We start from the raw sequence: 112,163 nt of genomic DNA, 5'->3' as shown, positions 1-112,163 counted from the left end.
CACTGCCTGGCCGCCACCGAACTCGTAGTCGTAGGCCTCGTAGCCCGTGACGGCGTACGCCGCCTGGCGGGCCTCCTCGGTCGGCTCGACACGGATGTTGCGGTAGCGCTCCAGACCGGTGCCGGCCGGGATCAGCTTGCCGATGATCACGTTCTCCTTCAGGCCACGCAGGCTGTCGGAGCGGCCGTTGATCGCGGCGTCGGTGAGCACCCGGGTGGTCTCCTGGAAGGAGGCCGCCGAGAGCCACGACTCGGTCGCGAGCGAGGCCTTGGTGATGCCCATCAGCTCGGGACGACCCGAGGCCGGCTTGCCGCCCTCGGAGACGACCCGACGGTTCTCGGTCTCGAACTTGCCGCGGTCGACCAGGTCGGACGGGAGCAGGTTGGTCTCGCCCGACTCCAGCACGGTGATCCGGCGCAGCATCTGCCGCACGATGATCTCGATGTGCTTGGCGTGGATGGACACACCCTGGCTCTTGTAGACCCGCTGGACCTCGTCGACGAGGTGCTGCTGGGTGGCGCGGACGCCGAGGATGCGCAGCACCTCCTTCGGGTCCTCGGTACCGGCGGTCAGCTTGTCGCCGACCTCGATGTGGTCACCGTCGGCCACGAGCAGCTTGGAGCGCCGCGACACCGGGTACTCGATGACGTCGCTGCCGTCGTCGGGAGTGATGAGGACCTTGCGGGCCTTGTCGGTCTCCTCGATCTGGACGCGACCGGCGGCCTCCGAGATGGGCGCGAGGCCCTTCGGCGTACGGGCCTCGAACAGCTCGACCACGCGGGGCAGACCCTGCGTGATGTCGTCGGCCGACGCCACACCACCGGTGTGGAAGGTACGCATGGTCAGCTGCGTGCCCGGCTCACCGATGGACTGGGCGGCGATGATGCCGACCGCCTCACCGATGTCGACGAGCTTGCCGGTGGCCAGCGAGCGGCCGTAGCACTTGGCGCAGGTACCGGTCTTGGCCTCACAGGTGAGGACCGAGCGGACCTTGATCTCCTTCACGCCCGCCGTGAGCAGCTCGGCGATCTTGACGTCACCGATGTCGTCACCGGCGGCGGCGAGGACCTCGCCGGTCTCCGGGTGGACGACGGCCTCGGCGGCGGTCCGGGCGTACGCCGTGGTCTCCACGTCCTCGGACGTGATGTCGACCAGGTGGCCACGCTCGGTGCCGCAGTCCTCCTCGCGGATGATGACGTCCTGCGACACGTCGACCAGACGACGGGTCAGGTAGCCCGAGTCGGCCGTCCGCAGCGCGGTGTCGGCCAGACCCTTGCGGGCACCGTGGGTGGAGATGAAGTACTCCAGGACCGACAGGCCCTCACGGAAGTTGGCCTTGATCGGGCGCGGGATGATCTCGCCCTTCGGGTTGGCCACCAGGCCACGCATGGCGCCGACCTGACCGATCTGGTTGAAGTTACCCGAGGCGCCCGAGTTGACCTGCATGTAGATCGGGTTGGTCGGGGCCTTCGCGAACGCGTCGCGCATCGACTTGCCGACCGTGGCGCTGGCCTCGGTCCAGATCTCGATGAGCTCCTGGCGGCGCTCCTCGTCGGTGACCAGACCACGCTCGAACTGCTTCTGGATCTTCGCGGCCTTGTTCTCGAACTCGAGCAGGATCTCGGCCTTGTTCGGGGCCGTGATCACGTCGTCGATCGAGACGGTGACGCCGGAGCGGGTCGCCCAGTAGAAGCCGTTGTCCTTCAGCGCGTCCAGGGACGCGGCCACGACCACCTTGCTGTAGCGCTCGGCGAGGTCGTTGACGATCGCGCCGAGGCGCTTCTTGCCGACCTCCTCGTTCACGAACGGGTAGTCCGCCGGCAGCGTGTCGTTGAAGATCGAGCGCCCGAGCGTGGTCTCGATCGTCAGCGGCTCGCCGGGCACCGCGCCCTCGACGACAGCGTCGGTGAAGCGGATGTTGACCTTGCTCTGCAGGGTGATCTCGCCACGGTCGAAGGCCATGATGGCCTCGGCCTGCGACGCGAACGAGCGACCCTCGCCCGGCTGGCCGGTGCGGTCCGACGTCAGGAAGAACAGGCCGATGATCATGTCCTGGGTCGGCATGGTCACCGGACGGCCGTCCGACGGCTTGAGGATGTTGTTCGTCGACAGCATCAGGATCCGCGCCTCGGCCTGGGCCTCGGCGGACAGCGGCAGGTGGACCGCCATCTGGTCACCGTCGAAGTCGGCGTTGAACGCGGTGCAGACCAGCGGGTGCAGCTGGATGGCCTTGCCCTCGACCAGCTGGGGCTCGAAGGCCTGGATGCCGAGGCGGTGCAGGGTGGGCGCACGGTTGAGCAGCACGGGGTGCTCGGCGATGACCTCTTCGAGGACGTCCCACACCTCGCGACGCGCACCACGCTCCACCATCCGCTTGGCGGACTTGATGTTCTGGGCGTGGCTGAGGTCGACCAGGCGCTTCATGACGAACGGCTTGAACAGCTCGATCGCCATCTGCTTGGGCAGACCGCACTGGTGCAGCTTCAGCTGCGGACCCGACACGATGACCGAACGGCCCGAGTAGTCCACGCGCTTGCCGAGCAGGTTCTGGCGGAAGCGACCCTGCTTGCCCTTGAGCATGTCGGACAGCGACTTCAGCGGCCGGTTGCCCGGGCCGGTGACGGGGCGACCACGGCGGCCGTTGTCGAACAGCGAGTCGACGGCCTCCTGGAGCATCCGCTTCTCGTTGTTGACGATGATCTCGGGAGCACCCAGGTCGAGCAGGCGCTTGAGCCGGTTGTTGCGGTTGATCACGCGGCGGTAGAGGTCGTTCAGGTCGGAGGTGGCGAAGCGGCCACCGTCGAGCTGGACCATCGGGCGCAGGTCCGGCGGGATGACCGGGACGGCGTCGAGCACCATGCCGATCGGCTGGTTGCCGGTCTTGCGGAACGCGTCGACGACCTTGAGCCGCTTGAGGGCACGGACCTTGCGCTGACCCTTGCCGTTGGCGATGATCTCGCGCAGGTTCTCGACCTCGGCGTCGATGTCGAAGTCCTGGAGGCGCTTCTGGATCGCCGTGGCGCCCATGTGGCCCTCGAAGTACTTGCCGAACCACGACTTCATCTCGCGGTAGAGCACCTCGTCGCCCATCAGGTCCTGGACCTTGAGGCTCTTGAAGGTGTCCCACACCTCCTCGAGACGGTTGAGCTCGGTCTCGAAGCGCTTGCGGATCTGGTTCATCTCGCGCTCGGCCGAGTCGCGGACCTTGCGCTTCTGGTCGGCCTTCGCACCCTCGGCCTCGAGGGCCGCGAGGTCCTCCTCCAGCTTCTTGGAGCGGTCGTTGATGGTGTTGGCGAGGCGGTCCTCGACCGACTTGCGCTGCAGGCCGACCTTCGACTCCAGCGAGGACAGGTCGCGGTGGCGCGCCTCCTCGTCGACGGAGGTGATCATGTACGCCGCGAAGTAGATGACCTTCTCCAGGTCCTTCGGGGCGAGGTCGAGCAGGTAGCCCAGCCGCGACGGGACGCCCTTGAAGTACCAGATGTGGGTCACGGGAGCGGCGAGCTCGATGTGGCCCATGCGCTCGCGGCGCACCTTGGAGCGGGTGACCTCGACGCCACACCGCTCGCAGATGATGCCCTTGAAGCGCACGCGCTTGTACTTGCCGCAGTAGCACTCCCAGTCCCGGGTGGGACCGAAGATCTTCTCGCAGAAGAGGCCGTCACGCTCGGGCTTGAGCGTGCGGTAGTTGATGGTCTCCGGCTTCTTGACCTCGCCGTGGCTCCACGCGCGGATCTCGTCCGCGGTGGCCAGGCCGATCTTGAGCTGGTCGAAGAAGTTCACGTCGAGCACGATGGCTGCTGTCCTTCGTTAGTACTTGAAGAGTTGAGGCTTGGGGAGTGAGGCGGTACGGCGGCCGGGTGGCCGCCGTACCGACGGCTCACACTTCTTCGACGGAGGGGTTCTCGCGCCGCGACAGGTCGATGCCGAGCTCCTCGGCGGCGCGGAAGACGTCCTCGTCCGCGTCGCGCAGCTCGATCTGGGAGCCGTCCTGGGACAGCACCTCGACGTTGAGGCAGAGCGACTGCATCTCCTTGATGAGGACCTTGAACGACTCGGGGATACCGGAGTCGGGGATGTTCTCACCCTTGACGATGGCCTCGTAGACCTTGACGCGACCGGGCACGTCGTCGGACTTGATCGTGAGCAGCTCCTGCAGGGCGTAGGCGGCGCCGTACGCCTCCATCGCCCAGACCTCCATCTCACCGAAGCGCTGGCCACCGAACTGGGCCTTACCGCCGAGCGGCTGCTGGGTGATCATGGAGTACGGACCGGTCGAGCGCGCGTGGATCTTGTCGTCGACCAGGTGGTGGAGCTTGAGGATGTACATGTAGCCCACCGACACCGGCTCCTTGAACGGCTCGCCGGAGCGACCGTCGAACAGGTGCGCCTTGCCGTCCTCCTTGACCATCCGCTCACCGTCGCGGTTGGGGAGCACCTGGCCGAGCAGGCCGATGATCTCGTCCTCACGAGCACCGTCGAAGACCGGCGTCGCGACCTTCGTGTTCGGCTCGGCCTTCTCGGCACCGATCGAGGTGAGACGCTTGGCCCACTCCTCGTCCTGCACGTCGGCGCCCAGGTGCCAGCCCTGCTTGCCGAGCCAGCCCAGGTGGAGCTCGAGGATCTGACCGATGTTCATGCGTCGCGGAACACCGAGCGGGTTCAGGATCACGTCGACCGGGGTGCCGTCGTCCATGAACGGCATGTCCTCGATCGGCAGGATCTTGGCGATGACGCCCTTGTTGCCGTGACGGCCGGCGAGCTTGTCACCCACCGAGATCTTGCGCTTCTGGGCGACGTAGACCCGGACCAGCTGGTTGACGCCCGGGGGCAGCTCGTCGCCGTCCTCGCGGTCGAAGACCCGCACGCCGATGACCGTGCCGGACTCACCGTGCGGCACCTTCATCGAGGTGTCGCGGACCTCGCGCGCCTTCTCACCGAAGATCGCGCGGAGCAGCCGCTCCTCCGGGGTCAGCTCGGTCTCGCCCTTGGGCGTGACCTTGCCGACCAGGATGTCGCCGGTGCTGACCTCGGCACCGATGCGGATGATGCCGCGCTCGTCGAGGTCGGCCAGCATCTCGTCGGAGACGTTCGGGATGTCCCGGGTGATCTCCTCCGGACCCAGCTTGGTGTCGCGCGCGTCGACCTCGTGCTCCTCGATGTGGATCGAGGTGAGGACGTCCTCCTGCACGAGGCGCTGCGACAGGATGATCGCGTCCTCGTAGTTGTGGCCCTCCCACGGCATGAACGCGACGAGCAGGTTCGTGCCCAGCGCCATCTCGGCCTGGTCGGTGCACGGACCGTCGGCGATCGGGCTGCCGACCTCGATGCGGTCACCCACGGCGACCAGCGGACGCTGGTTGATGCAGGTGCCCTGGTTGGAGCGGCTGAACTTCTGCAGGCGGTAGCTGGTGTAGCTGCCGTCGTCGTTCATGGTCTCGACCAGGTCGGCCGACACGGACTTGACCACACCGGCGTCGGTGGCGGTGACCACGTCACCGGCGTCGACGGCGGCGCGGTACTCGATGCCGGTGCCGACGATCGGGCTGTCGCTGCGGATCAGCGGAACGGCCTGACGCTGCATGTTCGCGCCCATGAGCGCGCGGTTGGCGTCGTCGTGCTCGAGGAACGGGATCAGGGCGGTCGCGACCGACACCATCTGGCGCGGGGAGACGTCCATGTAGTCCACGTCGTCCGCGTCGACCTCGCCGACCTCGCCGAAGCGCTGGCGGACCAGCACCTTGGGCTCGGCGAAGCGGTTCTTCGCGTCGAGGGCGGCGTTGGCCTGCGCGATGACGTAGCGGTCCTCGTCGTCGGCGGTCAGGTAGTCGATCTTGTCGGTGACGGTGCCGTTCTCGACCTTGCGGTACGGCGTCTCGACGAAGCCGAACGGGTTGATCCGACCGTACGACGCCAGCGAGCCGATCAGACCGATGTTCGGGCCTTCCGGCGTCTCGATCGGGCACATGCGGCCGTAGTGCGACGGGTGGACGTCACGGACCTCCATGCCGGCGCGGTCGCGGGACAGACCGCCCGGGCCCAGCGCCGAGAGGCGGCGCTTGTGGGTCAGGCCCGAGATCGGGTTGGTCTGGTCCATGAACTGCGAGAGCTGCGACGTACCGAAGAACTCCTTCAGCGCCGCGACCACGGGGCGGATGTTGATCAGGGACTGCGGCGTGATCGCCTCGACGTCCTGGGTGGTCATCCGCTCGCGGACCACGCGCTCCATGCGCGCCAGGCCGGTGCGCATCTGGTTCTGGATCAGCTCGCCGACCGTGCGCATGCGACGGTTGCCGAAGTGGTCGATGTCGTCGGCGCCGATCTCGAAGGCCTCGCCGTTGGCGTCGGTCAGCTCGGTGCGGCCGTCGTGCAGCGCGACGAGGTAGCGGATGGTGGCGACCATGTCCGCGATCGTCTGGGTCTGCTGGTCGAACGCCTCGTGCTGGCCGAGCTTCTTGTTGATCTTGTACCGGCCGACCTTGGCCAGGTCGTAGCGCTTGGGGTTGAAGTAGTAGTTCTTCAGCAGCGTCAGCGCGGCCTCACGCGTCGGCGGCTCGCCCGGGCGCAGCTTGCGGTAGATGTCCAGCAGCGCGTCGTCCGGCCCCTGGGTGTTGTCCTTCTCCTCGGTCAGCTGGATCGACTCGAACTGACGCAGGTCGGCCATGACGGCCTCGTAGTCGTAGGCCTCGCCGGTGTCCTCGGCGACCGCCTGCAGCGCCTTGAGCAGCACCGTGACGTTCTGCTTGCGCTTGCGGTCGAGGCGTACGCCGACCATGTCGCGCTTGTCGATCTCGAACTCCAGCCACGCGCCACGGCTCGGGATGAGCTTGGCGGTGTAGATGTCCTTGTCGGAGGTCTTGTCGGCGGTGCGCTCGAAGTAGACGCCCGGGCTGCGGACCAGCTGGGAGACCACGACGCGCTCGGTGCCGTTGATGACGAAGGTGCCCTTGGGGGTCATCAGCGGGAAGTCGCCCATGAATACCGTCTGGCCCTTGATCTCACCGGTCTCGTTGTTGGTGAACTCCGCCGAGACGTAGAGGGGCGCGGAGTAGGTGAGGTCCTTCTCCTTGCACTCGTCGACGGTGTACTTGGGGTCGTAGAAGACCGGGTTCTCGAACGAGAGCGACATCGTCTCGGAGAAGTCCTCGATCGGCGAGATCTCCTCGAAGATCTCGGTGAGACCGGACTTGTCGGAGACGTCCTCGCCGGCGGCCCGGCGAGCGGCGACCCGCTCTGCGTGGATCTCGTTGCCGATCAGCCAGTCGAAGCTGTCGGTCTGGAGCGCCAGGAGCTTCGGAAGCTCCATGGGTTCGCTGATCTTCGCGAAAGAGATGCGGGACTTACCGGGAGTGGTGCGCGCGGCCAAGAGTTGTCCTTCGACGGTAACGCTGTGCGAGAGCGCCGATCCCACCACAACTTCGGCCACCGGGCAGGCAGAAGAGCATTTGAGGGCAGGCGCAAAGCGCCACGTTAGCCGAATAATGGACGCAAGACAAGTCAGGCCTCGCAAACCACCACGATGCTGCCTAGAGCATGCTCGTGTCGGGCCCTCAGGTCAAGCACCCCGCGCGGCCGGACGCCCCGAAGTTCAGGAGCAGGCGCTGTCGGTGCACACGTCGTCGACGAGCCAGGAGCCGGTCGACGGGTCCTTCGCCAGCACGAACGTGGCCCACATCTTGAGCGTGAACGGCGCCGTTGCGAGCTTGCGCACGTCCTGGTCGATGAACGCCAGCACGACGGCCCGGGTGCCGTCGTCGGAGATGCGGGTGAGGCCCGTGCCCGGCGCGTCGGTCGGGACGTGCGAGGCGACGACCGCGTGCTGCTGCTCGACCTGGGGGCCGAGCGCCTTCCAGCCGCGCTTGTACTTCGCGGCCTCGGTCGGCGTCATGTAGGCCTCGAACTTGGCCAGGTCCGCGTTCCACGTCCGGTAGTCGTAGGACATGGCGGGCACCAGGGTGTCCGACACGAACCGCTCCACCGCCGACGGATCGGCGGCCACGGCCGCGGCGCCTGTCTTCTGGTCCGCGGAGTCGTCCACGCCGGGCCGGGTGAGGACCCAGACCGCGAGGATCACGGCGGCCAGCGCCACGACGCCCGCCACGGCCAGCGCCCACAGCGCCGGGCCGGGGGCGGCGGGGGCGGTGTCGCTCACGTCCACGGCCTCGGCCGGCCCCGACTGGTTGGCCTCAGCGGGGGCGTCGGCGTCGTCGGCCTCATCGACCTCGTCCACGGACACCGCCACCGGGGACAGGGGCTCGGTCACCGGGTCGGGCACCGGCTCGACGCTGGCAGGCTCGTGCTCCGGCTCGTGCTCCGGCTCGTCGTCGACCTCGGTCGCGCGGGCGGTCGCCAGCTCCTCGTCGTACGCCGAGCGCTTGGCCGGGTCCAGCAGGACCCCTGCCGCGTCGTTGAACGCCCGGAACCGGCGGTCGCTCGGCTCCAGGTCCGCGATGGCAGCCTTCCAGGCCGCCCGCACCTCGTCGGCCGAGGCGGACTCCTCGACGTCGAGGAGGTCGTAGAGGTTCGGGCTCACGATCCGCTCCCGGTCTTCGACCCGGACAGGCTCGGCGCCGGCGAGGGCAGGCTGCCCGAGCCGCCGCCCGTCGTACCGCCGGCCTCGCCGAGCGGGGGCAGGCCGTCATCGATGTCGTCGAGGTCGTCGACCAGCCACTGGCCGTCCTGCTTGACCAGCGAGACCGCGTAGCGGAAGCGCTCGGGGTCGAACTGCAGCCAGCCACCCTTCTGCTTCGGGTTCGGGTAGGCGAACCGCGCGATGCCGGCCACGATCACGGTCGCCGTGTCGGCGTCGATGTCCGAGACACCGGCGCCGTACACCGTCGCGGTCCGCCGGATCCGGTTCTGCTTCACGGTCGCCTCGGCGTACCCGACGTTCTTCGCGAACACCGCGGCGAACTTGGAGGTCATCACCTTGCTGAGTCCCTCGTACGCCGGCATGGTGCCGTCCTTGGCCAGCATCTGGGGACCGTAGGTGTTGAACCGGGTCACGAAGTCCTGACCGACGCCGAGCGCCTGCTCGCGCGCCAGCGTGGCCTCGTCGACGGCGGCACCGGGGTTCCGCAGCGTGTCGATCTTCGCCGAGAGGCTGCCGCCGTCCTGGCGTGCCACCGCGATGACCGAGACCGCGAGCGCGGCCACGACGATGCCGAGCAGCACCCCCAGGACACTCCAGCGCAGGGTCGGCGAACCTACTGCCGAGCGAGCAGCGGTTGGAGGTACAGCCACGTCCACGAGTCCCTTCCGAGCGACCGGGGCGCCACGCTACCGCTGTCGCTCAAGCCGGCCGTCGGTGCACCCCACGTCAGCTTGCCGGTGCGCTGGTCGAACGAGGCGACGGTGCGGCTGTTCATGCGCGAGTAGTCCGGTGCGAGCCGGCGCAGGTTCTGCTCGCCGCGGACGTTGCCGTCGGTGATCGGCTCGGCACAGTGCGCCTGGGTGTCCATCGCCCAGTTCGCGCCGTTGGAGGGGCTGCGGTGCCGCGTCGTCTCGTAGCCGCGGCGGCACAGGGTGTACCCGCCGAGCGGCTTCTCGCTGGCGAGCACCAGGCCGAAGTGGGCGTCGTACTTATTGATGCCGGGGGTCTTGCCGACCACGACGTACCCGGCGCCCACGGCGTACGGGTAGACCACCAGCGCGAGCTTCAGGCCCGGCAGGTTCTGCACCACGATCCGACCGGTCACCACGATGCTGTTCAGGATCGAGGCGAGGTGGACCTGGTTCTGCTCCAGGAAGGTGCGGAGCTGCGAGGCGGCGAACGAGCCCTTGTCGATGACCTTGCGCAGCGACGGGTCGTCGCCGGCCAGGGTCGTCGAGAACGCCGACAGACCGCGGGCGAAGGCGCGCAGCGCGGAGTCCGAGGCCACCTGGGTGTTGAGCACGGTGTTGCTGTCGCGGATCAGGTCGCGAGTGACGCCGAAGTTGTCGTTGGCCGTCTTGATGAACGACGTGCTGGTGTCGATGATGCGCTGCAGGTCCGGGCCGGTGCCGTCGAAGGCCTTGCCGAGCTCGTTGATCGAGGTCTTCAGGGACTTCCTGTGCACGCTGTGCACGGTGGTCACGATGTCGGACAGCAGCTGCTGGGTCGCGATCGGGATCTCGGTGCGATCGATCTGCGAGCCGTCGGTCAGGTACGGGCCGTCGTCGGTCTGGGGCTGCAGCTCGACGTACTGCTCACCGACGGCCGATCGGTTGCCGACCACCGCGACCAGCCGGTCAGCGGGGATCTTGTTCCACTTGTTGTCGATGTCGAGCTTCACGTCGACGCCGTCGTGGGTCAGCTCCATGTCGCTGACCTTGCCGATGGTGACGCCACGGTAGGTGACCTCGGCGCCGGTGAAGATGCCGCCGGAGGAGTCGCCGTAGTGCGCGGTGACCGTGTAGGACTCGTTGAGGACCAGGCGGTCGAGCTTGGCGTAGCGGGCTCCGACGTAGCTCACGCCCAGCAGCGTGATGATCGTGAAGATCAGGAGCTGGACCTTCGTGCGTCTGGTGATCATCGGCTCGCCCCCGTCGCGTTCAGCGGCGCCGCCATCAGCTGGAGCATGTCGACGTCGTACTCGTGCGTGAAGGTGTTCCAGCGCGCCTCGTCATGCCGTTGCCGCGACGTCATCGGCGCCGGTCGCGCGAGGCCCAGGCTGTGCAGCAGCTGCTGCACCGAGCTGGTGGTCCCCGAGCCCGACCCGCTGGTCGTGCCGGAGCCGGACTTGGCCACGTTGCTGCACAGCAGCGGCAGGCTGATGCCGCCGTCGAGGCAGAGGTTCTTGATCAGCGCCTGCGGCAGCTGCGCGCACGCCGACGGGTTGGACAGCTTGCACTGGCTGAGCGTCTGCTGGACGCCGGCACAGAGGTTCTTGAGGTTGATCAGCTGGTCCAGCGACTCGTTCGGCGGCAGCCCGCTGAGCGGGATGCAGATGACGTCGGGCAGCGAGAGGTTGTTCAGGTCCAGGTCGAGGTTGACCGACAGGTTGACGTAGTCGCCCATGTGCAGGTTGCGCGCGACCTGGGGATCGCGGCCGACCGACTCGTCGATGAACGGGTAGGTCAGGAAGGTGCTGAAGGAGTTGACGAAGTCCTTGCCCGCGGCCGAGATCTGGGTGAGGACCGGGTTCAGCGACCGCAGCGACTCGATGGTCGAGACCTTCGTCGCCTTGATGACCCGGACGCCCACGTTCCCCAGCTGGGCCAGGGCCTGCAGCATCTTGCGCAGATCGGCACGCTGGCGGTTCAGGGAGTCGACGGCGGAGGGGAGCTTGGTCAGCGCCTGATCGATGCTGCCCATGTTCCGGCGTGCCTGGATGGCCAGCCGGTTGACCGAGGTGATGGCGGCGACGATCTGCTGCTTGCGGCTGTCGAGCTGCGACATCAGCTGCGCGACCTGGGTGAGCACCGAGCGTGCGGAGTCCTCGCGGCCCGCGAGCGCCTGGTTGAGCTCGGAGGTGATGATCTTGAGCCGGCCGATGCCGCCTCCGTTCAACACCAGGCTGAGCGCGCCGAGCACCTCCTCGACCTCGGGGTTGCGACCCGTGCGGGAGATCGGGATGGTCGCGCCGCTCGCGAGCTGTCCCGTGCTCCCGGTCAGCGGCGCGTCCAGGGACACGAACTTCTCGCCGAGCAGGCTGGTCTGGCGGATGTTCGCGGTCGCGTTGGCCGGCAGGTCGGTGTCGTTGCGGATGCTCATCGTCACTTCGGCGGTGTAGCCCTTGCGCTCGACCTTGGTCACCTTGCCGACGGTGACGTCGTTGACCTTGACCGCGGACTGCGGCACCAGGTCGAGCACGTCGCGGAAGTCGGCGGTCACCGTGATCGGGTTGCTGCCGATGTCGGCACCGCCGGGCAGGGGCAGGGAGTACACGTCGAACCCACAGCCACCGAGCATCAGCACGCCCGCGAGGAGCGCGACCGCGGCACGAATCCGGCGCGTCATCACTTCACCACCAGGCCGTTGAGGGTCGGGTCGTAGGGCTGGTCGGACCACGTCCCCTGCCCGAAGGGCTGGACGCGACCCAGGTTCAGGCCCTTGATCACGTTGCAGATGCTGCCGTTGGCGTCCTGCGAGGACACCAGCGCGCACAGGTAGTCGGTCGGATGCGTGGTCAGCTCGGTGACCAGGTTGCCCACGTTGCCGTTGGTGTCGAGCGTGCCGGCCTGCGGGTTGTAGGTGTGGTACAGGTTCGTCAGCGCCAGCGGGGCGGCCTTGACGATCTCGGTCAGCTGGCTGCGCCGCTTGACCAGGATCTTGGTGACCCGGTCCAGGCCGGCGATGTTCTTGCCGAGCAGCCTGCGGTTGTCCTTGACGAAGTGCCCGACGGCGTCGAGGGCCGTGCCGAGGTTGCTCAGCGCGGAGCTCAGGTCGGAGCGCTCCCCGGCGAGCATCGTGGACAGCTTGCCGAGGTTGGTGTTGAAGCTGCGGACCGTGCCGTCGTTCTTGGCCAGGGTGTTGATGAACGACTCGAGCTTGGTCGCGGAGTGGAACAGCTCGTCCTTGTTGTCGTCCAGGGTCGCGCTGAACTTGCCGAAGTCCTTGATCGTCTGGTGGAACTGGGCGCCCTCGCCCCCGAAGTTCCGCGCCGTCTGGTCGAGCAGGTCGGTCAGCGCGCCGGTCTTGTTCGCACCGTTCGGCCCGAGGGCGACGGTCAGCTTGTCGATGCTGCTGTAGATCTGGTCGAGCTCGAGCGGCACCGCGGTGTTGCTCTCCTGGATGATCGTGTTGTCGGCCATCACGTCGCCGCCCTTGTACGCCGGCGTCAGCTGGACGTACCGGTCGCCGACCACGGCGGGAGACACGATGACGGCCTTCGCCGACGCGGGGATCTTGACGTCCTTGTCGTAGTGCATGACGACCTCGACCTGCGTCCCCTTCGGGATGATCTGGTCGACCTTGCCGATCGCGACGCCGAGCACCCGCACGTCGCTGCCCTCGTAGAGCGACACCGCACGCGGGAAGTAGGCGGTGACCGTCTTGTCACCACTGCCGCTGCCGAACAGGTAGACGGCTCCGGCGATCACCAGTGCCCCGATGATCGCGAGCGGCAGCCAGCGCTGGATCTTGGCGCTCATCATCCACCTGCCTTCGGGCCCGGGATCGGCGGCAGGTTGTAGATGTAGGTGTCGAACCACGGTCCGTTGCCCAGCGTGCTCGCGAACACGCGGTAGAACGGCGCCATCAACCGTACCGAGTTGTCGATGTTGTCCTCGTTCTTGTTCAGGATGTCCACGACGTTGGCGAGGTGCTGCAGCGCCGGGTGCAGGTCGGCCTTCGTGTCACGCACGAGGCCGGTGAGCTGGGTGCTGAGCGTGACGGTCGCCTTGAGGAGGTTGTGGATGGCCTGCTTGCGCAGCAGCACCGCCTTGAACAGGCTCGCGGACGCCTTCATCAGCGACACGATGTCCTGGTCACGGGCGTCGAGGACGGTCGAGACCCGGTCCAGGCTCTTGAGCAGCGTGTTGACCTGGGCGTCGCGCGACGCGACGACCCGGGACAGCGCGGAGACGCCCGTCAGCGCGCGCCGGAACGAGGCCGGCGTGCTGCGGGTCAGGTCGGCCAGGGTGGTCAGCGACCGCGCCAGCTGACCGGTGTCGATGTTCCCGGAGTTGCGGGCCAGGCCGGTGAAGGCGTCGACCACGTTGTACGGCGAGCTGGTGTGCTCGACCGGGATCGTCGACCCGTGCGCCAGCTCGCCGCTGCCCTCCGGCACCAGCGCGAGGTACATCGAGCCCAGGATGGTCTTGACCTGGATCGCCGCCTCGGTGTCCTGGCCGAGGGTCGCGTCGGTGTTGATCTTGAACCCGACGTGGACCTTGTCGCCCTCGAGCTCGACGGAGTTGACCTTGCCGACGCGGACGCCGGCGATGCGCACCTCGTCGTTGACCTTGAGGCCGCCGGCCTCGCTGAAGTCGGCGTAGTAGGTGTCGCCCGCACCGATGATCGGCAGGTCCTGGGCACGCAGCGCAGCGGTGAGCAGGAGCACCAGCGTCACGATGCTGAGGGCACCCACGATCACGGGGTTGCGTTCGCGGAAGGGCTTCATCGTCTCTCCCGCCTCATCCCAGGTTGCATCGGTCGGCGCCGATGTTGACGGAGGGCTGGGCGAGGACCTGCTTGCCCAGGCGGACGGTGGCCACGAAGTGGCACAGGTAGAAGTTGAACCAGGAGCCGTACGTCGCCGTGCGCCCGATCTTGTTCAGCTTGATCGGAAGCACCTGCAGCGCACGGTCCAGCTCCTGCTTGCCGTTGTCGAGGTTGGTCGCGACCGCACGCAGCTGGTGGATGTCGGCCACGAACGGCGGCCGCAGCCCCTGGACCAGGCTCGCCGTCTGCACCGACAGCGCGGAGATGCTGTTGAGCGACCCCAGGATCGGACCGCGGTCCTTGTTCAGGCCCGTGACCAGCCGCTTGAAGCTGACGATGAGACGCCCCAGCTGGTGGTCGCGTGCCGCCACGTGGTTGAGCACGTAGGACAGGTTGTCGAGCAGCTGCCCGATGACCTTGTCCCGGTCGGCCAGCGTCTGGGTCACCGAGGCGGTGCTGGACAGCAGGTTCTGCAGGGTGCCGCCCTCGCCCTGGAAGACCTGGACGATCTCGTAGGACAGCTTGTTGATGTCGTCGGGCGACAGCGCCGCGAACAGCGGCTTGAAGCCGTCGAAGAGAACGGTCAGGTTCAGGGCCGGCTTGGTCCGGCTGATCGGGAGCGTCCCGCCGGAGGGGAGGACGGTGTCCGAGGTGCCCTGCTGGTACAGCGAGATGTAGCGCTGGCCGAGCAGGTTGCGGTACTTGATCTGCGCGTGGGTCGCGTCGTCGAGCCGGACGTCGGAGTCGACGCTGAAGGTCACCTCGGCCTGGTTGTCCTTGGTGATCGAGATGTCCTTCACGGTGCCGACCCGGACCCCGGCGACCCGGATGTCGTCACCCTTGTTGACGCCCGCGGCGTCGCTGAAGATCGCCTCGTACTTGTGCGTGCTCCGGAACGACAGGTTGCCGATCGTGATCACCAGCAGGCTCGTCGCGAGCCCGGTGGTGAGGACGAAGCAGAGCAGCCGGACGAGATCCTGCGAGGTCTTCTTGTCGAGTCCTGCGCGGGGCATCAGGAAGCACCTCCCACGGCCAGCGGACCGGCCTGGAGCACGGAGAGCGGGTCGGCGGCGTCGGCGCCGTACTGCTGCTGCAGGAGCCGGCGGAGCACGTCGACGTCACCGGGCGTGCCCCGGTAGCCGAGGCCGCTGGTGCCGAAGCTCGGCGCCGGGCGCTGCACGTTGCCCTTGCCGCTCTGGCCGCGGCTCACGCCGTCGTCCATGAAGGGCAGGCCCGGGTAGGGGTGCTCCTGGCTGTAGGGCAGGTTCGGCAGGCCGTGGCAGCTGGGGCCTGCGGCCGCGCCGAAGTGCGGCCGGTCCTTGGGCGAGTACGGGTTGGGCTGGTGCGGCAGCGTCTCGAGAACGATGTGCAGCTCGAAGCCGCGGAACGCCTCGGCCAGCCGGCCCTGGACGTGGACCAGCGCGTGCGACATGCAGGGGATCTCCACGGCGTACCGCGCGACGACCTTGAGGATCCTGGTGCTCAGCACCCCGGCCTCGCGCAGGTTGGCCTCGTTGCGGCTGAGGAAGACCCGCGCGGTGTCCGCGAAGGAGCGCACGTCACGCAGCGTCTGGGTCAGCGCGGTCTCCTTCTCCTGGAGGGTGCCGGTGGTCTTCACGGTGTTGTCCAGGATGGTGGCGATCTGCGGGAAGATGTCGGCGTAGGTGTCGGACACCTTGGCCGTCTCCGAGAGGTCCTGCAGCAGCTGCGGGATCTGCGGGTTGATCTTCTTCAGGTAGGTGTCGACCGTCGTCAGGCTCTGGCCGAGCTGGTTGCCGCGGCCCTCGAGTGCGGTCGAGATGGCGGTCAGGGTGCTGTTCAGATCGGCCGGCGAGACGGTGCGCAGCAGCGGGTAGAGGTCGTTGAGGACCTCCTCGACCTCGGTGCTGACCGCGGTCCTGGTGATGACGGCGCCGGTCTGGATGCTCGTGCCGGCCGGGCCCGTCGACGGGATCTCCAGCGACACGTACTTCTCACCGAACAGCGTCTTCGGCACGATCGCACCGGTGACGTTGGAGGGGATCTCGCTGATCTTGTCGGGATAGAGACCCAGCGTGATCTTCGCGCCGTTCTCGCCATCGGCCTCGGACTTCAGCACCTCGCCCACGATGACGCCGCGGATCTTGACGTCGGCGCGGGTGGGCAGCTGGAGGCCGATGGTCGAGGTCTCGAGGGTCACCCGGTCGTAGCTGGAGAACTTCTTGGTGAACGTCGCGTAGGTCAGGTACACCGAGCCCAGCAGCAGCGCGATGAACACCACGCCGAGCAGACGCGGGGAGCGGAGCAGAGACATCTCCCCTCACCCCGCCAATCTGACGGTGGTCGACGCGCCCCAGATCGCCATCGACAGCAGCAGGTCGACGACGTTGATGGCGACGATGCTGGTCCGGACGGCGCGGCCCACGGCCACACCCACTCCGGCGGGACCACCGCTCGCGGCGTAGCCGTGGTAGCAGTGGATGAGGATCACGATGACGGCGAAGACGAGCACCTTGCCGAACGACCACAGCACGTCGCCGGGTGGCAGGAACTCGTTGAAGTAGTGCTTGTAGGTGCCGACGGACTGCCGGTAGTACAGCGTCACGACGAGCTGGCTGGCGACGTACGACGACAGCAGGCCCACGACGTAGAGCGGGATGATGGCGATGAGGCCGCCGAAGACCCGGGTCGCCACGAGGTACTGCATCGACGGGATCGCCATGACCTCCACGGCGTCGATCTCCTCGGAGATCCGCATGGCGCCCAACTGGGCGGTGAAGCCGCAGCCGACCGTCGCCGCGAGGGCGATGCCCGCGACCAGGGGCGCGATCTCGCGGGTGTTGAAGTACGCCGACACGAAGCCCGCGAAGGCCGCCGTGCCGAGCTGGTTGAGCGCGGCGTACCCCGACAGACCCACCTGCGCGCCGGTGAAGAAGGTCATGCCGATGATGACGCCGACCGTGCCGCCGATGACGGCCAGCGCACCCGAGCCGAGGGTCACCTCGGCCAGGATCCGCAGCACCTCGCGCGGGAAGCGCACGACCGCGCGCGGGACGGCCGCGAGCACCCGCAGGTAGAAGCTCAGCTCGTGCCCGAGGGTGTCGAGACCCTTGAGGGGTCGCTCGTAGATCGCCTTGACGTTCGCCATCGCCGTGTCCTCCCTCAGCCCGTCTTCGGAGGAATGATCTGGAGGTAGATGGTGCTCAGCACGAAGTTCACGATGAACAGCAGCAGGAAGGTGATGACGACCGACTCGTTGACCGCGTCGCCGACACCCTTCGGGCCGCCCTTCGCGTCCATGCCCTTGTACGACGCCACGATCGCGGCGATCAGCCCGAAGACCAGCGCCTTGATCAGGCCGATCCACACGTCCGGCAGCTGGGCCAGCGCGGTGAAGCTGGCCAGGTAGGCGCCGGGCGTGCCGTCCTGCAGGATCACGTTGAACACGTAGCCGCCGACGACGCCGACGACGCTCACCATGCCGTTGAGGAACACCGAGACGAGCATGCAGGCCAGGACCCGGGGCACGACCAGGCGCTGGATCGGGTCGATGCCGAGCACCATCATCGCGTCGAGCTCTTCACGGATCTTGCGGGCCCCGAGGTCGGCCGCGATGGCCGAGCCGCCGGCGCCGGCGATCAGCAGGGCCGTGCCGATGGGCGCCGCCTGCTGGATGACCGCGAGCACCGACGCCGACCCGGTGAAGGACTGCGCGCCGAACTGCTTGATCAGGCCACCGACCTGCAGCGCGATGACCGCGCCGAAGGGGATCGCGACCAGCGCCGTCGGGATGATCGTGACCGAGGCGATGAACCAGGCCTGCTGGACGAACTCCCGCAGCTGGAACGGACGGCGGAACAGTCCGCGCCCCACGTCGAGCGCGAAGGCGAAGAGCTTTCCTGCCGTCCCTACCGGCCGGAAGACCCGAGCTGCCGTGAGGGACATGGTGTGGGGGTGTCCCGTCAGTGTGCCTGCGAGGATCCGCTGGCGTGCTCGGCTTCCTTGGTGAAGGAGCCCGGCGGCGGGGTGATGCCGTGCTCACGACACCAGGCGCCCGGCTCGCGCTGAGAGCGGCGCGGGATGCCGTTGGACGGCTCGAGCTGGAGGGGGATCGGCGGGAGCGGCGGAAGGTTCATGTCCTTCTCCGCGGCCAGCTGGTCGGCGTCCTTCTCCTCCGACATGCCGATCGGACCGACGGTCTGGGCGTTGAGGAACTGACGCACCACGGGCTCGTCGGAGGACAGCAGCATCTCGCGCGGACCGTACATGGCCAGGTGCTTGTGGTAGAGCAGGCCGATCTGGTCCGGCACGATCCGCACCGAGTGGATGTCGTGGGTCACGATCAGGAACGTCGCGTCGATCTGGGCGTTCAGGTCGATGAAGAGCTGGTTGATGAACGAGGTGCGGACCGGGTCCAGACCGGAGTCCGGCTCGTCGATCAGCAGGATCTCGGGGTCGAGGACCAGCGCGCGGGCCAGACCGGCACGCTTGCGCATACCACCGGAGATCTCACCGGGGAGCTTGTCCTCGGCACCGAGCAGACCGACCAGGTCCATCTTCTCCATGACGATGTCACGGATCTCGGACTCGCCCTTGCGAGTGTGCTCGCGCAGCGGGAACGCGACGTTGTCGTAGAGGTTCATCGAGCCGAACATCGCGCCGTCCTGGAACAGCACGCCGAACAGCTTGCGGACCTCGTAGAGCTCCTTCTCGGAGCAGGAGGCGATGTCGGTGCCCTCGATCACGATCGAGCCCTCGTCGGGCTTGATCAGGCCGATGAGGGCCTTGAGGAAGACGGACTTGCCGGTACCGGACGGGCCCAGCATCACCGAGATCTCGCCGGCGGGGAGGGTCAGCGTGACACCCTTCCAGATCAGCTGCTTGCCGAACTGCTTGGTCAGGTTGGTCACTGCGACGTCGACGCCCATTTGAACCCTCTCTCCAAAACACGGTTGGCCTGCCGGAGCCATGGCGGCCCGAGGCTCGCGCCTCGCACTGTGGCCTGGGCCACGTCGTACCGGTCAGTACAACGCCATCCCGACGGGCAGGTTACGCGCAAACCGTGGCCCCCGTCACGCTTTGCCGGCTTCCGAGACAGTTTCGTTGCGGCAACGTGTCCGAGCGCGGACGAGGTTCGCGGGAGGATCGAAAAAGACACGAGCGGGCTCCCCCGAAGGGAAGCCCGCTCGCGGGTGGATCAGAACGTCACTTGAGGGTGACGCTGGCGCCGGCGGCCTCGAGGGCCTCCTTCGCCTTGTCAGCGGTCTCCTTGTTGACCTTCTCCAGGACGACCTTCGGCGCGCCCTCAACGAGGTCCTTGGCCTCCTTCAGGCCGAGGGAGGTCAGAGCGCGCACCTCCTTGATGACGTTGATCTTCTTGTCGCCGGCGCCCTCGAGGACGACGTCGAACTCGTCCTGCGCGGCAGCCTCGTCGGCACCGCCCGCGGCGCCGCCGGCGGCGGGGGCAGCGGCAACGGCGACCGGGGCAGCGGCGGTGACGCCGAAGGTCTCCTCGAACTGCTTCACGAACTCGGACAGCTCGATCAGCGTCATCTCCTTGAACGCGTCGAGCAGCTCGTCAGTGCTGAGCTTCGCCATGGTGGCGTCTCCTTCTTGGTTCTCTGGCCGCACCATGCGGTGTGAGCCGGGGTTTCAGGTGGTGTACGTCGGCCTGAGGTCAGGCGTCGGTGGACTCGGCCTCGGGCGCCTCGGCGGGAGCGGCCTCGTCGGCAGCCTCCTCCGTGACGACCTCAGCGGCCGGGGTCTCCTCGGCAGCGGCCGGAGCACCGGCACCACCTGCGAGGATCGAGGGGTCCTCCTGCGCCTTCGCCTCCAGGGCGCCGGCGAGCCGGGCAGCCTGGGCGAGCGGGGCGTTGAGGAGGTAGACGGCCTGGGAGAGCGAGGCCAGCATCGCGCCGGCCATCTTGCCCAGGAGCACCTCGCGGGACTCGAGATCGGCCAGCTTGGCGATCTCGGCCGGGTCGAGGATGTTGCCGTCCAGAACGCCGCCCTTGATCACAAGAGCGGGGTTCGCCTTGGCAAAGTCACGCAGGCCCTTGGCGGCCTCGACGACATCGCCCTTGATGAAGGCGATGGCGGTGGGACCGGTGAGGAGCTCGTCGAAGCCCTCGATGCCCGCCTCAGATGCGGCGAGCTTGGCCAGCGTGTTCTTGACCACGGCGTAGTTGGCGTTCGCACCGAGGGAGCGACGCAGCGTCTGCAGCTCCTTGACGGTGAGACCGCGGTACTCGGTCAGCACAGCGCCAGCGGATGCACTGAACTCGTCAGTCATCTCCGCGACGGCGGCCTGCTTGTCTGCCCGCGCCATGGGTCTCCTTCCGGATCGGATGAGACCGCGTGCCTGTCCGGCCCGCAAATGACGATCGCCCCGGGCACAGGCTCCGGGGCGGGGACGAGCGGCCATTCTCAGGTCGCGCGGCACTGCTTCGAATCCTGCGCGGGTCGCCCTTGCGGGACCTTCGACCGGCTCCACCCGTCATCACTTCGGGGCAGCACCGGCGACCAGCGGTCTCTGGTTTCAAGAGGCAAGACTACGGACGCCCGCCCGGCGTACCAAATCGTCGGTGCTGGCACGATAGGTGCTGTGACGACGCTGACCCAGGCCTCCCCCGCCGACCTCGCCGAGCGGCTCACCGCCGCACGTGCCGACTACGCCTCGCTGCAGGCCAAGGGCCTCCAGCTCGACCTCACCCGCGGCAAGCCCGGCGCCGACCAGCTCGACCTCTCCGACGGGCTGCTCACGCTGCCCTCGACGACCAAGGACCGCGCCGGCGTCGACGTCCGCAACTACGGGGAGCTGAACGGCCTGCCGGAGATGCGCGAGATCTTCGGCGACCTGCTCTCCGTGGCGCCGGACCAGGTGGTCGCGGGCGGCAACTCCAGCCTGTCGATGATGTACCAGGTCGTCAGCTGGCTGCTGCTCAAGGGCGGCCCCGACTCGCCCCGTCCGTGGAAGGACGAGCCGGTCGTGAAGTTCATCTGCCCGGTGCCGGGCTACGACCGGCACTTCACCATGCTGGCCGAGCTCGGCATCGAGATGGTCACCGTGCCGATGCACGAGGACGGCCCGGACGTCCCGGCGGTGCGCGCGCTCGTCGCCGACCCGGCGGTCAAGGGCATGTGGCTGGTGCCGACGTACGCGAACCCGACCGGCTCGGTGTGCACCACCGAGGTGGCCGCCGAGCTGATGGCGATGGAGACCGCCGCTCCCGACTTCCGGATCCTGTGGGACAACGCCTACGCCGTGCACCACCTCACCGACGTCGAGGTGAAGAGCGCGGACGCCCTGAGCCTGGCCGCGGTCTCGGGTCACCCGAACCGGCCGATCATGTTCGCCTCGACCTCGAAGATCACCTACGCCGGCGCCGGCGTGGCCTGCCTGGCCGCCTCACCCAACAACGTCGCATGGTACCTGCAGCGACTCGGCTTCGCCGCGATCGGCCCGGACAAGATCAACCAGCTGCGGCACGTGGAGTTCTTCGGCGACGCCGACGGCGTACGTGCCCACATGCGCAAGCACCGCGACCTCATCGCGCCGAAGTTCGAGGCCGTGCAGACGGCGCTGACCGCGCGGCTCGACGGACTCGGCATCGCCACCTGGAGCCGGCCGACCGGCGGCTACTTCGTCGACCTCAACGTGCTCGACGGCACCGCCAGCCGGACCGTCCAGCTGGCCAAGGAGGCGGGCATCGCCCTGACGCCCGCCGGCTCGGCGTTCCCGCTCGGCAAGGACCCCGACGACCGCAACATCCGGCTCGCGCCGACCTTCCCGTCCCTCGCGGAGGTCGAGACGGCGATGGCCGGCGTCGCGGTGTGCGTCGAGCTCGCCGCGCTCGAGGCCCTCACCTCCTGAGCACCGGCGGCAGGTACGCCGCACCCGGCTCGTCCCCGCGGACCCCGGCCACGTCGCCGGGGTTCGCGATGCCGCAGTGCTTGAGGGACAGGCAGCCGCAGCCGATGCAGGAGTCGAGCCCGTCGCGCAGCCGCTCGAGCGCACCGATGCGCTCCTCGAGCCGGGCACGCCAGTGGTCGGAGATCCGTGCCCAATCCGCCTTGGTCGGCGTCCGGTTCTCGGGGAGCCGGCCGAGCTCCTCCCGGGTCTCCTCGAGGGTGAGGCCGATGTTGCTGGCGGCGCGGATGAAGGCCAGCCGGCGCAGGACCGCACGCTCGTACTCCCGGCGCCCGCCGGGGGTCCTGCCCGCCGCGATCAGCCCCCGCTCCTCGTAGAAGCGCAGCGCCGAGGGGGCGAAGCCGCTGCGCCGGCTCACCTGGGTCACCGTCAGCCGATCGTGTCGATCCATGCCGCTCCTCAGCCTTCCCCTTGAACTCAAGTTAACTTGAACTTCAACACTGGCAGGGAACTCATCCACGATCAAGGAGGAAGCCATGTCAGTGGCTCTTGTGACCGGCGGCTCCGCCGGCCTCGGCCGGGCTCTCGTCGCCGGCCTGGTCCAGCAGGGCTGGACCGTCATCACCGACGGGCGGGACGCGGCGCGGCTCGCGGCCGTCGAGGGACCTGGCGTCACCACGGTCCCCGGGGACATCACCGATGCCGACCACCGCGCCCGCCTCATCGCCGAGGTGGATCGGGCCGGCGGCCTCGACCTGCTCGTCCACAACGCGAGCACCCTGGGCCCGACCCCTCTCCCCCGGCTCGAGCGGATCACGCCCGAGGACATCCAGGCCACCTTCCGGACCAACGTCGGCGCACCGCTGATCCTCACCGGCGAGCTGCTCCCGCGGCTCGTGGCGAGTGCCGGCGTGCTGGTGGGCATCACCTCCGATGCCGCCGCCGAGCACTACGACGGCTGGGGCATGTACGGCGCCAGCAAGGCGGCCCTCGAGCACGTGGTGCTGCAGTACGCCGCCGAGAACCCGGCCCTGAGCGGGTACGCGATCGATCCCGGCGACCTGCGCACGGCCATGCACCAGGCCGCCTTCCCCGGCGAGGACATCTCCGACCGGCCGCTGCCCGAGACCGTCGTCCCTCGCCTGCTCGCGCTGCTCGCGGGGCGTCCGGCGTCCGGCCGCTACCGCGCGGCCGACCTGCCCGAGCCGGTGACGTCGTGAGCAGGCTGGCCGAGCAGCCGCGAGTGATCTTCGCCGAGCGTCCCGACGCCACCGCGACGGCGCCACCCGAGCTCCGCGGGCGATCGCGGGACGACGTACGCCTCCTGGTGGCGCGCCCGGGTCGGGTGGAGCACGCCCGGTTCACGCACCTGGCCGAGCACCTCGCCCCCGGCGACGTGCTCGTCGTCAACGACAGCGCGACGGTGCCGGGCCAGGTCGACGCCGAGCTGGTCGGGCGCGGCCCGGTGGTGCTCCACGTGGCGTCCACCCTGGACGACGGCACGCGGGTGGTCGAGCTGCGCACCGCACCGGTGGCCGCCCGGGCGGTGCTCGACGCGGCGGCCGGCGACACGATCCGCGCCAGTGGCGTCACGATGCGGCTGGTCGCGCCGTACCCCGCCGCCTCCTCGCCGACCGGGTCGGGCAACCGGCTGTGGCGCGCCGCGGTGATCGGCGACCTGCGACGGCTGCTGGCAACCGAGGGTCGCCCGATCTCCTACGGCTACCTCGACCGGCGCTACCCGCTGGCGGCGTACCAGAGCATCTTCTCCACGGTGCCGGGCAGCGCCGAGATGCCGACGGCCGCGCGGCCGTTCACCCACGCGCTCGCCGACCGGGTACGCCGGCGCGGGGTCACCATCGCGCCGATCACGTTGCACACCGGGGTCAGCTCGCAGGAGGCGGGCGAGGCACCGCAGGACGAGCGGTACGCCGTGCCCGCCGCGACCGCCGCACTCGTCAACGCGACCCTGGATCGGGGCGGCCGCGTCGTCGCGGTCGGTACGTCGGTCACCCGGGCCCTGGAGTCCGCCGTGCGGGACGGCCGTGTCGTCGCCACCGACGGTTGGACCGACCGCGTCATCACGCCCGCGGCCCCGCCCCAGGTGGTCGGCGGTCTGGTCACGGGCTGGCACGACCCGGGCGCCTCTCACCTGCTGCTGGTCGAGGCGGTGGCCGGGGCCGAGCTGGCGCAGGCGGCCTACGACGCCGCGGTCACCGAGGGCTACCTGTGGCACGAGTTCGGCGACAGCGCGCTGCTGCTGCCGTGAGCCGATCCGGAGAAAAGGCCGATGCCCGCCACCCATCGGGTGGCGGGCATCGGGCTGATCAGGTGAGGCCTCAGGCTTCGTCCTCGACCGCGACGTTCTTGACGCGGTTGGGGTCGACCTGGACACCGGGGCCCATGGTCGTGGAGACGGTGACCTTCTTCAGGTAGCGGCCCTTGGAGCTGGCCGGCTTGAGCCGCAGCACCTCCTCGAGGGCGGCGGCGTAGTTCTCGGCGAGCGCCTGCTCGGAGAAGGACGCCTTGCCGATGATGAAGTGCAGGTTCGCGTGCCGGTCGACCCGGAACTCGATCTTGCCGCCCTTGATGTCGGTCACGGCCTTGGCCGGGTCCGGGGTGACGGTGCCCGTCTTCGGGTTCGGCATGAGGCCGCGCGGACCGAGGACACGGGCGACCTTGCCGACCTTGCCCATCAGGTCCGGGGTCGCGACGACGGCGTCGAAGTCGAGCCAGCCGCCGGCGATCTTGTCGATGAGCTCGTCGCCACCGACGAAGTCGGCGCCGGCCTCACGGGCGGCCTCGGCCTTGTCGGCGTTGGCCAGCACGAGGACGCGGACGGTCTTGCCCGTGCCGTGCGGCAGGGAGACGGTGCCACGGACCATCTGGTCGGCCTTGCGGGGGTCGACACCCAGCCGCATGCTGACGTCGACGGTCTCGTCGAACTTCTTCTTGGACGCGGCCTTGGCGATCTTGATCGCGGCCAGCGGGGCGAACAGCTCGTTCTTGTCGAACGACTCCGACGCCGCGCGGTAGGTCTTGCTGCGCTGCATGATGTGTTCCTTCAAGTAGGTGAGGAGATGTGGTCAGCGGGCCAGCGCGGCCCTTCCACAGGGGTTTCAGTCGGTGGTGACGCCCATCGAGCGCGCAGTGCCCTCGATGATCAGCATGGCGGCGTCGATGTCGTTCGCGTTGAGGTCCGGGAGCTTCGTGGTGGCGATCTCGCGGATCTGGTCCTTGGTCAGCTTGCCGACCTTGTCCTTGTGCGGGACCGAGGAGCCCTTGGACAGACCGGCGGCCTTCTTGATCAGCTCGGCGGCCGGCGGCGTCTTCGTGATGAAGTCGAAGCTGCGGTCCTCGTAGATGGTGATCTCGACGGGGATCACGTTGCCGCGCATGGACTCGGTCTGGGCGTTGTAGGCCTTGCAGAAGTCCATGATGTTGACGCCGTGCGGACCGAGGGCCGTACCGACCGGCGGGGCCGGGGTGGCCGAGCCGGCCTGCAGCTGCACCTTGACCAGCGCGGCGATCTTCTTCTTGGGAGGCATTCCCTGGTTCTCTCTTTCCTATCTCGTGGTCATGACGAGGCGTACGACGTACGTCTCTGCCACCTGCCGAGCCGCGTGGTGCGGCCCTCTCAGCTCAGACCTTCTGGACCTGGCTGAAGCTCAGCTCGACCGGGGTCTCCCGGCCGAAGATCTCGACCAGCGCCTTGACCCGCTGGGCCTCGGCGTTGATCTCGGTGATGGTCGCGTGCAGCGTCGCGAACGGGCCGTCGACGACCATGACGGAGTCGCCGACACCGAAGTCCGCGACCTCGATCGGCTTCTTCGCGGCCGGCGCCGGCGTGCCGCCGGTGGCGGCCGCTGCGGCAGCCTCGGCCTCCGCGGCGGCGACCGCGACGACGGCGGGGGCGAGCATGTTCTCGACCTCGGTCATGCTCAGCGGGACCGGCTGGTGGCTGTGGCCGACGAAGCCGGTGACCGACGGGGTGTGCCGCACCGCGGCCCAGGACTCGTCGGTGAGGTCCATCCGGACCAGCACGTAGCCGGGGAGAACGGTGCGCTTGACCATCTTGCGCTGGCCGTTCTTGATCTCCGCGACCTCCTCGGTGGGGACCACGATCTCGTGGATGTAGTCCTCCATGTTGAGGGAGTGGATGCGGTTCTCGAGGTTCTGCTTCACCCGGTTCTCCATGCCGGAGTAGGTGTGCACCACGAACCAGTCACCGGGCTTGGCCCACAGCTCACGGCGGAACGCCTCGAGCGGGTCCTCGGCGACGGGCTCGGCGGCAGCGTCCTCGATGTCCTCGACGGCGGCGTCCTCATCGGCGCCCTCGACGTCGACGGTCTCGTCGACCTCGACGCTCTGCTCGCCCTCGTCGGCCGTCGCAACGTCCTCGTCCGCGACGTCCTCTGCGGTCTCCACGGCGTCGACCTGCTCGGCCGCCTCGTCGAGATCGGTCGCCGAGTCGTACTGCTCCGACACGTGTTGCTCCATCAGTCTGCGGGGATTACGGGTTGTTGCTGTTCGAGCCGCCGAAGACCTCGAACGCCACCTTGCCCAGACCGAGGTCGAGCAGGGAGACGAGCGCGATCATGAACAGCACGAACGCCATGACGACGAAGAAGTAGGTGACGAGCTGGTCGCGGGTGGGCCACACGACCTTGCGCAGCTCGGCAACGATCTGCCGATAGAAGGTCACCGGTCCGGTGCGCTTGTCGGCCGGCTTGTTGCCCGACCGGTCACCGCGGACTACGGGGGCGTCCGACACGCTGCTTCACCCTTCCTTCTCATCGTCGTTCATTCGCAGGGCACGAGGGACTTGAACCCCCAACCCTCGGCTTTGGAGGCCGATGCTCTGCCAATTGAGCTAGTGCCCTTCGGACTCACCCCGGCCGATCCACACCCGATCAAGGGCGCGACTCACCATGTGGGGAAAGCCACCGGAGCGAGTCTACGCATAGCGGGCAACGCCCACCAATCGGAGGCGGGCGCATCCGCTCGGGCCCGCCCGCCACCTAGGATGACGCGACCATGGCGACCGCGACCACCGGCAGGGATCTGCGAGCACTCCCCAAGGCGCACCTGCACCTGCACTTCACCGGGTCGATGCGGCACGGCACGCTGATCGAGCTCGCCGACCGCGACGGCATCAGCCTCCCCGACCAGCTGGTCGGCCAGTGGCCGCCCCAGCTCTCGGCCGCCGACGAGAAGGGCTGGTTCCGGTTCCAGCGCCTCTACGACGTGGCGCGGTCGGTGGTCCGCACCGAGGACGACGTACGACGGCTGCTGCGCGAGGCCGCCGAGGACGATGTGCGCGACGGCGGCCGGTGGCTGGAGATCCAGGTCGACCCCAGCGGGTATGCCGCCCGCTTCGGCGGCATCACCGCGTTCACCGACCTGGTCATCGACGCGGCCGCCGACGCCACCGCCTCGACCGGCCTCCCGGTCGCCATCGTCATCGCCGCCAACCGCACCCGGCACCCCCTGGACGCCCGTACGCTGGCCCGCCTGGCCGCCCAGTACGCCGGTCGCGGGGTGGTCGGCTTCGGGCTCTCCAACGACGAGCGGCGCGGCGACACGGCCTCGTTCGCGCCGGCGTTCGCGATCGCGGAGCGGGCCGGCCTGCTGCTGGCCCCACACGGCGGGGAGCTGCGCGGGCCCGAGCACATCGTGACCTGCCTGGACGCCCTGCACGCCGACCGGCTGGGGCACGGCGTCCGCGCCGCCGAGGACGCGCGGCTGCTCGACCGCATCGTCGAGCGCGGCGTGGCGCTGGAGGTCTGCCCGACGTCCAACGTGGCGCTCGGGGTCTACTCCGACCTGACGTCAGTGCCGCTGCCCACCCTCCTCGCGGCCGGGGCGACCGTCGCACTGGGCGCCGACGACCCGCTGCTGTTCGGGTCGCGGCTCGCAGGGCAGTACGCCACCATGCGCGCCGCGCACGACCTGCCCGACGAGACCCTCGCGGAGCTCGGCCGGATGTCGCTGCGGGCCAGCCGCGCGCCGTCCGACGTACGGGATGCGGCGCTGGCGGACGTGGACACCTGGTTGCAGGCGCAGCCGGAGGCGTAGGTCAGAGGGCGCAGCCGAGCATGACCGGCTCGTTGACCAGCTCGATCCCGTACGCCGACCGCACCCCGTCCCGCACCTCGCGGGCCAGCTCGAGCAGGTCGTCCGTGGACGCGCCGCCGCGGTTGGTGAGCGCCAGGGTGTGCTTGGTCGAGAGCGACACCCGCTCGTTGCCGTAGCCCTTGGCGAAGCCCGCGTGCTCGATCAGCCAGGCCGCGCTCGTCTTCACGGTCCCGTCGCCCTGGGGGTACGCCGGTGCGCCCTCCGGGACGCTCGCGGGCTCGACGACGGGGTTGGTGAAGAACGACCCGGCGCTCCAGGTGTCGTGGTCGGCCGGGTCGAGGACCATCCCCTTGCCGGCCCGCAGCGCGAGGACCGCCTCGCGCACGTCGGCGAGACCGGCCCGCTGACCGACCTCCACGCCCAGGGCACGGGCCAGCTCGGCGTACGCGACCGGGGCGGAGGCGTCGCCGACGGGCAGCTGGAAGGTGACCTCCAGGACCACGTGCCGGCCGGGGTCGGCCTTGAACCGGGAGGACCGGTAGGCGAAGCCGCAGTCGGCGGCCGCGAAGGTGCGGATGCCGTGCAGCCGCCGGTCCCAGACCCGCACCCGGGCGATCGTCTGGGCGACCTCCTGGCCGTAGGCGCCGACGTTCTGGATCGGGGTGGCGCCGACGGTGCCGGGGATGCCGGACAGCGCCTCGACACCGACCCAGCCGGCCTCGATCGCACGGGCGACGAAGGCGTCCCACGACTCCCCCGCCGCGACTGTCACCATCGCGCCGCCGCACACCGAGGTGCGGGTGCGGTCGACCGTCTCGGTGTCGGAGACGACACCGGTGGTCGCGACCTGGACGACGGTGCCCGCGAAGCCCTCGTCGGCCACGACCAGGTTGCTCCCCCCGCCGAGGACCAGGACCGGCTCGCCGGCTCGGTCGGCCTCGTCGACGGCCGCGACCAGCTCCTGCTCGGTCGTCGCGCGCACCCATCGGCGGGCAGCGCCGCCCAGGCGCAGGGTGGTGTGGTCGGCCAGGCGTTCGGTCACGGGCCAAGCCTAGGGAACGCGAAAGGCCCGATCCCGGACGGGATCAGGCCCTCGGCGTACGCGCTGGGGTCAGCGGGTCTCGCGGTGCGCGGTGTGCTTGCGGCACCGCGGGCAGAACTTCGCCAGCTCCAACCGGTCGGGGTCGTTGCGGCGGTTCTTCTTGGTGATGTAGTTGCGCTCCTTGCAGTCCACGCACGCGAGCGTGATCTTCGGGCGAACGTCGCTGCTCTTGCTGGCCACTGGAGGACTTCCTTCATTGCTTGGGTGGTGCCGGTCGCGGTAGCGGGATGGGGGATCGAACCCCAGACCTCACGATTATGAGTCGTGCGCTCTAACCGTCTGAGCTACCCCGCCACAAGACGAGAGCGCCGGGCCGACTGGATCGGCCGGCGCCCCTATCTCCGAGCCCCCTGTCCGGATTGAACGGACGACCCCTTCCTTACCATGGAAGTGCTCTACCACTGAGCTAAGGGGGCAACGCCGGGAAACATTACAGGCGCCGAACCGAGGCGCAAAATCCGGGGTCCCACCTGCAATTCAGGCCGTGATCGCCCGGAACGGACGGGCCTCCTCGAGCTCGTACGCGAGCCCGATCAAGGTGCCCTCCTGGCCGGCCCCGGCGCCGAACATCATCCCCTGCGGAAGGCCCGTGGAGGTGGTCGCGAGGGGCAGCGAGATCGCCGGTGCGCCGGTGCCGTTGTGCAGCGGCGTGAAGGCCACCCACTGCATCAGCCGCTCCATGAGCACGTCGTAGGGCTGGGTCGGGTCCAGCCACCCGATCCGCGGCGTGGGCAGCGCGAGCGTAGGGGTCAGCGACACGTCGTACTTCTGGTGGAAGAGGTCGGACTGCGCCGAGGTGCGCTTGAGCCGCGCGATCGCGCCGGGGAGCCGGTGCAGGTTGCGGCGGGCGTGCCGGTCCAGCCCGCGGGTCAGGTTGTCCAGGCGCGACGGGTCGAAGCTGCGGCCGTGGAGCAGCCGGCCGCCCTTGACCATCGCCGTGGCCAGGAACGCCCAGTAGAGGAGGAAGTCGTCGGCGAAGGACGCGGCCACCGGCGGGTCGACCTCCTCGACCTGGTGGCCCAGGCGCTCCAGCAGCAGGCCGACCTCCTGGGTGAGGGCGGTGACCTCGGGATCGGCCGGGTGGCCCAGGCCGGTGGTGTTGAGGGCGATCCGCAGCCGCTTGCGGCCCGGCCGGGTCAGGTCGCCGATCGGGGCCAGGGCGACGTTGCGGTAGACCCGCTCGGCCTCGCGGAGGAACGCGGCGGTGTCGCGCACGCTGCGGGTCACGACGCCGTCCTGGACGATCCGGACCGGCATGTCGCGGAACGTCTTGTCCTGGGCGAACCGGTTGCGGGTGGGCTTGAGGCCGACCAGCCCGTTGACCGCGGCCGGGATCCGGATCGAGCCGCCGCCGTCGTTGGCGTGCGCGATCGGGACCGCCCCGGCGGCGACCAGCGCGGCCGACCCGGAGCTCGAGGCGCCGGCGGTGTGGTCGGTGTGCCACGGCGTACGCACCGGGCCGAGGCGGGGGTGCTCGGCGGAGGCGGAGAAGCCGTACTCGGAGAGCTGGCTCTTGGCGACCGGGATGAGGCCGGTCGCGAGGTACATCGTGGCCCAGTCGCCGTCGGCCTTGGCCGGCCTCGGCGACCACGCGTCGGTGCCGTGCATCGTGGGCGCGCCCGCGAGGTCGACGTTGTCCTTGAGCAGGGTCGGTACGCCGGCGAAGTAGCCCGGCCGCGGGTCGCGGGCCTCGGCGCGGGCCCGGTCGTAGAGCGGGAGCGCGACCGGGTTCAGCGCCCCGGCGACCTTCTCCACGCGGCTGATCGCGGCCTCGACGACCTCGTCGACCCCGACCTCGTGCCGGTGGAGGGCCTCGACCAGCCCGACCGCGTCGAAGTCCCCCAGGGCGTCGTCTCCGAAAGCGTGCACTCGCATGTCGAGAGACTAGTCACCACAGCCACAGCGCGAGGAGGGGGACGAGCGCACTGATCAGCAGCGCCGTCAGCCCCATCGCCAGGCCGGCGAACGCTCCCTCGGTCTCGCTCTCGCGCAGCATCCGGGAGGCGCCCACGCCGTGCGAGACGGCGCCCGCCGCCAGACCGCGGGCACGGTGGTCACGGACCCGGAGAAGAGTCAGGACCGCGGGCGCCGCGACCGCGCCGACGATGCCGATGACGATCGCGAAGACCGCCGCCAACGGCGGGATGCCGCCCAGCCGGTCGGTGACGGCGATGGCCACCGGGGTGGTGGCCGACTTGGTGGCCAGGGTCTTCTGGAGGACCTCCTCCGCACCGGTCCACCGGGCCAGGAGGACGGCGGTGGTGATCGAGGTGACCGCGCCGAGCGTCAGCGCGGTCAGCATCGGCAGCACGAACCCGGTCAGCCGGTGCGCCTGCCGGTGCAGCGGCACCGCGAGGGCGACCGTGGCCGGACCGAGCCACACCGACACGAGCGTCGCGGAGACCTTGTAGTCGTCGTACGGGACGTCGAGGAGGTGCAGCGCCACCCCGACGACGACGATCGCGATCAGGACCGGCTGGGCCAGCACGTGGCCGGTGCGCCGCTGCAGCCAGCGCCCCAGCAGGTAGCTCCCGAGGGTGATCCCGACCAGCCCGAGCGGCGCGGCCAGGACGTCGTGCAGAGCGGTGATCGGGTCGGTCATCGCGGCCTGCCGAACCGGCGGTCCAGCCACGTCGCCGACCAGCCCACGACGACCAGCCCCAGGAACCAGGACCCGCCGAGCGCCAGGGCGATGGGCACCGCGTGGTCGCGCAGCAGCGCGAGGTAGGCGACGACGCCGACCCCGGCCGGGACGAAGAACAGCTGCAGGTGGTCCAGCAGCGCGGTCGCGGTGCGGACGAGGGGCGCGTCGTCCGGCGTACGACGCCAGCGGAGCCAGGCGAAGCACAGCAGCATGCCGATCACGGTGCCCGGCACCGGCAGGCCGAGGACCTCCGAGACCAGCTCGCCGACCAGCTGGAAGCCGACGAGCCAGGCGAGACCCGCGATCATCGCGTCCCGCGGCGGTGGCAGCCGACCAGGTGCGGGTCGAAGACTCCGATCGCCTGCATCAGCGCGTACATCGTCGTCGGGCCCACGAACATGAAGCCGCGCTTCTTCAGCGCCTTCGCCAGGGCCACCGACTCCGGCGACGAGGCCAGCCAGTCGGCCGCGGTCGCCGGCGCCGGGTCCCGCTCGGGCGCGAAGCCGAGGACGAGCTCCTCCAGGCCGCCGTCCCCGCGCAGGTCGACGGTGGCACGAGCGTTGGTGATCGTCGCCTCGATCTTGCGGCGGTTGCGCACGATGCCCGGGTCCTGCAGGAGGCGCTCGACGTCGGCGTCGTCGTACGCCGCGATCGCCTCGGCGTCGAAGCCCTGGAAGGCCGCGCGGAAGCCCGGCCTCTTGTTCAGGATGATCGCCCAGGACAGGCCCGACTGGAACGCCTCGAGGGTCATCCGCTCCAGGTACGCCGCCTCGCCGCTGACCCGCAGCCCCCACTCGGTGTCGTGGTAGTCGCGCATCACCCCCGGGCCGCCCGCCCACGGGCAGCGCGCGACGCCGTCCTCGCCGATCTCCACCATCAGGACCGGCTGCGCAGCCGCGCGTTGGGCAGCGCGGGCGCGGGGATCGGCGGCAGGTGGTCGCCGACGACGACGCCGAACCGGCCCTCGCCGACCTCCTGGCTGTCGGCCACCACGGCGCCGTACGGCGCGATCTGGGCCTGCCACTCCTCGCGGAACGCCACGACCTCCTCGTGCGTCCGGCCGACGAAGTTCCACCACATCACGATCTCCTCGCCGAACGGCGGCCCGCCGAGCACCAGCACTCGGGCACCCGCCGCACCGGCGTACAGCTCGACGGAGTCGGCGCCGGGCGGCAGGTAGGCCAGCTCGGCGTACGCCGTCGGGTGCTCGGCGACCTGGAGCGATCCCTGGTCCACCAGCACCCCGTGCTCGTACGCCGGGTCCACGGCCAGGTCGAGCCGGGCACCCGGGTCGAGCACCAGCTCGGCCCCGAGGAGCGGCGTGGCGGTGCGCACCGGCGAGGCGTCGCCGAGCAGGGAGCCGAGGAACACGCGGGCGCGCCAGCCCTCGCCGGCGATCTCCTCAGGCGCGTAGTGCTCGAACCCCGGATCGCAGAACCGCTCGGCGTCGGGCAGTGCCACCCACAGCTGGGCGCCGTGCAGCGTGGTGGTCTCCGGCGTGGAGATCTCCGAGTGGCTGATGCCGCGGCCGGCCGTCATCAGGTTGACCTCGCCGGGACGCACCTGGCCGACGGTTCCCGCGCTGTCGCGGTGGGTGACCTCGCCCTGGAACAGCCAGCTGACGGTCTGCAGGCCGGTGTGCGGGTGCGGGGCGACGTTCATCCCGCCGCTCTCGGTGACCTCGTCGGGGCCGTAGTGGTCGACGAAGCACCAGGCGCCGATCAGCGACCGCTGGCGCGAGGGCAGGGTGCGGCGTACCCGCATCGCGCGCGGGCCTCCGAGCGGGACGTCGCGGGGCGTCAGGATCTCGGGTCCGCGGGCGGCATCGCCTCCGCAGACCACCTCCTCGGGCCGGGCCTCCGGGTTGCTCACCGTGCCATTGTCGCCTGCCGCGCCGACGTCGGGCGACCTCCACCCGGACGTCGCGGGCCGTTCACCCGCGCCCGGGACCCTGCCCCCATGCGCATCGCCCAGCTCGCCAACTTCGTCGGGGCCTCCTCGGGCGGGATGAAGACCGCCCTCGCCGAGCTCGGCAAGGGGTACGTCGCCGCCGGCGCCGACCGGCTGCTGGTGGTGCCGGGACCGGTCGACCGCGTCACCGAGACCGAGCTCGGCACGGTCGCGCAGGTGCGCGCGCCGCGGGTCGGCGGCGGCTACCGGCTGATCGTCGAGCCGTGGCGGCTGGTCGACGTGCTGGACCGGTTCCGGCCCACCTCGATCGAGTGGAACGACAAGCTCACGCTGCTGCCGGTGGCGTGGTGGGCGCGCCGCGCCGGCGTCCGCACCGTGTGCCTGTCGCACGAGCAGCTCACCGACATGTTCACGATGCGCAGCGGCAAGCCGACCACGTCCCGCGTCTCGATCGCCGTGGTGAACCGGCTGGTGGTGCGCAGCTTCGACACCCTCGTGGTCACGTCGCGCTACGCGCAGGAGGAGTTCCAGCGGCTCGCGGACGCCGTCGACTGCCCGATCGAGCGGGTGCCGCTCGGCGTGGACCTGGAGACCTTCCGGCCGCACGACGTCGAGGACGACGAGCCGGGCGTGCTCAAGCTCGCCTACGTGGGCCGCCTGTCGCGGGAGAAGTCGCCGCACCTGGCGGTCGCGACCGCGGTCGAGCTGCACCGCCGCGGCGTACCGGTGCGGTTGGAGGTGTACGGCGAGGGCCCGCACCTGTGGGAGCTGCGCGAGCTCGCGGGCACTGCGCCGGTCCGCTTCCACGGGTACGTCGACGGCCGGGTCGAGCTCGGCCGCCGCATCGCCGCCGCCGACATCGCCCTGTCGGTGTGCCCGGGCGAGACCTTCGGGCTCGCTGTGCTGGAGGCGCTCGCGTGCGGCACGCCGGTGGTGACGGCAGACCGGGGCGGCGCGCGGGAGCTGGTCGACGCCCGGTGCGGCGCGTGGGGAGGCGCGGACCCGGCCGGGCTCGCCGACGCGGTCCTGCGGCTGGCGAGCCGGCCCGAGGCCGTGCGCCGGGCGGCGGCCCGGGCGCGGGCCGAGGAGTTCCCCTGGTCGCGGACCGTCGCGTCGATGCTTGCGATCCACGCGGGCGAGGCGTCAGGCGACCGCCTGCGCGTGTCCGCCTGAGACCGCAGCGCGGGCGGCGAGCCGCAGCCGCAGCCACAGCACCAGGAGCACGGCGGCCAGGACACCGATCCCGAGCACGATCGCCAGGTAGGCACCGTGCAGCGAGGAGTCGAGCGGCGCGACCAGCCCCGCGACGACCGAGCCCGCGAGCAGCAGGTCGGTGGCCCGTCGCGAGGAGCGGGCCAGGACCAGCGGCGCGACGAACGGCGGCACGACGAGCAGGTACCACAGGTGCACCACCGGGGACAGCAGCACGAACGCGCCGACCGCGGTGGCGACCGCCGCGAGGGCGGCCCGCCGGTCCCCCGTCCGTGCGGTGAGGACCACCCGGAGCAGCACCCCCGCCAGGGCGAGGGTGGCGAGCAGCCGCACCGCCGACCGGAACACCCCCGGCGGGGTGCCGAGGCCGACCCCCTGGGCGGCCAGGTCGAGCGCCTGGCCGAGCATCGTCGGGAGCGAGAGGACCGTGTTGAGCTCTCCCGGTACGCCGAGGGCGCCGACCCAGCCGTTGCCGAGCCCCGTGACCGCTCCGAGGGCGAGCACCGTCGCCAGCGACGTACCTCCCACGGCGGTGAGGTGTCCCAGCCGGCGCCATGCGGTCGCACCGGCGGGCAGCGTCACCAGCGCGATGCCGACACCCACCAGCCCGCCCGGCACCTTCACCGAGCAGGCCAGGCCCGCGACCAGCGCGCCGGCGAGCCACCCCCGCTCGGCGGCGAGCACCAGCGCGGCGGACATCAGGCCGACCATCAGCAGGTCGTTGTGCAGGCCGCCGACGCCGTTGGCGAGCACGAGCGGCGACACGACGACGAGGGCCACGGCGTGCGCCGGATTGACCCCCGCCCAGCGGGCCAGCCGCGGCACCGACCACGCGAGCAGCCCCAGGCCGGCGAGCGCCACGAGCCGGTGACCGACCACGAGCACCCACGGATTGCCGGTGAGCGAGGCCATCATCCGACCCGCGAGGAGCGGGAGCGGCCCGTACGGCGTCACCGTGTGCATCCACATCGGGTCGACGGCCTGCAGGATCGGAGCGAGGTGTCCTCCCGGCCCGACCAGCGCGTGCGGACCGTGGGAGTAGGGCGAGAGGCCCGCGTGCGCGAGGGCGCCCTGGGCGGCGTACGACCAGCCGTCGCGGGAGAACAGCGGGGGCGCCAGGAGGAGTGGCAGGCTCCACACGACGGCGGCCGCGCGCACCAGGCCGACGCCCTCGGCCCACCGGCCCGGGCCGAGCGCGGCGACGTCGCGGCAGAGGTCCAACCAGGCTCCCGCGAGGATCCCGAGACCCACCAGCACGACCGCCAGCCCGACCATCCGGCCGGCCTCGGACTGCCGCAGCGCGGCCAGCGCCGTCACGTGCAGAATCGGCGCCGAGCGCGGCAGCGTCGAGACCACCAGACCGCCGAGCAGCACCAGTCCGCTGCCGAGCAGCCCGCGTCGGATCACCCGCGTGAGGCTAGGTCGCGCGGATGTCCGGTGGGCGAACGTCGGTACGCCGTTGCCCGACGACCCGGTGAGCGGCGGCGGACCACTGCGGTGGACCACTACCGTGGGCCGCATGTCCGCGATGCCCGCCTCCTCCCCACCGTCCGGCGTCGCGGTCCCGGCCACGCTGCTCAACCGCTTCCTGGCCCGGCTGGTCGACCACGTCCTGGTGGGCTTCGTGCAGGCCTTCGTCTTCGCGATCATGAGCGTGGTCGTCCTGACCGGCGCCGACGGGTGGCGGGGCCGGTGGCTGACGTTCTACCTGGTCGTCTCGCTGCTGTCCGTCGCGATCTCGCTGACCTACTTCGGGCTGCTCGAGTCCCGCCGCGGCCAGACCCTCGGCAAGATGCTGTTCAAGCTGCGCACGTTCGGGCCCGACGGCGAGAGCAACCCGACGCTCGAGGAGGCGCTGCGGCGCAGCTCCTACGTCGGCCTCGCCCTGATCAGCATCGTCCCGCTGCTCGGCCCCGTGGTGGCGATCCTCGCCGAGATCGCGGCCGTCATCGTCATCGCGATCACGCTGAGCAACGACGTACCGGACCATCAGGGGGTGCACGACCGGCTCGCCGGCGGGACGCTGGTCCGGCAGCTCGACTGAGCCCGAGGGCGGCGTGGCCTAGCCTCTGCATCCATGGGGCTCTTCACACCGGTCGCGATCCGGCTCGGCTCGTTCTCCTGGATGCCGCGGCTGCTGCCGCAGATCACCTGGCTCGACAAGCAGCTGCAGCGGTGGACCCGCGGACGGGTCGGATTCGTCGACCTGGCCGGGCTGCCGAGCCTGATGCTCACGGTCGCGGGGCGCAAGAGCGGGATCCCCCGCTCCACTCCCCTGCTGTGCGTGCCGTGGCAGGGCGGCTGGCTGATCGCGGCCTCGTCCTTCGGGGCGCCGAAGCCGCCGGTGTGGGCCGCGAACCTGCGGGCCGCCGAGACCGTGCAGGTGCGGTTCAAGCGGCGCGAGCACACCTGCACCTGGCGCGAGCTCGTCGGCGAGGAGAAGCAGCGGGCGTGGGCCCACATGGTCACCATCTGGCCGAACTACGACAAGTACGTCGAGTGGACCGACCGCGTCATCCCGGTCTTCCTGCTGACGCCCACCTCCTGAGCGCGGTACCTCCGGGTCGCAGGTCGGTACCTGCGACCGAGTGGCGGGGTCCGTCCCCGACCTAGCGTCGCGGGCATGGTCCGTTCCGCCGCCCTCCTGCTGCTCCTCTGCTACTGCGTCGTCGTCGCCAACCTGACCCTGATGGACCCTTCCTCGGGCGCGTGGGCCTTCGACAGCGCCGCGCACCTCGCCGGCACCTACTCCGGCGGGCGGATGGCGTGGAGCGAGACCGAGGTGCTCGCGAACGTGGCCCTCTTCGTCCCGGTCGGCTTCCTGCTGGTGCTGCTGCTGGGGCGCGTGTGGCCCGCGGTGGTGCTGGGCGTCCTCGCGTCGGCGGCCATCGAGGTGGTGCAGGCGGCGTACCTCCCGCTGCGGGTCGGCACGGTGACCGACGTGCTGCACAACGGGTACGGCGCCGCGATCGGGGCGTTGCTGGCATCGCCGTACGCACTGCTGCGGTGGCGACGCCAGCAGTAGCGCGCTCAGTTGCGCACGATCACCCCGCACAGGCTCGGCATGGTGATCTCGTTGTCGTCGGCGTCGGGGCCGTCGCCCTGGACGTCGGGGTTGTTGGCCAGGCCGTCACCGTTGAGGTCGACGCCGTGCACCACGATGGCGTATTGGTTCAGCGGCCCGAGCGAGGCGATCGCGTCGCCGCTGTCGAGCAGCTTGAACGTCCGCATGTAGCTGATCGCGGAGCCGCGGTCGTTGGTCCCGTTGGACAGCGTCCGCAGGACCGGCCCGTAGTCCGGGAGACCCTCGAGGATGTCGATGAGGCCGTTGTGGTCGACGTCGCGGGCGAGCGACGGGCACTCGGACATGGCCTTCCTGATGCCGTGGATGTGCGCGACGTGGATGCCGTCGTCGAGCCCGGAGGCGGAGAGGTCGACCTTGAGCTCCGTGCCCTGCTGGATCAGGCGCACGGTTCCGGCGCCTCCGTGGTTGACCGGCTTGAGGTTGGCCGTGTACGTCGCCACCGAGCTCTGACCGGTGGTCGCCAGGGCGATGGCCGGCACGGCGGCCAGGATCGGGGCCGCGACGATGATCGCGGCGGTCTTCTTTCTCATCGTGAAGTTCCTTCCGTGGACGAGAGAGGGGCCCTGTCTTCACGAGCCCACCCACGGATGGGTTCACCGTCTCCGCGTGTCGATCTCCCTGCCGGACGCTCGGGATGCCGCCTGGAGCCCGTCAGGCGACCCGGGTGGTAGCGGCCGAGGTCACCGCCTTCACGGCATAGCCGGCCGCTGATGCCGTGACACGGACGGAGATCCGCTTGCCCCGGAGCCGCGAGCCCAGCGGCAGGGTGCGGCCGGTCCGGCCCGCGATCGGAGCGCCATTCGCGAGCCACTGGTAGCGGAGCCGCGGTACGCCGTCCCCGGCCAGCCACGTGCCGGTCGCGACGGTGAGGGTGCGGCCGACCTTCGCGACGCCGACGATCTTGGGCTTGCCCGGCGAGATGTTGCCGACCGCGACAGGAGCGGTCGCCGCCGACGTCAGCGCGAGGTCGGCGTACCCGATCTCCCGACCCGTCACCGCGACGGTGATCGGCTTGCCGACCTGCGTGGACTTGAGCTGCAGCGTCGTCGAGCTCGCGCCCGGGATCACGACGCCGCCGGCGAACCACTGGTAGGCCAGCTGGACGGTGCCGGGGCCCCAGGCTCCGGCCGTGACCATGAGCTTGGCGCCCACGCGAGGCGTGCCGCTGATGATCGGCGTCGTCCCGGCGAGAGCGCCCGGAGCCACCGCGGCCGTCGCGGCCGAGGTCTTCGTCGCCGTCGCGTAGCCCGGCAGCGAACCGGTCACGCTCACCGTGATCGCCTTGCCCAGCAGAGCCGGCGTCAACGCCAGCGACGTACCGGTCTCACCGTTCAGCGCGACGCCGTCGGCCCTCCACTGGAAGGCCGTCGCCACGCCGTCCGGACCCCACGACCCCGCCGACGCTGTCAACGACCGGCCGACCTGCGCCGTGCCGCTGATCGTCGGCGTGTCCGTCGTCAACGCGGCCGGGGTGATCGTGATGGTCGCCGACAGCGTCGCCGGCGAGCCGACGCCGTTGTCCACCGCGACGGTGACCGGGTAGGAACCCGTGACCGTCGGGGTGCCGCTGATCGCACCGGTCGCCGGGTCGAGGACCAGCCCGTCCGGCAGCGAGCCCGCGCTCAGGCGGTAGGAGAACACCGCGGGGAAGCCGCCGGTCGGCGTCAGCGCCGCGGAGGAGTACGCCGATCCGAAGGTGCCCTGCGTCGTGATGGTGCCGCTCAACCCCGTCGGCGCGGAGCTCACCGGGATGGTGCCGGCGAAGAGCGCGTGGCCCCAGCCGACCGACGCGATGTTGGACGTCTTGTCGGCGTTCCACGCGTTGCCGCTGCCGTAGATGCCGTCGTCGGACCAGACGACCTCGCGCTTGCCGTCGACCGCGGTCGAGGCCGGCGCGATCGCGAAGCCCTCGAAGTTGTCGTTCGGGAGGCCCGCCGGTCGGCGGTAGCTGGCCACGCGGGTGAAGTCCCCGCTGGCGTCGATCTTGAGCAGGCTCTCGGCCACGCCACAGTCGTTGTCGCAGTGCGCCCAGATGCCCTGGTCGTCGGCGTTGAACTGCACGTCCGCGATCGCGCTGACGCCGTCGACACCGGTGTCGACATCGGCCACCCGCTGGAACGAGCCGTCGGAGTTGAGGGCGTAGGCGAACACGTGGCCGGTCTTCTCGAAGGCGAGGAAGAACAGGCCGCTGCCGTGCAGCGGGTAGTCGGCAGGGTCGTAGCGCTTGCCCAGGTGCTGGTCGCGGAAGCCCTGCGACGTGAGGAACGAGTCCGGGACGTACGTGACACCCTCGAAGCCGAGGTTCGCGTCCTCACCCGTCGCGGCGATGACCGACGGGACGAACTCCGAGGTGAGGTCCCACTGGCGCAGCGGTGCCAGCGTGGTGCCGGTCGCGTCTTGGTCGTACTCGAGCACCTCGTCCTTGGAGACGGCGCTGTTCGTGTTGTCGCGCTCCGAGGTGGCGAAGAGGTGGCCGTCGCCGCCGATCGTCAGGCCCTCGGAGTCGACCTCGCTCGCACTCGGGTCGGTGCCGGTGAAGGTGATGCCCTTGCCGTTCCCCCAGTCGTTGTCGGTCGCCGGCACGTAGCGCCCGGTGGCCGGGTCCTTGACGAGCTTCCAGAGATGGTTCTTGTTCTGCGCGGCCCACAGGACGCTGCCGTCGGCGCTGTAGACCAGGCCGCTGATGTCGTTGCCGGTCGGGTCCTGCGCGGTGATGAACTGGCAGGCGTTGTCGATCGGAGCGGCGACGTCACTCGTGGGCCAGTCCACGATGCCGGGGACGGCGACCGAGTTGCTTCCGGCCGGCGCGCTCGGCATGCAGGTGCTCGGGAGACCGGTCGGCGGCTGCTGGTTGTACTTCTGGACGGCCGCATCCGGGTCGCTCGAGGTGTCGCAGGACGGTCCGTTCGAGGAGCCGAACGACGCCGTCTTCACGCTGTACCAGGGCGTGCCGTTCGCGTCAGACCCGACGCCGACCGCGCCCGATCCGTCCGGGCACCGCGCGAGCGTGTGGTACGTCTCCGTGGTCGGGTTCGGGCCGGCAGCCGTCGGGTCGAAGGCCGCGTCGTAGCCGGCCTGGCTGCCGTCGTACGAGACGGAGTCGACCTGCGTGCCGTCGGGCAGGTAGATCGACACGGCGTCGCCGCCGCTGCTCAGACCCTGGCCGGACTGGAAGACGCCGTAGCCGTGAGCCGGGATCGAGGTGATCCTCGCGCCGGTCACATCGAAGACCCGCCCCGAGAAGTCCGTCGCGCTCGCGATGCCGTGGCTGTCGGACTGCCTCCAGCCGGTGATGTCGACCGCCTGGTCGCCGTTGTTGGCGATCTCGACCAGGTCGCGGGCGAGGTTGGGCGTGGTGCTCAGCGCGGCGTACAGCGCCGGCGGGAGGTGCCCGGTCAGCTCGGCGTTGTCCTCGTTGTCCGAGGTGATCTCGTTGATCACGATGTTCTGCCAGTGCGGATCGATGCCCGCGGCGACGGTGATGGTGAAGGACGCCGTGCCGGCCGTGTTCACGCCGTCGCTCGCGGTCACGGTGACGTCGATCGTGCCGGCCGTCGTCGGCGTACCGGTGATGGCGCCGGTCGAGGCGTTGATGCTCAGGCCGGTGCCGGCCAGCGCCGGAGCCGTCCAGGAGTAGCTGCCCGTGCCGCCGCTGGCGCTCAGGCCGGTGAACGAGAAGGCCGTGTTGGCCGTGGCCGACTGGTTCGCCGCTCCCGCGACCGTGATGGTCGTGGCGGGCGGGTTCGTGACGCTGCCCGGCGTCGAGGTGCCCTGGGTGGAGGCACCCGGGGAGCCGACCGCGCCCGCGGCGCTCGTCCAGGAGCCCTCGGCGTCGCCGACGGTCGACGGCTTGGTCCAGGCGCCCGCGGTGGCCGTGTCGGTGTCGGCCAGGTGGCCGGCGTTGACGTACGCCGACAGGCCCTTGGCCGCGAGGTAGCTCGCCGCATAGGTGAGGGAGTCGACGGTGCTGGTGCCGTTGGAGATGGTGATGACGTCCGGACCCTTGTCCATGGTCGAGGTGCCGTCGTTCAGCACCTTCACGGCGGGCTTGAGGTTCCACTCGGTGCGGAAGTCGGCCGGGGTCAGGTCGGTCAGGATCACCGACTCACCGGGCGCGACGGTCCCGAGAGAGGTGAGGCTGGTCGCGGTCTGCGCGATGCCCGCCTTTGTGGTCTGGTAGGTCCAGCCGGTCAGGTCCTGGGCGGCCTCACCGACGTTGGTCAGCTCGAGGTACTCACCGTCACCGGTGTCGCCGGCATACGCGTGCGTGCCACTGGCGAGGCCGCCGTAGGCCAGCTCGGTGATCTGGATGTCGCCGGCCTTCTTGACGCCGGCCGGCGTGCTCGTGCCGAGGGTCGAGGCGGCAGGCGAGCCGACCGCCGTGTGCGCCGACGCCCAGGAGCCCTCCGCATCGCCGGCCGTGGAGACAGTCCAGCCGTTCGACGTACCACTCGTGACGCCGGTGCCGAAGGCGAACGTGGCACCCGATGCCGTCTGCTGGTCCGCGACGTTCGCGAGGGTGAGGTACGCCGACCTGCCCTTGCCCGGACCGGTGAGGTCGTAGGTGACCTTGTCGACCTGGGTCGAGCCGTTCGAGAGCGCGACGTAGCCGGCCTTCTTCAGGGTGGCCGCGCCGTCGTTGACGACCTTGACCGTCCTGCGCAGGCCCCACTCCGTGCGGAACTCCGCCGTCGGGAGGTCGGTGACGACGACGGACTCACCCGGGGCGACGACCGTGCTCGTCCCCGTGGCGTCGCCGAGGGTCGCGAGCGACTGGGAGCCCGTCGGCGTGGTCGTCACGCCTGTCGCGAACGTCCAGCCGCTGAGGTCCTGCGGCGCGTCCCCGATGTTGGTGAGCTCGACGTACTCGCCGTCGGGACCGGTGCCGTCGAGGCCGCCGTACGCGATCTCGGTGATGACCACGTTCGCCGTCGCGGCATGGGCGGCCGGAGCGGCAGAGAACGTCAGGCCGGAGATCGCGATCGCAAGGGCTGAGGCAAGAGCTGCACCGGAACGGTGACGGCGAGAGAGCACGTTGGATCCTCTGGAGGCAGGGGCCCGAGACGAGGCCCGCAAAGACTCCCAGCGATCCGTGACGAGACCGCTACCTCCTCTGAACCGGTTGCCCAACGCAACGGAACGGGCAGATGAAGCACTCGCCCCGGGGAGCCGGGGGTGATCTGTGGCGCGATCTCGCAGTACGACGCCGGGGACGCCACCGTGGGGCCCACCTCTCGTTGCGGCCGAGCGCACGCGGGCAATGCAAAGGACCCCTGACCCGCGTCTCGGCAGGTCAGGGGCCCTTCAGTGAACCGTGGCAGGTGAAGGATTCGAACCTTCGAAGCTTTCGCGACGGATTTACAGTCCGCTCCCATTGGCCGCTCGGGCAACCTGCCTCGGGATGCTGCCGGGACCGCCGTTTGGTGGCCAGGCAACGAGGCGAAAGAATAGCGCAGCCCCGACCGCCCCCGAAAATGGAGGACCCATGGCCGACTCGTCGTTCGACATCGTCAGCAAGATCGACCGCCAGGAGGTCGACAACGCCCTCGGACAGACCGCGCGGGAGATCTCGACCCGCTTCGACTTCAAGGGCACCGGCGCGACGATCGAGTGGAAGGGCGACGAGGCCATCGAGATCACCGCATCGGCCGACGACCGCGCGAGCGCGGTGCTCAGCGTCTTCCAGGACAAGCTGATCAAGCGCAACCAGTCGCTGAAGATCCTCGACGCCTCCGAGCCGCGCCAGTCCGGCCAGCAGTCCAAGATCGCGATCGCGCTCAAGGAGGGCATCACCTCCGAGGACGCCAAGAAGATCTCCAAGCTCATCCGCGACGAGGGCCCCAAGGGCGTCAAGGCGCAGATCCAGGGCGACGAGCTGCGGATCTCCTCCAAGAAGCGCGACGACCTGCAGGCCGTCCAGGCGCTGGTGAAGGCGCAGGACTACGACTTCGCGGTGCAGTTCACGAACTACCGCTGACCGGGCGGGACCGCGCAGCCAGATCCGACCCCTCGATCGCGGCCGCGGACTTAGCATGGGTCATGCGTCGCGCTTCGCTCCTGGGTCTGCTCGCTCTGGCCGTGTCGCTCCTCGTCCCCACGGCGCCGGCGGGCGCCGCGACGGTCGTGAGCAACAGCGGCGTACCTTCGCCGCTCTTCGTCAGCAACGCCGCGCTCCCCTTCTGCAGCGGGCCCGGGGGCGGCGGTAGCGCGACGCACGTGAACGGCCCCGGCACGCCTCCGCTCGGAGCCGGGAGCCTGCAGCTGCAGTCGGGCCAGGCCCCGGACGCCGTCGCGCTGGCGCAGAGCTTCAGCTCCACCCCCGCGTCGGCGCTCACAGCGTTCAAGGTGGCCCACCTCGAGCCGGCGGGGACGGCCGCTCAGACGGTCAGCATGGAGATCGACGTGCTGCCGAGCGGAGCCCTGACCACCGACCAGCTGTTCCTCCAGCCGGGACCGACCAACGGGTCCTGGGCCACGGTGGACCTGCTCTCGGCCTCCACCCAGCTCGACGTCAAGGGCAACACGACGACGTACGCCCAGTACCTCCAGGACCACCCGGGCGCCTCGCTCATCTCGATCGAGGTCTACGACAAGACCTGCACGACGAACCAGATCGTGTACGTCGACGACCTCGTCATCGGGCTCTCCGGCGTGACCACTACCTACGACTTCGAGGCGCCGCGGGCCACGTTGGCCCCGACGACCTCGGCGGACACGATCACGGCGGGCGGGCACGCCACGACCCGTGTCGTCGCGACCGACTCGTCCTCAGCCCCGGTCGCCGGTGCGCAGGTCAGGCTGTACGCCCGCACCTATCCGGCGACGACCTTCCGGCTGCTCACCACGACGACCACCTCGGCGAGCGGAGTGGCCGCGGTCGTGGTGCGCCCGCGGGTCCGGACGACGTACCGATGGGTCATGCCCCCGGTCGCCTATGCGCCCGTCACGAGCGCGATGCGCACGATCCAGGTGAGGACCGCGCTGACGGCCCGCGCGTCCGACACGACGCTGACGCGCTCGCAGGCCCTGGTCGTGTCCGGTACGACGCTCGACCGCCGGCCCGGCGCGACGGTCCGCCTGTTCCGCACCGCCCCGGGCGGTCCGACGGTCGTCGCCAGCGCCACGGTCGCGCATGACGGGTCCTACCGCATCCGGCACGCTCTGCCGAGGGGTACGCAGCACGTCTTCGTCCACATCGGCGCCGGTGCTGGAGAGCTGGCGAACAACTCACGCACGATCACCGTCACCGTCGGCTGACCGCGGTCCGAACGCAGGGGTCAGGCGGCGTGCGGGTGGTCGTGGGCGGCGTCCACCTCGCCGCCGCCCGGGTGCGCGACCAGCTCGGTACGCCGGGGCGGGGGCGTCGCGTTCGCGGCGCGGACGAGCACGATCACGAAGGTCACGAAGACCGCCAGGATCGCGAGCGCCATGCAGCTGAACATCAACACCCAGGTCATCGGGCTCCAGCTCGCGGCGACGTACATGAGGCTTCTCCTGCTCTCTTCGGGGACACCTCGATCCTCGGCCGGTCGCGAGGCGGGCGACAGAGCCGAAGGTCCTGCGCGGCGGGCCGAAGGTCAGCACGCCGGACGGGCGACGGGTGTCGGTGGCGGGTGCTTTGCTGAGGGCTCCAACCGCACCCGAGAGGACCCCCGATGGCGAGCAGGCTCAACCCGTACATCAGCTTCCGCGACGACGCGAGGCCCGCGATGGACTTCTACCACCGGATCTTCGGTGGCGAGCTGAACGTCTCCACGTTCGGCGACATGGGCATGACCGGCGACGGCGCCGACCTGGTCATGCACGCCATGCTGGAGACCCCCGCGGGCTTCACGCTGATGGCGGCCGACACCCCGCCGCACATGGAGTTCTCCGCCGGCAGCCAGATCTCCGCGTCGGTGAGCGGCGACGACGAGGCCGAGCTGCGCGGCTACTGGGACGGCCTCAGCGAGGGCGGCACGGTCACCGTCCCGCTGGAGAAGCAGGTCTGGGGTGACGTGTTCGGGATGGTGACCGACAGGTTCGGCATCGCCTGGATGGTCAACATCGCGGGCGACCAGCAGGGCTGACCCTCCGCGGGCGGCGGGTCGCCGGGTCAGACGACGCCGGCGACGCCCAGCCCGGTGTAGACCGCGAGGCCGAGCATCACCACCGCGGCGATGCGGCAGATCCACTTCATCGGCAGCACCCGCAGCAGGGTGGCGCCGCCGAGCATGGCCAGCAGCGCGACCGCCCACAGCCCGAGGGTGGCACCGATCGCGACCGACCACGGGTCGTCGTACTTCGCCGCGAGGTTCGCGGTCATGATCTGGGTGAGGTCGCCCCACTCGGCCACGAAGATCGTGGCGAAGCCCAGCGAGGCGATCTTGCCGAAGCCGGCTGTGGCCGGTACGTCGGCGATCTCCGCCTCGTCCGCGGCGATCTCGGCGTCGCGGTCGCCGTCCTCCTCGTCGTCGCCCTCGCGCCAGATCAGGATCGCGCCGACCAGGAACAGGACGGTCACGACGATCTCCACCGCGTCGTGCGGGAGCAGCTGGAGCAACGACCCGGCGGCCACGGCGATGATCACGTGCACCAGGAACGCGGCCGCGACCCCGGTGAAGACCCACCGCCACGGGAAGCGGGTGCTGAGCACGAGGCTCGCGATCGCCGACTTGTCCGGAAGCTCGCCCACGAAGATCAGACCGAAGACAACTGCGATGACACCGATATCCACCATGGTGCTGCCATGATGCCGTACGTGGCCGAACGTGTGTCCTTCGCGAGCTCCACCGGACCCCTCCTGGCAGGCCTCATCGACGTGCCCACCGGGCCGGTCCGGGGATGGGGTCTGTACGCCCACGGCTTCACGCTGGGCAAGGACTGCCCGGCCGCGGCCCGGATCTGCAAGCAGCTGGCCGCCGACGGCATCGCGATGCTGCGCTTCGACAACCTCGGGCTCGGCGACTCCGAGGGCGACTGGGGTGACGGCTCCTTCACCGTCAAGGTCGCCGACACCCGGCGCGCGCTCGCGTTCCTCGCCGAGCGCGGGACGCCCGCGGACCTGATCGTCGGCCACTCCTGGGGCGGGGCCGCGGCGATCGTGACCGCCAGCCAGGAGCCCACCGTGCGGGCCGTCGTCACCGTCGGCGCCCCGAGCGACCCCCGCACCGTCGAGCACCAGTACGACGCCGTGGTCGACCGCGCCGTCAGCGACGGCCACGCCCGGTGGCTGGTCGGCGGCAAGGCGCTCACCCTCAAGCGGACCTTCGTCGAGGACGTCCGGCACGCCCACCTGCTCGACGCGGTGCCGAAGCTGCACCGTCCGCTGCTGGTGATGCACTCCCCCACCGACGACACCGTCGACATCAGCAACGCCGCCGACATCTTCACCGCCGCACGCCACCCGCGCAGCTTCGTGTCCCTCGAGGGCAGCGACCACCTGCTCACCGCGCACGGCCAGGCGGCCCGCGCCGCCCGGATCATCGGCGCCTGGGCCGAGCCCTACCTGACCGGGGCCGGCGCATGAACCCCTCGGCCCGCGTCGAGATCGACGCGCCGCTCGCCGTCGTGTGGGACGTCATGACCGAGACCGAGCGCTACGCCGAGTGGAACCCGTTCGTCATCCGTGCGGAGACGGCGCAGCCGCCGGCGGTCGGCAACCCGATCCGGCTGCGGGTGCGCTGGGCGAACGGCCGCGAGACGAGCTCCCCGGAGCGGATCACCGCGCTCGAGCCACCGGCCCTCGCGGCCGACGGGTCGGCGTACGCGCTGATGTCGTACGTCTACGAGGGGCTGCCGAGCAGGCTCGGGCTGGTGCGCGGCGTACGCCACCAGCGGTTGAGCCAGGCACCCCAGGGCCCGACCTTCTACGAGACCGTCGAGGAGTTCAGCGGGCCGCTGGTCCGACTGGCCGGCCCGGCACGGGTCGCCGACGGCTTCCGCCGGCACGCCGAGGCGCTCAAGGTCAGGGCCGAGAGCCGCGCGTCCCGGGAGGGCTGAGCTCGTCGGAGTGCCAGGCGGCCCACAGCGCGAAGCCGAACACCGCGGCGCCGCAGCAGATGTCGGCGACGACGTGGGTCTGGCGCCACCAGACCATGTGGATCGCGCCGGGGATGGCGTAGTGGGCGATGCCGATCAGCCCGGACAGCGAGTACGCCGTCAGCGCGACCGCGGACAGCGTGATCCGGCGGCGGAACCACAGCACCAGGCCGAGGGCGCCGAACGCGGTGAAGACGAACCAGCTGCCGCCGACCACCTCGACCGACGGCACCGGCAGCCGGCTGCCGGGTGACGGCGTCGGGTAGTCGGAGTAGTTCACGTAGTTGTCGACGTAGTGGACGACCGACACCACGAAGGCGAGCGCGAGCAGCACGCACAGCACCCGAGTGGCGCGCAGATAGCTCACGGACCCACCGTAGTTCCCTGCCGGTCGGGCGCCTGCCCGCCCCGCTGCGGACCATCTGATAACGCTTGTTCTCACTTTCTGGACGACCGGGTGCGTACGCCGCCGCCGCGGTCTAGCGTCGGCCCATGCTCCCCTCTGCCCCGGTCACCCGGCGCGGCGTCCTGGCCGGCTCCGCCGCGCTCACCGGCGCCGCCGCCCTCGCCACCACCGTTGCCACCCCGGCGCTCGCCTCCGGCTCGGGCCGCCGGGTCGCCGTCCTCGGCGGCGGGATGGCCGGACTGACGGCCGCCCACGAGCTCGTCGAACGAGGCTTCGAGGTCACCGTCTACGAGCCCACCGCGTGGGGCGGCAAGGCCCGCAGCATCCCGGACCCGGGCACGGCCACCGGCACCCGCCGCGACCTGCCGGGCGAGCACGGCTTCCGCTTCTTCCCGGGCTTCTACCACCACGTGCCGGACACGATGCAGCGCATCCCGTTCGGCAGCGGCACCGTCTTCGACCACCTCGTCCCGGCGATGGGCGCGAAGTTCCTGCGCGCCGGCCACCCCGACGGGTTCGTGTTCGGCATCGGGCCCGACCCGACCCAGCTGCTCAGCGTCGACTACCTGCGCGCCTACCTGACCGACAACCTCGCCGGCTCCGGCGTGCCGCCGCAGGAGCTCGGCTACTTCGTCGAGCGGATGCTGGTCTTCCTCACCAGCTGCGACGAGCGCCGCCTCGGCGAGTGGGAGAAGGTCAGCTGGTGGAACTTCATCAAGGCCGGTGAGCACTCCACCGAGTACCAGCGCGTGCTCGCCGCGGGCCTCACCCGCAACCTGGTCGCGGCCAAGGAGAAGATCGCCAGCGCCCGCACGATCGGCAACATGGGCGAGGCCTTCGTCTACGCGCTGATGGGCCGCGGCAGCAACGGCGCCGTCGACCGGGTGCTCGACCTGCCGACCAACGAGGCCTGGATCAACCCGTGGATGAAGCACCTCCGGGCGCTCGGGGTGACCTTCGTGGCCGGCCAGAAGCTGGTGCGGTACGACGTGAGCGGCGGCCGGATCTCCGGCGCCGTGCTGACCGACCGCGCGGGACGTCGTACGACGGTCCACGCCGACTGGTACCTCAGCGCGATGCCGGTCGAGCGCGTCGTACCGACCCTCACGGCGCCCGTCCTCGCCCTCGAGCCGCGGCTGGGCCGACTCAAGACGCTCTTCACCGACTGGATGGTCGGCATCCAGTACTTCCTCTACGACTCCCCGCAGATCACCAAGGGCCACATCAGCTTCATGGACGCGCCCTGGGCGCTGACCGCGCTGACGCAGGGACAGTTCTGGACCGCGCGCAACCTGCCGCGCGACTACGGCGACGGCAAGGTCAAGGACATCCTGTCGGTCGACATCTCCGACTGGGAGACCCCGGGCCTGCTGTACAAGAAGCCGGCCAAGGAGTGCACCCGCGCCGAGATCGCACGCGAGGTCCTCCACCAGATCCGGATGCACACGACCGCCGGCGACCAGCTGCCCGCCGGCATCGTGCACTCGTGGTTCATGGACCCGGCGGTCAGGTGGCACCCGGCCCGCGGCCGCAACAGCAACGACACGCCGCTGCTGGTCAACACCGTCGACTCGTGGAAGGACCGCCCGACGGCCCGCACCGCGATCCCCAACCTGTTCCTCAGCGGCGACTTCGTGCAGACCAACATCGACCTGGCGACCATGGAGGGCGCCAACGAGTCGGCCCGCGAGGCGGTCAACCAGATCCTCGCCGCGTCCGGCTCGAGCGCCGCCCCGGCGGCGAAGTACGAGCTCTACAAGCCGCCGGAGTTCGAGGCGCTCAAGGCCGTCGACAAGGTGCTGTACGGGGCCGGCCAGAAGAACGCGCTCGACCTCGGCTGAAGCCGGTCTACTTCTGGAGGCTCTGCAGCAGGGCGACGATCTCCGGGATCCGGTCGATCAGCGCCAGCTTCTCCTCGAGCTGGGCGAGCAGGTCCTTGACCTCGGACAGGGTCGCATCGACGTCGGTCATCCGCTGGTCGACGCTCGACAGCGTTCCCTCGACGGTGGTGAGCGTCCCCTCCACCGTCGTCAGCGTGCCGCCGACGGTGCCGAGCGTGTCGTTCGCGCTCGCCAGCGTCCTGTCCGCCCGCTTCAGCAGGTCGGCCACCGGGTTGAGTCCCATCGCATCCCCCTCGTAGGTCTGGAGGGGAAGCGTCGCACAACGGGCCGCCCTCCCGAGGGAGGACGGCCCGGTGCAGCAGGCGGTACGACGTCAGACGGCAGCAGCCATCGCCGGGATCGTGACCGCGCCGACAGCGGGCGTCAGCCACACCCGGGTGCCGAGCTCCAGATCCAGCGCGTGCGCATGCGTCCGGGTGAGTACGACGGCCACCGGCTCACCGCCGCCGTCGGGCTCCACCTCGAGGCGGACCTCGAAGCCGACGCGGAGCAGCCGCGTGACGACGCCGGACTGGGCGCCGGCCGCGCCGGGCTGGACCGCCACGTCGATGTCGTGCGGGCGCAGCCGGAGCTGGCCGAGCCGGGTGACGTCGCCGAGGAAGCCCATGACGAAGTCGTTCGCGGGCTCGTCGTACAGCTGGTCGGGGCTGCCGACCTGCTCGATGCGGCCCTGGTTGACCACGACGATCTCGTCGGCGACCTCCATGGCCTCCTCCTGGTCGTGCGTCACGAACACCGTGGTCACGTGGACCTCGTCGTGCAGCCGGCGCAGCCAGTCGCGCAGCTCCTTGCGGACCTTCGCGTCCAGGGCGCCGAACGGCTCGTCGAGCAGCAGCACGCTGGGCTCGACGGCGAGCGCCCGGGCCAGCGCCATGCGCTGGCGCTGGCCGCCGGAGAGCTGCGAGGGCAGCCGGTGCGCGAACTGGGAGAGGTGGACGAGCTCGAGCAGCTCGTCGACGCGTCGTACGACGTCGGCCTTCGGGCGCTTGCGGATCTCCATGCCGAAGGCCACGTTCTTGGCGACCGTCATGTGCTTGAAGACCGCGTAGTGCTGGAAGACGAAGCCGACGTTGCGCTTCTGCGGCGGCAGCTTGGTCGCGTCGACACCCTCGATCTCGACCGAGCCGCTGGTGGCGGTGTCGAGGCCCGCGATGATCCGCAGCAGCGTCGACTTGCCGCCGCCGGACGGCCCGAGCAGGGCGGTCAGCTGGCCGGTGGGCAGCGACAGGCTGACGTCGTCGAGCGCCACGAACGGCTCACGGCCGGACTGGGCGGGGTAGACCTTGGTCAGGTTCTTGACCTCGATGCTCATGTCAGTGTCCTTCCTTGGGACGGAGCAGGGAGACGACGACGATGCAGACGACGCTGATGAACGCGAGCACGAAGGAGATCGCGTACGCCGAGTCCTGCTCGAACGCGTGGTACTGGGACTCGACCAGCAGGGTCGCGGTCTGGGTCTGGTTGATGACGTTGCCGGACACGACCTTGACCGCGCCGAACTCGCCGAGGCAGCGGGCCAGGCTCAGGACGACGCCGTACACGACGGCCCACTTGATGCTGGGCAGGGTGATCCGCCAGAACGTCTGGCGGAAGTTGGCGCCCAGGCTGCGGGCGGCCTGCTCCTGGTCGTCACCGATCTCGGTGAGCACCGGGACGACCTCGCGCACGACGAGCGGCAGGGCCACGAACGCGGTGGCCATGATCATGCCGGGGCCGCTGAAGATGATGTGCAGCCCCCAGCTCTCCAGGGTCGGCCCGAACCAGCCGTTGCGCGGGCCGTAGACCAGCAGCAGCGAGAGGCCCACGACGACCGGGGAGACCGCCATCGGCAGGTCGATGAGCGCCGACAGCACCCGCTTGCCCGGGAACTCGTAGCGCACCAGCAGCAGCGAGATGGTCACGCCGAAGACCAGGTTGATGACCACGGCCTGGATCGCGATCTGGCAGCTGAGCACGAGGGCGTGCTGGACGTCGGGACGGCTGAACAGGTCGACCACCGGGCCGACGCCGCCGGCGAACGCCTGCCGGACGAGTGCGGTCGTGGGCCACGCGACGAGCAGGCCGACGTACCCGAGGACCAGGAGGCGCAGGGCCCACTTCAGGGGCCCGCCGAGCTCAACCATGACGGGCCGCCCTTCGGGAGATGAGGTCGAGCAGGACGATGACGACGAGCGAGACGAGCAGCATCAGGCTGGCGACGGAGGCCGCCGCTGCGGTGCTGCCGTTCTCGATGTAGGTGAGCACGCGGACCGAGGCGACCTCGCTGTCGAACGGCTTGTTGCTGCTGAGCAGCACCAGCGAGCCGTACTCGGCGATGGCGCGAGCGAACGCGAGCGCCGCTCCCGCGGTGATCGCGGGCAGCAGGCTGGGCAGCACGATGCGCCGAAGGATCGTCCACCGGCCGGCGCCGAGCGAGGCCGCGGCCTCCTCGACGTCGGTGTCGATCTCGCCGAGGACCGGCTGCACGGTGCGGACCACGAACGGGAGGGTCACGAACGCCAGCGCGAGCGGGACCGCCATCCGGGTGTAGGCCCAGTGCACGCCGATCGGGCTGGTCGGGCCGTAGAGGCCCAGCAGCACCAGGCCGGCAACGATCGTCGGCAGCGCGAAGGGGATGTCGATCACGATGTCCAGCAGGCGCTTGCCGAAGAACCGGTCACGGACCAGCACCCAGGCGATCAGAGTGCCCATCACCACGTTGAGGACGGTCACCACTGCGGCCTGCTCCACGGTCAGCCGCACGGCCGCGAACGTCTCGGCGTTGGTGATCGTGCGCCAGTAGCTGTCCCAGCCACCGCCGGCGGCCGTGGCCACGATCGCGGCGAGCGGGATCAGGACCAGCAGGCTGAACCAGGTGACCGAGATGCCGAGGGCCAGCGACGACGCCGGCGTGAGCGTGGTCCTGCTCGCCCGGCGCACACGCGCCGGGCGAGCAGGGGTGATCGCGATCGTCATCAGCCGTCCTGGGCGTCCGAGCCCGAGTCGGCGATCAGCTGGCTGATGATGCCGACCGGGTTGCCGTCCGAGCCGTCGTTGAAGAACTTCGAGTTGGCCGAGTCCCAGCCACCGAGGTTCTTCGCGACGGTGTAGAGGGTCTTCGGGTCCGGGAACGGGTTGCTCGGGTCGTTGGCACCCTGGACCTCGGGCACGGTCACGCCGGAGATGCCGGGCACGGGGCGGAAGCCGTACTGGGCGTAGATCTCCTGGCCCGGGGCGCTCAGCATGAAGTTGAGGAAGTCCTTCGCGGGCTGCGACGCCGAGGTGGTGACCGCGGCCGGGTTCTGGATCAGCAGGGTGTCGCTCGGCACGACGTAGTCGACGTCCTCGCCGGCCTGCCGGGCCTGGATGGCCTCGTCCTCGTAGGCGAGCAGGACGTCCTGGTCACCCTCGACGAACGCCGAGGTGGCCTCGCGGCCGCTCGCGGGGAGGACCGGGGTGTTCTTCAGCAGCTTGCCGACGAACTCCTTGGCCTGGGCCTCGCTGCCGCCCGCGCCGGTGATGTGCTCCCAGGCGGCGAGCAGGTTCCACTTCGCCGCGCCGGAGGAGCCCGGGTTGGGGGTGACGACCGAGACGCCGGGCTTGATCAGGTCGTCCCAGGAGGTGATGTGCTTCGGGTTGCCCTTGCGCACCACGAACACGACGACCGAGTCCGTCGCGATGCCCTTGGTGGGCCCCTGGTTCCAGTCCTTCGACACCAGGTTGGCGTCGACCAGGCGGGTCATGTCGGGCTCGAGGGAGAAGTGCACGACGTCGGCCTTGGCACCACCGGCGACGCTGCGGGACTGGTCGCCGGAGGGGCCGTACGACGGCGCGAAGTCCACGCCCTTGCCCGGGGCGGTGCCCTGGAAGGCCTTGAACTCGGCGTCGTTGGCCTGCTGGAGGACCGAGAAGCCGACGACCGAGACGGTGCTGGCCGAGTCGCCGCTCGCGGTGGAGGTGCACGCCGTGGCGACCAGTCCGGTCACGGCGAGCAGGGCCACGCCGGCAGCGGTCTTGGCGGAACGGGTCTTCTTCATGGTTCTCGTTGCTTTCTCTTCGGTCGAGGGGCGGCCGAGCCGTGGTGGTCGGTTCGGCCGATCGGGTGAACGGCCCCGCCTATCAATCTCAGGTAGATTACTAGTCTTAAGTAGAACACTTCGTCAACTCGAGACATGACCGCGTGTCGGATCGCGAGCAGCTGCTCCGCGGCGTACGGCGGAGCCGGGGCCCGGCACGTGAGGGAGGTCACCCGCGCCGGGACTCTCACCCACCGGAAGCGGCGGGGGCTCGTCGCGCGGGCGTCTATCGTGGTAGATGCGTGGAGGACGGGCGCGGCACTCGGGCGTGCGGCATCGACCGCGCCACGAATCTGGACATGTGTCCAGCGCCGCATCCGGCGGACCTTCCGGAAAAAGTGAAACAAGTTCTAGTATTGGTTCCCTGCCCGCGCGCCCCCGCGCGCCCCAGGGAGTCCCAGCGGAGAAAGCGAACGACGTGAGTCAGACCAAGCAGGTCAAGCAGTTGGATCGGGTGATCATCCGGTTCGCCGGCGACTCCGGTGACGGCATGCAGCTGACCGGTGACCGGTTCACCCAGGAGTCGGCCGCGTTCGGCAACGACCTGGTGACCCTGCCCAACTTCCCCGCCGAGATCCGCGCCCCCCAAGGCACCATCCCCGGCGTCTCGTCGTTCCAGATCCACTTCGCCGACCACGACATCCTCACCGCGGGCGACCGCCCCGACGTTCTGGTGGCGATGAACCCGGCCGCGCTGAAGGCCAACGTCGGCGACCTGCCGCGCGGGGCCACGATCATCGTGGACACCGCCGACTTCACCAAGCGCAACCTGGACAAGGCCGGCTACGACTCCAACCCGCTGGACAAGCTCGGCGAGGTCGACGACCCGCTGGCCGGGTTCCAGGTCCAGCCCGTCGACCTGACCGGCATCACGGTCGAGGCCGTCAAGGAGTTCGGGCTGTCCCGCAAGGACGCCTCCCGGGCGAAGAACATGTTCGCGCTCGGGCTGCTGTCGTGGATGTACGGCCGCCCCACCGAGGGCACCCTGGCCTTCCTGGAGAAGAAGTTCGCCAAGGCCCCCGAGATCGCCGCCGCGAACGTCGCCGCCTTCAAGGCCGGCTGGAACTACGGCGAGACCACCGAGACCTTCGTGGTCCAGTACGAGATCAAGCCGGCCGCGCTCCCCGCGGGCCGCTACCGCAACATCACCGGCAACCTGGCGCTGTCCTACGGCCTGGTCGCCGCCGGCGTACGGTCCGGCCTCCCGGTGTTCCTCGGGTCCTACCCGATCACCCCGGCCTCCGACATCCTCCACGAGCTCTCCAAGCACAAGTCCTTCGGTGTGACCACGCTGCAGGCCGAGGACGAGATCGCCGGCATCGGTGCCGCGATCGGCGCCTCCTTCGGCGGCGCGCTGGGCATCACCACCACCTCGGGCCCCGGCATCGCGCTGAAGTCCGAGGCCATCGGCCTCGCGGTGATGACCGAGCTGCCGCTGGTCGTGATCAACGTCCAGCGCGGCGGCCCGTCCACCGGCCTGCCGACCAAGACCGAGCAGGCCGACCTGCTGCAGGCCATGTACGGCCGCAACGGCGAGGCGCCCGTCCCGATCGTCGCGCCCCAGTCGCCCGGCGACTGCTACGCCGCCGCGGTCGAGGCCGCCCGGATCGCGGTCACCTACCGCACGCCGGTCTTCCTGCTCTCCGACGGCTACCTGGCCAACGGCTCCGAGCCGTGGAAGATCCCGGCTCTCGAGGACCTCCCCGAGATCCACCCGGACTTCGCGACCGGCCCGAACCACCAGGCTGCCGACGGCACCGAGGTGTTCTGGCCCTACAAGCGCGACCCCGAGACCCTCGCCCGCCCGTGGGCCGTCCCCGGCACCGCCGGGCTCGAGCACCGCATCGGCGGCCTGGAGAAGGGCGACGGGCACGGCAACATCTCCTACGACCCGGTCAACCACGACCTGATGGTCCGCACCCGCCAGGCCAAGGTCGACGCGATCGCGAAGTCGCTGCCGCCGCTGGTGGTCGACGACCCCTCCGAGCAGGCCAAGGTGCTGGTGATCGGCTGGGGATCGACGTACGGACCGATCGGGGCGGCCTGCCGCCGCGTGCGCCGGGCCGGGTACGACGTCGCGCAGGTCCACCTGCGCCACCTCAACCCGTTCCCGAACGACCTGGGCGAGATCCTCCGGGGCTACGACAAGATCCTGGTCCCCGAGATGAACCTCGGCCAGCTCTCGAAGATGCTGCGCGCGGAGTACCTCGTCGACGCCAAGGGCTACAACCACGTCTACGGGCTGCCGCTCAAGGCCGCCGAGCTCGCCGAGGCCATCGGCATGCTCGTCGGTGAGGCCGAGGGCCGCGAGGTCAACCTCGGGGAGCACGGCCTGAACCTGCCCGCCGACCATGAGACCGACCCTGAGATCGACACTGTGGAGGCACAGCGATGACCGCCATCGACCTGGGCACCCCCGCCCTGCGCTCCGGCACCGAGCTCGTCCCCACCATCGGTGAGGGCGAGACCCAGACCGGCAAGGACTTCTCCTCCGACCAGGAGGTCCGCTGGTGCCCCGGCTGCGGCGACTACGCCGTGCTGAAGGCCGTCCAGTCCTTCCTGCCCGAGCTCGGCCTGCGCCGCGAGAACATGGTCTTCGTCTCCGGGATCGGCTGCTCGTCGCGGTTCCCCTATTACCTCGACACCTTCGGCATGCACTCGATCCACGGGCGGGCCCCGTCGATCGCGACCGGCCTGGCCACCGCACGCGAGGACCTCTCGGTGTGGGTCGTGACCGGTGACGGCGACGCGCTGTCCATCGGCGGCAACCACCTGATCCATGCGCTGCGCCGCAACGTGAACATGACGATCCTGCTGTTCAACAACCGGATCTACGGACTCACGAAGGGTCAGTACTCCCCCACCTCCGAGGTCGGCAAGGTCACCAAGTCGACCCCGATGGGATCGCTGGACCACCCGTTCAACCCGGTCTCGCTCGCGCTCGGTGCCGAGGCGTCCTTCGTGGCCCGCACCATCGACTCCGACCGCAAGCACCTCACCTCGGTGCTCGCCGCGGCGGCCGCCCACCGCGGCACCTCGTTCGTGGAGATCTACCAGAACTGCCCGATCTTCAACGACGGCGCGTTCGACGCGATCAAGGACCGCGACAACACCCACGCGCTGATCCCGCTGGTCCACGGCGAGCCGATCACCTTCGGCGCCAAGGACGCGACCACCGGCCTGGGCGACAAGGCGCTGGCGCGGGCCGCTTCCGGCGGGGTCGAGGTCGTCGACACCGCGGCGATGCCCGTCGAGGACCTGCTGGTCCACGACGCGCACAACCCCGACCCGTCGACGGCGTTCGCGATCTCGCGACTCACCGACGCCGGCTACCTCAACCGCAGCCCGATCGGCATCTTCCGGCAGGTCGAGCGTCCGGCGTACGACGACCTCGCCCGGGGTCAGGTCAGCGAGGCCGAGGCGGCCGTCGAGGGCAGCCGCGAGGAGCGGCTCACCGCGCTCATCAACGGCGGCGACACCTGGAGCGTCTGACTCCCCGAGCATGACGAAGGGGCCCCGCCGATCCGGCGGGGCCCCTTCGTGCTCGTTGGGTCAGGTGCGGACGATGCAGCCGACCGTGCGGATGGTCTTGCGGTGCGTGGGCGTCGCCGGGACGAGCACGCGGTAGCAGTAGCCGATCCGCGAGTAGAAGTCGAAGCGGAAGAAGCCCGAGTGCCTCGCCGCCCGCGTGGTCGCCTTCCAGTGCCAGTTGCCCGAGCCCTTGCGCGCCTTCTGCAGGATGACCTTGTGGCCCATGGCCGTGATCACGTTGCCCTTGATGTAGAAGTGGTGGCCGCTCACCTTGCCACCGCTGAGGCTGGTGAAGACGTGGGCCGGCAGGACCTTGGCCGCGGTGTGCGCCTCGGCGCCGGGACCGGTGCCGAGTGAGAGCAGCAGCGCCGCGACCGTGAGCACGGCAGCGGCGATCTTTCCGAGATGACGCATGATTACCCCTCGAGATCGGATGTGTCGTCCTCGTGTCCTCGCCGCTGGACGTCCGCGGTAAACCTCGCAGGACCATCGGGGACCGAAAATCTGATTCGTTGCCGGACCCAAGCAACGTCTAACCTCGGGGTGTGGAGCTCCGTCGTGGTGTGGTGTTCGGTACGACGGCGTACGTGCTCTGGGGCGCCTTCCCTCTGTACTTCCCGCTGCTGGCGCCGAGCGGTCCGTTCGAGATCCTCGCCCACCGGATGGTGTGGACCTGCCTGGTCATGGCCGTCGTGGTCGTGGCGGCGCGCAAGCAGGCCGCGTTGCGCGCGATCCTCGCCGATCGGCGGGCGGCGGCGCTGCTGGTGGTCGCCGCCGCCGCTGTCACCAGCAACTGGGGCACCTACATCTACGGGGTCAACAACGACCGCGTCGTGGAGACCTCGCTGGGCTACTTCATCAACCCGCTCGTGACCGTGCTGCTCGGTGTGCTGGTGCTGCACGAGCGGCTGCGCCGGCTGCAGTGGCTCGCCCTGGGGATCGGGTTCGTGGCGGTCGCGATCCTGACCGCGGGCTATGGGCACCCGCCGTACCTCTCGCTGATCCTGGCCTTCTCCTTCGGCACCTACGGGCTGGCCAAGAAGCAGGCGGGCGTCGGTGCCGTCGAGAGCCTGGCCTTCGAGACCGCGGTGATCGCGCCGTTCGCGCTGGCGTTCCTGGTCGTGCTCGGCCGGACCGGACACGGGCACCTCACCGGGCACGGGGCCGGGCACGTGCTGCTGCTGATGTCGTCGGGCCTGGTGACCGCGGTGCCGCTGCTGTTCTTCGGCGCGGCCGCGACGCGGGTTCCGCTGACCATGCTCGGGGTGCTGCAGTACCTCGCCCCGATCCTGCAGTTCGGCCTCGGCGTCACGGTCCTCGGCGAGCACATGCCGCCCGAGCGGTGGGCCGGCTTCGCGCTGGTCTGGCTCGCGCTGGCCGTGTTCACCGCCGACGCCCTGCGCTCCCGGCGCACCCAGCTGCTCGAGCTCGAGCTGGAGGCGACCGCCGCCTGACCCGCGAGTTCTGGCTTCTGGTCGACCGAAACCCGGGTTTCGGTCGACCAGAAGCCAGAACTCGCGGGAATCGGGTCAGGCGGAGCGGACGGCGACGACGTCGGCGAAGTCCTCGAGGGCCTGGCGGACCGAGCCGGCGGGGAGGACGTCGAGGAGGCGCTTGGCCTCCTGGGCGCGGGCGACGACGTAGGCGCGGGCCTCGTCCATCGCGGGGTGCTTGCGGAGCAGGCCGAGCGCCTCGGCGTGCAGGACGTCGTCGGTGAGGTCGCCCGCGAGCAGCTCCAGCAGGCGGGCGTCGGCGGGGTCGGTCGAGGCCTGCGCGATGAGGACCGGCAGGGTGGGCACGCCCTCGCGGAGGTCGGTGCCGGGGGTCTTGCCGGACTCCTCGGTCTCGGAGGCGATGTCGAGGATGTCGTCGCTGAGCTGGAAGGCGGTGCCGACGAGCTCGCCGTACTCGGTCAGGGCGGCGGTGACCTCCGGGGTCGCTCCGCCGAACAGCGCGCCGTAGTGCGCCGAGGTGGCGATCAGCGAGCCGGTCTTGCCGGCGACGACCTCGAGGTAGTGCGCGAGCGGGTCGCCCTCGGGCTCGACGCCCTCGAGGATCTGGCCCTCGACCAGCCGGGTGAAGGTCTCGGCCTGGATCCGGACCGCCTCCGGGCCGAGCTGCGAGGTGAGCTCGGAGGACTTCGCGAACAGCCAGTCGCCGGTCAGGATCGCGACGAGGTTGTCGTAGCGGGCGTTGGCGGAGTCCTCGCCGCGGCGTACGGCGGCCTCGTCCATGACGTCGTCGTGGTAGAGCGAGCCGACGTGGGTGATCTCCACGACGCAGGCCGCGGTGAGGACCTCGTCGGCGTCCGGCCGGGCACCCGCCTCGGCGGCCAGCAGCACCAGCAGCGGGCGGAACCGCTTGCCGCCGGCGGCGAGCAGGTGACGGGCCGCCTCGGTGACGTACGGCGACCGGCTGGAGGCATGCTCGTAGAGGGCCTTCTCGACGACCTCGAGGCGTGCCTGCAGCCGCTCGGCCAGCGCAGTGTCGTCGATCGGGAGGGCCAGGGAGGAGCTCACCTGATGAAGTCTCCCGCACCGGTCAGGAGATCGAGAAACGGCCCCGGTACGACGCCGAGGACGAGCGTCGCCGCCAGGCAGACCACGACCGTCGCCGAGGTCATGACCGACGGTGCCGTGACCGTGCCGTCCTCACCCGGCTCGGCCTCGCTGAAGAACATCAGCCGGATGTAGCGGATGTAGAAGAACACCGCCACGATGCTCGACGCGATCGCCACGATGACGACCGGCCACGCGCCCGCCGACATCGCCGAGGTGAAGACCGCCCACTTGCCCAGGAAGCCGGCCGTCAGCGGGATCCCGGCCATCGAGAGCAGGAAGAACGCGAACGCGCCGGCCACCAGCGGGGAGCGCTTGCCGAGCCCGGCCCACTTGGTGAACGAGGTCGCCTCCCCGCCGTCGTCGCGCACCAGGGTGACCAGGGCGAAGGCCCCGATCATCGAGAAGCCGTACGCCGTCAGGTAGACCAGCACGCCGTCGAGGCTGTTGTACTGCCCCTGCGCCAGCTCGCTGATGCTCTGCGCACCGAGGACGCCGGTGAGCAGGAAGCCGGTGTGCGAGATCGAGGAGTAGGCGAGCATCCGCTTCACGTCGGTCTGCGCGATCGCCACGACCGCGCCGACGACCATGCTGGCGATCGCGATCACCCACAGCATCGGCTGCCAGCTCCAGCGCTCGCCGTCGAGGCCGACGTAGAGCAGCCGCATCATCGCGCCGAACGCCGCGACCTTGGTGCCGGCCGACATGAACGCGGTGACCGCGGTCGGGGCGCCCTGGTAGACGTCCGGGGTCCAGGCCTGGAAGGGCACGGCGCCGACCTTGAACAGCAGGCCGACCGAGAGCAGGCCGATCCCGGCGAGCAGCAGGCCGTGGTTGTCGGCACCGCCGCGGATGGCGTCGTTGATGCCGGTGAGGGACATCGAGCCGGCGTACCCGTAGACGAGTGCGGCGCCGTACAGGAAGAAGGCGGAGGAGAACGCACCGAGCAGGAAGTACTTCATCGCGGCCTCCTGGCTGAGCAGGCGGCGCCGGCGGGCGAGCCCGCAGAGCAGGTACAGCGGCAGCGAGAGCACCTCGAGCGCGACGAACATGGTCAGCAGGTCCCCGGAGGCCGGGAAGAGCAGCATGCCGCCGAGCGCGAAGAGCAGCAGCGGGTAGACCTCGGTGTGCTCCAGGCCGAGGCGCGCGGCCTCGCGCTCCTCGGACGTGCCGGGCATGGCCGCGGCCTGGCCGGCGAAGCCGGAGAGCCCGCCCTCCAGCCGCGACTCGGCGAACAGCGCCGTGCCGCCGATGGCGAAGACCAGGAGGAGGCCCCACAGGTAGACCGTCGGGCCGTCGATGACGACCGAGCCCAGGGCGCCGACGAAGCCGCGGGCCTTCCCGCCCGCGTCGTCGGTGTGCTTGTCCAGGTGGGTGCCGACCAGGACGGTGGAGACGAGGGCGGCCACCAGGGTCACCATCGTCATCGCGACCTGGGGCAGCCGGCGCCGGCCACGGGGAAGGAAGGCCTCGAGCAGGACCCCGGCGCAGGCACCGCCGAAGACGATGAGGATCGGCAGCAGCTCGGCGTACTCGAGGTGGGGGCGGGTGAAGGGGGTCATCAGTTGCCTCCGTCCAGGGGCGCCGCGACCGTCGGGGCCGGATCGCTCACCCCGACATGGCTCATCAGGTCGCCGATCATCGGGTTCGCGACGTCCAGCAGCGCGGAGGGGAAGAAGCCGAACACGAGCAGCGCCGCGACCAGGGGGACGACCGCACCGAGCTCGCGCACGTCCAGGTCGCGCGCCGCAGGGGCGTCGCTGTCGACCACCGGCGCGGGGCCGGTGAACGTGCGCTGGTAGAGCCACAGCACGTAGATCGCGGACAGCACGACCGCGGTGATGGCGATGGCGCCGACGAACCAGTGGTACTGGAAGCCCGACAGCAGCACCAGGAACTCCGAGACGAACGGGCTGAGCCCGGGCAGGCCGAGGGTGGCCAGGCCACCGACGAGGAACATGCCCGCCAGCACCGGCGTGAGCCCCTCCTGCCCGCCCAGCTCGCGGATCGAGTAGGTGCCGCGGCGGCGGTACAGGTAGCCGGCGGCGAGGAACAGCAGGGCCGTGCCGATGCCGTGGTTGATCATGTAGAGGATCGCGCCGGAGCCGCCCTGGCTGGAGAACGCGAAGATGCCGAGGGTGATCAGCCCGAAGTGGCTGAGCGAGGTGAGACCGATCAGGCGCAGCATGTCGTCCTGCCCGATGGCGAGCAGGGCGCCGTACACGACCGAGATCAGGGCCAGGGTGATCACCACCGGGGTCGCCCAGCGCGAGGCCTCCGGGAAGATCCCCAGGCAGAACCGCAGCATCCCGAACGTGCCGATCTTGTCCAACACGCACACCAGCAGCACCGAGGTGCCGGGAGTCGCCTTCTCGGTGGTGTCGGCGAGCCAGGTGTGCACCGGGAACAGCGGCGCCTTGATCGCGAAGGCGGTGAAGAAGCCGACGAACAGCCAGCGGCCGGTGTCGGTGGGGATGTGGATCCGCTGCAGGTCCGCGAGCAGGTACGACGGGGTGCCGGCGTGTGCCGACGCGACGTACAGCCCGATCACGGCCGCGAGCAGGATCAGGCCGCCGGCGAGCTGGAACAGCAGGAACTTCAAGGCCGCACGGCCGCGGCCGGACCGGCCGAAGCTGCCGACCAGGAAGTACGCCGGGATCAGCGTCGCCTCGAAGACCACGTAGAACAGGAACACGTCGGTGGCGCAGAAGACCGCGAGCGCGAAGCCCTCGAGGGCGAGTGCCCAGGCGGCGTACACCCGCGGGCCGCCGCCGGCCGCGTCGTCCATGCCCGGCCACTCGGCGATGAGCACCAGCGGGACCAGGACGACGGTCAGCATCACCATCAGCAGGCCGAGGCCATCGAGGCCGAGGGCGTAGTGGACGCCGAACTGCTTCATCCAGTCGTACTGCTCGGTGAACTGCATGCCGCCGTCGTTCTTGTACCGCAGCGCGACGACGATCGCCAGGATCAGGGTGCCGAGCGCGACGCCCAGACCGACCACCTTGCTCAGGCTGCGCGGCAGGAAGTAGACGGCGAGCGCGCCGATCAGCGGGATGGCAATGAGCGTGGAGAGTGTCATCGGTTGACCGCCACCAGGGTGAGGACGAGGACGGCGGCGCCGCCCAGGATCGAGAGCGCGTAGGAGCGGACGTAGCCGGTCTGCAGGTAGCGCAGCCCCACGCCGGTGCCGGTGACGGTCGCGCCGACCACCCGGAAGAACCCGTCGATCAGGCCGTGGTCGGCGTCGACGGAGGCCCGCGCGAGGACCGCCCCGGGGCGACCCACGAGGGTGTCGTTGATGGCGTCGCCGTACAGGTCGGCACGCGCGGCACGCGTCACGAAGGAGACGTCCTGGGGCGCCTCGCGCGGCACGTCCCGCCGGCCGACGAGGAACCAGGCCGCCGCGACGCCGACCGCCACGACCAGGACGGCGAGCAGGCTGATCACCGGGCCGGGCATCGGCGGCTCGTGCTCCGGCGCCACACCCACGACGGGCTGCAGCCAGTCGACGATCCAGTTGCCGGCCAGCATCAGGCCGCCCAGCACGGACAGCGCGGCGAGTACGACGAGCGGGCCGGTCATCACCCACGGCGACTCGTGCGGGTGGACGCCCTTCTCCCAGCGCTTCTTGGTGAAGAAGGTGAGCAGCATCAGCCGGGTCATGTAGAAGCCGGTGATGCCGGCGCCGAGGAGCGCGCAGACACCGACCAGCGGCCGCTCGGTCAGCGCGACCTCGATGATCTTGTCCTTGGACCAGAAGCCGGAGAAGCCCGGGAAGCCGATGATCGCGAGGTAGCCCATCGCGAACGTCGCGAAGGTGACCGGCAGCATCTTGCGCAGCGCGCCGTAGTGGCGCATGTTCACGTCGTCGTCCATGCCGTGCATGACCGAGCCGGCGCCGAGGAACATGTTGGCCTTGAAGAAGCCGTGCGTGAGCAGGTGGAAGATGGCGAAGGCGTAGCCGGCCACGCCGAGGCCGGCGCCGAGCATCATGTAGCCGATCTGGCTCATCGTGGAGCCGGCCAGCGCCTTCTTGATGTCGTCCTTCGCGCAGCCGAGGATCGCACCCCACAGCAGCGTGACCGTGGCGACGACCACCACGACGGTGCGGGCCGCGGGCGCGTGCTCGAAGACGAAGTTGGAGCGGACGACCAGGTAGACGCCCGCGGTCACCATGGTCGCCGCGTGGATCAGCGCGGAGACCGGGGTGGGGCCCTCCATCGCGTCGAGCAGCCAGGCCTGGAGCGGCACCTGCGCCGACTTGCCGCAGGCACCGATCAGCAGCAGGACGCCGAGCCAGTTCATCGTGGTCTGCGAGCCGCCGTCGGCGACGTGGCTGATCACGGTGAAGCTCGTGGAGCCGAAGGTGACGAAGGCCAGGAAGATGGCCAGGCCCATGCCCATGTCGCCGACCCGGTTGAGGACGAACGCCTTCTTCGCCGCGGCGGCCGCGGAGTGCTTGTGCTGCCAGAAGCCGATCAGCAGGTACGACGCCAGGCCCACGCCCTCCCAGCCGAGGAACAGGCCCACGTAGTTCTCGGCGAGCACCAGCATGAGCATCGCGGCCACGAACAGGTTGAGGTAGCCGAAGAACCGGCGGCGGCGCGGGTCGTGCGCCATGTAGCCGATCGAGTAGATGTGGATCAGCGAGCCGACGCCGGTGATCAGCAGCAGGAACAGCGCCGAGAGCTGGTCGTAGAGCAGGTCGAAGCCGACGTTGAGGTGCCCGGTCTGGAACCAGGTCCACAGGTGCTGGGCGACCTGCCGGTCGCCGGCGTCGCGGCCGGTCAGGCCGATGAACAGGATCAGGCTGATCAGGAACGAGCCCAGCGGGAGGGCCGTGCCGAGGTAGTGACCCCAGCGGTCGGTACGCCGGCCGCCGATCAGCAGCACCGCGGCGCCGAGCGCGGGGAGGGCGATCACCAGCCACAGCAGGCTGAACACACCGGAGGCGTGCCCCGGGTCGACGACCGGGATCGATTCGAGTGCAGTCATGGGCCGTCCCTCAGAGCTTGAGCAGGCTGGCGTCGTCGACCGAGGCCGAGCGGCGGGAACGGAAGATGGTCATGATGATGGCCAGGCCCACGACGACCTCGGCGGCCGCGACGACCATCACGAAGAACGCGGCGATCTGGCCGTCCAGGTTGCCCAGCTGGTGCGCGAACGCCACGAACGCCAGGTTGCAGGCATTGAGCATCAGCTCCACGCACATGAACACCACGATCGCGTTGCGGCGGGTGAGCACCCCGACCGCACCGATGCTGAACAGGATGGTCGAGAGGACGACGTACGGCGTCACAGCTCCTCCTCGGTGGGCGTGTCCAGCTCGGCCGGCTCGGGTGCACGCACCGTGCCGCGGGCGGCGAGCACGCGGGAGACCGACGCCGGGGCCGGGCTGCCGTCGGGCAGCAGGGCCGGGGTGTCGACCGCGTTGTGGCGGGCGTAGACGCCCGGTGGGGGCAGCGGGCCGAGGTGGGTGCCGTGCTCGGCGTACGCACGGACCCGCTGGGCGGCGAGCTGGGGCTGGTCCTGCTTCGGGGTGAGCCGCTCGCGGTGGGCGAGCACCATGGCGCCGACCGCGGCGGTGATGAGCAGCGCGCTGGTGACCTCGAAGGCGAAGACGTAGCGCGAGAACAGGGCGTTCGCGAGCGCCTGGACGTTGCCGCCCTTGTTGGCGTTGTCGAGGCCGACGGCGGTGCCGAAGGTCAGCTGCAGCAGACCGACCACGATGGTCACGCCGAAGACGATGCCCGCGGCCCACGCGAGCGGGCGCTGGCCGGTGATCCGCTCGCCGCGCTCGTCGGCGGTGTCGACGCCGACCAGCATCAGCACGAAGAGGAACAGCATCAGGATCGCGCCGGTGTAGACGATGATCTGCACCGCGAAGAGGAACGGCGCCTGCAGGGCGGCGTACAGGATCGCGAGGCTGATCATCACCACGGCCAGCAGCAGGGCGGCGTGGACCGCCTTGCGCACGAACAGGATGCCCAGGGCGGCGATCACCATGATCGGCGCGAGGATCCAGAAGGCCACCATCAGGCGTCTCCCTCCTGACGGGTGAACGCTCCGCGGTAGTAGTCCTCCGCGTCGTCGGCCAGCAGCATGGCGTGCGGCGGCTGCTCCATCCCAGGCAGCAGCGGCGCGAGCAGGTCGGACTTCTCGTAGATCAGGCTGGCCCGGCTGTCGTCGGCCAGCTCGTACTCGTTGGTCATGGTGAGGGCGCGGGTCGGGCAGGCCTCGATGCACAGCCCGCACAGGATGCAGCGCAGGTAGTTGATCTGGTAGACGCGGCCGTACCGCTCCCCGGGGCTGAAGCGCTGGCTGTTGCCCTCTGCATCAGGGAGGTCGGAGTTCGACGCGCCCTCGACGTAGATGGCGTCCGCCGGGCATGCCCACGCGCAGAGCTCGCAGCCCACGCACTTCTCCAGGCCGTCGGGCCAGCGGTTGAGCTGGTGGCGGCCGTGGAAGCGCGGCGCGGTGGGGAACTTCTCCTTGGGGTACTGCTCGGTGACGACCTTGCGGAACATCGTCCGGAACGTCACGCCGAAGCCCGCGACCGGGTCCCAGAGCTGCTCCTTGAGGGTCGTGCCCTCGTCCACGCTGTCGGCCGGGTCAGCCATGCTGCACCTCCGTGACGGTTGTGTCGTTGCCGAACACGAGCGGAGCTGCGGCACCCCGGACGGCGCCGCCCGCGGGCATCGGCGGGACCGGGAAGCCACCGCGCGGGGCCGGGGCCACCGGCGTGGCCTCGACCTCCTCGTCCTTGCGCTCGGGCAGGAAGAACAGCCCCAGGAAGACCACCAGCAGCACGCCGACCACGATCAGCACGGTCGTGCGGTTGAAGCCGGTGTCGGAGTTGCGGGCGGCGCGCATGGTGGCCACCGCGAGGATCCAGACGAGCGAGACCGGGATCAGCCGCTTCCAGCCGAAGGCCATGAACTGGTCGTAGCGCAGTCGCGGCAGCGAGCCGCGCAGCCAGATGAAGATGAAGACGAAGAACAGCACCTTGCCGAAGAACCAGACCACCGGCAGGTAGCCCTCGTTGGCGCCGGCCCACACGTGGTCGAGCCAGAACGGCGCGTGCCAGCCGCCGAGGAACAGCGTCGTGGCGAGCGCGGAGACCGTGCCCATGTTGATGTACTCGGCGAGGAAGAACAGCGCGAACTTCAGGCTGGAGTACTCGGTGTGGAAGCCGCCGACCAGCTCGCCCTCCGCTTCGGGGAGGTCGAAGGGCGCGCGGTTGGTCTCGCCGACCATGGCGATCGTGTAGATCACGAAGCTGGGCAGCAGGATCAGGCCGAACCAGACGTTGTGCTGGGCGGCGACGATGTCGCTGGTGGACATCGAGCCGGCGTACATGAAGACCGCGACGAGGGCGAGGCCCATCGCGACCTCGTAGGAGATCATCTGGGCGCTGGAGCGCAGCCCGCCGAGCAGGGAGTACGTCGAGCCGCTGGACCAGCCCGCGAGCACGATGCCGTAGATGCCGATCGAGGCGATCGCCATCACGAACAGCACCGCGACCGGGAGGTCGGTCAGCTGCAGCGGGGTGCGGTGGCCGAAGAAGCTCACGGTCGGGCCGAACGGGATCACCGCGAAGGTGACGAACGCCGGGACCGCCGACAGCACGGGTGCCAGCGTGAAGACGACCTTGTCAGCCAGCGTCGGCGTCAGGTCCTCCTTCAGCGCCAGCTTCACCCCGTCGGCCAGCGACTGCAGCAGGCCGAAGGGGCCGTGCACGTTGGGGCCGATCCGGTGCTGCATCCGCGCGACCACGCGGCGCTCCCACCAGATGTTGAACAGCGTGAGCAGCACCAGCACGATGAAGATCGCGACGGCCTTGATCGTCACGATCCACCACGGGTCGTGACCGAACGCCGAGAGGCTGGTCGCCTCGAGCGGGATCATGCGCCACCTCCGCTGATCGTGACGGTCGACCCTGGCGACGCCAGGTCGGAGAGGATGCCGTTGCCGAGCGAGTTGGCCGGCAGCCAGACCGTGCCCGGCGCCATCTGCGCGTCGGCGACGGACCGGACGGTGATCGAGCCGCGGTCACCGGTGACGGTGATGAGCGGGCCGTGCTCGGCGTACAGGTCGGGCGGGAGTACGGCGACCGCGGGGCGGGCCGTGGCCTGGAGGTACTTGTCGCCCGCCTGCATCCGGCCGCCGTCGATCGACTGCTTCCAGGTGGAGAGGCGGATCGGGCCGGTGCCGGCGGGCCGCGCCTCGGCGAGGTCGCCGATCATCGCCGGCCGCTCGCCGTCCCAGGGACCGAGCGCGGTCATCTCGGCCCGCGCCTCCGCGACGGTGGTGAACCCCAGCGGGGTGCCCATCTCGGCGGCGATGCCGGCCAGCGAGCGCAGGTCGGGCTGGATGCCCGCGACCTGCAGCGCCTGCGGGAACGACCGCACGCGGCCCTCCCAGTCGACGAACATGCCGGCCTTCTCGGAGACCGCGGCCACCGGGAACACCACGTCGGCCGTGGCCGTCACCTCGGTGTGGCGCAGGTCGAGCGCGACGACGAAGCCGGCCGACTCGACGGCCAGCCGGGTGGCGACCGGGTCGGCGGTGTCGGCGGGGTCGACGCCCGCGATCACCAGGCCGCCGAGCTCCCCGGACGCGAGCGCGGCGACGATGGCGTCGCCGTCGCGGCCCTCGGTCTCGGGCAGGTGGTCGACGCCCCACGCGGTGGCGACGTCGACGCGGGCGGCCGGGTCGACGACGGGACGGCCGCCGGGCAGCAGCCCGGGCAGGCACCCAGCCTCGAGCGCCCCCCGGTCACCGGCCCGGCGCGGCACCCAGGCCACGCGCACGCCGGTCTGCTCCATCACGTCGGACAGCGCGGTCAGGGCACCCGGTACGCCGGCGAGCCGCTCGCCGACGAGCAGCACCGTCGAGGCGTCCAGCTCTCCGGCCAGCTCGGCCAGTGCGCCGGCCTCCTCGCCGGGCGCGGTGGCGATCAGCCGACCGGACAGCTTCGCCAGGCCGCGGGTCAGGTGCGAGGCGACGGCGACGACCTCGGTGCCGCCGGCGAGCACGCTCTTGCGCAGCCGCAGGAAGATCGAGCCGGCCTCGTCCTCGGGCTCGAGCGCGACCAGGACCACCTTCGCGGCCGACTCGAGGTCGGCGTACGAGACGTGGTCGGGGCCGGTGAGCACGACGTACGACGCCAGGAACGCCGCCTCCTCCGCGGAGTGCGGGCGTGCCCGGAAGTCGATGTCGTTGGTGCCGAGCGCCGTACGGGCGAACTTGCTGTAGGCGTAGGCGTCCTCGGCGGTCAGCCGGCCGCCGGTGAGGACGCCGACCCCGCCGGCCACCTTGGCCGCGGCCAGGCCGCGGGCCGCGACGGCGAAGGCCTCGGGCCACGAGGCGGCACGCAGGGCGCCGTCCTCGCGGATGAGCGGGTGGGTGATCCGGTCCTCGCCCTGGGCGTAGGTGAACGCGAAGCGGTCCTTGTCGGTGATCCACTCCTCGTTGACCGCCGGGTCGTTGCCGGACTGGCGTCGCATCACCTTGCCGCGGCGGTGGTCGACCCGCAGCGCGGCGCCGCAGGCGTCGTGCTCGCCGACGCCCGGCGTGGAGACCAGGTCGAAGGGGCGGGAGCGGAAGCGGTACTGCTCCGAGGTCAGCGCGCCCACCGGGCAGATCTGGATCACGTTGCCGGAGAAGTAGGAGAGGAACGGGGCGTCCGGCGCGATGCCGATCTGCTGCTCGGCGCCGCGCTCGACCAGGGCGATGAACGGATCGCCCGGGATCTCCTCGGCGAACCGCGTGCAGCGCTGGCACACGATGCAGCGCTCGCGGTCCAGCAGGATGTTCGGGGAGAGGTTGATCGGCTTGGGGAAGGTCCGCTTCAGGCCGTGGTTGCGGGTGTCGGAGAAGCGCGACTCGCCCCGGCCGTTGGTCATCGCCTGGTTCTGCAGCGGGCACTCGCCGCCCTTGTCGCAGACCGGGCAGTCGAGCGGGTGGTTGACCAGCAGCAGCTCCATCACGCCCTGCTGCGCCTTGTCGGCGACCGGGCTGGTGGCCTGGGTGTTGACGACCATGCCCTCCGCGACCGGCAGGGTGCAGGACGCCTGCGGCTTGGGGAAGCCGCGGCCGTTGCCGGCGTCGGGGACGTCGACCAGGCACTGGCGGCACGCGCCGACGGGTGCGAGCAGCGGGTGGTCGCAGAAGCGCGGGATGGAGATGCCGACCTGCTCCGCGGCCCGGATCACCAGGGTGTCCTTGGGGACGCTGACCTGGACGCCGTCGATCGTGACGGTCACCAGGTCGGACTTCTCGACCTCCGTCATGCCCTCACCTCCTGCGACTGTGCCGCCCAGGCGGTCGATCGCGCCGGGTCGAAGGGACATCCGCCGTGCGCCAGGTGGGCGAGGTACTCCTCGCGGAAGTACTTCACCGAGCTGGAGATCGGGCTGGTCGCACCGTCGCCCAGCGCGCAGAACGCGCGGCCGAGGATGTTGTCGCACTGGTCGAGCAGCTGGTCGAGATCCGCCTCGCTGCCGTCGCCGTTCTCCAGGCGGGTCAGGGCCTGCACCAGCCACCAGGTGCCCTCGCGGCACGGGGTGCACTTGCCGCAGGACTCGTGCTTGTAGAACTCCGTCCAGCGCAGAACCGCCCGCACCACGCAGACCGTCTCGTCGAAGATCTGCAGCGCGCGGGTGCCGAGCATCGAGCCCGCGGCACCGACGCCCTCGAAGTCCAGGGGCACGTCGAGGTGCTCGGGGGTCAGCAGCGGCGTGGAGGAGCCGCCGGGCGTCCAGAACTTCAGCTCGTGCCCGTCCCGTACGCCGCCGGCCAGGTCGAGCAGCTCGCGGAGCGTGATGCCGAGTGGCGCCTCGTACTGACCGGGCCTCGTCACGTGGCCGGACAGCGAGAAGATGCCGTGGCCCTGGGACTTCTCGGTGCCCATCGACGCGAACCAGGCCGCGCCGTTGGCGATGATGGCCGGCACCGACGCGATCGACTCGACGTTGTTGATCACCGTGGGGCTGGCGTAGAGGCCCGCGACCGCGGGGAACGGCGGGCGCAGCCGGGGTTGGCCGCGGCGTCCCTCCAGCCCCTCGAGCAGGGCAGTCTCCTCGCCGCAGATGTAGGCACCCGCGCCGGCGTGCACCACGACGTCGAGGTCGTAGCCGGAGCCGTGGATGTCCTTGCCGAGGTGCCCGGCGGCGTACGCCTCGGCGACGGCGGCCTGGACCCGGCGTACGACGTGCAGGACCTCGCCGCGGATGTAGATGAAGGCCTTGTTCGCGCGGATCGCGTAGGAGCTGATGATCACGCCCTCGACGAGCACGTGCGGGTTGCCCATCATCAGCGGGATGTCCTTGCAGGTGCCCGGCTCGGACTCGTCGGCGTTGACGACGAGGTACTTCGGCTTCGGGTTGTCCTGCGGGATGAACGACCACTTCATGCCGGTCGGGAAGCCCGCACCACCACGACCGCGGAGGCCGCTGTCCTTGACGGCGGTGATGACGTCGTCGGGGCTCATCGCGAACGCCTTGTCGAGGGCGGAGTAGCCACCCTTCCCGGCGTACGTCGCGAGCTTCCAGGACTGCTCCGCGTCCCAGATGTCGGTGAGGACCGGGGTCAGCGTGTCGACCATCAGGCTTCTCCCTCGGGGGCCGTCCAGCCGTTCTCACGGGCGATCTCCAGGCCCGCCAGTGATGCGGGTCCGGCCGAGGGACCCTCGTCCACGAGGCCGTCGGGGAAGCCGGCGAGCACCCGCTCCGCCTCGCGCCAGGTGCACAGCTTCGGGCCGCGCGTCGACTTCACCGGGTGGCCGGCGCGCAGCGCCTCGACCGTGCGCACCAGGCCGTCGGGGGTCTGGTTGTCCATGAACTCCCAGTTGATCATCGCGACCGGGGCGTAGTCGCAGGCCGCGTTGCACTCGACGTGCTCGAGGCTGACGGTGTACTGGTCGCCCTGCCGCTTCTCGGCGACCTCGTCGTTGCCGACGCCCAGGTAGTCCTTGAGCCGGGCGAAGATCTCGTCCCCGCCCATCACCGCGCACAGGGTGTTGGTGCAGACGCCGATGTGGAAGTCGCCGACGCCGTGCCGCTTGTACATCGTGTAGAAGGTCGCGACGCCGTTGACGTCGGCCGGGCTGATGTCCAGCAGCTCCGCGCACTTCTCGATGGCCTCGGGGGTGATCCGGCCCTGGACCGACTGGGCCAGGTGCAGCATGGGCAGCAGCCCGGAGCGCTTCTCGGGGTAGCGGCTCGCGATCTCCTCGAGCTCCACGACCGTCTTGCTGTCGAGACTCATCGGTCGACGCCTCCCATGACCGGGTCGATGCTGGCGATGGCCACGATGACGTCGGCGATCTGGCCGCCCTCGCTCATCACGCCCATGGCCTGCAGGTTGTTGAAGCTGGGGTCGCGGAAGTGCACCCGGTACGGGCGAGTCCCGCCGTCGGACACGACGTGCGCGCCGAGCTCGCCGCGCGGCGACTCGACCGGCACGTAGGCCTGGCCGGCCGGGACCTTGAAGCCCTCGGTCACCAGCTTGAAGTGGTGGATCAGGGCCTCCATGGACTCGCCCATGATGTGCCGGATGTGGTCCAGGCTGTTGCCCATGCCGTCGCTGCCGATGGCCAGCTGGGACGGCCAGCCGATCTTCTTGTCGGCGATCATCACCGGGTCGCCCTCCATCCGCGCGAGCCGGTCGGCGGCCTGCTCGATGATCTTCAGCGACTCCCACATCTCGGCCAGGCGGACGCGGAAGCGGCCGTAGGAGTCGGCCGTGTCCCAGGTCTGGACGTCGAAGTCGTAGGTCTCGTAGCCGCAGTAGGGCTGGGTCTTGCGGAGGTCCCAGCCGTAGCCGGCGCTGCGCAGCACGGGTCCGGTGAGGCCGAGTGCCATGCAGCCCTCGAGGTCGAGGTGGCCGACGTTCTCCAGGCGCGCCTTGAAGATCGGGTTGGCGTTGCACAGCGCGGCGTACTCGGGGAGGCGCTTCTTCATCAGCGCGATGAAGTCGCGGATCTGGTCCAGCGCGCCCGGCGGCATGTCCTGGGCGACGCCGCCCGGACGGAAGAACGCGTGGTTCATCCGCAGGCCGGTGATCAGCTCGAACAGGTCCAGCACCAGCTCGCGCTCGCGGAAGCCGATGGTCATCACCGTCAGCGCGCCGATCTCCATGCCGCCGGTGGCGATGCAGACCAGGTGGCTGGAGATGCGGTTCAGCTCCATCAGCAGGACCCGCATGACCTGGGCCTTCTCCGGGATCTGGTCCTCGATGTCGAGCAGCCGCTCGACGCCGAGGCAGTAGGTCATCTCGTTGAAGAACGGGCTCAGGTAGTCCATCCGCGTGCAGAACGTGACGCCCTGCACCCAGGAGCGGAACTCCATGTTCTTCTCGATGCCGGTGTGCAGGTAGCCGATGCCGCAGCGGGCCTCGGTGACCGTCTCGCCCTCGATCTCGAGGATCAGCCGGAGCACGCCGTGCGTGGAAGGGTGCTGGGGCCCCATGTTGACGACGATGCGCTCCTGCGCGTCGTCGCTGTCCTGGTCGGCGAGGCCGGCCGCGATGTCGGCCCAGTCCTGGCCGGTGACGGTGAACTCGTGCGATTCGGTCGTCATGAGTAGGTCCTCCGCTGGTCGGGCGGCGGGATCGTCGCGCCCTTGTACTCCACCGGGATGCCGCCCAGCGGGTAGTCCTTGCGCTGCGGGTGGCCGGGCCAGTCGTCCGGCATCAGGATCCGGGTCAGCGCGGGGTGCCCGTCGAAGACCACCCCGAACATGTCGAACGTCTCGCGCTCGTGCCAGTCGGCCGCCGGGTAGATCGGCGTCACCGACGGCAGGTGCGCGTCGCCGTCCGGTACGCCGACCTCGACCCGCACGCGGCGGTTGTAGGTCATCGATCCCAGGTGGTAGACGGCGTGCAGCTCCTTGCCGGCCTCGCCCGGGTAGTCGACGCCGCTGACGCCGGAGAGGAACTCAAAGCGCAGCGCCGGGTCGTCGCGCAGCAGCCGCATCGCGGCCAGCAGGTTGTCGCGGCTCACGTGGAAGGTGATCTCGCCGCGGTGGATGACGACCTTGTCGATCAGCGGGTCGAGCGTGTCGGCGACGGTGTCGAACCAGCCGCCGTAGGGCCGCTGCGCGGCCGAGGGCAGTACGACGGGTGCCACGAGTCCGCCGTACCCGCTGGTGTCGCCGCTGTCGTGGACGCCGAACATGCCACGGCGCTCGCCGATGACCTCGACCGTCGTCTCGGCCGGCTCCGCCGGGACCTCGAGCTCGGTGCTCTCGTCGGTCACCGCAGCAGCCCCTTCTGGTCACCGGTCGGGAGTGCGACGAGACCCGCCGCCTCGAGCTCCTCGATCTGCCTGAGCCGATTGGCGCCGAGGGGGCCGTGCTGGACCTTGTCGTGCAGCTTGAGGATCGCGTCGATGAGCATCTCCGGACGCGGCGGGCAGCCCGGCAGGTACATGTCCACGGGCACGACGTGGTCGACGCCCTGGACGATCGCGTAGTTGTTGAACATCCCGCCGCTGCTGGCGCACACGCCCATGGCCAGCACCCACTTGGGCTCGGCCATCTGGTCGTAGATCTGGCGCAGCACCGGGGCCATCTTCTGGCTGACCCGGCCGGCCACGATCATCAGGTCGGCCTGGCGCGGGCTGGCGCGGAAGACCTCCATGCCGAAGCGCGCCAGGTCGTACTTCGGGCCGCCGCTGGTCATCATCTCGATCGCGCAGCAGGCGAGACCGAAGGTCGCCGGCCAGAAGCTGGCCTTGCGCATGTAGCCCGCGAGGCCCTCGACCGTGGTCAGCAGGACGCCGCTGGGGAGCTTCTCCTCGATTCCCATCCCTGGTCCTCCCTCAGTCCCAGTCCAGCCCGCCACGACGCCATACGTAGGCGTAGGCGACGAACACGGTGGCGATGAACAGCACCATCTCGAGCAGTCCGAACCAGTGCATGGCGTCGAAGTTCACGGCCCACGGGTAGAGGAAGACGATCTCGATGTCGAAGACGATGAAGAGCATCGCGGTGATGTAGTACTTGATCGGGAACCGGCCCGCCAGCGCCTGCGGGGTCGGCTCGATGCCGCACTCGTAGGCGTCGGCCTTCGCGCGGTTGTACCGCCGAGGCCCCACGAACGCACTCATGGCGACCGAGCCGACCGCGAACGCGGTGGCGATGCCGGCCAGCACCAGGATCGGCACGTACAGCTGCATGGGGCCCTCCCTCTGTGATCTTGTGAATCAGATCACTAGTGGTGTGGCACACATATTGCCACTCCCCCCGCGACATCCGACAGGGGGTCGGGTCGACGCGCCGCGGACCCCGCCGGACGGTCCCCCGTCAGCTGGCGGCCTGCGTGCGCCACCAGTCGACGGTCGACTTCAGCGCGACCTCCAGGGGCGTCGGCGCCAGGCCGAGGAGGGCCTCGGTGCGCGAGGAGTCGAGCACGAACGGACGCTCGAACTGGTAGGACATCTCGGTGAGCTCGCGGGTGCCAGCGTGCACCAGCGCGACCGCGCGCAGCAGCGGGGACGGCAGGACGCCCATCTTCGGAGCCTCGACCCCGGCGGTCGCGGCCACGGCGGCGATCAGCTCGCGCTGGGTCAGGGGCGCCGACGTGGGCGCGTGGAGGACCGAGCCGTGCACCGCAGGGGTGGCGGCGGCGCGGATCATCGCGGCCGCGAGGTCGGGCACATAGGTCCAGGAGTGCGGCTGGTCGAGGCTGCCGATGACCCGCATCGTGCGGCCCGCCAGCACGGTGGGCACCAACCGCTCCCCGGCGTGGGCGTTGCGCACCAGCGGGCCGAAGAAGTCGGAGGCCGCGACGCTGACGTTCGGCGTCTCCGACGCGGCACGCGCGGCCAGCAGCTCGACGCGCACGGCCGGCTTGCCGAAGTCCGCGTTCCGCGGCGAGTCCTCGGTCATCGGCGCCGTCACCCGGCCGTAGGCGTACAGGCTCTCCGGGAAGACCACGACGGCGCCGACGCGGCCGGCGGCCTCGAGGACCGCGCGCTCGGCGGCCGGGAGCTCGGCACGCCAGGTGGCGGCGGCGTACGCCGATCCGTGGATGCAGTGGTGCACGGCGATCGCGCCGGCGAACGCCTCGTCGAGGAGCTCGGGTCGCGAGGCGTCGACGGAGCGTCGCTCGATGAGCGGGTGGTCGGGACCGCTTCCCGAGCGGGTCAGGACGCGCACCTGCTCGCCCGCCTCGGCGAGCTGGAGGGCGATGGTGCTGCCGACGGGACCGGCACCGGTGACGACGTGGAGGGACATGGGGTTCTCCTTCTGGCTGATGGGTAGATCGAGAGCACCGCTCTCTGTTTGCGACTCTGTCATGGGAGCGACCAGAAAGCAAGAGCACCGCTCTCTTTTGCTGCTGGCGATCTGTAGAGTGGGCCCATGACCACACCGCGTGAGCGCGCCCGCACCCAGACGATGCGCGAGATCGTCGAGATCGGCCGGCGCCACCTCGCCGAGCACGGCGCCGCCGCGCTCTCGCTCCGTGCCGTCGCCCGCGACCTGGGCGTCGTCTCCTCTGCGGTCTACCGCTACGTCAGGAGCCGCGACGAGCTGATCACCCTCCTCGTCGTCGAGGGGTACGACGAGCTCGGTGACGCCGTCGACGCAGCGGTTGCCGCCGCGCCGGCCGGCCGCCACCGGGAGCGGTTCCTGGCCGCCGGACGGGCCGTGCGCGGCTGGGCGCTGGCCGAGCCGGCGACGTACGCCCTGCTCTACGGCGGACCGGTGCCGGGCTACGCGGCACCCGAGGAGCGCACCACCGGCCCGGGTACCCGGGTGGCCCGCACGCTGCTGGAGATCCTGGCCGAGGCGCACGCCGCCGGCCGGCTGGAATCGCCGCCGCGGCTGCGGGTCGGCCCCGGCCTCGCGGCGGGCCTGGCCGGCATCCGCAGCCAGTTCGAGCTGGACCTTCCCCAGGCCGTCCTCGTCCGGGCGGTCCTCGCCTGGACCGGGCTGTTCGGCGCCGTCAGCTTCGAGGTGTTCGGCCAGTACGGCCCGGACGGGCTGGGCGATCCCGAGGCCCTCTTCGAGCTGCACCTGGCCGCGGTCGCCGACGACCTCGGGCTCCCGGCCGCGAGGGCTCCCCGGCCCCGCTCGTGAGGATCCCGGGCGAAGCGCCGGCGCTCAGCGGGCCGGGCTGCCGGCCAGGAGCTCGGGGGGCACGAGGGCGGCCGGCAGGGTCAGGTAGGCCCGTCCCACGCGCGCGCTGAACACGGAGCCGACGACCTGCGGACGCATCAGCTCGGCGACGACGTACTCGGTCGTTCCTGCCGCCGTCGTGACCGCGAGCCGCCCACCGGCGTAGCTGGAGGCCGCGACGAACCCGTCGGGGTACTGGCGGCGGGTCACAGCCGCCACGGCCCTGAGCTGGAAGGCCACGCCCGCCACGATGACGGCGACGAGCACGTAGCCCAGCAGGTTCGGCCCATCACCGTCGACAAGCGGCAGCACGAGGAGGACGCACACGGCGAGCAGCCACAGGAGCAGCGCCGAGGGGCGCAGCACCAGGACCCGGGCCCGGTCCCGCACCAGCCGTGTGCGGGCCTCGCGCGTCGCCGTCCACGTGCGTCGTCCCGGCGCAGCCGGGTCCAGCAGCGGGGGCAGCCGGGGGGCGGTCGCATCCCCGTCGGTGCCGAGCAGGGCGACGACCGGATCCGGGAAGAGGGCCCGCGGGAACCAGCACCGCCGCCCGCTGAGGCTGTCCTTGACCCGGACGCCGCCTCCACGGACCACCGGGTCCTGCCAGCGGGCCAGGGGCGCCTCGGTGATCCCGGCCGCCGCCGTGACCCGGATGTCGGCGCCGTCGACCTCCACGCTCGCGGTCGAGCCCACCGGATAGTTGCGGGCGACGGAGCGGCGGCTGAGCCCATAGCTGAGCGGACCGACGACCACCAGCATGATGCCGACGACGATGAGGGTGGCCGGCCAATCGATCCCGTCGCCCGAGCTGAGCGCGCCGACGAGGGCACCGATCACGGCGAGGAGGGCGAGCTTGACCAGCGAGCTCGCGAACACCGCCCGCAGGTAGCGGCGCTGCTCGCCCGGCGTGACCGTCCACTCGACGCGCACGTCGCGGCGCTCAGGCGGTCGCGCGGTGCAGGGCGACGATGCCGCCCGAGAGGTTCTTCCACTCCGGCGCGGTCCAGCCGGCGGTGGCGATGAGGTCCGCGAGGCCCTGCTGGTCGGGCCAGGCGCGGATCGACTCGGCCAGGTAGACGTAGGCGTCCGGGGACGAGGAGACCGTCCGGGCGACGGCGGGGAGCGCCTTCATCAGGTACTCCATGTAGACCGTGCGCCAGGGCTGGAAGGTCGGGTGGCTGAACTCGCACACGACCAGCCGGCCGCCGGGCCGGGTGACCCGGCGCATCTCGGCGAGGCCGGCGACCGGGTCGACGATGTTGCGCAGCCCGAAGGAGATGGTCACCGCGTCGAAGGTGGCGTCCTTGAACGGCAGCCGGGTGCCGTCGCCGGCGGTGAACGGGAGTGCGGGGAGCTGCTGCTTGCCGACCCGGAGCATGCCGACCGAGAAGTCGCACGGGATCACGGTCGCGCCCGCGTCGGCGAAGGGCTGGCTCGACGTACCGGTGCCGGCGGCGAGGTCGAGGACCCGGTCGCCGTACGACGGGTCGACCGCCGCGAGCACCTCGCGGCGCCAGCGCCGGTCCTGGCCGAAGGACAGCACGTCGTTGGTGATGTCGTAGCGGCGGGCGACCGCGTCGAACATCCGCCGTACGTCGGCGGGCTGCTTGTCCAGCTCGGCGCGGGTCATCCGTCGATCGCGGCCGTCAGGTACGCCGCCGCCTCGTCCATCGAGGTCGAGCTGGCGTAGACGTCGTAGGTGTAGCCGTCGTGCTCGGTGCGGCACTCGGAGGTGCCGTACATCTCCGGCGACGCGGCGGACGTCGAGGTGGCCGCCTGCGCGTCCTGGTAGACGCCGGCGCACTGGTAGCCGTCGATCACGCGCATCGCGTAGTGGCCGGCACCGTTGTCGATCGCGGTCGGGCCCTGCGGGAACACCAGGCCGGGCGAGGTCGCCACCACGCTCACGCCGATCGAGATCGGGCCGCTGCCCGGCTGCAGCCGGTCCTGGTGGCCGAGGTCGATGTAGGTGCGGTAGCGGGCATCGCCGTACAGGTCGGTGAGCTGCTGCTCGGTCTTCTTGTCCGAGGTGACCGTCGTGGCGCGCAGCTGGTCGAAGTCGGTGCCCGTGGCCGCCTGGGCGCCGAGGGCACCGGTCACCTCCTCGGAGGTGAGCGTCGACAGGCCGAACACCTGGGCCCCGAGCGTGTCCGGGAGCTTGGGCAGGGCCTCGGCCTTGGGCAGGCCGACGGCGAAGCCCACGAGGCCGCCGAGCACCAGGATGCCGCCGATGATCCCGACGATGGTCGCGCGCGTGATCCGCATGGGGCCCATCATGCCGCGCGGGGTCCCGGCGGCGGCGTACGGGGTCAGCCCTCGGGAAGGTCCTGGCCGTCACCCAGCCGGACGTAGTCCTGGCCGTTGGCGCCGAGCAGCCGCCCGAAGTGGCCGTCGGCGATGGCGAGGCCCACGTCGGAGTAGACGCGGTCGTGGATCGCGACGTTGCGGCGCGCGCCCACGGCCCGGGCGAAGTCGATGCCCTCGCTGATCTTCATCCATGGCGCCGACACCGGCGTGAGCAGTACGTCGACGCGCGGCCGGTCGTGGTGCCGGTGGTGCCTCTCCTCGGGCACGGTGAGCGCGTCGCCCGGGTGGTAGACGACGCTGTCGCCGAGGGTGAGCAGGTAGCCGCTGTTGTGGACCCGCGGGAGGTCCTCGTGGATGACGGCGTGCAGCTCGCCGACCGCCGTGACGCCGATCGGCCCGATCTCCCAGGACAGGTCCGGGGTGATGACCGTGACCCGCTCGGCCACCTCCGGCGACTGGCCGCGGAGGTCGTCGGCGACGGCCTGGACGGTGTAGATCGGCGCGTCCGACCCGACCAGCAGGTCGGGCTGGCAGTGATCGGGGTGGTCGTGGGTGATCAGCACCGCGTCGGCGCCGGCCACGTCGGCGGGGGTGCAGAACATGCCCGGGTCGACGACGATCGTCGTACCAGCGTGCTCGAGGCGGATGCAGGCGTGGGCGTGCTTGGTCAGACGCATGCTGCCGACGCTAGCGCGACCTACCCCGTGAGGTGGTGGACGAAGCACCAGCGCCAGTCCTCGCCCGGCTCGACCGATCGCATCACGGCGTGGCCGGTGGAGCGGAAGTGCGCCGTCGCGTGCCGCAGCGGGCTGGAGTCGCAGCAGCCGACGTGGCCGCAGGTCAGGCACATCCGCAGCGCCACCCACTGCGAGCCGGCCTCGATGCACTCGGGGCAGACCATGGGGGTGCCGGCCGGGAGCTCGCGCAGCGGGGTGCTGGCGAGGTGGTCGCAGCCGTCCCGGTTGGCCCGCGCCCCGGCGGTGCGGATCTCGGCACGCTCCGACTCGGCGGCGTCCAGCATCGACTCCTCGATGTCGAGCATCGCCAGCACCTCGCTGACGACCTCGGACGGGACCGTGCCGGTCGAGCGGATCTCGAGGACGCGCGCCCGCTCGGCCTCGATCATCTCGGTGCGCCAGCGCGAGTAGCGGTCGCTCGGGCTCTCGATGCCCTCGGTGGTGCCAAGCCGCTCCCAGGCGGCGAAGTTGCGCTGCTCGATGCGCTGGGTGATCACATCCCGTACGCCGTGGGTGTCCTCGGCGTCCTCCTCCGCGAGCGCGTCCAGCCGGCAGAAGCCCGCCTTCGCCGCCTGCTGGAGGAGGGTCGCGCGGGCGAGGGCGTCGTCCATCGGGTCGGGACCGGCGACCTGCAGCCGCTTGGCGACCATCGGCAGCGTCAGCCCCTGGCCCAGCAGCGTGCCGGCGACCACGGTGAAGGCGGCCAGCAGCAGGATCTCGCGGTGCGGGGTGTCGACCGGCACGATGAACGCGGCGGCGAGCGTGACCACCCCGCGCATGCCCGCCCAGCCGATCAGGAACGAGTCGCGCCAGTCCGACACGTGGCCGGTCACCGGGTCCGGGCCGGGCCGGATCAGCAGCATCCGGGCCATCAGCACCCAGCCCATCCGAACCACCACGACGGTGACCAGCACCGCGAGGCAGACCTCCAGGATCGAGCGGACCGGGGTGCTGCTCGCCCGCACCTCGTCGATCAGCCACTTGGTCTGCAGGCCGATCAGGAGGAACACCGTGTGCTCGAGCACGAACGCGATCGTGCGCCAGTTGATCCGCTCCGCGACCCGGGACTGGGCGGTCTGCAGCAGCGGCGCCTTGTGGCCGAGCAGCAGGCCGGCCACGACGACGGCCACCACGCCGGAGGCATGGATCTCCTCGGCGGCGAGGTACGCCGCGAACGGCACCACGAACGACAGCGCGGTGTCGAGCAGGGGGTCGCCGATCTTGCGGCGTACGAAGCCGACGACGAGGAAGGTCACGAAGCCGAGCAGCGCGCCCCCGCCCGCGGCGACCACGAAGTCCCAGCCGATCTTCCAGGCGCTGACCGTGGCGCCGAGCGCGGCGATGGCGGTGCGGAGCGCGACCAGCGCCGACGCGTCGTTGAACAGCGACTCGCCCTCGAGGATGGTGACCACACGACGAGGGAGCCCGATCCGACGGCCGATCGCCGTGGCCGCGACCGCGTCCGGCGGCGCCACGACCGCCCCGATCGCGAACGCGAGCGGCCAGTGGATCTCCGGCAGCACCAGGCGGACGACCGCCGCGACCACGACCGTCGAGGCGGCCACCAGACCGACCGAGAGCAGCAGGATGGAGCGGCGGTTGGCGTTGAAGTCGACCAGCGAGGTGTTGAGCGCGGCGCTGTAGAGCAGCGGTGGCAGCAGCCCGAGCAGCACCACGTCCGGCTCGAGATGGATCGTCGGCACCCCCGGGACGTACGACGCCGCGACGCCCACCACGATCAGCACGAGCGGCGCGGGGGCGTCGTACTTCTCGGACAGGGCGGTGACGACGAGGACCGTCGCTGCCAGGGCGACGAGGAGGAGGGCGATCTCCATGCCGCTCATCCTCCCTGGTGGGCGAGCGCGCGGATGGCGGCGTCCAGCGCGCGGCGGTCCTGGCGGCCGACGACGGCCTCGACGACCTCGATGCCGCCGTTGGGCGTCGCGAGGGCCTGCTCCAGCTCGGGCCTCGAGGTGACGCGCAGGTGGGGCACGCGGTGGGCGGCGCACAGGCCGGCGAGATCGGTGCGGTGCGGGGTTCCGAAGACCCGCTCGAACGCGGGTGCCAGGTCGGGGTCGCCCTGCTCGAGGGTGGCGAAGATCGAGCCGCCGTCGTCGTTGGGGACCACGATGGTCAGGTCCGGGCGCGGCTCGTCCGGCCCGATCAACAGGCCGTTGGCGTCGTGCAGGAAGGTCAGGTCGCCCATCAGCGCGAAGGCGCGAGTGGTGCGGGGCCGGCCCAGCGTCGCGCCGATCGCGGTGCTGACGGTGCCGTCGATCCCGGCGAGGCCGCGGTTGGCGATGAGCATCCGGTGCTCGCCGACCGGAGGCGGCCGGTGCATCAGGTCGAGGTCGCGGATCGGGTTGGACGCGCCGACCACGAGCAGGCCGCCGGCCGGGAGGGCCCGGGAGACGGCCCCGGCGACGTCGTACGGCGTGAGCGCGGGCTGCTCGGCCAGCAGCCGGTCGATGCGGCGGCCGAGGTCGCGGTCGCGCTCGTGCCACTCCTGGAGCCACGCGGGGTCGTCCGGGGCGTCCTCGGGCCACACCGGCTCGCCCGCCTGCCTGCCGGCAGGCAGGAGCGGCCACACCCCCGGGGCCGGCACCACGATCGTCTCGACGTCGGCCCGCTCGATGAGCCGGGTGACCGGCCGGGAGAGGTTGGGGCGGCCGAAGACGACGACCCGCTCCACCCGGTCGGCGAGGTCGGTGGTGAGCAGCAGCCGGCCGCAGCGCAGCGCGCCGTCGCCGGTGCGCGAGCCGCTGGTCGGCTCGGCGATCAGCGGCCAGCCCGCGGACCGGGCCAGCCAGCGGGCCTGGGCACCGGAGTCGTCGCCCGCCACGACGACGGTGTGGGGGCCGCGGGGCAGGGGGGTTCGTCGTACCTGACCAGCGCGTTGGATTTCCGCCGCGGATCCAACGCGTTGGTCAGGTACGACGGGCAGGGAGGCCGGCGTGAGAGGGGCGTCGAGCTGCAGGTTGAGGTGCAGCGGTCCGTCGACGGCCAGGTCGGGGAGGTCGGCGAGCGTCGCGACGTCGTACGCCGGCACGAAGCCGCCGAAGATGCCGACCTGGTCGGTGGTCTGGTTGGCGCCCGTGGCGCGCAGCCGGGCGGGGCGGTCGGCGGTGAGGAGGACCAGCGGCACCCCGGAGTGGGCGGCCTCGAGGGCGGCCGGGTGCAGGTTCGCGACGGCCGTTCCGGAGGTGCAGACCACCGCCGCGCGGGCACCGACCTTCGAGAGCCCGAGCGCGAGGAAGCCCGCGGACCGCTCGTCGATGCGCACGTGGAGGCGCAGGCGGCCGGCGCGCTCGGCCGACCAGGCGGCGTAGGCCAGCGGGGCGTTGCGCGAACCGGGCGACAGCACGACCTCGGTGACCCCGGCCGCGACGAGCCGGTCGACGACGGCGGCCGCGAGATCGACGGAGTCCACGGAGGGGGTGCTCACGAGCGCCGATCCTCCCGCAGCGCGCGGACCTCCGCGAGCCGGGCCTCCCAGTGGGCGACGCGGTCGGCGGGAGCGGCCAGCCGCGCGAGCGCGGCGTCGTCCACCGCCGGCGCTCCGACGGGCAGCGCGCCGTCGACCGGCAGCAGCGACGTCACGGCGACGTCGTCGGTGAGCAGCTGCACGGTCGCGAGCCCGCAGGCGTGCGGCAGCTCGGGCAGGGCGGCGGCGAGCGCGACGCCCGCCGCGATGCCGACCGACGTCTCCAGCGCGGAGGACACCACGACCGGGAGGCCGATCCGCTCGGCGATCTCCAGGCAGGCCCGTACGCCGCCGAGCGGCTGCACCTTCAGCACCGCGATGTCCGCGGCCTCCAGGTCCCGGACCAGATACGGATCGGAGGCCCGCCGGATCGACTCGTCGGCCGCGATCGGGACCGCCACCCGGCGGCGGACGAGGGCGAGATCCTCGACGGAGGCGACCGGCTGCTCGGCGTACTCCAGGCCGCCGGCGGCCCGGTCCAGCACCGCCAGCGCCGCGACGGCCTCCTCCACCGACCAGCCGCCGTTGGCGTCGACCCGCACCAGCCCGCCGGGGCCGAGGGCGTCGCGCACCGCCGCGACGCGCGCCTCGTCGTCGGCCAGGGTCTGTCCGGGCTCGGCGACCTTCACCTTCGCGGTCCGGCAGCCGCCGGCACGCACGATCTCCTGCGCCCGCTCCGGCCCCACCGCGGGCACCGTCACGTTGACCGGCACGGCGGAGCGCACCGCTGCCGGCCAGTCGCCGCGCGCCGCCTCCTCCGCACACCGCAGCCAGGGCTCGGCGACGTCGGCGGGGTACTCCAGGAACGGGCTCCACTCGCCCCATCCCGCCGGCCCCTCGACCAGCGCCACCTCCCGGACGGTGATCCCCCGGAAGCGCGTCCGCATCGGGATCGACAGCACCCTCACGCCCGCTCCTTGAGTGCCATCCGGTCCACCTTGCCGTTGGGCAGCAGCGGCAGCTCGGGCAGCACGACGAGCTGGCGCGGCGCCCACGCACGCGGCAGCTCCGAGGCCACCCAGTCCCGGACGTCGTCGAGCGAGGGCGAGCGGTCGGTCGCCACGAACGCCACCACCCGGTTCCCCCACTCCTCATCCGGTACGCCGAGCACCTCGGCCGCCTGCACCCCCGGATGCGCCCGCAGCCGGGCCGCCACGGCCGGGCCGGGGATGTTGACCCCGCCGCTCACGATCACGTCGTCGATCCGACCGGTCACCCGCAGCAGGCCGTCCTCGTCGAGGCGGCCGGCGTCGGAGGTGAGGTACCACCCGTCGACCAGCGTCTCGGCGGTCAGCTCCGGCGCGCCGTCGTACCCCTCGAACAGGGTGGGCCCCGCGATCCGGATCCGGCCGCCCTGGCCCAGCGCCACGGCGACACCGTCGAGCGGCAGGCCGTCGTACACGCACCCACCGGCGGTCTCCGCTGCGCCGTACGTCGCCACGATGCGGACCCCCGCCTCCGCGGAGGCGGCCCGGAGCGAGGGATCGATGGGCCCGCCGCCGAGCAGCACCGTGTGGGCACGCGCGAGCGCGGCCGCGTCGTCGGGCGAGGCGAGCATCCGCACCAGCTGGGTCGGCACCAGCGAGGTGAACCAGCCCTCCCCCGCCGGCCAGCCGGACCGCTCGAGCAGCATCGGCTGGTGCCCGGCCACCAGTGACCGGACCAGCACCTGCACCCCCGCGACGTACGTCGACGGCAGCGCGAGCACCCATGGACCGGTCGCCCCCAGCCGCGTGGCCGACGCGGCGACCGACGCGAGCACGGCCGAGCGCGCGAGGACGACCCGCTTCGGCGTACCGCTCGAGCCGGAGGTCTCCACCAGGAGCCGCTGTGAGCCGTCGCCGTCCAGCCACGACCGCAGCGACGCGACAACCGTGTCGAAATCGTTGTCGGGTCGCAGGAAATGCATGCGACAGACGCTAGCGGCACGGGACAGAATGCGGGCATGCCGCCCGACTCGGGGCAGGGCTCGCGGCGAGGCTTCTGGCAGCGCCTGATCCCGCCGACCCCACTCGCCCGCCGCCTCGCCACGCAGTCGTTGCTGTTCTCCGTCGGCGAGGGCACGTTCAACACGGGCAGCGCGGTGTTCCTGACCAAGGTGGTCGGGATGTCGGCGGCCCAGGCCGGCCTGGGCATCACGCTCACCATGCTGGTCGGCTTCCTGGCGGCGTACCCGATGGGGAGGGTCGTCGATCGGCTCGGTCCCAAGCGGATGTGGGTCCTCTCCGCGGTGGGCCGTACGGCCGCGTTCGCCGCGCTCCCGTTCGTCCACTCCTTCGGTGCCTACATCGCCGTCGGTGCCGTGTTCGGTGTCTTCGAGGCCCTCGGCGACGTCGCCCGTGAGTCCTACATCCTCGACGTGATGACCCGCGAGGAGCGGCTGGAGACCCAGGCCTACCTGTACTCCTGGCTCAACGCCGGCTTCACCCTCGGCGCGCTGCTCGGCGGCGCGGCGCTGGCGGTCGACAGCCTGACGGTCATCCGGTTCACCCCGCTCTTCGCGGCGGCGCTGATGCTGTGCAACGCCTTCGGCATCTCCCGGATGCCGCGGGCGCCCCACGACCTGCGGGTCGCATCCGGCGAGGCGCGCGAGAAGATCCCCGGCCCGTCCGCGATCCGCAACGTCGGCTGGATGATCACCTCCACGTTCAACGGGACGCTGTGGACGAACCAGGTCCTGCTCAACATCGTGATCCCGCTGTGGCTGGTCGAGCGCACCGACGCTCCCCACGTCCTGCTGGCCTGGCTGTTCGGCACCAACACGGTGCTCTGCATCTTCCTGCCCACCTACATGGCCAAGACGGTCCGCGACGTCCAGAGCGCACGCCAGAAGATCGGCTTCTCGACCGCCTTCTTCGTGGTCAGCTGCCTGATCACGCTGATGACCCACTCGACCGCGGGCCTCATCACCATCGCGCTGGTCTGGCTCGGCCACGTCACCGTCACCGGGGCGGAGCTGTTCCTCTCGGCGGCGAGCTGGACCTTCCAGGCCGACCTGATGGACCCGCGCCGGCGCGGTGAGTACCAGGGCGTCGGCAACGTCTGCAACAAGCTCGGCTTCGTCTGGGCGCCCGCGCTCTACACCTTCCTCGCCATGAACTGGGCCGAGGCCGGCTGGCTGGTCATCGCCGGCATCTCGGTGGTCGCCGCGATCGGGGTCCGGGCCGGCGCCGCCATGGCCGAGAGGTACGCCGAGCAGCACTTCCCGCGGGTCGCCCCGGTCGCCGTGCCGGCGCCGGTGGAGACCGCGTGAGGAACCCGGTCGCCCGCCTCCTCGGCGACACGCCGCTGGTCCGGAGCCTGTCGTGGCAGTCGATCCTGTCGGCGACCGGCGACGGCGCGTTCCTCACCGGCAGCGCGGTCTTCTTCACCCAGATCGTCGGCCTGTCCGCGGCCCAGGTCGGCCTCGGCCTGACCATCGGAGGGATCGCGAGCTTCCTGCTCGCCGTACCCCTCGGGAAGCTGAGCGACCGCTTCGGTGCCAAGCAGGTCTGGTCGGTCACCTGCGTGCTGGAGTGCCTGGTCTACGCGTCCTGGTTCTGGGCGGACTCGATGGCGGCCTTCATCGCCGTGACGGTGGCGCTCGAGTCGGTGCAGGTCGCGGGCCGGGCCGCGCGCAACGCCTACCGGTTCGAGATCTTCCCGCGCGAGCAGCGGGTGCGCAGCAACGCCTACTTCCGGGCGGCGCGCAACGTCGGCTACACCCTGGGCGCCCTGCTCGCCGGCATCGCGCTGGCCACCGGCAGCAACGCCGTGATCCGCGCCGTGCCGATCGCGACCGCCGCCATCCTCATCCTCAACGCGGCCCTGATCGTGCGGCTCCCCGGCCTGCACACCCTGCAGGACGGCGGTACCGAGACCGGGCTGGAGGAGGCGCTGCAGGCCCACGACGGCGGAGCGGCCCTGAAGAACCGCCCGTACGTCGCCACCGCGATCCTCGACGGTGTCCTCGCCACCCACCAGGTGCTGCTCAACGTCGTGATCCCGCTGTGGCTGGTCGAGGAGACCGACGCGCCCCGCGTCCTGCTGGCCTGGCTTTTCGGCACGAACACGGTGATGGCCGTGTGCCTGCAGGTCGCCGCCGCGCGCGGCGTCGTGAACGTGGCCGACTCGCTCAAGGCCCAGCGCCGGGGTGCGTTCTTCTTCGTCGCCTCCTGCGCGATCATCCTGGTCACCCACGACACCGTCGGCTGGGTGACGATCGCCCTGGTCTGGCTCGGCCACGTCACCGTGACCGGCGCGGAGCTGTTCAACTCCGCGGGCGACTGGGGCCTGCAGGCCGAGCTCGCCGACCCGAACCGGCGCGGGGAGTACCAGGGCGTCTCGCAGCTCGGCTACACCGTCGGGACAGTGTGGGCGCCGGCGGCGTACACCTTCCTGGCGATGCACTGGGGCACCGCCGGCTGGCTCACGATCGCCGGCATCATCGTGGTCGCGGCGATCGCGATCCACCCCACGGCGTACGCCGCCGAGCGCCGGCTCCGGCGCGGCGTCCCGGCCCTCGCACCGGACAGCATGGGCGAGCCTGCTTGAATCCCTGACCATGGCCACTCCCCAGCACTGGATCGCCGGTGCGCGCCCCCGCACCCTGCCCGCCGCGATCGCTCCCGTCGTGGTCGGCACGGGGGTCGTGGGATTCCCGCACCCGGGCGACATCGTGTGGTGGAAGGCCCTGCTGGCGCTGGTGGTGAGCCTGGCCCTGCAGGTGGCGGTCAACTACGCCAACGACTACTCCGACGGCATCCGCGGCACCGACGACGAGCGGGTCGGGCCGCTGCGCCTGGTCGGCTCCGGCCTCGCGACCCCGGCGGCCGTCAAGCGCGCCGCGTTCCTGGCGTTCGGGGTGGCCGGGGTGGCGGGCCTGGTCCTCGCCGCCAGCACCGCGTGGTGGCTGCTGCTCGTGGGCGCGGTCTGCGTGGTCGCCGCCTGGTACTACACCGGCGGCTCCAAGCCCTACGGCTACCTCGGCCTCGGCGAGGTCATGGTGTTCGTGTTCTTCGGCCTGGTCGCCGTCACCGGCACCACCTACGTGCAGACGGAGACCTGGCACGGCACCGGCTGGCCGTCGCTCCTCGCCGGCTGCGGGATGGGCGCGCTCGCGTGCGCGATCCTGGTCGCGAACAACCTGCGCGACATCCCCACCGACACCGTCGCCGGCAAGATGACGCTCGCCGTCCGGCTCGGCGACCAGCGCACCCGGGTGCTGTTCGCCACCCTGATCACCGCCGCGTTCGGCGCCCTCGTCGGGCTCGCCGCGCTCACCACGTGGTGGGCGCTGCTCGGGCTGGTGTACGCGATCCCGGGCCTGCGCGCCGCGAAGATCGTGGGCGAGGGCGCGGCCGGGCCGCGGCTCATCCCGGTCCTGCAGAAGACCGGCCTCGCCGAGCTGCTCTGGGCCGTCTTCGCGACCGTCGGGCTGCTCGCGGGCTAGTCGACGTCCTCCTTGGACCTGGCCGCCTCGTAGCGTTCGATCATCCGGTCGGCCCGGCCGGTCACCCGCTGGGCGAACTGCTCACGCGGCCTGTTCAGGATGAAGTACGACGCCGGCGCACTGATCACGACGGACAGCACGATGGCCCAGGTCATCGGCACGTCCTGTGTGATCGCGAACCAGACACCGAAGACGACGATCAGCGTGGCCAGGAACAGGCCGACGCGCAGACCGGTGTAGATCCAGAACTCCTTCACCGGACGCTCCCCTCACGCAGCTCGACAGCCGCCGGAGCCGCGTTCCAGGCCGGCAGCGTGGCGCCGCCGGCGTCGTGGCCGGGCGTGAACCGACCGGGAGCGCAGGGAGCGCCAGCGACCGGAGCGAGCGGGCGGCTCACGGCCGGGGAGACGCCGCACAGCGGCGACACGCTCGGCCCGGCGTAGGAGTGCTGGCTGGCGGAGTTGAAGTAGTTGATGCCGATGAAGTTGAACCACAGGGTGCCCAGGCCCACCAGCGCGAGGACCGCGGCGTTGCGGCCCCGCCAGCCGGCGGTGGCGCGGGCGTGGAGGTAGCCGGCGTACACGACCCAGGTGATGAACGCCCAGACCTCCTTGGGGTCCCAGTTCCAGTAGCGCGACCAGGCCTGGTGCGCCCAGATCGGGCCGGTGATCAGCACCGCGAAGGTCCAGATCGGGAAGGCGAAGGCGTGCACGCGGTAGGCGACCCGGTCCAGCGCGTCGAGGCCGGGGACGCGGCCGAGCCAGCCGGTCAGCGGCGCGCCCTCGGCCTTCCGCTCGGCGCGGGACTTGACCAAGTAGACGATCGAGGTGATGCCGCCGAGGGTGAACGCGCCGGTCGCGATCGCGGCCGAGATCACGTGGATGACCAGCCAGTAGGAGCTCAGGGCGTCGGTGAGCGGCGCGACCGCCTCGTGCAGCACGAGCATCGCGACCATCAGCATCGTGACCACGAAGCCGACGACGAGGGGCGACATCCAGGACAGCCCGAAGCGCTTGTAGAGCGCCAGGTACATCGCGATCACGATGAACGACCCGGTGATCGTGAACTCGTACATGTTGCCCCAGGGCACCCGGTTCGGGTCCGCGGCCATGCCGCGCCCCACGAGGGCCACGAAGTGCACGACGGCGCCCAGGCAGGTCAGCAACAGGCCCAGTCGGCCCCAGAACGCCACCTTCTCCTCGCGGGTACGCCGGTCCGACGGCTCCTCCGGCAGCGCAGACCCGCCCGCCGGCGTACCGCCTGCGGCGACGAGCTCGCCGACCTCCGCCGACGCGCGGGCGGCGGCCGGCTGGCGCAGCATCGCCCACTCGACCAGGTGCGAGAGCAGCGCGAGGAAGTAGAGCACCCCCGCCGCTGAGATGGCGTGGTCGCTGAGCGAGGCCCAATCGGCGTTGGTCACGACGTTCCCTTCTGAAGTCTCCCGACCAGGTCGTCGAGGATCTGCTGCACATCGGCGTTCCCGGAGCGGTCGAGCACGGCGACCTCGACGACGGTCCGCTCCATGGTGCCCTCCCCGTGGCTGTCCGTCACCTTGCGGGCCCGCACCCAGACCCGGCGCGGCCGGATGAAGAGCGAGCAGCACAGGCCGCACAGGGCGAGCAGGACCCCGGCGAGCGCGATCCGCTTGCCCGGCGTCTGGCTGATCTGGACCCGCACCCACTTGCGCACGCCGTTGAACGTCACCGACCCGAGCCCGTTCGGGAGCTTCACCGTCTGCCCCGGCCGCAGGTCCACCCGGTAGGGCATCCCGTTGGCCTTGTGCAGCTGCGTGGCGTGCGTCTTGTCCAGCACGTAGACCGACTGCCCGGTGCCGCTGTCGAGCCCGAGGTCGCCGGTGTAGACGAACATCGCCAGGCGCGGGTTGAGGTCGTTGGGGAAGACCGTCACCGGGTTGCCGTGGACGCTGGCGTAGGTGGGGTAGAACACGCCCTCGAGGCCGATCTGGACCGGCTTGGTGATGGACGGCTTCACGACGCCGTAGGACAGGAAGGTCGAGTCCTGCGGCAGGAAGACCTGCGGCCCGCTGGCGATCACCTGCCCCTTGCCGTTGCGCAGGGTGATGACCGGCGCGTAGCCGTGCCCGATGAGGAAGACCTCGGTGCTGCCGATGTCGAGCGGGTGGTTGACCTCGAGGCCGAACTTCTTATCGGCGCTCTTCCCGCACTGCTCCTGGTAGTCGATGTCGGCCTTGAACTTGACCGCCATCCCGGCCCGGGACCCGGAGGTGAGCCACTGGTCGGTGTAGTCGTCGACCTTGAGGCAGAACGGGTTCAGCTGGCTGGTGCGGAACAGGCTGCCGGGGTTGAAGTCGTCGTACTGGGTGAGGTTGTTGGAGAAGCTCGAGCCCTCCACGATGACCACGCCGCCCGCGAAGCCGAAGAGGCTGCCCATGGCGAACCCGGCGAGCACGACGAGCACCGAGAAGTGGAAGACCAGGTTGCCCGCCTCGCGCAGCTGCCCGCGCTCGGCCGCGACGGCATCGCCCGTCTCGTCCTTGCGGAGCCGGTGGCGCTTGCCGAGGACCGCCCGGGCGTGGGCGAGGACCTCCTCCGGCGACTCCGAGGTCTCGTACGACGCCGAGGCCGGCAGCCTGCCCAGGTTGGCCGGTGCGGCGGGCGGCTGGGCCCGGAACGCCCGGAGGTAGACGCCCAGGCGCGGCACGACGCAGCCGACCAGGGAGATGACGAGCAGCAGGTAGACGGCCGCGAACCACGGCGAGCTGTAGACCGAGAACAGCCCCAGCTTCTCGTAGAGCGGGGTCAGCTGCGGGTGGTCGGTCTGCCAGCGGGTGACGGCCTGCTGGTTCACACCCGTCTGCGGGATGACCGATCCGGGCACCGCGGCCAGCGCCAGCAGGAGCAGCAGCACGATGGCCGTGCGCATCGACGTCAATTGACGCCAGCTCCAGCGCGCCAGCTCGCGCAGGTTCAGCTCACCGGGCCGCCGCTCGGCGCCCTTGTCGGTCTTGCTCACACGCCCACCCACGAGCTGTTGACGGTCTTGAGCTGCACCCACTGGACCAGGTGGTCCCACGAGCCGGTGACCATGAGCAGCCCGATCGCGACGAGGAGCACCCCACCCGCGCGCATGATCCAGACCTGGTGGCGGCGCACCCAGCGCAGCGCGCCGAGGGTCCGCTCGTAAGCCACCGCGGCCACCACGAAGGGCAGGCCGAGCCCGATCGCGTAGACCAGCGACAGCAGGCCGCCGCGGAAGGCTGTGCTCCCGCCGGCGTAGGTGAGGTTGAGGATGACGCCGTACGTCGGGCCGATGCACGGGGTCCAGCCGATCGCGAACAGCGCGCCGATCAGCGGGGCCGCGGCCAGGCCGACGCCCGGCAGTTTGTGGATGCGGTACTCGCGCTGGAACAGCGGGATGACCCCGGCGAAGACCAGGCCGAGCACGATCAGGATCACTCCGAGCACCAGGGTCAGCTCGTGCTGGTAGTGCCGCAGCTGCCCGCCGAGGGTGCCGAAGGTGGCGCCGGCCAGCACGAAGACCACCGCGAAGCCGAGCACGAACAGCAGCGAGCCCAGCAGCATCCGGCTGCGGTGCCGGGCCGCCGCCCCGGACGCCAGGTCGGCGCCGGAGAGACCCGTCGCGTAGGACAGGTAGCCGGGCAGCAGGGGCAGCACGCACGGCGAGAAGAAGGAGACCAGTCCGGCGACGAGGGCCACCGGGACGGCCAGGGCGAGGGAGCCGCCGGCCGCCTGCTCGCGGAACCAGTCCGTCACGTGCCGCTCCCGAGCTCGTCGTCGACGAGGTTGGTCAGCGTCGTCGCGGACGGGATGGTGCCGGGGATGAGGGCCGCGACCCGGCCCTGCTGGTCGAGCACCAGCGTGGACGGCACCGCCGGCGGGTCGTACTTCCCGAAGGCGAGCAGCGTCTTGCTGGCCGGGTCGTAGAGCGACGGGTAGGTCACGCCGCTGGCGCTCTGGAAGGTGCGGGCCTGCGCCGGCACGGCATCGCGGATGTCGATGCCGACGAAGGCGACCTTCGCCGCGTCCTTGCCCTTCGCGTAGGACTTCTCGACCTGCGCGAGCATCGGCATCTCCTTGCGGCAGGGCAGGCAGCCCGACCACCACACGTTGACGACCGTGACCTTGCCGCGGAAGGAGGAGAGGTCGAGCGGTGCGCCGTCGAGCGTCGTACCGGAGACGGCGACGGGGGCGTCGCGCTTGTCGGGCGCGATCGTGGTGACGTTGCCGTCGCCGCCCATGTAGCCGTTGTCGTCCGACCCGAGGCCGCCGCACGCCGACAGCGCCAGGACGGCCGCCAGGCACGCCACGAGAGCAGAGGTACGCCGCACGATCAGTCCGCCTGCTCGTCGCTGGGGTCCTGGGCCGTGGCACCGGTCGGCCCGATGATGCCCTCGCCGGCGGAGAACGGAGCGTTGCGCGCGGCCTTCGGGATCAGGTCGATGGCGGGCTCGGCGTACGAGATCTGGGTGATGGCCTCGCCGACGAAGTGGAAGGACGTGACCGAGCAGAGCGTGCACTGCCGCTTGCGCGGGTCGTGCAGGAACGAGCGGCCCTCGACGGCGAGCCGGGTGGTCCAGATCGGCAGCTGGTGCGAGACGAGCACCGCCTCGTGGCCCTCGGCCGCCGCGCGGGCGTCCTGGACCGCGGCGAGCATGCGCTCGACGATGGCGGCGTACGGCTCGCCCCAGGACGGGCGGAACGGGTTCCACAGCAGCCGCCACGTCCACGGGTTGCGCAGCGCGTTGGAGCCCCGGGCGAACTTCTGGCCCTCGAACCTGTTCTCCGACTCCAGCACGCGCGGCTCGATGCCGACCTCGAGGCCGAGCTTCGCCGCGAGCGGCGCGGCCGTCTCCCGGGCGCGCTCCAGCGGCGAGGAGCGGACGACGGTGATGTCCCGCTCGGCCAGCGCGGTCGCCGTGCGCTCGGCCATCGCCTGGCCGAGCTCGGAGAGGTGGAACCCGTCGCGGCGCCCGTAGAGGATGCCGTCGGGGTTGAAGACCTCGCCGTGCCGGACGAGGTGGACCGTGGTGTCCGGGGTGGCGCTCATCGCTGCACCTGCGCCGCAGCCTTGGCCGCCGCCGGCAGCGCGTCGAGGACGACCTGCACGGCCTCCTCGTCGTGGGACGCGGAGACGAACCACGACTCGAACGCCGACGGGGGCAGGTGCACGCCCTGGTCGAGCATCGAGTGGAAGAAGGCGGCGTACGCCGGCACGTCGGTGCGCTGGGCGCCCGCGAAGTCGGTCACGGGCTCGTCGGTGAGGAACACCGAGAACATCGACCCGGTCGACTGGATGACGTGCGGCACGCCCGCGGCGGTGAACGCCTCCGCGACCCCGGCCCGCAGGGTGTCGGCGACCGAGCCGATGTGGGCGTAGACGTCGTCGGTGGCGTGCTGGAGCGTGGTGAGGCCCGCGGCGGTCGCCACGGGGTTACCGGCGAGGGTGCCCGCCTGGTAGACCGGCCCCTCCGGCGCGAGGTGGTGCATCACGTCGGCCCGGCCGCCGAACGCCGCCGCCGGGAAGCCGCCGCCCATCACCTTGCCGAAGGTCATCAGGTCGGGGACCCAGCCCTCGACGGCGCCGTCGGTGCCCCACTGGCCGGCCTTCGAGACCCGGAAGCCGGTCATCACCTCGTCGGACACGAACAGCGCGCCGTGGGCGCGGCAGGTCTCGGCGAGGAACCGGTTGAACCCGGGCGCCGGCGGGACGACGCCCATGTTCCCCGGCGCGGCCTCGGTGATCAGGCAGGCGATCCGGTCGCCGTGCTCGGCGAAGGCCGCGGTGACGGCCTCGCGGTCGTTGTAGGGCAGGACCAGGGTCAGCTCGGTGGAGCTGGCGGGCACGCCGGGGGTGCCGGGGATCGCGAATGTGGTCAGCCCGGAGCCGGCCGAGGCCAGCAGCGCGTCGACGTGGCCGTGGTAGCAGCCCGCGAACTTGATGACCACGTCACGACCGGTGAACCCGCGCGCGAGCCGGATCGCGGTCATCGTCGCCTCGGTCCCGGAGGTGACCAGCCGGGCCCGCTCGACGGGGGTGCGCTCCACGATCGCCTCGACGAGGGCGACCTCGCCCTCGGTGGGCGTCCCGTACGACGACCCGCGGGCCGCCGCCGCCTGGACCGCCTCGACCACGGCCGGGTGGGCGTGGCCCAGCAGCATGGGTCCCCAGGAGCAGATCAGGTCGACGTACCGCTTTCCGTCGACGTCGGTGAGCCAGGGGCCGCTCGCGCTCGCGATGAACCGCGGCGTGCCTCCGACGGCGTTGAAGGCTCTTACGGGAGAGTTCACACCGCCCGGGGTGACCAAGCGGGCGCGGGCGAACAGCTCCTCGGACTTCACCGCGCCATTGTCACCGATCGACCCCAACGGCTCCCATCCGGGCGCTGGGCTGGACGCGCCCCGCGCCCGGCATAGTCCTTTCGGGCTATTTCCGTCATCCGATCGGTTGATTTGTGTGCGCGGGATCATGTGACACCCGTAACGTGCCTGTGTCAGGATTCGTTGAGCCCATGTCGCCGGACCTGGGAGCGAGGCGACACAGGGAGCAGCGGATCTGCCGGGACGTGACCGGCGGGGAGGGCTCGTTGCTCGAAGTGGACCAAAGGGAGACGGTATGTCGAGGAAGCGCCTGGGGCGTCTGCAGCGCGCGGCGACCATCATTCCGCTCGCGCTGCTTTCCGCAGCGTGGACGGCCAGCGTGGCCGGCATCGGCGGCGTGGTGGGACCGGAGAGCGCGGCAGGAGCACCTGCAGCCAGCGACACCAGCGTCCCGTCGCAGCCGCTCAAGGACCCCGCGAGCGTGTCGTCGCCCGGCCTGCTCGACGGCGGCAACGGCTCCTCGATCGTCAACGCGGCCTCGACCAACGACATCCCGAGCGCGGCCCTGGCCGCCTACCAGCGGGCCGAGTCGGTCATCAACTCCGCCGACGCGTCCTGCCACCTCACCTGGCAGCTGGTCGCGGCCATCGGCCGGGTCGAGTCGAACCACGGTCGTGCGAACGGCAACGTGCTCAACGACCAGGGCGTCTCGACGCCGGGCATCTACGGCCCGCAGCTGAACGGCAAGAACGGCAACAAGGCGATCTCCGACACCGACGCCGGGCAGTACGACAACGACACCCAGTGGGACCGCGCGGTCGGCCCGATGCAGTTCATCCCGGCGACCTGGGCGGTCGTGGGCGTGGACGCCGACGGTGACGGCAAGCGCAACCCGCAGGACATCGACGACGCGGCCCTGGCCGCCGCCGTCTACCTCTGCTCCGGCACCGACGACCTGTCGACGCTCGCCGGCCAGAAGGCCGCGGTCTACCGCTACAACAACAGCAACGCCTACGTGAACCTGGTCATCAAGGTCATGAACGGCTACCTGCAGGGCGACTACGCCACCGCGCCGAACAACTCCACCGCGGCCGGCTACCTGGTTCCCGGCGGCCCGAGCTACTCCGGTGGCGGCACCTTCGGTGGCGGCCACAACACGTTCAACGAGTCGCACAGCTCCGGCTCCACCGGCTCGACCGGCGGCAGCACCGGTGGCACCACCGGCGGCAGCACGGGTGGCTCGACCGGCGGCTCGACCGGCGGCTCCGGCGGACCCACCACCGGCCCGACGACCGGCCCGACCGGCGACCCGATCACCAACACCGTCAACGGTGTGGTCAAGGGTGTCGGCGACGCGCTGAGCGGCCTGACCGGCGGCTCGACCAGCGGCGGCAGCACCGGCGGCAGTGGCTCGACCGGCTCCGACCCGGTCAGCCAGGTCATCAACGGCCTGCTCGGCGCCCTCGACCCCATCACCGCGCAGCTCCAGTGCAACCTGAAGTACGCGCTCAACCCGGCCAAGAAGCAGGAGTGCCTCGCCTCCTACGGCCTCTGAGCCTGGACCATCACGAAGCCCCCGGACCGACGGTCCGGGGGCTTCGTGCATCCCCCCGCTCGCGTCGTACGCCGCCGGGCCCTACCCTGGATCCGGGCTGGGGGCATCGGGACTCAGGAACGCAGATGACGAAGACACGGATGATGAACGTCGCGGGGATCGCCGTGGCGGTCGTCCTGATCGCCTCGTGGGCGCTCGGCGTGCTCTGGAGCGAGCACCGCGCGCCCGCCGCCGCGGCCCGCGCGGAGAGCACCCCCAGCGCTGCCGCGACCGCGACCGGCACCCCGAGCGCCGAGCGGGTGCACCGGGCCCGGCCGCACGCGCGGCGTACGCCGCCGAGCACCCCGAGCGCGACCGCCGGCGCGGCCAGCCCGAGCGCCGCGGCCACGCACCACGCGACCGCCCACCACCCGGCCGGGTCGCACCACACCGCGGGCGGCGGTCAGACGTCCACGCCGTCGGCCCACCCGACCTCCTCGGGCGGCAGCTCGACGCCCACGCCCTCACCGACCCCGACGCAGGACGTCCTCACCCAGATCCTGGGCGGGCTCACCCACCTGCCGCACTGACCCGGGTCGGACCGGTCAGCGGCGCAGCAGGCGCGCGGCCTCCACGGCCCAGTAGGTCAGGATGACGTCCGCCCCGGCACGCCGGATCGCGGTGAGCGTCTCGAGGATCGCCGGCTCCCGGTCGATCCAGCCGTTGGCCGCCGCAGCCTCGACCATGGCGTACTCGCCGGAGATGTTGTACGCCGCCACCGGCACGTCGACCGCCTCGCGCACCCGCTGCAGCACGTCCAGGTAGGCCAGCGCGGGCTTGACCATGACGATGTCGGCGCCCTCGGCGATGTCGAGCAGCGCCTCCGCGACGCCCTCACGGCCGTTGCGGGGGTCCTGCTGGTAGGTCCGCCGGTCACCGTCCAGCGACGAGTCGACGGCCTCCCGGAAGGGCCCGTAGAAGGCGGAGGCGTACTTCGCCGAGTAGGCGAGGATGCCGGTGTCGGTGTGCCCGGCGTCGTCGAGCGCCGCGCGCACGACCCCGACCTGGCCGTCCATCATGCCGCTGGGGCCGACCAGGTCGACGCCCGCCGACGCCTGGACACGGGCCATCTCGGCGTACCGCTCCAGAGTGGCGTCGTTGTCGACCCGCCCGTCCGCGGTGAGCACGCCGCAGTGGCCGTGGTCGGTGAACTCGTCCAGGCACAGGTCGGCCATCACCACCAGGTCGGTGCCGACCTCGGCCACGACGTCGGCGATCGCGACGTTGAGGATCCCGTCGGGGTCGGTGGCGCCGGAGCCGACGGCGTCCTTGGTCTCGGGGATGCCGAACAGCATCACGCCCCGGATGCCCGCCTCGGCGGCCTCCACGACCGCCTTGCGGAGCGTGTCGCGGGAGTGCTGCACGACCCCGGGCATCGAGGAGATCGGGATCGACCCGTCCGCGCCCTCGCGCACGAACATCGGCAGCACCAGCTGCGCGGGGCGCAGCGTCGTCTCGGCCACCAGCTCCCGCATCGCCGCCGTCGTGCGGAGGCGGCGGGGGCGGACGACGGGGCGCTCGATCTCGCTCATGCCGACCATCCTCCCAAATGCGCGAGACCCGGGTTCTGGTGGCTCGAGTCTCGGGTTCTGGCGAAGGTACCTTCGCCAGAACCCGAGACTCGGCCGACCAGAACCCGGGTCTCGGGAGTCACTCGGCCTTGCGGCGGCGACCCGAGGGCTTGCGGTCCGACGGCTTGGTGACCGGGTCGCCGGCCTCCACGAAGGCGGCACGGCGCGCGGCACCGAAGGCGGCGAGCGACTCGGCGAGGACCTCGACGTCCGGCACCGGCGACATGACGTCGACGCGCAGGCCGTGCTCCTCGGCGGTCTTGGCCGTGGCGGGCCCGATCACGGCGATGACCGTGGACGGGTGCGGCTTGCCGGCGATGCCGACCAGGTTCCGCACGGTCGAGGAGGAGGTGAAGACCACCGCGTCGAACTTGCCCGTCTTGATCGCGTCCCGCGTCGGCGCCGGCGGCGGGGCCGCCCGGACGGTGCGGTACGCGGTCACGTCGTCGCACTCCCAGCCGAGATCGACCAGGCCGGCCACGAGGTTCTCGGTGGCGATGTCGGCACGCGGCAGGAAGACCCGGTTGATCGGGTCGAGCTGCTCGTCGTACTCCGGCCAGTCCTCGAGCAGGCCGGCGGCCGACTGCTCGCCGGACGGGACCAGGTCGGCGCGCAGGCCCCACTCGGCCAGCGTCGCGGCGGTCTTCTCGCCGACGGCGGCGATCTTGAGGCCGGAGAAGGCGCGGGCGTCGAGGCCGTACTCCTCGAACTTCTCGCGAACAGCCTTCACCGCGTTGAACGACGTGAACGCCACCCACTCGTAGCGGCCCTCGACCAGGCCGCGGACCGCCTTGTCCATCTGCTGCGGGTTGCGCGGCGGCTCGACCGAGATCGTCGGGACCTCCTCGGGCACGGCACCGAAGCTGCGCAGCTTGTTCGACAGCGAGGCGGACTGCTCCTTGGTGCGCGGCACCAGGACCCGCCAGCCGAACAGCGGCTTGGTCTCGAACCAGGACAGCGTCTGGCGCAGGTCGACGACCTTGCCGACCACGGTGATGGCCGGCGGGGCCATCCGGGCGGCGCGGGCGTCGACGGCGATCCGCTCCAGGGTGGAGGTGACCGTCTGCTGCTCGGTGGTCGTGCCGACCCGGGTCATCGCGACCGGCGTGGTCGCCGGGCGACCGGCCTCCACGAGCGCCTTGGCGATGTCACCGATCTGGCCGACGGCCGAGAGCAGCACCAGGGTCGGGATGTCGGCGTACCGCGACCAGTCGACCTTGTCGCCGCAGGTGACGACCGCGACCTCACGGTGGTCCTTGGTGGTCAACGGGATTCCCGCGTACGCCGGCACGGCACCCACCGACGATACGCCGGGGACGACCTCGAACGGCAGGCCCGCCTTGGCGACGGCCTGGGCCTCCTCGGGGCCGGACGCGTAGAGGAACGGGTCGCCGCTGAGCAGGCGGACCACGCGGACGCCGCGCTTGGCCTGCTTGACGACGACCTTCGCGCGGGCGGCGTGGGTCAGCGGCTGGCCGTCCTCGCCGAAGCCGCCGTCGAGCACCTCGGGCTCCGGGCTGCCGGCCGCACCGCGCACGAGCGCGATGAGCGTCTCGTGCTCGGGCGTCTCGGTGACGAGTACGTCGGCGTCGGCGATCAGCTGTGAGGCGCGCAGTGTGAGCAGCTCGGGATCACCGGGACCCGTCCCGACGAACGCGAGACTGCCCGCGCCGGGCAGGGCGACGTCCGGGGTCCCCGTGGGGGTGGCCTTGGTCGAGCGGGAAACGGTCATGCCTCATGCACCTCTGCTGGTCGTGCGGCGGAAGGCGGCGCGGAGGGGAGCTCCCGTGCGCCGTCATCGAGCATCTCGGTGGCGAGTCGCTCACCGAGCCGGATCGCGGCCTCGGACCAGGTGGCCGGGTCGTCGCCCAGGGGCGTCGAGCCGGAGGTCCGGACTGCGAGGGTGCCGTCCTCGGACAGCACCACGGCACGGAGCCACAGCTCCATGCCGGTGTCACCCTCCGCCACGTCGGCGAGGGCACCGATGGGGGCCGAGCAGCCCCCCTCGAGCGTGGCCAGGGTCTGCCGCTCGGCGGTGACGGCGGCGCGCGTGGCGGCGTCGTCGAGCCGGGCGAGCAGGGCGAGTGTCTGCGCGTCGTCCGCGCGACACTCGATCGCCAACGCCCCCTGGCCGGGCGCGGGCAACATCTGGAGCGGGTCGAGGACCTCGGTGATCTCACCGGTGCGTCCCAGCCGGGCGAGGCCGGCGCGGGCGAGCACCACGGCGTCGTACTCCCCGGAGGTGACCTTGCCGATGCGGGTGTCGACGTTCCCCCGCATCGGGCGTACGTCGACGCCGAGGCCGAGCGCCTGCAGCTGCGCGACCCGCCGCGGTGAGCCGGTGCCGACCACGCTGCCGACGGGCAGCTCGCCGAGGGTGAGGCCGTCGCGCGCGACCAGCGCGTCGCGCGGGTCCTCGCGGCGCGGGATCGCAGCCAGCGCGATGCCCGGCTCGGGGTAGGTCGGGAGGTCCTTGAGCGAGTGGACGGCGACGTCGACCTCGCCGGCGACCAGCGCCTCGCGCAAGGCGCTGACGAAGACGCCGGTGCTCGAGGACCCGACCAGCGGGGTGCCCGCGGCCTGACTGCGGTCGCCGTCGGTCGCGATCTCGACGAGCTCGGTGGCGACGCCGGTGACGTAGGTGATCGCGGCCGCGACCTGACGGGACTGGGTGGTGGCGAGCCGGCTCGCGCGGGTGCCGATGCGGAGGGTCACAGCGCGCCCTCCTCGGTCACGACGCTCGGGCGCGTCACCGCGTCGACCGCCTCGGGGTCGAGCGCGAAGAGCTCGGCCAGCGCGGCGGCGTACGAGACGGCGCCCTGCTCGTTGGCGAGCTCCTTGACCCGGACGGTGGGCTCGTGGAGCAGCTTGTCGGCCACCCGCCGGACCGCTGAGCGGACCTCGGCCAGCACCGCCGGCTCGAGTCCGGGCAGCCGGCTCTCCAGTCGGGTCATCTCCGCGTCGACCACGGAGGTGGCCATCGAGCGGAGCGCGACCACGGTCGGGGTGACGCTGGCCTGGCGGCGGGCCGCGAGGAACGCGGTCACCTCCTCGGCGAGGATCCGGCGCACCTCGACCACCTCGGCGCCGGCCGGGCTGTCGGCGAGCGCGTCGGCGAGTGCGGCCAGGTCGATGCGGGTGACGCCGGGCAGGTCCGCCGTCGCGGGGTCGATGTCGTGCGGCAGGGCGAGGTCGACGAGGGCCAGCGGCCGGTCGTTGCCGGCGCGCGCGGCGGACACCGCCTCGGCGTCGACCACGATGCCGGTCGCTCCGGTGCAGCTGATCACCACGTCGGCCAGCGCGAGCTCGGCGTGCAGGTCCTCGAGGAGGACGGCGACGCCGTCGTACTGCGCGGCCAGCCGGCGGGCCCGCTCGGGCGAGCGGTTGGCGACGGCGATCCGCGCGGCGCCGAGCCGGCGGACCGTGGCGGTCGCGAGGCCGGCCATCGCGCCGGCGCCGATCACCAGGACCGAGCGGTCGGCCACGGACGCCTCACCGGGCGCGACCTGGTCGAGCGCGGCGCTGACCAGGGTCGGCGCGACGACGTCGATCGCGGTCTCGGCGCGGGTGCGCTTGCCGACCCGCAGCGCCTGCTGGAACAGGCCGTTGAGGGCGGGGCCGACGCTGCCGATCTCCTGGCCCCGGCGCAGCGCGTCGCGGGTCTGGCCCAGGATCTGCGCCTCGCCGACGGCCATGGAGTCCATGCCGGCCGCGACCTTGAACAGGTGCGAGACCGCCCCGTCGTCGTAGTGGACGTAGAGGTTCGGCAGCAGCGCCTCGGTCGACTCCCCCGCGCGCTCCAGCAGCAGCCGCGAGAGCTGCTCGATGCTGCCGTGGAAGCGCGTGACCTCGGTGTAGATCTCGAGCCGGTTGCAGGTGGCGATGACGGTCGCCTCGGTGACGTGCTCGCAGGCCGCCGCGGCCGCGGTCAGCTTCTGCACGCCCGCGTCGTCCAGGGCGACCCGCTCCAGCAGGGAGACGGGGGCGGAGTTGTGGGAGATACCCACCACCAGGACGCTCACGAGGCACCCTCCAGCTCGTCGGGCTCGTGGGCGCCGGCCTTGCGCTGCTCGTGGAAGGCCAGGATCTGCAGCTCGATGGACAGGTCCACCTTGCGTACGTCGATGCCCTCGGGGACGGTGAGCACCGAGGGCGCGAAGTTGAGGATGCTGGTGATGCCGACCTCGACCATCCGGTCGGCGACCGCCTGCGCGGCGACCGCGGGCGTGGCGATGACGCCGATGGCGACCGCCCGCTCCCGCACGATCTCCTCCAGCTCGGCGAAGTCGCGCACGACCACGCCGGCGACCTCGCGGCCGACGATCGCGGGGTCGGCGTCGAGCAGGGCCAGGACGCTGAACCCGCGGCTGCGGAAGCCGGAGTAGTTCGCGAGGGCCTGGCCCAGGTTGCCGATGCCGACGATGACGACCGGCCAGTCGTGGGTGACGCCGATCTCACGGGCGATCTGGTAGCGCAGGTAGTCGACGTCGTAGCCGACGCCGCGCGTGCCGTAGGAGCCGAGGTAGGAGAGGTCCTTGCGCAGCTTCGCGGAGTTGACGCCGGCGGCCGTCGCGAGATCCTCGCTGGAGCAGGTGCGGATGCCCGTCTCCACGAGGGCGGTGAGTGCCCGCAGATAGACGGGCAGACGGGCGACCGTGGCTTCCGGGATCGCCCGGCCGGCCTCTGGCGAAGTCCGTGCTGTCACAACTCTTCTTTCCAGTCGCTCCCCTCTGGAAGCGGCCCGGCCACTGTAGGAGTTCGTGAACGTGCGAACCAAATCCGAGTCGGACCCCGTTCGAGGGACGAGAACGGGGTCTGGTAGATGCCCGGATCAAGTACAGCGGGCTCAGGCGAGCGCCGCGCGGAGACGCTGCTCGCTGACCCGCCAGAAGTCGTGCTGGCGGCCGTCGACGAAGGTCACCGGGATCTCCTCGCCGAAGCGGGCGAGCAGCTCGGGGTCGTCGTCGATCGAGATCTCGACGTACGACTCCCCCAGGTCCGCGCAGACCCGCTCGATGACGGCGCGGGCGTCGTCACACAGATGACATCCAGGACGTCCGTAGAGCGTGATCCGCGCAGGCACCCGACCACACTAGGCTGCCCCCTATGGCGGCAACCAACGGCCGGCGCCCCCCACGCCTCGACCTCCAGCAGCGTTCCTCGCTCGCGGGCGAGGCCGCGGCGGCCGCCGCCGAGGTGGAGACGGCGCTGGCGCACCCCAGCGACCCCACCGCGGCCGCGTTCTTCGACGTCGACAACACGGTGATGCAGGGCGCGAGCATCTTCCACCTCGCGCGCGGGCTGTACCGGCGCAAGTTCTTCGGCACCCGCGACATCCTCGGGGCCGCGTGGAAGCAGGCCTACTTCCGCATCGCCGGCATCGAGGACCCCGAGCACGTCGCCGAGGCCCGCAACTCAGCCCTGGCGTTCATCGCAGGGCACACGGTGACCGAGCTCGAGGAGGTCACCGAGGAGATCTTCGACGAGGGCATGGCCCACCGGATCTGGCCCGGCACCCGCGCCCTCGCCCAGATGCACCTCGACCAGGGCCAGCGGGTGTGGCTGGTCACGGCCGCGCCGGTCGAGATCGCCACGCTCATCGCCCGCCGGCTCGGCCTGACCGGGGCGCTCGGCACGGTCGCCGAGCACGTCGACGGGGTCTACACCGGCCGGCTGGTCGGCGACATGCTGCACGGCCCGGCCAAGGCGGTCGCGGTCCAGGCGCTGGCCGAGCGGGAGGGGCTGGACCTGAGCCGCTGCTCGGCGTACTCCGACTCCTCCAACGACCTGCCCATGCTGGGCCTTGTCGGCGACCCCTGCGCGATCAACCCGGACCCCAAGCTCCGCGCCTACGCCCGGGAGCACGGCTGGCGGATCCGCGACTACCGCACCGGCCGGCGAGCGGCCCGTGCCGGAGTGCTGGTGGGCGGCGCTGCCTCCGGGGCGGCGATCGCCGGTGCCGTCGTACGCCGGCTGAACCGGCCCCGCTGAGTCCGGATCCACCCGGGACCGGCCGGGACAAGGTCCCGGTCCTGCGCGCTGGTCGTACTCGGACCGCTACAACCTGTTCCACGCAGGCCCGATCCGCCGTAGGATCCCCTGGAGGGGAAGCCGAAGGGGAGGGACCGGGGATGACCTGGGAACACGACGCTGCGCGGGGTCTGGAGGCCCTGCGTGCTGCCGTGTCCTCGGCGCTCGCGGGCCTGGCGCCCCGCCCGACCCCCGTGCTCGCGGGCGGCTGGCTGCTGGACGAGGTCGACCACGGCTTCCCGTCCGAGACCGGCGAGGACCGCTCCGGCGGCGGCTCCGGCGGCACGTACGGCGACGCCCGGCTGGCCACCTCCTCCGAGGACTCCCCCGAGGAGCGCGAGCGGCTGATCGGTCTCGTCGAGCTCGCCCGCGGCGGCGACTCCGAGGCGTTCGGGCTGCTCTACGACCACTACCAGTCCTCGGTCTACCGCTTCCTCTACTACCGGACCCGCTCGTCGGTGGTGGCCGAGGACCTCACCTCGGAGACGTTCTTCCGCGCGCTGCGCAACATGTCGTCGTTCCGGTGGCAGGGCAAGGACTTCGGCGCCTGGCTGATGACCATCGCCCGCAACCTCGCCACCGACCACTTCAAGGCCGGGCGCACCCGTCTCGAGCTGACCACCGAGGACATGGGCGCGCACGACGACGCCACCGAGGGCCCCGAGTCGGCGGTCCTGGCCAGCCTCACCAACGAGATCCTGCTCGAGGCGCTCACCAAGCTCCCCACCGAGCAGCGCGACTGCCTGATCATGCGCTTCCTGCAGGGCCTGAGCATCGCGGAGACCGCGCAGGCCCTCGGTCGCAGCGACGGCGCCATCAAGCAGCTGCAGCTGCGCGGGGTCCGCAACCTGGCCAAGCTGATGCCGGAGGGACTGCGATGACCGCCACGACTGCGTCGTACGTAACCTTCGCGCCCGAACGGTCGTTGTTCGGTCAGGTCCTTGCGACCTGTTCCCGAACCCCCCGTAACGAAGGACGAGCGTCATGATCGGCGGTAACGCGCACCGGCGCGCCGAGGAGTTCGACGCCGCCGTCTCCGGACGTGCCCAGGGCACGAGCCAGGAGCGGTACGCCGAGCTGCTCGACGTGGTCAACGCCATGCGTGCCGTGCCGCAACCCGCCGCACGGCCCGAGTTCGTGGCCGACCTGCGGTCCCGGCTGATCACGGCCGCCGCGGAGATGCCGGCCGCGCCCGAGCGTCGTACCGACGCCGCCACGGCACTGCGACTGACCCCCCAGCAGAAGCGCGGCAGCCGCGAGCGCCGCGCCGCGGCCCTGCTCGGCGGGTTCGCCGTCGTGGCCGCCAGCGGATCGATGGCGGTCGCCTCCCAGAGCGCCCTCCCCGGCGACACCCTGTACCCGGTCAAGCGGGCGATCGAGAACGCGCACGCCAACCTCGAGTCCTCCCCGCAGGCCAAGGCCTCGGTGCTGCTCGGCAACGCGGAGACGCGGCTGAGCGAGGTCGAGCAGCTCAGCTCCCGCAGCGACGCCGACGCCACCGAGATCAGCTCGACCCTGCAGGCGTTCAAGGACCAGACCAGCCAGGCGAGCGCGGTCGCGATCGACGCCTTCAACAGCGACGGCAGCGACGGCGCGCTCACCGATCTGCGCACCTTCGCCAGCTCCTCGATGGGCCGGCTCAGCGCGCTCGACGACGTCCTCCCGGTCGAGGCGCGCCCGGCGCTCGTGTCGGCGGCCCAGACCGTCCAGTCGATCGACCAGGCGGCGTACGACGCCTGCCCGACCTGCACCGACGGGATCGTCACCCAGCTGCCGTCCTTCGCGACGCAGCCGCTCGGCGCGCACTTCAAGACCCCGGTCAGCACCTCCGACCACCAGCCGGGCAAGAAGTCGTCGGGCACCCCCCAGCACCCCGCGACGACCGCACCGGTGAACCGTGGCGGCACGACGGTGACGAAGCCCGCAGGCGACGGCTCCGGCCTCCCGAGCATCCTGCCGTCCCCGCTGCCCACCCCGTCGCCGACGGACGGCGCGGTCATCCCGGACACGATCGACAAGATCACCAAGAACCTGCTCGGTGGCGGCACGACCGGCGGCACCGCGACCAGCAGCACGAGCAGCACGAGCGACGGCGGCTCCACGGTCGTCGGCAGCGTGGCCGGCCTCCTCGGCCTCAAGTAGCGCCGGCTAGCCCCGCCAGGCCTCGTCCGAGGTCAGGTCGGCGTGCTGGACCACCCAGGAGTGCATGGCGATCGCGGCGGCCGCGCTGGCGTTGATCGAGCGGGTCGAGCCGAACTGGGCGATCGAGAAGGTGCCCTCGCAGACCTCGCGTGCGCTCGCGGAGAGGCCCGGCCCCTCCTGGCCGAACAGGAAGCAGACCCGCTCCGGCAGCCGCATCGTCTCCAGGTGCGCCGAGCCGGGCAGGTTGTCGATGCCGAGCAGCGGCACCCCACCGAGCTGCTGCAGGTGGTCGTGCAGGTCCGCGACGGTCGGGTGGTGGCGCACGTGCTGGTAGCGGTCGGTGACCATCGCGCCACGGCGGTTCCAGCGCCGGTTGCCGACGATGTGCACCTCGGCGGCGAGGAAGGCGTTGGCGGAGCGGACGATCGTGCCGATGTTGAAGTCGTGCTGCCAGTTCTCGATGGCGACGTGGAAGCCGTGCCGGCGGCTGTCCAGGTCGGCGACGATCGCCTCCATGGACCAGTAGCGGTAGCGGTCCACGACGTTGCGCCGGTCGCCCTCGGCGAGCAGCTGCTCGTCGTACACCTCGGACCCGGGGCCGGTCGGCCATGGCCCCTCCCACGGGCCGACGCCCACCTCGGCGGGGCCGTACGGCATCGGGTCGTACGGCGCCCGCTCCTCCTCGCCGAAGTCCACAGGTCGCTCACCCACGGGTCTTCACCTCTCCTGAACGTTCACCGATTAGGGTTTCGACGTGTCCGAACTCCTGGTCCAGGCGACCTCCCTGGCCATCAGCCTCCACGACGTCACGAAGTGGCTCAGCCCCGACTTCCTGCTCAAGGAGTTCGGAGCCGCCCTCTTCTGGGTGGGCATCGGGGTTCTCTTCGTCGAGTGTGGCCTGCTGTTCCCGTTCCTGCCCGGTGACACCCTGCTCTTCGCGATGGGCCTGTTCATCGCCGAGAGCAAGGTCGACATCATCCCCGGCGGGCACCTCGGCGACCTGGCGCTCGCGCTGTTCATCTACAGCGCGGCCGCGTTCGCGGGCAACGTGACCGGCTACGAGATCGGCAGCAAGATCGGGCCACGCTTCTATGAGCGCGACGGGCGGATCGTCAAGCGCAAGTACCTCGAGCAGACGTCGGCGTTCTTCGACCGGCACGGCCACTCGGCCCTGCTCGTGGGCCGGTTCGTGCCCTTCGTGCGCACCTACATCACCCTCGTCGCGGGCATCACCCGGATGAAGCGGCAGGTCTTCTTCCTGTGGAGCGGGATCGGCGCCGTCGCGTGGGTCTGCTCGCTGATGCTGATCGGCTACGGCCTCGGTCAGACCTTCCCCAGCCTGGGCAAGTACATCGACCTGGTCACCTACGGCCTGCTCGCCGTCACCGTCGTCGGCCTGGTCTACGAGATCTGGAAGAAGCGGCAGGAGAACCACAAGCAGGGCTACGACCGCGAGGAGTACTGACCGCTCACGCGGAGGCCGCGGCCCGAGCCGCGTCCAGCACCGCCTTGGTGAGCACTGGGCGGATCTCCAGACCCACGTCGGCCAGCGGGTTCTCGCCCTCCGGCGAGCGGTCGATCGCGCAGATCACGACCTCGACGATCGCGCCCGCCTCGCGCAGCGCGTTCGTGGCGTCGCGGACGGCGCCGCCGGTGGTGATCACGTCCTCGATGAGGGTGACCCGCTTCCCGGCGTACTCCGGACCCTCGGCGAGCTTGGCGGTGCCGTACTCCTTGGCCTTCTTGCGGATGAAGAGGGCGGGCATGCCGAGGAGCTGGCTGATCGTGGTGGCGATCGGGATGCCGCCCATCTCCAGGCCGCCGAGCAGCTCGGTGTCGGCCGGCAGCAGCTGGGCCATCTCGCGGGCGACGCGCGCGAGCAGCAGCGGGTCGGCCTCGAAGAGGTACTTGTCGAAGTACTCGGTGCTCACCTGGCCGGACCGGAGGGTGAACTCCCCGGTGAGGCGGCAGGTGGCGTCGATGTCGGCAGCGAGGTCCGCGTCGGTCGTGGTCACGGTTGAAGGTTAGTAGGCCGGATAGTGTCGCCGGCATGGGCAGGGCAGCGGCACGCGTCGCCGGCATGAGTACGACGATCTTCGCCGAGATGTCGGCGCTCGCGGTCCGGACCGGGTCGGTCAACCTCGGCCAGGGCTTCCCGGACGTGGACGGCCCGCCCGCGGTCATCGCCGCCGCCGTGGCCGCCCTGGAGGGCGGTGCCAACCAGTACCCGCCCGGGCGCGGCATCGCGCCGCTGCGCACGGCGATCGCGGCGCACCAGCAGCGCCACTACGGGATCGTGCTGGACCCGGACTCGCAGGTCCTCGTCACCACCGGGTGCACCGAGGCGATCGCGGCGGCCATGCTCGGGCTGGTCGACCCCGGCGACGAGGTGGTCGTGCTCGATCCCTCCTACGACTCCTACCCGGCGATGATCGCCTTCGCCGGAGGGGTACGCCGGACGGTGACCCTGCGCGCGCCCGACTTCGCCCTCGACCCGGCCGAGCTCCGCGCCGCCGTGACGCCGCGGACCAAGCTGCTGCTCATCAACAACCCGCACAACCCCACCGGCCGCGTGCTCACCCGCGACGAGCTGCAGGCCGTCGCCGACGTCGCGATCGAGCACGACCTGCTCGTCGTCACCGACGAGGTCTACGAGCACCTCACCTTCGACGGCCGCCGCCACATCCCGCTGGCGACGCTGCCCGGGATGGCCGAGCGGACGCTGACCCTGTCGAGCGCCGGCAAGTCCTACTCGTTCACCGGCTGGAAGGTCGGCTGGGCGACCGGACCGGCCGACCTGGTCGACGCCACGACCGGCGCCAAGCAGTGGCTGACCTACACCTCCGGGGCGCCGCTGCAGCCCGCGGTGGCCGTCGCGCTCGAGGAGCACGCCGACTTCCCGGCCGCCCTCGCGCGTGAGCTCGAGGCCGGCCGCGACCGCCTGGTCGGCGGTCTGCGGCAGGCCGGCCTGACGGCGTACACCCCGGAGGCGACGTACTTCGCGACCACCGACGTACGCGACCTCGGGTGGACCAGCGGGCACGACTTCTGCCTGGCCCTCCCCGAGCGAGCGGGCGTGGTGGCGATCCCGATGCAGGTCTTCTACGACCAGCAGATCCGGCCGGGTGCGGGCGACACCCTGGTGCGCTGGGCCTTCTGCAAGCGCCCCGAGGTGCTCGACGAGGCGGTACGCCGGCTGGTGGCCGCCGACCTCAGCGCGCGCTGATCCCCCACCGCGGCATGGTCGACGACGGGAGCGGCGTGGGCGGGGCGCCCGGCGGAAGGGCGTTCGCGCCCTTGGGGAGCGTGATGCCGCGCACGATGCCGATCTTGAACGCGCCCTTGTGCTCGTTCATCGCGAACCAGATGACCGAGACCCGGCGGACGCGGATCCGGACGCTGCTGTGCGCGGGGACGCTCACCTGGCCGTCCGCCTTCTGCCTCTTGTAGGAGCCCCAGAGGTAGCGGAAGCCGAAGCTGCCGTTGTTGATGACGCGGAGCGTGCCGGGGCGCACGCCCTTGACGACCTTCACGTAGATCCGCGGCCGGGGCTTGACGGTGATCGTGACGGTCCCCGGGGTCAGGTAGGAGTAGTCGCACGCGTAGTAGGTGAGCGTGTAGGTGCCCGCATCGGCGCCGAAGATCATCAGCTTGCCGTCGAAGATGTCGGCACCGAGCGCCGCCGGGACCTTGCCGAGCCGGCACAGCGCCAGGACGTCCCCGTCCGGGTCGGAGTCGTTGGCGAGCACGTCCTTCTGGGTGGCGCCTCCGGCGGTCAGGGTGACGGCATCATCGACCGTCACCGGCGGCGAGTCCGCCGTCGCCTGCGCGGCTCCCACCGACACCGTCGCCATCAGCACCGCACCCACCAGGGCGCGCACGAACAACCTCATCCTCGGTTTCCCTCCCGACGTACAGCGACCAAGGGGTGGTCGCCGGAGGCGTCAGGCTACCGCCGCGACGGCCTCCGGATGTGCCGAATCGTCCACCTCGGCCTCGCAGGCCTGCTACGAAGACCCCGTGGCGCAGATGATCGGTCGTTATCCCGTCTCCGGCGTGATCGGCGCGGGCGGGTTCGGGACGGTGTACGCCGGGACCGACCCGGTCACGGGCGAGGCCGTCGCGGTCAAGGTGCTGGACTGGCCCGACCAGGACTGGCGGCGGGCGATGTTCCGCCACGAGGCCACCGCCCTGCTGTCGATCGACCACCCGAACGTGGTGCGGGTGCGCGAGGTGATCGACCAACCCGGGCTCGCCGCACTGGTCACCGACCTGATCGACGGCGCCTCGCTGCGCGCCGTCCTGACCCACTCCGGCCCGCTCACCGGTCCGCAGGCGCTGGCCGTCCTCGCGGGCGCGCTGGACGGGCTGGCGGCGGTGCACGCCGCCGGACTGGTGCACGCCGACCTCAAGCCGGAGAACATCCTCATCGACCGGTCCGGCACGTCGCGGCTGATCGACTTCGGCCTCGCGTCGCCGCCGGGCCCGCTGGCCGGCCCGGACACCTGGATCGGCACCCCCGCCTACCTGGCGCCCGAGCGGGTGCTGGGCACCTTCCAGGACGCGCGGACCGACCTGTACTCCACCGCGGTCGTCCTCTTCGAGCTGCTCTGCGGCCGGGTCCCGATCCAGGGCCCGGACGCCCTGACGACGGCGCACCTCCAGGTCACCCAGCCGGCGCCGGACCCGGCGGCGTACGTGCGGGAGATCGGGCCCGCCCTCGCCGAGCTCACCCGGGTGAACCTGGCCAAGGACCCCGCGCTGCGCCACCAGAACGCGCCGGCGTTCGCGCGGTCGCTGCGGCACGCCGCGATCGGCTCCTTCGGCCCCGGGTGGGCCGCGGCAGGCGCGCTCTCGACCACGGTCGGGGCGGTCCTCGGTGCCGTGCCCGCCGCCCTCGGCATCCTCGGCGCGGCCCCGGTCGTCGCCGCGAACGTCGGTGCCGCGGGCGCCGTCGGAGCCGGCGCCGCCGGTGCGGTG

108 protein-coding genes and 4 tRNA genes (1 of these 112 running past the window's edge) are annotated in these 112,163 nt (G+C 71.0%); 29 read left to right on the top strand and 83 right to left on the bottom strand.

Annotated elements, in window-relative coordinates:
* The 15 genes from ACYU8V_RS13825 to rplJ form a co-directional block, all read right to left on the bottom strand.
* On the bottom strand, window positions 1-3,792 hold the 5' portion of the coding sequence (locus tag ACYU8V_RS13825; RefSeq protein ID WP_460848137.1) for a DNA-directed RNA polymerase subunit beta'. The gene continues 39 nt to the left of window position 1, outside the view; 3,792 of the gene's 3,831 nt are visible here — the first part of the coding sequence; it begins with the start codon at window positions 3,790-3,792; its stop codon lies beyond the left edge, outside the window.
* 88 nt (window positions 3,793-3,880) lie between these two features.
* On the bottom strand, window positions 3,881-7,366 hold the full coding sequence (gene rpoB, locus ACYU8V_RS13820; RefSeq protein ID WP_460848136.1) for a DNA-directed RNA polymerase subunit beta: 3,486 nt from the start codon (window positions 7,364-7,366) through the stop codon (window positions 3,881-3,883).
* Between the two features lie 222 nt (window positions 7,367-7,588).
* Window positions 7,589-8,533, bottom strand: a complete 945-nt coding sequence (locus ACYU8V_RS13815; protein WP_460848134.1) for a J domain-containing protein — start codon at window positions 8,531-8,533, stop codon at window positions 7,589-7,591.
* The gene (locus ACYU8V_RS13810; protein WP_460848133.1) at window positions 8,530-9,174 is read right to left on the bottom strand and encodes a hypothetical protein; all 645 of its coding nucleotides are present in this window, start codon (window positions 9,172-9,174) and stop codon (window positions 8,530-8,532) included. Before ACYU8V_RS13810 ends, ACYU8V_RS13815 begins: the two co-directional genes overlap by 4 nt.
* A gap of 32 nt (window positions 9,175-9,206) precedes the next feature.
* The gene (locus tag ACYU8V_RS13805) at window positions 9,207-10,514 is read right to left on the bottom strand and encodes an MCE family protein (protein WP_460848132.1); all 1,308 of its coding nucleotides are present in this window, start codon (window positions 10,512-10,514) and stop codon (window positions 9,207-9,209) included.
* Window positions 10,511-11,941: an MCE family protein gene (locus tag ACYU8V_RS13800; protein WP_460848130.1), complete on the bottom strand. Its 1,431-nt coding sequence runs from the start codon at window positions 11,939-11,941 to the stop codon at window positions 10,511-10,513. The genes ACYU8V_RS13805 and ACYU8V_RS13800 overlap by 4 nt, the downstream gene beginning before the upstream one ends.
* Entirely contained in the window at window positions 11,941-13,074 is a 1,134-nt protein-coding gene (locus ACYU8V_RS13795; protein WP_460848128.1) for an MCE family protein, read from the bottom strand. The genes ACYU8V_RS13800 and ACYU8V_RS13795 overlap by 1 nt, the downstream gene beginning before the upstream one ends.
* The gene (locus ACYU8V_RS13790; RefSeq protein ID WP_460848127.1) at window positions 13,074-14,045 is read right to left on the bottom strand and encodes an MCE family protein; all 972 of its coding nucleotides are present in this window, start codon (window positions 14,043-14,045) and stop codon (window positions 13,074-13,076) included. Before ACYU8V_RS13790 ends, ACYU8V_RS13795 begins: the two co-directional genes overlap by 1 nt.
* Window positions 14,046-14,058: 13 nt before the next feature.
* On the bottom strand, window positions 14,059-15,099 hold the full coding sequence (locus ACYU8V_RS13785) for an MCE family protein (RefSeq protein WP_460848126.1): 1,041 nt from the start codon (window positions 15,097-15,099) through the stop codon (window positions 14,059-14,061).
* Complete coding sequence (locus tag ACYU8V_RS13780; RefSeq protein ID WP_460848125.1) at window positions 15,099-16,379, bottom strand: MCE family protein; 1,281 nt, start codon at window positions 16,377-16,379, stop codon at window positions 15,099-15,101. The genes ACYU8V_RS13785 and ACYU8V_RS13780 overlap by 1 nt, the downstream gene beginning before the upstream one ends.
* Window positions 16,380-16,385: 6 nt before the next feature.
* Complete coding sequence (locus ACYU8V_RS13775; RefSeq protein WP_460848123.1) at window positions 16,386-17,213, bottom strand: MlaE family ABC transporter permease; 828 nt, start codon at window positions 17,211-17,213, stop codon at window positions 16,386-16,388.
* 14 nt (window positions 17,214-17,227) lie between these two features.
* Window positions 17,228-18,010, bottom strand: a complete 783-nt coding sequence (locus tag ACYU8V_RS13770) for an MlaE family ABC transporter permease (RefSeq protein WP_460848122.1) — start codon at window positions 18,008-18,010, stop codon at window positions 17,228-17,230.
* Window positions 18,011-18,027: 17 nt separating this feature from the next.
* Window positions 18,028-18,993 carry an ABC transporter ATP-binding protein gene (locus ACYU8V_RS13765; RefSeq protein WP_460848121.1) on the bottom strand — a complete coding sequence of 322 codons (966 nt, stop codon included), beginning with the start codon at window positions 18,991-18,993 and terminating at the stop codon, window positions 18,028-18,030.
* 277 nt (window positions 18,994-19,270) lie between these two features.
* Entirely contained in the window at window positions 19,271-19,663 is a 393-nt protein-coding gene (gene rplL / locus ACYU8V_RS13760) for a 50S ribosomal protein L7/L12 (protein WP_460848119.1), read from the bottom strand.
* A 79-nt stretch (window positions 19,664-19,742) separates the two neighbouring features.
* The gene (rplJ, locus tag ACYU8V_RS13755) at window positions 19,743-20,393 is read right to left on the bottom strand and encodes a 50S ribosomal protein L10 (RefSeq protein ID WP_460848117.1); all 651 of its coding nucleotides are present in this window, start codon (window positions 20,391-20,393) and stop codon (window positions 19,743-19,745) included.
* A gap of 276 nt (window positions 20,394-20,669) precedes the next feature.
* Between rplJ and ACYU8V_RS13750 the strand changes: the two genes are divergently transcribed.
* Complete coding sequence (locus tag ACYU8V_RS13750) at window positions 20,670-21,938, top strand: PLP-dependent aminotransferase family protein (RefSeq protein ID WP_460848116.1); 1,269 nt, start codon at window positions 20,670-20,672, stop codon at window positions 21,936-21,938.
* Here the strand turns inward: ACYU8V_RS13750 and soxR are convergent.
* The gene (soxR, locus tag ACYU8V_RS13745; RefSeq protein ID WP_460848115.1) at window positions 21,928-22,386 is read right to left on the bottom strand and encodes a redox-sensitive transcriptional activator SoxR; all 459 of its coding nucleotides are present in this window, start codon (window positions 22,384-22,386) and stop codon (window positions 21,928-21,930) included. The genes ACYU8V_RS13750 and soxR overlap by 11 nt on opposite strands.
* Before the next feature lie 85 nt (window positions 22,387-22,471).
* On the opposite strand from soxR, the gene ACYU8V_RS13740 reads away from it, so the two are divergent.
* Complete coding sequence (locus tag ACYU8V_RS13740) at window positions 22,472-23,155, top strand: SDR family NAD(P)-dependent oxidoreductase (RefSeq protein ID WP_460848114.1); 684 nt, start codon at window positions 22,472-22,474, stop codon at window positions 23,153-23,155.
* Window positions 23,152-24,204: an S-adenosylmethionine:tRNA ribosyltransferase-isomerase gene (locus ACYU8V_RS13735; RefSeq protein WP_460848113.1), complete on the top strand. Its 1,053-nt coding sequence runs from the start codon at window positions 23,152-23,154 to the stop codon at window positions 24,202-24,204. The genes ACYU8V_RS13740 and ACYU8V_RS13735 overlap by 4 nt, the downstream gene beginning before the upstream one ends.
* Before the next feature lie 70 nt (window positions 24,205-24,274).
* Here ACYU8V_RS13735 and rplA read toward each other — a convergent pair whose 3' ends face one another.
* The 5 genes from rplA to ACYU8V_RS13710 all read right to left on the bottom strand — a co-directional run bounded on the left by rplA (window position 24,275) and on the right by ACYU8V_RS13710 (window position 26,818).
* Window positions 24,275-24,988 (bottom strand): 50S ribosomal protein L1, encoded by a 714-nt coding sequence (gene rplA, locus ACYU8V_RS13730; RefSeq protein WP_460848112.1) that lies wholly within the window; start codon window positions 24,986-24,988, stop codon window positions 24,275-24,277.
* Between the two features lie 66 nt (window positions 24,989-25,054).
* Entirely contained in the window at window positions 25,055-25,483 is a 429-nt protein-coding gene (rplK, locus tag ACYU8V_RS13725) for a 50S ribosomal protein L11 (protein WP_460848109.1), read from the bottom strand.
* A gap of 94 nt (window positions 25,484-25,577) precedes the next feature.
* Complete coding sequence (gene nusG, locus ACYU8V_RS13720; RefSeq protein ID WP_460848107.1) at window positions 25,578-26,435, bottom strand: transcription termination/antitermination protein NusG; 858 nt, start codon at window positions 26,433-26,435, stop codon at window positions 25,578-25,580.
* Window positions 26,436-26,448: 13 nt separating this feature from the next.
* Window positions 26,449-26,709, bottom strand: coding sequence for a preprotein translocase subunit SecE (secE, locus tag ACYU8V_RS13715; protein WP_460848105.1), 261 nt, complete (start codon window positions 26,707-26,709; stop codon window positions 26,449-26,451).
* A gap of 36 nt (window positions 26,710-26,745) precedes the next feature.
* A tRNA-Trp gene (locus ACYU8V_RS13710) sits at window positions 26,746-26,818 on the bottom strand.
* A 154-nt stretch (window positions 26,819-26,972) separates the two neighbouring features.
* Here ACYU8V_RS13710 and ACYU8V_RS13705 point away from each other — a divergent pair.
* A complete protein-coding gene (locus ACYU8V_RS13705; protein WP_460848103.1) occupies window positions 26,973-28,013 on the top strand; it encodes an adenosine deaminase in 1,041 nt (346 codons plus the stop codon).
* A gap of 1 nt (window position 28,014) precedes the next feature.
* Here ACYU8V_RS13705 and ACYU8V_RS13700 read toward each other — a convergent pair whose 3' ends face one another.
* The 9 genes from ACYU8V_RS13700 to ACYU8V_RS13660 all read right to left on the bottom strand — a co-directional run bounded on the left by ACYU8V_RS13700 (window position 28,015) and on the right by ACYU8V_RS13660 (window position 33,631).
* Entirely contained in the window at window positions 28,015-29,055 is a 1,041-nt protein-coding gene (locus ACYU8V_RS13700) for a UDP-N-acetylmuramate dehydrogenase (RefSeq protein ID WP_460848102.1), read from the bottom strand.
* A gap of 69 nt (window positions 29,056-29,124) precedes the next feature.
* Window positions 29,125-29,295 carry a 50S ribosomal protein L33 gene (rpmG, locus tag ACYU8V_RS13695; RefSeq protein WP_121804265.1) on the bottom strand — a complete coding sequence of 57 codons (171 nt, stop codon included), beginning with the start codon at window positions 29,293-29,295 and terminating at the stop codon, window positions 29,125-29,127.
* Window positions 29,296-29,335: 40 nt separating this feature from the next.
* Window positions 29,336-29,409, bottom strand: a tRNA-Met gene (locus ACYU8V_RS13690).
* A gap of 50 nt (window positions 29,410-29,459) precedes the next feature.
* Window positions 29,460-29,531 (bottom strand) — tRNA-Thr (locus ACYU8V_RS13685).
* A 61-nt stretch (window positions 29,532-29,592) separates the two neighbouring features.
* Window positions 29,593-30,990: an amidase gene (locus tag ACYU8V_RS13680; RefSeq protein ID WP_460848101.1), complete on the bottom strand. Its 1,398-nt coding sequence runs from the start codon at window positions 30,988-30,990 to the stop codon at window positions 29,593-29,595.
* A 13-nt stretch (window positions 30,991-31,003) separates the two neighbouring features.
* Complete coding sequence (locus ACYU8V_RS13675) at window positions 31,004-31,717, bottom strand: LrgB family protein (RefSeq protein WP_460848099.1); 714 nt, start codon at window positions 31,715-31,717, stop codon at window positions 31,004-31,006.
* Window positions 31,714-32,067: a CidA/LrgA family protein gene (locus ACYU8V_RS13670; RefSeq protein ID WP_460848097.1), complete on the bottom strand. Its 354-nt coding sequence runs from the start codon at window positions 32,065-32,067 to the stop codon at window positions 31,714-31,716. The genes ACYU8V_RS13675 and ACYU8V_RS13670 overlap by 4 nt, the downstream gene beginning before the upstream one ends.
* Window positions 32,064-32,636 carry a DNA-3-methyladenine glycosylase I gene (locus ACYU8V_RS13665; protein WP_460848096.1) on the bottom strand — a complete coding sequence of 191 codons (573 nt, stop codon included), beginning with the start codon at window positions 32,634-32,636 and terminating at the stop codon, window positions 32,064-32,066. The genes ACYU8V_RS13670 and ACYU8V_RS13665 overlap by 4 nt, the downstream gene beginning before the upstream one ends.
* Complete coding sequence (locus ACYU8V_RS13660) at window positions 32,636-33,631, bottom strand: pirin family protein (protein ID WP_460848094.1); 996 nt, start codon at window positions 33,629-33,631, stop codon at window positions 32,636-32,638. Before ACYU8V_RS13660 ends, ACYU8V_RS13665 begins: the two co-directional genes overlap by 1 nt.
* A gap of 87 nt (window positions 33,632-33,718) precedes the next feature.
* Here ACYU8V_RS13660 and ACYU8V_RS13655 point away from each other — a divergent pair, with 87 nt between their 5' ends.
* Window positions 33,719-34,843 carry a glycosyltransferase gene (locus tag ACYU8V_RS13655; RefSeq protein ID WP_460848093.1) on the top strand — a complete coding sequence of 375 codons (1,125 nt, stop codon included), beginning with the start codon at window positions 33,719-33,721 and terminating at the stop codon, window positions 34,841-34,843.
* Here the strand turns inward: ACYU8V_RS13655 and mptB are convergent.
* Window positions 34,814-36,289, bottom strand: a complete 1,476-nt coding sequence (gene mptB / locus ACYU8V_RS13650; protein ID WP_460848091.1) for a polyprenol phosphomannose-dependent alpha 1,6 mannosyltransferase MptB — start codon at window positions 36,287-36,289, stop codon at window positions 34,814-34,816. The two genes, ACYU8V_RS13655 and mptB, sit on opposite strands and share 30 nt — an antisense overlap.
* A gap of 112 nt (window positions 36,290-36,401) precedes the next feature.
* Between mptB and ACYU8V_RS13645 the strand changes: the two genes are divergently transcribed.
* The 3 genes from ACYU8V_RS13645 to ACYU8V_RS13635 all read left to right on the top strand — a co-directional run bounded on the left by ACYU8V_RS13645 (window position 36,402) and on the right by ACYU8V_RS13635 (window position 37,907).
* Complete coding sequence (locus ACYU8V_RS13645) at window positions 36,402-36,926, top strand: RDD family protein (RefSeq protein WP_460848088.1); 525 nt, start codon at window positions 36,402-36,404, stop codon at window positions 36,924-36,926.
* Window positions 36,927-36,959: 33 nt separating this feature from the next.
* Window positions 36,960-37,430, top strand: a complete 471-nt coding sequence (locus ACYU8V_RS13640) for a nitroreductase family deazaflavin-dependent oxidoreductase (RefSeq protein WP_460848086.1) — start codon at window positions 36,960-36,962, stop codon at window positions 37,428-37,430.
* 75 nt (window positions 37,431-37,505) lie between these two features.
* Window positions 37,506-37,907: a VanZ family protein gene (locus ACYU8V_RS13635; RefSeq protein WP_460848083.1), complete on the top strand. Its 402-nt coding sequence runs from the start codon at window positions 37,506-37,508 to the stop codon at window positions 37,905-37,907.
* 5 nt (window positions 37,908-37,912) lie between these two features.
* Here ACYU8V_RS13635 and ACYU8V_RS13630 read toward each other — a convergent pair whose 3' ends face one another.
* The 3 genes from ACYU8V_RS13630 to ACYU8V_RS13620 all read right to left on the bottom strand — a co-directional run bounded on the left by ACYU8V_RS13630 (window position 37,913) and on the right by ACYU8V_RS13620 (window position 43,363).
* Window positions 37,913-38,497 (bottom strand): hypothetical protein, encoded by a 585-nt coding sequence (locus tag ACYU8V_RS13630; protein WP_460848082.1) that lies wholly within the window; start codon window positions 38,495-38,497, stop codon window positions 37,913-37,915.
* A gap of 121 nt (window positions 38,498-38,618) precedes the next feature.
* On the bottom strand, window positions 38,619-43,001 hold the full coding sequence (locus ACYU8V_RS13625; protein ID WP_460848080.1) for a lamin tail domain-containing protein: 4,383 nt from the start codon (window positions 42,999-43,001) through the stop codon (window positions 38,619-38,621).
* A 281-nt stretch (window positions 43,002-43,282) separates the two neighbouring features.
* Window positions 43,283-43,363, bottom strand: a tRNA-Tyr gene (locus ACYU8V_RS13620).
* Between the two features lie 89 nt (window positions 43,364-43,452).
* Here ACYU8V_RS13620 and ACYU8V_RS13615 point away from each other — a divergent pair.
* Both ACYU8V_RS13615 and ACYU8V_RS13610 read left to right on the top strand, forming a co-directional pair.
* Window positions 43,453-43,944 (top strand): YajQ family cyclic di-GMP-binding protein, encoded by a 492-nt coding sequence (locus ACYU8V_RS13615; protein WP_460848078.1) that lies wholly within the window; start codon window positions 43,453-43,455, stop codon window positions 43,942-43,944.
* Window positions 43,945-44,006: 62 nt separating this feature from the next.
* On the top strand, window positions 44,007-45,224 hold the full coding sequence (locus ACYU8V_RS13610) for a hypothetical protein (RefSeq protein ID WP_460848076.1): 1,218 nt from the start codon (window positions 44,007-44,009) through the stop codon (window positions 45,222-45,224).
* Window positions 45,225-45,244: 20 nt separating this feature from the next.
* Here ACYU8V_RS13610 and ACYU8V_RS13605 read toward each other — a convergent pair whose 3' ends face one another.
* On the bottom strand, window positions 45,245-45,451 hold the full coding sequence (locus ACYU8V_RS13605; RefSeq protein WP_460848074.1) for a hypothetical protein: 207 nt from the start codon (window positions 45,449-45,451) through the stop codon (window positions 45,245-45,247).
* 171 nt (window positions 45,452-45,622) lie between these two features.
* Between ACYU8V_RS13605 and ACYU8V_RS13600 the strand changes: the two genes are divergently transcribed.
* On the top strand, window positions 45,623-46,036 hold the full coding sequence (locus ACYU8V_RS13600; protein WP_460848072.1) for a VOC family protein: 414 nt from the start codon (window positions 45,623-45,625) through the stop codon (window positions 46,034-46,036).
* 26 nt (window positions 46,037-46,062) lie between these two features.
* Here the strand turns inward: ACYU8V_RS13600 and ACYU8V_RS13595 are convergent, their stop codons facing one another.
* A complete protein-coding gene (locus ACYU8V_RS13595) occupies window positions 46,063-46,686 on the bottom strand; it encodes a TMEM165/GDT1 family protein (RefSeq protein WP_460848071.1) in 624 nt (207 codons plus the stop codon).
* 21 nt (window positions 46,687-46,707) lie between these two features.
* Here ACYU8V_RS13595 and ACYU8V_RS13590 point away from each other — a divergent pair, with 21 nt between their 5' ends.
* Together ACYU8V_RS13590 and ACYU8V_RS13585 are read left to right on the top strand one after the other, a co-directional pair.
* On the top strand, window positions 46,708-47,475 hold the full coding sequence (locus ACYU8V_RS13590) for an alpha/beta hydrolase family protein (RefSeq protein ID WP_460848070.1): 768 nt from the start codon (window positions 46,708-46,710) through the stop codon (window positions 47,473-47,475).
* Window positions 47,472-47,948, top strand: coding sequence for an SRPBCC domain-containing protein (locus tag ACYU8V_RS13585; RefSeq protein WP_460848068.1), 477 nt, complete (start codon window positions 47,472-47,474; stop codon window positions 47,946-47,948). The genes ACYU8V_RS13590 and ACYU8V_RS13585 overlap by 4 nt, the downstream gene beginning before the upstream one ends.
* On the opposite strand, the gene ACYU8V_RS13580 is transcribed toward ACYU8V_RS13585, so the two are convergent.
* Window positions 47,914-48,354, bottom strand: coding sequence for a hypothetical protein (locus ACYU8V_RS13580; RefSeq protein WP_460848066.1), 441 nt, complete (start codon window positions 48,352-48,354; stop codon window positions 47,914-47,916). The genes ACYU8V_RS13585 and ACYU8V_RS13580 overlap by 35 nt on opposite strands.
* 125 nt (window positions 48,355-48,479) lie before the next feature.
* Between ACYU8V_RS13580 and ACYU8V_RS13575 the strand changes: the two genes are divergently transcribed.
* The gene (locus tag ACYU8V_RS13575; protein WP_460848065.1) at window positions 48,480-50,234 is read left to right on the top strand and encodes a hydroxysqualene dehydroxylase; all 1,755 of its coding nucleotides are present in this window, start codon (window positions 48,480-48,482) and stop codon (window positions 50,232-50,234) included.
* Window positions 50,235-50,241: 7 nt separating this feature from the next.
* Here the strand turns inward: ACYU8V_RS13575 and ACYU8V_RS13570 are convergent, their stop codons facing one another.
* From ACYU8V_RS13570 to ACYU8V_RS13550, 5 genes are all read right to left on the bottom strand, one after another.
* A complete protein-coding gene (locus ACYU8V_RS13570) occupies window positions 50,242-50,517 on the bottom strand; it encodes a hypothetical protein (RefSeq protein ID WP_460848064.1) in 276 nt (91 codons plus the stop codon).
* A 90-nt stretch (window positions 50,518-50,607) separates the two neighbouring features.
* Window positions 50,608-51,606, bottom strand: coding sequence for a sulfate/molybdate ABC transporter ATP-binding protein (locus ACYU8V_RS13565; protein WP_460848063.1), 999 nt, complete (start codon window positions 51,604-51,606; stop codon window positions 50,608-50,610).
* 1 nt (window position 51,607) lies between these two features.
* Entirely contained in the window at window positions 51,608-52,417 is an 810-nt protein-coding gene (locus tag ACYU8V_RS13560) for a sulfate ABC transporter permease subunit (protein WP_460848062.1), read from the bottom strand.
* Complete coding sequence (cysT, locus tag ACYU8V_RS13555; protein WP_460848061.1) at window positions 52,410-53,249, bottom strand: sulfate ABC transporter permease subunit CysT; 840 nt, start codon at window positions 53,247-53,249, stop codon at window positions 52,410-52,412. Before cysT ends, ACYU8V_RS13560 begins: the two co-directional genes overlap by 8 nt.
* Window positions 53,249-54,310 (bottom strand): sulfate ABC transporter substrate-binding protein, encoded by a 1,062-nt coding sequence (locus ACYU8V_RS13550; protein WP_460848059.1) that lies wholly within the window; start codon window positions 54,308-54,310, stop codon window positions 53,249-53,251. Before ACYU8V_RS13550 ends, cysT begins: the two co-directional genes overlap by 1 nt.
* 403 nt (window positions 54,311-54,713) lie before the next feature.
* Between ACYU8V_RS13550 and ACYU8V_RS13545 the strand changes: the two genes are divergently transcribed.
* A complete protein-coding gene (locus ACYU8V_RS13545; protein ID WP_460848454.1) occupies window positions 54,714-56,744 on the top strand; it encodes a 2-oxoacid:acceptor oxidoreductase subunit alpha in 2,031 nt (676 codons plus the stop codon).
* Entirely contained in the window at window positions 56,741-57,841 is a 1,101-nt protein-coding gene (locus ACYU8V_RS13540; protein ID WP_460848058.1) for a 2-oxoacid:ferredoxin oxidoreductase subunit beta, read from the top strand. Before ACYU8V_RS13545 ends, ACYU8V_RS13540 begins: the two co-directional genes overlap by 4 nt.
* Window positions 57,842-57,901: 60 nt before the next feature.
* On the opposite strand, the gene ACYU8V_RS13535 is transcribed toward ACYU8V_RS13540, so the two are convergent.
* Complete coding sequence (locus ACYU8V_RS13535; protein ID WP_460848057.1) at window positions 57,902-58,294, bottom strand: hypothetical protein; 393 nt, start codon at window positions 58,292-58,294, stop codon at window positions 57,902-57,904.
* A 131-nt stretch (window positions 58,295-58,425) separates the two neighbouring features.
* Here ACYU8V_RS13535 and rarD point away from each other — a divergent pair, with 131 nt between their 5' ends.
* Window positions 58,426-59,334 (top strand): EamA family transporter RarD, encoded by a 909-nt coding sequence (rarD, locus tag ACYU8V_RS13530; protein ID WP_460848056.1) that lies wholly within the window; start codon window positions 58,426-58,428, stop codon window positions 59,332-59,334.
* 75 nt (window positions 59,335-59,409) lie between these two features.
* Here the strand turns inward: rarD and ACYU8V_RS13525 are convergent, their stop codons facing one another.
* From ACYU8V_RS13525 to ACYU8V_RS13450, 16 genes are all read right to left on the bottom strand, one after another.
* Window positions 59,410-60,399 carry a polyprenyl synthetase family protein gene (locus tag ACYU8V_RS13525; protein WP_460848054.1) on the bottom strand — a complete coding sequence of 330 codons (990 nt, stop codon included), beginning with the start codon at window positions 60,397-60,399 and terminating at the stop codon, window positions 59,410-59,412.
* Entirely contained in the window at window positions 60,396-62,000 is a 1,605-nt protein-coding gene (nuoN, locus tag ACYU8V_RS13520; protein ID WP_460848052.1) for an NADH-quinone oxidoreductase subunit NuoN, read from the bottom strand. The genes ACYU8V_RS13525 and nuoN overlap by 4 nt, the downstream gene beginning before the upstream one ends.
* Entirely contained in the window at window positions 62,000-63,520 is a 1,521-nt protein-coding gene (locus ACYU8V_RS13515; RefSeq protein WP_460848051.1) for an NADH-quinone oxidoreductase subunit M, read from the bottom strand. Before ACYU8V_RS13515 ends, nuoN begins: the two co-directional genes overlap by 1 nt.
* Entirely contained in the window at window positions 63,517-65,436 is a 1,920-nt protein-coding gene (nuoL, locus tag ACYU8V_RS13510) for an NADH-quinone oxidoreductase subunit L (RefSeq protein WP_460848050.1), read from the bottom strand. The genes ACYU8V_RS13515 and nuoL overlap by 4 nt, the downstream gene beginning before the upstream one ends.
* A 10-nt stretch (window positions 65,437-65,446) precedes the next feature.
* Entirely contained in the window at window positions 65,447-65,740 is a 294-nt protein-coding gene (gene nuoK, locus ACYU8V_RS13505) for an NADH-quinone oxidoreductase subunit NuoK (protein WP_460848049.1), read from the bottom strand.
* On the bottom strand, window positions 65,737-66,477 hold the full coding sequence (locus ACYU8V_RS13500) for an NADH-quinone oxidoreductase subunit J (protein ID WP_460848048.1): 741 nt from the start codon (window positions 66,475-66,477) through the stop codon (window positions 65,737-65,739). Before ACYU8V_RS13500 ends, nuoK begins: the two co-directional genes overlap by 4 nt.
* Entirely contained in the window at window positions 66,477-67,061 is a 585-nt protein-coding gene (gene nuoI / locus ACYU8V_RS13495) for an NADH-quinone oxidoreductase subunit NuoI (RefSeq protein WP_460848046.1), read from the bottom strand. The genes ACYU8V_RS13500 and nuoI overlap by 1 nt, the downstream gene beginning before the upstream one ends.
* Window positions 67,054-68,349: an NADH-quinone oxidoreductase subunit NuoH gene (nuoH, locus tag ACYU8V_RS13490; RefSeq protein ID WP_460848044.1), complete on the bottom strand. Its 1,296-nt coding sequence runs from the start codon at window positions 68,347-68,349 to the stop codon at window positions 67,054-67,056. The genes nuoI and nuoH overlap by 8 nt, the downstream gene beginning before the upstream one ends.
* A complete protein-coding gene (locus ACYU8V_RS13485; protein WP_460848043.1) occupies window positions 68,346-70,736 on the bottom strand; it encodes an NADH-quinone oxidoreductase subunit G in 2,391 nt (796 codons plus the stop codon). Before ACYU8V_RS13485 ends, nuoH begins: the two co-directional genes overlap by 4 nt.
* Window positions 70,733-72,049 (bottom strand): NADH-quinone oxidoreductase subunit NuoF, encoded by a 1,317-nt coding sequence (nuoF, locus tag ACYU8V_RS13480; protein ID WP_460848042.1) that lies wholly within the window; start codon window positions 72,047-72,049, stop codon window positions 70,733-70,735. Before nuoF ends, ACYU8V_RS13485 begins: the two co-directional genes overlap by 4 nt.
* A complete protein-coding gene (gene nuoE, locus ACYU8V_RS13475; RefSeq protein ID WP_460848041.1) occupies window positions 72,049-72,711 on the bottom strand; it encodes an NADH-quinone oxidoreductase subunit NuoE in 663 nt (220 codons plus the stop codon). Before nuoE ends, nuoF begins: the two co-directional genes overlap by 1 nt.
* The gene (locus ACYU8V_RS13470) at window positions 72,708-74,024 is read right to left on the bottom strand and encodes an NADH-quinone oxidoreductase subunit D (protein ID WP_460848040.1); all 1,317 of its coding nucleotides are present in this window, start codon (window positions 74,022-74,024) and stop codon (window positions 72,708-72,710) included. Before ACYU8V_RS13470 ends, nuoE begins: the two co-directional genes overlap by 4 nt.
* Window positions 74,021-74,701, bottom strand: coding sequence for an NADH-quinone oxidoreductase subunit C (locus tag ACYU8V_RS13465; protein ID WP_460848038.1), 681 nt, complete (start codon window positions 74,699-74,701; stop codon window positions 74,021-74,023). The genes ACYU8V_RS13470 and ACYU8V_RS13465 overlap by 4 nt, the downstream gene beginning before the upstream one ends.
* The gene (locus tag ACYU8V_RS13460; protein ID WP_460848037.1) at window positions 74,698-75,252 is read right to left on the bottom strand and encodes a NuoB/complex I 20 kDa subunit family protein; all 555 of its coding nucleotides are present in this window, start codon (window positions 75,250-75,252) and stop codon (window positions 74,698-74,700) included. Before ACYU8V_RS13460 ends, ACYU8V_RS13465 begins: the two co-directional genes overlap by 4 nt.
* Before the next feature lie 13 nt (window positions 75,253-75,265).
* Window positions 75,266-75,622: an NADH-quinone oxidoreductase subunit A gene (locus ACYU8V_RS13455; protein WP_460848036.1), complete on the bottom strand. Its 357-nt coding sequence runs from the start codon at window positions 75,620-75,622 to the stop codon at window positions 75,266-75,268.
* 127 nt (window positions 75,623-75,749) lie between these two features.
* The gene (locus tag ACYU8V_RS13450) at window positions 75,750-76,682 is read right to left on the bottom strand and encodes an NAD-dependent epimerase/dehydratase family protein (protein WP_460848035.1); all 933 of its coding nucleotides are present in this window, start codon (window positions 76,680-76,682) and stop codon (window positions 75,750-75,752) included.
* Window positions 76,683-76,808: 126 nt separating this feature from the next.
* Here ACYU8V_RS13450 and ACYU8V_RS13445 point away from each other — a divergent pair, with 126 nt between their 5' ends.
* Window positions 76,809-77,528: a TetR/AcrR family transcriptional regulator gene (locus ACYU8V_RS13445; protein ID WP_460848033.1), complete on the top strand. Its 720-nt coding sequence runs from the start codon at window positions 76,809-76,811 to the stop codon at window positions 77,526-77,528.
* Window positions 77,529-77,552: 24 nt separating this feature from the next.
* On the opposite strand, the gene ACYU8V_RS13440 is transcribed toward ACYU8V_RS13445, so the two are convergent.
* From ACYU8V_RS13440 to ACYU8V_RS13405, 8 genes are read right to left on the bottom strand one after another with little or no spacing between them, the layout of a single operon-like run.
* Window positions 77,553-78,497 carry a hypothetical protein gene (locus ACYU8V_RS13440; RefSeq protein WP_460848031.1) on the bottom strand — a complete coding sequence of 315 codons (945 nt, stop codon included), beginning with the start codon at window positions 78,495-78,497 and terminating at the stop codon, window positions 77,553-77,555.
* Between the two features lie 10 nt (window positions 78,498-78,507).
* Window positions 78,508-79,197, bottom strand: a complete 690-nt coding sequence (locus tag ACYU8V_RS13435) for a demethylmenaquinone methyltransferase (RefSeq protein ID WP_460848029.1) — start codon at window positions 79,195-79,197, stop codon at window positions 78,508-78,510.
* A complete protein-coding gene (locus tag ACYU8V_RS13430; RefSeq protein WP_460848028.1) occupies window positions 79,194-79,832 on the bottom strand; it encodes a hypothetical protein in 639 nt (212 codons plus the stop codon). Before ACYU8V_RS13430 ends, ACYU8V_RS13435 begins: the two co-directional genes overlap by 4 nt.
* 44 nt (window positions 79,833-79,876) lie before the next feature.
* A complete protein-coding gene (locus ACYU8V_RS13425; protein ID WP_460848026.1) occupies window positions 79,877-80,551 on the bottom strand; it encodes an MBL fold metallo-hydrolase in 675 nt (224 codons plus the stop codon).
* Between the two features lie 20 nt (window positions 80,552-80,571).
* Window positions 80,572-82,446, bottom strand: a complete 1,875-nt coding sequence (locus ACYU8V_RS13420) for a cation:proton antiporter domain-containing protein (protein ID WP_460848025.1) — start codon at window positions 82,444-82,446, stop codon at window positions 80,572-80,574.
* 5 nt (window positions 82,447-82,451) lie between these two features.
* Window positions 82,452-84,056, bottom strand: a complete 1,605-nt coding sequence (gene menD / locus ACYU8V_RS13415; protein ID WP_460848024.1) for a 2-succinyl-5-enolpyruvyl-6-hydroxy-3-cyclohexene-1-carboxylic-acid synthase — start codon at window positions 84,054-84,056, stop codon at window positions 82,452-82,454.
* Window positions 84,053-85,003, bottom strand: coding sequence for an o-succinylbenzoate synthase (locus ACYU8V_RS13410; RefSeq protein WP_460848023.1), 951 nt, complete (start codon window positions 85,001-85,003; stop codon window positions 84,053-84,055). Before ACYU8V_RS13410 ends, menD begins: the two co-directional genes overlap by 4 nt.
* Entirely contained in the window at window positions 85,000-86,004 is a 1,005-nt protein-coding gene (locus ACYU8V_RS13405) for an AMP-binding enzyme (protein WP_460848022.1), read from the bottom strand. The genes ACYU8V_RS13410 and ACYU8V_RS13405 overlap by 4 nt, the downstream gene beginning before the upstream one ends.
* Before the next feature lie 36 nt (window positions 86,005-86,040).
* Between ACYU8V_RS13405 and ACYU8V_RS13400 the strand changes: the two genes are divergently transcribed.
* Genes ACYU8V_RS13400 through ACYU8V_RS13390 form a run of 3 tightly spaced genes read left to right on the top strand, consistent with a single transcriptional unit; the run spans window position 86,041 to window position 89,526 of the window.
* Complete coding sequence (locus tag ACYU8V_RS13400; protein WP_460848021.1) at window positions 86,041-87,348, top strand: MFS transporter; 1,308 nt, start codon at window positions 86,041-86,043, stop codon at window positions 87,346-87,348.
* Entirely contained in the window at window positions 87,345-88,628 is a 1,284-nt protein-coding gene (locus tag ACYU8V_RS13395) for an MFS transporter (protein ID WP_460848020.1), read from the top strand. The genes ACYU8V_RS13400 and ACYU8V_RS13395 overlap by 4 nt, the downstream gene beginning before the upstream one ends.
* Window positions 88,629-88,638: 10 nt before the next feature.
* Entirely contained in the window at window positions 88,639-89,526 is an 888-nt protein-coding gene (locus ACYU8V_RS13390; protein WP_460848019.1) for a 1,4-dihydroxy-2-naphthoate polyprenyltransferase, read from the top strand.
* Here ACYU8V_RS13390 and ACYU8V_RS13385 read toward each other — a convergent pair.
* Genes ACYU8V_RS13385 through hemL form a run of 7 tightly spaced genes read right to left on the bottom strand, consistent with a single transcriptional unit; the run spans window position 89,523 to window position 95,867 of the window.
* Entirely contained in the window at window positions 89,523-89,783 is a 261-nt protein-coding gene (locus tag ACYU8V_RS13385) for a DUF4229 domain-containing protein (RefSeq protein WP_460848018.1), read from the bottom strand. The genes ACYU8V_RS13390 and ACYU8V_RS13385 overlap by 4 nt on opposite strands.
* Window positions 89,780-90,946 carry a c-type cytochrome biogenesis protein CcsB gene (gene ccsB / locus ACYU8V_RS13380; protein ID WP_460848017.1) on the bottom strand — a complete coding sequence of 389 codons (1,167 nt, stop codon included), beginning with the start codon at window positions 90,944-90,946 and terminating at the stop codon, window positions 89,780-89,782. The genes ACYU8V_RS13385 and ccsB overlap by 4 nt, the downstream gene beginning before the upstream one ends.
* The gene (resB, locus tag ACYU8V_RS13375; protein WP_460848016.1) at window positions 90,943-92,520 is read right to left on the bottom strand and encodes a cytochrome c biogenesis protein ResB; all 1,578 of its coding nucleotides are present in this window, start codon (window positions 92,518-92,520) and stop codon (window positions 90,943-90,945) included. The genes ccsB and resB overlap by 4 nt, the downstream gene beginning before the upstream one ends.
* Complete coding sequence (locus ACYU8V_RS13370; RefSeq protein WP_460848015.1) at window positions 92,517-93,281, bottom strand: cytochrome c biogenesis CcdA family protein; 765 nt, start codon at window positions 93,279-93,281, stop codon at window positions 92,517-92,519. The genes resB and ACYU8V_RS13370 overlap by 4 nt, the downstream gene beginning before the upstream one ends.
* Window positions 93,278-93,856, bottom strand: a complete 579-nt coding sequence (locus ACYU8V_RS13365) for a TlpA disulfide reductase family protein (protein ID WP_460848014.1) — start codon at window positions 93,854-93,856, stop codon at window positions 93,278-93,280. The genes ACYU8V_RS13370 and ACYU8V_RS13365 overlap by 4 nt, the downstream gene beginning before the upstream one ends.
* Before the next feature lie 2 nt (window positions 93,857-93,858).
* Window positions 93,859-94,575 (bottom strand): histidine phosphatase family protein, encoded by a 717-nt coding sequence (locus ACYU8V_RS13360; protein ID WP_460848012.1) that lies wholly within the window; start codon window positions 94,573-94,575, stop codon window positions 93,859-93,861.
* On the bottom strand, window positions 94,572-95,867 hold the full coding sequence (hemL, locus tag ACYU8V_RS13355) for a glutamate-1-semialdehyde 2,1-aminomutase (RefSeq protein ID WP_460848011.1): 1,296 nt from the start codon (window positions 95,865-95,867) through the stop codon (window positions 94,572-94,574). Before hemL ends, ACYU8V_RS13360 begins: the two co-directional genes overlap by 4 nt.
* Window positions 95,868-96,141: 274 nt before the next feature.
* Between hemL and ACYU8V_RS13350 the strand changes: the two genes are divergently transcribed.
* Together ACYU8V_RS13350 and ACYU8V_RS13345 are read left to right on the top strand one after the other, a co-directional pair.
* The gene (locus ACYU8V_RS13350; RefSeq protein WP_460848010.1) at window positions 96,142-97,401 is read left to right on the top strand and encodes a lytic murein transglycosylase; all 1,260 of its coding nucleotides are present in this window, start codon (window positions 96,142-96,144) and stop codon (window positions 97,399-97,401) included.
* A gap of 125 nt (window positions 97,402-97,526) precedes the next feature.
* Window positions 97,527-97,970 (top strand): hypothetical protein, encoded by a 444-nt coding sequence (locus tag ACYU8V_RS13345; RefSeq protein WP_460848008.1) that lies wholly within the window; start codon window positions 97,527-97,529, stop codon window positions 97,968-97,970.
* Between the two features lie 15 nt (window positions 97,971-97,985).
* Here ACYU8V_RS13345 and hemB read toward each other — a convergent pair whose 3' ends face one another.
* The 6 genes from hemB to ACYU8V_RS13315 all read right to left on the bottom strand — a co-directional run bounded on the left by hemB (window position 97,986) and on the right by ACYU8V_RS13315 (window position 104,094).
* Window positions 97,986-98,972 carry a porphobilinogen synthase gene (gene hemB, locus ACYU8V_RS13340; protein WP_460848006.1) on the bottom strand — a complete coding sequence of 329 codons (987 nt, stop codon included), beginning with the start codon at window positions 98,970-98,972 and terminating at the stop codon, window positions 97,986-97,988.
* A 118-nt stretch (window positions 98,973-99,090) separates the two neighbouring features.
* Window positions 99,091-100,743 (bottom strand): bifunctional uroporphyrinogen-III C-methyltransferase/uroporphyrinogen-III synthase, encoded by a 1,653-nt coding sequence (locus ACYU8V_RS13335; RefSeq protein WP_460848005.1) that lies wholly within the window; start codon window positions 100,741-100,743, stop codon window positions 99,091-99,093.
* Window positions 100,740-101,726 carry a hydroxymethylbilane synthase gene (gene hemC / locus ACYU8V_RS13330; RefSeq protein ID WP_460848004.1) on the bottom strand — a complete coding sequence of 329 codons (987 nt, stop codon included), beginning with the start codon at window positions 101,724-101,726 and terminating at the stop codon, window positions 100,740-100,742. Before hemC ends, ACYU8V_RS13335 begins: the two co-directional genes overlap by 4 nt.
* Window positions 101,723-103,033, bottom strand: coding sequence for a glutamyl-tRNA reductase (locus tag ACYU8V_RS13325; protein ID WP_460848002.1), 1,311 nt, complete (start codon window positions 103,031-103,033; stop codon window positions 101,723-101,725). The genes hemC and ACYU8V_RS13325 overlap by 4 nt, the downstream gene beginning before the upstream one ends.
* On the bottom strand, window positions 103,030-103,716 hold the full coding sequence (locus ACYU8V_RS13320) for a redox-sensing transcriptional repressor Rex (RefSeq protein ID WP_460848001.1): 687 nt from the start codon (window positions 103,714-103,716) through the stop codon (window positions 103,030-103,032). Before ACYU8V_RS13320 ends, ACYU8V_RS13325 begins: the two co-directional genes overlap by 4 nt.
* 141 nt (window positions 103,717-103,857) lie before the next feature.
* Complete coding sequence (locus ACYU8V_RS13315) at window positions 103,858-104,094, bottom strand: glutaredoxin family protein (protein WP_460847999.1); 237 nt, start codon at window positions 104,092-104,094, stop codon at window positions 103,858-103,860.
* Window positions 104,095-104,117: 23 nt separating this feature from the next.
* Between ACYU8V_RS13315 and ACYU8V_RS13310 the strand changes: the two genes are divergently transcribed.
* The 3 genes from ACYU8V_RS13310 (at window position 104,118) to ACYU8V_RS13300 (ending at window position 107,183) form a co-directional block, all read left to right on the top strand.
* Window positions 104,118-105,002: an HAD family hydrolase gene (locus ACYU8V_RS13310; RefSeq protein WP_460847997.1), complete on the top strand. Its 885-nt coding sequence runs from the start codon at window positions 104,118-104,120 to the stop codon at window positions 105,000-105,002.
* A 140-nt stretch (window positions 105,003-105,142) separates the two neighbouring features.
* Window positions 105,143-105,922, top strand: coding sequence for a sigma-70 family RNA polymerase sigma factor (locus ACYU8V_RS13305; protein ID WP_460847995.1), 780 nt, complete (start codon window positions 105,143-105,145; stop codon window positions 105,920-105,922).
* Window positions 105,923-106,025: 103 nt separating this feature from the next.
* Window positions 106,026-107,183: a DUF5667 domain-containing protein gene (locus tag ACYU8V_RS13300; RefSeq protein ID WP_460847993.1), complete on the top strand. Its 1,158-nt coding sequence runs from the start codon at window positions 106,026-106,028 to the stop codon at window positions 107,181-107,183.
* 6 nt (window positions 107,184-107,189) lie between these two features.
* On the opposite strand, the gene ACYU8V_RS13295 is transcribed toward ACYU8V_RS13300, so the two are convergent.
* Complete coding sequence (locus tag ACYU8V_RS13295) at window positions 107,190-107,840, bottom strand: TrmH family RNA methyltransferase (protein ID WP_460848453.1); 651 nt, start codon at window positions 107,838-107,840, stop codon at window positions 107,190-107,192.
* 97 nt (window positions 107,841-107,937) lie between these two features.
* On the opposite strand from ACYU8V_RS13295, the gene ACYU8V_RS13290 reads away from it, so the two are divergent.
* Window positions 107,938-108,648, top strand: a complete 711-nt coding sequence (locus tag ACYU8V_RS13290) for a DedA family protein (RefSeq protein WP_460847992.1) — start codon at window positions 107,938-107,940, stop codon at window positions 108,646-108,648.
* A gap of 4 nt (window positions 108,649-108,652) precedes the next feature.
* On the opposite strand, the gene pyrE is transcribed toward ACYU8V_RS13290, so the two are convergent.
* The gene (gene pyrE / locus ACYU8V_RS13285) at window positions 108,653-109,198 is read right to left on the bottom strand and encodes an orotate phosphoribosyltransferase (protein WP_460847990.1); all 546 of its coding nucleotides are present in this window, start codon (window positions 109,196-109,198) and stop codon (window positions 108,653-108,655) included.
* A 35-nt stretch (window positions 109,199-109,233) separates the two neighbouring features.
* Here pyrE and ACYU8V_RS13280 point away from each other — a divergent pair, with 35 nt between their 5' ends.
* A complete protein-coding gene (locus ACYU8V_RS13280; RefSeq protein ID WP_460847988.1) occupies window positions 109,234-110,409 on the top strand; it encodes a pyridoxal phosphate-dependent aminotransferase in 1,176 nt (391 codons plus the stop codon).
* On the opposite strand, the gene ACYU8V_RS13275 is transcribed toward ACYU8V_RS13280, so the two are convergent.
* Entirely contained in the window at window positions 110,396-111,076 is a 681-nt protein-coding gene (locus ACYU8V_RS13275; RefSeq protein ID WP_460847987.1) for an Ig-like domain-containing protein, read from the bottom strand. The two genes, ACYU8V_RS13280 and ACYU8V_RS13275, sit on opposite strands and share 14 nt — an antisense overlap.
* Before the next feature lie 136 nt (window positions 111,077-111,212).
* Between ACYU8V_RS13275 and ACYU8V_RS13270 the strand changes: the two genes are divergently transcribed.
* Window positions 111,213-112,163, top strand: a 951-nt coding sequence (locus tag ACYU8V_RS13270; protein WP_460848451.1) for a serine/threonine-protein kinase, incomplete at its 3' end; no start/stop codon positions are given.

The organism is Nocardioides ultimimeridianus, from assembly GCF_054777895.1.
Note: the sequence above shows the minus strand (reverse complement) of the source record. Positions and strands in the feature narration are given on the sequence as shown.

Coding starts and splice junctions, on each gene's coding strand:
- ACYU8V_RS13805 (WP_460848132.1), bottom strand. CDS start 10,514: ATGATCACCAGACGCACGAAGGTCCAGCTCCTGATCTTCACGATCATC.
- ACYU8V_RS13800 (WP_460848130.1), bottom strand. CDS start 11,941: ATGACGCGCCGGATTCGTGCCGCGGTCGCGCTCCTCGCGGGCGTGCTG.
- ACYU8V_RS13795 (WP_460848128.1), bottom strand. CDS start 13,074: ATGAGCGCCAAGATCCAGCGCTGGCTGCCGCTCGCGATCATCGGGGCA.
- ACYU8V_RS13790 (WP_460848127.1), bottom strand. CDS start 14,045: ATGAAGCCCTTCCGCGAACGCAACCCCGTGATCGTGGGTGCCCTCAGC.
- ACYU8V_RS13785 (WP_460848126.1), bottom strand. CDS start 15,099: ATGCCCCGCGCAGGACTCGACAAGAAGACCTCGCAGGATCTCGTCCGG.
- ACYU8V_RS13780 (WP_460848125.1), bottom strand. CDS start 16,379: ATGTCTCTGCTCCGCTCCCCGCGTCTGCTCGGCGTGGTGTTCATCGCG.
- ACYU8V_RS13775 (WP_460848123.1), bottom strand. CDS start 17,213: ATGGCGAACGTCAAGGCGATCTACGAGCGACCCCTCAAGGGTCTCGAC.
- ACYU8V_RS13770 (WP_460848122.1), bottom strand. CDS start 18,010: ATGTCCCTCACGGCAGCTCGGGTCTTCCGGCCGGTAGGGACGGCAGGA.
- ACYU8V_RS13765 (WP_460848121.1), bottom strand. CDS start 18,993: ATGGGCGTCGACGTCGCAGTGACCAACCTGACCAAGCAGTTCGGCAAG.
- rplL (WP_460848119.1), bottom strand. CDS start 19,663: ATGGCGAAGCTCAGCACTGACGAGCTGCTCGACGCGTTCAAGGAGATG.
- rplJ (WP_460848117.1), bottom strand. CDS start 20,393: ATGGCGCGGGCAGACAAGCAGGCCGCCGTCGCGGAGATGACTGACGAG.
- soxR (WP_460848115.1), bottom strand. CDS start 22,386: ATGGATCGACACGATCGGCTGACGGTGACCCAGGTGAGCCGGCGCAGC.
- ACYU8V_RS13740 (WP_460848114.1), top strand. CDS start 22,472: ATGTCAGTGGCTCTTGTGACCGGCGGCTCCGCCGGCCTCGGCCGGGCT.
- rplA (WP_460848112.1), bottom strand. CDS start 24,988: ATGCAGCGCAGCAAGACCTACCGCGCGGCGTCGGAGTCGTTCGACAAG.
- rplK (WP_460848109.1), bottom strand. CDS start 25,483: ATGCCTCCCAAGAAGAAGATCGCCGCGCTGGTCAAGGTGCAGCTGCAG.
- nusG (WP_460848107.1), bottom strand. CDS start 26,435: ATGGAGCAACACGTGTCGGAGCAGTACGACTCGGCGACCGATCTCGAC.
- ACYU8V_RS13705 (WP_460848103.1), top strand. CDS start 26,973: ATGGCGACCGCGACCACCGGCAGGGATCTGCGAGCACTCCCCAAGGCG.
- ACYU8V_RS13680 (WP_460848101.1), bottom strand. CDS start 30,990: ATGCGAGTGCACGCTTTCGGAGACGACGCCCTGGGGGACTTCGACGCG.
- ACYU8V_RS13675 (WP_460848099.1), bottom strand. CDS start 31,717: ATGACCGACCCGATCACCGCTCTGCACGACGTCCTGGCCGCGCCGCTC.
- ACYU8V_RS13670 (WP_460848097.1), bottom strand. CDS start 32,067: ATGATCGCGGGTCTCGCCTGGCTCGTCGGCTTCCAGCTGGTCGGCGAG.
- ACYU8V_RS13665 (WP_460848096.1), bottom strand. CDS start 32,636: ATGGTGGAGATCGGCGAGGACGGCGTCGCGCGCTGCCCGTGGGCGGGC.
- ACYU8V_RS13655 (WP_460848093.1), top strand. CDS start 33,719: ATGCGCATCGCCCAGCTCGCCAACTTCGTCGGGGCCTCCTCGGGCGGG.
- ACYU8V_RS13645 (WP_460848088.1), top strand. CDS start 36,402: ATGTCCGCGATGCCCGCCTCCTCCCCACCGTCCGGCGTCGCGGTCCCG.
- ACYU8V_RS13640 (WP_460848086.1), top strand. CDS start 36,960: ATGGGGCTCTTCACACCGGTCGCGATCCGGCTCGGCTCGTTCTCCTGG.
- ACYU8V_RS13635 (WP_460848083.1), top strand. CDS start 37,506: ATGGTCCGTTCCGCCGCCCTCCTGCTGCTCCTCTGCTACTGCGTCGTC.
- ACYU8V_RS13630 (WP_460848082.1), bottom strand. CDS start 38,497: ATGAGAAAGAAGACCGCCGCGATCATCGTCGCGGCCCCGATCCTGGCC.
- ACYU8V_RS13615 (WP_460848078.1), top strand. CDS start 43,453: ATGGCCGACTCGTCGTTCGACATCGTCAGCAAGATCGACCGCCAGGAG.
- ACYU8V_RS13610 (WP_460848076.1), top strand. CDS start 44,007: ATGCGTCGCGCTTCGCTCCTGGGTCTGCTCGCTCTGGCCGTGTCGCTC.
- ACYU8V_RS13605 (WP_460848074.1), bottom strand. CDS start 45,451: ATGTACGTCGCCGCGAGCTGGAGCCCGATGACCTGGGTGTTGATGTTC.
- ACYU8V_RS13600 (WP_460848072.1), top strand. CDS start 45,623: ATGGCGAGCAGGCTCAACCCGTACATCAGCTTCCGCGACGACGCGAGG.
- ACYU8V_RS13595 (WP_460848071.1), bottom strand. CDS start 46,686: ATGGTGGATATCGGTGTCATCGCAGTTGTCTTCGGTCTGATCTTCGTG.
- ACYU8V_RS13585 (WP_460848068.1), top strand. CDS start 47,472: ATGAACCCCTCGGCCCGCGTCGAGATCGACGCGCCGCTCGCCGTCGTG.
- ACYU8V_RS13575 (WP_460848065.1), top strand. CDS start 48,480: ATGCTCCCCTCTGCCCCGGTCACCCGGCGCGGCGTCCTGGCCGGCTCC.
- ACYU8V_RS13570 (WP_460848064.1), bottom strand. CDS start 50,517: ATGGGACTCAACCCGGTGGCCGACCTGCTGAAGCGGGCGGACAGGACG.
- ACYU8V_RS13565 (WP_460848063.1), bottom strand. CDS start 51,606: ATGAGCATCGAGGTCAAGAACCTGACCAAGGTCTACCCCGCCCAGTCC.
- ACYU8V_RS13560 (WP_460848062.1), bottom strand. CDS start 52,417: ATGGTTGAGCTCGGCGGGCCCCTGAAGTGGGCCCTGCGCCTCCTGGTC.
- cysT (WP_460848061.1), bottom strand. CDS start 53,249: ATGACGATCGCGATCACCCCTGCTCGCCCGGCGCGTGTGCGCCGGGCG.
- ACYU8V_RS13550 (WP_460848059.1), bottom strand. CDS start 54,310: ATGAAGAAGACCCGTTCCGCCAAGACCGCTGCCGGCGTGGCCCTGCTC.
- ACYU8V_RS13540 (WP_460848058.1), top strand. CDS start 56,741: ATGACCGCCATCGACCTGGGCACCCCCGCCCTGCGCTCCGGCACCGAG.
- ACYU8V_RS13535 (WP_460848057.1), bottom strand. CDS start 58,294: ATGCGTCATCTCGGAAAGATCGCCGCTGCCGTGCTCACGGTCGCGGCG.
- nuoN (WP_460848052.1), bottom strand. CDS start 62,000: ATGACCCCCTTCACCCGCCCCCACCTCGAGTACGCCGAGCTGCTGCCG.
- ACYU8V_RS13515 (WP_460848051.1), bottom strand. CDS start 63,520: ATGACACTCTCCACGCTCATTGCCATCCCGCTGATCGGCGCGCTCGCC.
- nuoL (WP_460848050.1), bottom strand. CDS start 65,436: ATGACTGCACTCGAATCGATCCCGGTCGTCGACCCGGGGCACGCCTCC.
- ACYU8V_RS13500 (WP_460848048.1), bottom strand. CDS start 66,477: ATGGTGGCCTTCTGGATCCTCGCGCCGATCATGGTGATCGCCGCCCTG.
- nuoI (WP_460848046.1), bottom strand. CDS start 67,061: ATGGCTGACCCGGCCGACAGCGTGGACGAGGGCACGACCCTCAAGGAG.
- nuoH (WP_460848044.1), bottom strand. CDS start 68,349: ATGATCCCGCTCGAGGCGACCAGCCTCTCGGCGTTCGGTCACGACCCG.
- ACYU8V_RS13485 (WP_460848043.1), bottom strand. CDS start 70,736: ATGACGGAGGTCGAGAAGTCCGACCTGGTGACCGTCACGATCGACGGC.
- nuoF (WP_460848042.1), bottom strand. CDS start 72,049: ATGGTCGACACGCTGACCCCGGTCCTCACCGACATCTGGGACGCGGAG.
- nuoE (WP_460848041.1), bottom strand. CDS start 72,711: ATGAGTCTCGACAGCAAGACGGTCGTGGAGCTCGAGGAGATCGCGAGC.
- ACYU8V_RS13470 (WP_460848040.1), bottom strand. CDS start 74,024: ATGACGACCGAATCGCACGAGTTCACCGTCACCGGCCAGGACTGGGCC.
- ACYU8V_RS13460 (WP_460848037.1), bottom strand. CDS start 75,252: ATGGGAATCGAGGAGAAGCTCCCCAGCGGCGTCCTGCTGACCACGGTC.
- ACYU8V_RS13455 (WP_460848036.1), bottom strand. CDS start 75,622: ATGCAGCTGTACGTGCCGATCCTGGTGCTGGCCGGCATCGCCACCGCG.
- ACYU8V_RS13450 (WP_460848035.1), bottom strand. CDS start 76,682: ATGTCCCTCCACGTCGTCACCGGTGCCGGTCCCGTCGGCAGCACCATC.
- ACYU8V_RS13445 (WP_460848033.1), top strand. CDS start 76,809: ATGACCACACCGCGTGAGCGCGCCCGCACCCAGACGATGCGCGAGATC.
- ACYU8V_RS13435 (WP_460848029.1), bottom strand. CDS start 79,197: ATGACCCGCGCCGAGCTGGACAAGCAGCCCGCCGACGTACGGCGGATG.
- ACYU8V_RS13430 (WP_460848028.1), bottom strand. CDS start 79,832: ATGCGGATCACGCGCGCGACCATCGTCGGGATCATCGGCGGCATCCTG.
- ACYU8V_RS13425 (WP_460848026.1), bottom strand. CDS start 80,551: ATGCGTCTGACCAAGCACGCCCACGCCTGCATCCGCCTCGAGCACGCT.
- ACYU8V_RS13420 (WP_460848025.1), bottom strand. CDS start 82,446: ATGGAGATCGCCCTCCTCCTCGTCGCCCTGGCAGCGACGGTCCTCGTC.
- ACYU8V_RS13405 (WP_460848022.1), bottom strand. CDS start 86,004: ATGCATTTCCTGCGACCCGACAACGATTTCGACACGGTTGTCGCGTCG.
- ACYU8V_RS13400 (WP_460848021.1), top strand. CDS start 86,041: ATGCCGCCCGACTCGGGGCAGGGCTCGCGGCGAGGCTTCTGGCAGCGC.
- ACYU8V_RS13390 (WP_460848019.1), top strand. CDS start 88,639: ATGGCCACTCCCCAGCACTGGATCGCCGGTGCGCGCCCCCGCACCCTG.
- ACYU8V_RS13360 (WP_460848012.1), bottom strand. CDS start 94,575: ATGAGCGCCACCCCGGACACCACGGTCCACCTCGTCCGGCACGGCGAG.
- ACYU8V_RS13350 (WP_460848010.1), top strand. CDS start 96,142: ATGTCGAGGAAGCGCCTGGGGCGTCTGCAGCGCGCGGCGACCATCATT.
- ACYU8V_RS13345 (WP_460848008.1), top strand. CDS start 97,527: ATGACGAAGACACGGATGATGAACGTCGCGGGGATCGCCGTGGCGGTC.
- hemB (WP_460848006.1), bottom strand. CDS start 98,972: ATGAGCGAGATCGAGCGCCCCGTCGTCCGCCCCCGCCGCCTCCGCACG.
- ACYU8V_RS13335 (WP_460848005.1), bottom strand. CDS start 100,743: ATGACCGTTTCCCGCTCGACCAAGGCCACCCCCACGGGGACCCCGGAC.
- ACYU8V_RS13310 (WP_460847997.1), top strand. CDS start 104,118: ATGGCGGCAACCAACGGCCGGCGCCCCCCACGCCTCGACCTCCAGCAG.
- ACYU8V_RS13305 (WP_460847995.1), top strand. CDS start 105,143: ATGACCTGGGAACACGACGCTGCGCGGGGTCTGGAGGCCCTGCGTGCT.
- ACYU8V_RS13300 (WP_460847993.1), top strand. CDS start 106,026: ATGATCGGCGGTAACGCGCACCGGCGCGCCGAGGAGTTCGACGCCGCC.
- ACYU8V_RS13295 (WP_460848453.1), bottom strand. CDS start 107,840: ATGCCGTACGGCCCCGCCGAGGTGGGCGTCGGCCCGTGGGAGGGGCCA.
- ACYU8V_RS13280 (WP_460847988.1), top strand. CDS start 109,234: ATGGGCAGGGCAGCGGCACGCGTCGCCGGCATGAGTACGACGATCTTC.
- ACYU8V_RS13275 (WP_460847987.1), bottom strand. CDS start 111,076: ATGAGGTTGTTCGTGCGCGCCCTGGTGGGTGCGGTGCTGATGGCGACG.